The sequence below is a fragment of the Bacteroides sp. K03 genome (assembly GCF_019734355.1).
GTDB classification, from domain to species: domain Bacteria; phylum Bacteroidota; class Bacteroidia; order Bacteroidales; family Bacteroidaceae; genus Bacteroides; species Bacteroides nordii.
In genome coordinates, this window is the sequence record NZ_JAASHC010000019.1 from 1 (window position 1) to 96,591 (window position 96,591).

Annotated in this window: 68 protein-coding genes and 1 tRNA gene; 14 read left to right on the forward strand and 55 right to left on the reverse strand. The window is 39.5% G+C overall.

From position 1 onward, the window contains the following. Nucleotides 1-536: 536 nt before the first annotated feature. The 8 genes from HCG69_RS13570 to HCG69_RS13605 form a co-directional block, all read right to left on the reverse strand. Nucleotides 537-1,376, reverse strand: a complete 840-nt coding sequence (locus tag HCG69_RS13570; protein ID WP_221650470.1) for a PepSY-like domain-containing protein — start codon at nt 1,374-1,376, stop codon at nt 537-539. 15 nt (nt 1,377-1,391) lie between these two features. Continuing rightward, a complete protein-coding gene (locus HCG69_RS13575) occupies nt 1,392-1,829 on the reverse strand; it encodes a PepSY-like domain-containing protein (RefSeq protein ID WP_221650471.1) in 438 nt (145 codons plus the stop codon). Between the two features lie 421 nt (nt 1,830-2,250). Beyond that, nucleotides 2,251-3,018 carry a DUF5131 family protein gene (locus HCG69_RS13580; protein ID WP_221650472.1) on the reverse strand — a complete coding sequence of 256 codons (768 nt, stop codon included), beginning with the start codon at nt 3,016-3,018 and terminating at the stop codon, nt 2,251-2,253. Nucleotides 3,019-3,024: 6 nt separating this feature from the next. Beyond that, nucleotides 3,025-4,305, reverse strand: a complete 1,281-nt coding sequence (locus tag HCG69_RS13585; RefSeq protein WP_221650473.1) for a HAMP domain-containing sensor histidine kinase — start codon at nt 4,303-4,305, stop codon at nt 3,025-3,027. A gap of 2 nt (nt 4,306-4,307) precedes the next feature. Beyond that, nucleotides 4,308-4,985 carry a response regulator transcription factor gene (locus HCG69_RS13590; protein WP_221650474.1) on the reverse strand — a complete coding sequence of 226 codons (678 nt, stop codon included), beginning with the start codon at nt 4,983-4,985 and terminating at the stop codon, nt 4,308-4,310. Between the two features lie 247 nt (nt 4,986-5,232). Then, entirely contained in the window at nt 5,233-6,714 is a 1,482-nt protein-coding gene (gene proS, locus HCG69_RS13595; protein ID WP_221650475.1) for a proline--tRNA ligase, read from the reverse strand. A 125-nt stretch (nt 6,715-6,839) separates the two neighbouring features. Beyond that, on the reverse strand, nt 6,840-7,571 hold the full coding sequence (locus HCG69_RS13600) for a TIGR02757 family protein (RefSeq protein ID WP_221650524.1): 732 nt from the start codon (nt 7,569-7,571) through the stop codon (nt 6,840-6,842). A gap of 57 nt (nt 7,572-7,628) precedes the next feature. Further along, nucleotides 7,629-7,704 (reverse strand) — tRNA-Gly (locus HCG69_RS13605). Nucleotides 7,705-7,994: 290 nt separating this feature from the next. Between HCG69_RS13605 and HCG69_RS13610 the strand changes: the two genes are divergently transcribed. From HCG69_RS13610 to HCG69_RS13635, 6 genes are all read left to right on the forward strand, one after another. Next, complete coding sequence (locus tag HCG69_RS13610; RefSeq protein WP_195349968.1) at nt 7,995-9,281, forward strand: zinc-dependent metalloproteinase lipoprotein; 1,287 nt, start codon at nt 7,995-7,997, stop codon at nt 9,279-9,281. 160 nt (nt 9,282-9,441) lie between these two features. Further along, nucleotides 9,442-10,899 carry a TolC family protein gene (locus HCG69_RS13615; RefSeq protein ID WP_221650476.1) on the forward strand — a complete coding sequence of 486 codons (1,458 nt, stop codon included), beginning with the start codon at nt 9,442-9,444 and terminating at the stop codon, nt 10,897-10,899. 49 nt (nt 10,900-10,948) lie between these two features. Further along, a complete protein-coding gene (locus HCG69_RS13620) occupies nt 10,949-12,004 on the forward strand; it encodes an HlyD family secretion protein (protein WP_221650477.1) in 1,056 nt (351 codons plus the stop codon). A gap of 47 nt (nt 12,005-12,051) precedes the next feature. Continuing rightward, entirely contained in the window at nt 12,052-13,248 is a 1,197-nt protein-coding gene (locus HCG69_RS13625; RefSeq protein ID WP_221650478.1) for an ABC transporter permease, read from the forward strand. Beyond that, complete coding sequence (locus HCG69_RS13630) at nt 13,232-14,419, forward strand: ABC transporter permease (protein ID WP_221650479.1); 1,188 nt, start codon at nt 13,232-13,234, stop codon at nt 14,417-14,419. Before HCG69_RS13625 ends, HCG69_RS13630 begins: the two co-directional genes overlap by 17 nt. A gap of 43 nt (nt 14,420-14,462) precedes the next feature. Beyond that, nucleotides 14,463-15,281 (forward strand): SDR family oxidoreductase, encoded by an 819-nt coding sequence (locus HCG69_RS13635; RefSeq protein WP_221650480.1) that lies wholly within the window; start codon nt 14,463-14,465, stop codon nt 15,279-15,281. Between the two features lie 293 nt (nt 15,282-15,574). Here HCG69_RS13635 and HCG69_RS13640 read toward each other — a convergent pair whose 3' ends face one another. Beyond that, nucleotides 15,575-16,303: a DUF6064 family protein gene (locus HCG69_RS13640; RefSeq protein WP_221650481.1), complete on the reverse strand. Its 729-nt coding sequence runs from the start codon at nt 16,301-16,303 to the stop codon at nt 15,575-15,577. A 210-nt stretch (nt 16,304-16,513) separates the two neighbouring features. Here HCG69_RS13640 and HCG69_RS13645 point away from each other — a divergent pair, with 210 nt between their 5' ends. Then, a complete protein-coding gene (locus HCG69_RS13645) occupies nt 16,514-16,702 on the forward strand; it encodes a hypothetical protein (RefSeq protein ID WP_221650482.1) in 189 nt (62 codons plus the stop codon). A gap of 128 nt (nt 16,703-16,830) precedes the next feature. On the opposite strand, the gene HCG69_RS13650 is transcribed toward HCG69_RS13645, so the two are convergent. From HCG69_RS13650 to HCG69_RS13660, 3 genes are all read right to left on the reverse strand, one after another. After that, entirely contained in the window at nt 16,831-17,214 is a 384-nt protein-coding gene (locus tag HCG69_RS13650) for a DUF2809 domain-containing protein (RefSeq protein WP_221650483.1), read from the reverse strand. Nucleotides 17,215-17,318: 104 nt separating this feature from the next. Then, nucleotides 17,319-18,446, reverse strand: a complete 1,128-nt coding sequence (locus HCG69_RS13655; RefSeq protein ID WP_221650484.1) for a response regulator — start codon at nt 18,444-18,446, stop codon at nt 17,319-17,321. Between the two features lie 26 nt (nt 18,447-18,472). After that, on the reverse strand, nt 18,473-19,408 hold the full coding sequence (locus HCG69_RS13660) for a UDP-glucuronic acid decarboxylase family protein (RefSeq protein WP_002560127.1): 936 nt from the start codon (nt 19,406-19,408) through the stop codon (nt 18,473-18,475). A gap of 208 nt (nt 19,409-19,616) precedes the next feature. On the opposite strand from HCG69_RS13660, the gene HCG69_RS13665 reads away from it, so the two are divergent. Together HCG69_RS13665 and HCG69_RS13670 are read left to right on the forward strand one after the other, a co-directional pair. After that, nucleotides 19,617-20,576: a hypothetical protein gene (locus HCG69_RS13665; RefSeq protein ID WP_007485732.1), complete on the forward strand. Its 960-nt coding sequence runs from the start codon at nt 19,617-19,619 to the stop codon at nt 20,574-20,576. Between the two features lie 239 nt (nt 20,577-20,815). Beyond that, nucleotides 20,816-21,775, forward strand: a complete 960-nt coding sequence (locus HCG69_RS13670; protein ID WP_221650485.1) for a hypothetical protein — start codon at nt 20,816-20,818, stop codon at nt 21,773-21,775. 594 nt (nt 21,776-22,369) lie between these two features. Here HCG69_RS13670 and HCG69_RS13675 read toward each other — a convergent pair. The 28 genes from HCG69_RS13675 to HCG69_RS13810 form a co-directional block, all read right to left on the reverse strand. Beyond that, entirely contained in the window at nt 22,370-22,915 is a 546-nt protein-coding gene (locus HCG69_RS13675) for a ParB/RepB/Spo0J family partition protein (RefSeq protein WP_002560123.1), read from the reverse strand. After that, a complete protein-coding gene (locus tag HCG69_RS13680) occupies nt 22,912-24,216 on the reverse strand; it encodes a DUF3440 domain-containing protein (protein WP_221650486.1) in 1,305 nt (434 codons plus the stop codon). Before HCG69_RS13680 ends, HCG69_RS13675 begins: the two co-directional genes overlap by 4 nt. After that, nucleotides 24,213-24,608 (reverse strand): hypothetical protein, encoded by a 396-nt coding sequence (locus tag HCG69_RS13685; protein ID WP_221650487.1) that lies wholly within the window; start codon nt 24,606-24,608, stop codon nt 24,213-24,215. Before HCG69_RS13685 ends, HCG69_RS13680 begins: the two co-directional genes overlap by 4 nt. A gap of 10 nt (nt 24,609-24,618) precedes the next feature. After that, the gene (locus HCG69_RS13690; protein ID WP_255585996.1) at nt 24,619-25,962 is read right to left on the reverse strand and encodes a GDSL-type esterase/lipase family protein; all 1,344 of its coding nucleotides are present in this window, start codon (nt 25,960-25,962) and stop codon (nt 24,619-24,621) included. Nucleotides 25,963-26,283: 321 nt separating this feature from the next. Beyond that, the gene (locus HCG69_RS13695; protein WP_221650489.1) at nt 26,284-27,573 is read right to left on the reverse strand and encodes a BNR-4 repeat-containing protein; all 1,290 of its coding nucleotides are present in this window, start codon (nt 27,571-27,573) and stop codon (nt 26,284-26,286) included. 9 nt (nt 27,574-27,582) lie between these two features. After that, the gene (locus HCG69_RS13700; RefSeq protein WP_221650490.1) at nt 27,583-29,466 is read right to left on the reverse strand and encodes a glycoside hydrolase family 97 protein; all 1,884 of its coding nucleotides are present in this window, start codon (nt 29,464-29,466) and stop codon (nt 27,583-27,585) included. 90 nt (nt 29,467-29,556) lie between these two features. Continuing rightward, nucleotides 29,557-31,086, reverse strand: coding sequence for a BACON domain-containing protein (locus HCG69_RS13705; protein ID WP_221650491.1), 1,530 nt, complete (start codon nt 31,084-31,086; stop codon nt 29,557-29,559). A gap of 75 nt (nt 31,087-31,161) precedes the next feature. After that, nucleotides 31,162-32,622: a T9SS type A sorting domain-containing protein gene (locus HCG69_RS13710; protein WP_221650492.1), complete on the reverse strand. Its 1,461-nt coding sequence runs from the start codon at nt 32,620-32,622 to the stop codon at nt 31,162-31,164. A 51-nt stretch (nt 32,623-32,673) separates the two neighbouring features. Continuing rightward, a complete protein-coding gene (locus tag HCG69_RS13715) occupies nt 32,674-33,345 on the reverse strand; it encodes a TonB-dependent receptor plug domain-containing protein (protein ID WP_221650493.1) in 672 nt (223 codons plus the stop codon). A 79-nt stretch (nt 33,346-33,424) separates the two neighbouring features. Beyond that, nucleotides 33,425-34,552, reverse strand: coding sequence for a hypothetical protein (locus tag HCG69_RS13720; protein WP_255585978.1), 1,128 nt, complete (start codon nt 34,550-34,552; stop codon nt 33,425-33,427). 2 nt (nt 34,553-34,554) lie between these two features. Next, nucleotides 34,555-35,262: a hypothetical protein gene (locus HCG69_RS13725; RefSeq protein ID WP_221650494.1), complete on the reverse strand. Its 708-nt coding sequence runs from the start codon at nt 35,260-35,262 to the stop codon at nt 34,555-34,557. Nucleotides 35,263-35,283: 21 nt separating this feature from the next. After that, nucleotides 35,284-36,813, reverse strand: a complete 1,530-nt coding sequence (locus tag HCG69_RS13730; protein ID WP_221650495.1) for a RagB/SusD family nutrient uptake outer membrane protein — start codon at nt 36,811-36,813, stop codon at nt 35,284-35,286. A gap of 21 nt (nt 36,814-36,834) precedes the next feature. After that, the gene (locus tag HCG69_RS13735) at nt 36,835-40,014 is read right to left on the reverse strand and encodes a SusC/RagA family TonB-linked outer membrane protein (RefSeq protein WP_370634151.1); all 3,180 of its coding nucleotides are present in this window, start codon (nt 40,012-40,014) and stop codon (nt 36,835-36,837) included. 584 nt (nt 40,015-40,598) lie between these two features. Beyond that, nucleotides 40,599-42,728: a polysaccharide lyase 8 family protein gene (locus tag HCG69_RS13740; RefSeq protein ID WP_221650497.1), complete on the reverse strand. Its 2,130-nt coding sequence runs from the start codon at nt 42,726-42,728 to the stop codon at nt 40,599-40,601. A gap of 11 nt (nt 42,729-42,739) precedes the next feature. Next, nucleotides 42,740-44,623, reverse strand: a complete 1,884-nt coding sequence (locus tag HCG69_RS13745) for a TonB-dependent receptor (RefSeq protein WP_221650498.1) — start codon at nt 44,621-44,623, stop codon at nt 42,740-42,742. Next, on the reverse strand, nt 44,616-45,926 hold the full coding sequence (locus tag HCG69_RS13750; protein WP_221650499.1) for a glycoside hydrolase family 105 protein: 1,311 nt from the start codon (nt 45,924-45,926) through the stop codon (nt 44,616-44,618). The genes HCG69_RS13745 and HCG69_RS13750 overlap by 8 nt, the downstream gene beginning before the upstream one ends. 11 nt (nt 45,927-45,937) lie before the next feature. Continuing rightward, nucleotides 45,938-47,089, reverse strand: coding sequence for an alginate lyase family protein (locus tag HCG69_RS13755; RefSeq protein WP_221650500.1), 1,152 nt, complete (start codon nt 47,087-47,089; stop codon nt 45,938-45,940). A 122-nt stretch (nt 47,090-47,211) separates the two neighbouring features. Next, nucleotides 47,212-49,200 carry a glycoside hydrolase family 88 protein gene (locus HCG69_RS13760; protein WP_221650501.1) on the reverse strand — a complete coding sequence of 663 codons (1,989 nt, stop codon included), beginning with the start codon at nt 49,198-49,200 and terminating at the stop codon, nt 47,212-47,214. Between the two features lie 701 nt (nt 49,201-49,901). Beyond that, nucleotides 49,902-51,371: an O-antigen ligase family protein gene (locus HCG69_RS13765; RefSeq protein ID WP_255585984.1), complete on the reverse strand. Its 1,470-nt coding sequence runs from the start codon at nt 51,369-51,371 to the stop codon at nt 49,902-49,904. A 605-nt stretch (nt 51,372-51,976) separates the two neighbouring features. Then, nucleotides 51,977-52,603 carry an LA_2272 family surface repeat-containing protein gene (locus tag HCG69_RS13770; RefSeq protein ID WP_221650503.1) on the reverse strand — a complete coding sequence of 209 codons (627 nt, stop codon included), beginning with the start codon at nt 52,601-52,603 and terminating at the stop codon, nt 51,977-51,979. 145 nt (nt 52,604-52,748) lie between these two features. Continuing rightward, nucleotides 52,749-53,234: a hypothetical protein gene (locus HCG69_RS13775; RefSeq protein WP_221650504.1), complete on the reverse strand. Its 486-nt coding sequence runs from the start codon at nt 53,232-53,234 to the stop codon at nt 52,749-52,751. A gap of 260 nt (nt 53,235-53,494) precedes the next feature. Beyond that, a complete protein-coding gene (locus HCG69_RS13780) occupies nt 53,495-53,983 on the reverse strand; it encodes a hypothetical protein (protein WP_221650505.1) in 489 nt (162 codons plus the stop codon). A gap of 19 nt (nt 53,984-54,002) precedes the next feature. After that, a complete protein-coding gene (locus HCG69_RS13785; protein ID WP_255585986.1) occupies nt 54,003-54,953 on the reverse strand; it encodes a hypothetical protein in 951 nt (316 codons plus the stop codon). A 198-nt stretch (nt 54,954-55,151) separates the two neighbouring features. Then, on the reverse strand, nt 55,152-55,382 hold the full coding sequence (locus tag HCG69_RS13790) for a hypothetical protein (protein ID WP_221650507.1): 231 nt from the start codon (nt 55,380-55,382) through the stop codon (nt 55,152-55,154). An 886-nt stretch (nt 55,383-56,268) separates the two neighbouring features. Then, nucleotides 56,269-58,167 (reverse strand): hypothetical protein, encoded by a 1,899-nt coding sequence (locus HCG69_RS13795; protein WP_221650508.1) that lies wholly within the window; start codon nt 58,165-58,167, stop codon nt 56,269-56,271. A gap of 65 nt (nt 58,168-58,232) precedes the next feature. Beyond that, the gene (locus tag HCG69_RS13800) at nt 58,233-60,194 is read right to left on the reverse strand and encodes a hypothetical protein (protein WP_221650509.1); all 1,962 of its coding nucleotides are present in this window, start codon (nt 60,192-60,194) and stop codon (nt 58,233-58,235) included. A gap of 103 nt (nt 60,195-60,297) precedes the next feature. Then, nucleotides 60,298-64,440, reverse strand: a complete 4,143-nt coding sequence (locus HCG69_RS13805) for a hybrid sensor histidine kinase/response regulator transcription factor (RefSeq protein ID WP_221650510.1) — start codon at nt 64,438-64,440, stop codon at nt 60,298-60,300. Between the two features lie 136 nt (nt 64,441-64,576). Further along, entirely contained in the window at nt 64,577-65,713 is a 1,137-nt protein-coding gene (locus tag HCG69_RS13810) for a glycoside hydrolase family 105 protein (protein WP_221650511.1), read from the reverse strand. A gap of 171 nt (nt 65,714-65,884) precedes the next feature. On the opposite strand from HCG69_RS13810, the gene HCG69_RS13815 reads away from it, so the two are divergent. Further along, nucleotides 65,885-66,847, forward strand: coding sequence for a hypothetical protein (locus tag HCG69_RS13815; RefSeq protein WP_221650512.1), 963 nt, complete (start codon nt 65,885-65,887; stop codon nt 66,845-66,847). Nucleotides 66,848-67,313: 466 nt separating this feature from the next. On the opposite strand, the gene HCG69_RS13820 is transcribed toward HCG69_RS13815, so the two are convergent. The 14 genes from HCG69_RS13820 to HCG69_RS13885 form a co-directional block, all read right to left on the reverse strand. After that, nucleotides 67,314-69,467, reverse strand: coding sequence for a hypothetical protein (locus HCG69_RS13820; protein WP_221650513.1), 2,154 nt, complete (start codon nt 69,465-69,467; stop codon nt 67,314-67,316). 135 nt (nt 69,468-69,602) lie between these two features. Further along, a complete protein-coding gene (locus HCG69_RS13825; protein WP_025867310.1) occupies nt 69,603-71,162 on the reverse strand; it encodes a hypothetical protein in 1,560 nt (519 codons plus the stop codon). A gap of 119 nt (nt 71,163-71,281) precedes the next feature. Beyond that, nucleotides 71,282-73,735, reverse strand: a complete 2,454-nt coding sequence (locus HCG69_RS13830) for a glycoside hydrolase family 2 TIM barrel-domain containing protein (protein ID WP_221650514.1) — start codon at nt 73,733-73,735, stop codon at nt 71,282-71,284. A 13-nt stretch (nt 73,736-73,748) separates the two neighbouring features. Further along, on the reverse strand, nt 73,749-74,978 hold the full coding sequence (locus tag HCG69_RS13835; RefSeq protein WP_122201601.1) for a glycoside hydrolase family 88 protein: 1,230 nt from the start codon (nt 74,976-74,978) through the stop codon (nt 73,749-73,751). Between the two features lie 139 nt (nt 74,979-75,117). Then, the gene (locus HCG69_RS13840; RefSeq protein WP_025867305.1) at nt 75,118-75,855 is read right to left on the reverse strand and encodes a phospho-2-dehydro-3-deoxyheptonate aldolase; all 738 of its coding nucleotides are present in this window, start codon (nt 75,853-75,855) and stop codon (nt 75,118-75,120) included. Nucleotides 75,856-75,967: 112 nt separating this feature from the next. Further along, nucleotides 75,968-79,960, reverse strand: coding sequence for an SUMF1/EgtB/PvdO family nonheme iron enzyme (locus HCG69_RS13845; RefSeq protein ID WP_221650515.1), 3,993 nt, complete (start codon nt 79,958-79,960; stop codon nt 75,968-75,970). Between the two features lie 24 nt (nt 79,961-79,984). After that, nucleotides 79,985-80,890 carry a hypothetical protein gene (locus HCG69_RS13850; RefSeq protein ID WP_025867303.1) on the reverse strand — a complete coding sequence of 302 codons (906 nt, stop codon included), beginning with the start codon at nt 80,888-80,890 and terminating at the stop codon, nt 79,985-79,987. A gap of 2 nt (nt 80,891-80,892) precedes the next feature. Next, nucleotides 80,893-81,768 carry a 3-hydroxy-5-phosphonooxypentane-2,4-dione thiolase gene (gene lsrF, locus HCG69_RS13855; RefSeq protein WP_221650516.1) on the reverse strand — a complete coding sequence of 292 codons (876 nt, stop codon included), beginning with the start codon at nt 81,766-81,768 and terminating at the stop codon, nt 80,893-80,895. A gap of 27 nt (nt 81,769-81,795) precedes the next feature. Continuing rightward, on the reverse strand, nt 81,796-82,419 hold the full coding sequence (locus HCG69_RS13860; RefSeq protein ID WP_221650517.1) for a DAK2 domain-containing protein: 624 nt from the start codon (nt 82,417-82,419) through the stop codon (nt 81,796-81,798). A gap of 2 nt (nt 82,420-82,421) precedes the next feature. Next, nucleotides 82,422-83,426 carry a dihydroxyacetone kinase subunit DhaK gene (locus HCG69_RS13865; protein WP_025867300.1) on the reverse strand — a complete coding sequence of 335 codons (1,005 nt, stop codon included), beginning with the start codon at nt 83,424-83,426 and terminating at the stop codon, nt 82,422-82,424. A 17-nt stretch (nt 83,427-83,443) separates the two neighbouring features. After that, complete coding sequence (locus HCG69_RS13870; protein ID WP_025867299.1) at nt 83,444-83,761, reverse strand: VOC family protein; 318 nt, start codon at nt 83,759-83,761, stop codon at nt 83,444-83,446. A 17-nt stretch (nt 83,762-83,778) separates the two neighbouring features. Further along, entirely contained in the window at nt 83,779-84,459 is a 681-nt protein-coding gene (locus tag HCG69_RS13875; protein WP_122201599.1) for a hypothetical protein, read from the reverse strand. A 167-nt stretch (nt 84,460-84,626) separates the two neighbouring features. Then, the gene (locus HCG69_RS13880) at nt 84,627-85,793 is read right to left on the reverse strand and encodes a hypothetical protein (RefSeq protein ID WP_255585994.1); all 1,167 of its coding nucleotides are present in this window, start codon (nt 85,791-85,793) and stop codon (nt 84,627-84,629) included. Between the two features lie 2 nt (nt 85,794-85,795). Then, entirely contained in the window at nt 85,796-87,583 is a 1,788-nt protein-coding gene (locus HCG69_RS13885) for a YVTN family beta-propeller repeat-containing protein (RefSeq protein WP_221650518.1), read from the reverse strand. A 490-nt stretch (nt 87,584-88,073) separates the two neighbouring features. On the opposite strand from HCG69_RS13885, the gene HCG69_RS13890 reads away from it, so the two are divergent. From HCG69_RS13890 to HCG69_RS13905, 4 genes are read left to right on the forward strand one after another with little or no spacing between them, the layout of a single operon-like run. Beyond that, nucleotides 88,074-91,259, forward strand: a complete 3,186-nt coding sequence (locus tag HCG69_RS13890; RefSeq protein WP_221650519.1) for a TonB-dependent receptor — start codon at nt 88,074-88,076, stop codon at nt 91,257-91,259. Between the two features lie 21 nt (nt 91,260-91,280). Continuing rightward, on the forward strand, nt 91,281-93,242 hold the full coding sequence (locus tag HCG69_RS13895; RefSeq protein WP_221650520.1) for a RagB/SusD family nutrient uptake outer membrane protein: 1,962 nt from the start codon (nt 91,281-91,283) through the stop codon (nt 93,240-93,242). Between the two features lie 40 nt (nt 93,243-93,282). Continuing rightward, on the forward strand, nt 93,283-94,575 hold the full coding sequence (locus HCG69_RS13900) for a DUF5000 domain-containing lipoprotein (protein ID WP_221650521.1): 1,293 nt from the start codon (nt 93,283-93,285) through the stop codon (nt 94,573-94,575). 39 nt (nt 94,576-94,614) lie between these two features. Continuing rightward, nucleotides 94,615-95,346 (forward strand): DUF4998 domain-containing protein, encoded by a 732-nt coding sequence (locus tag HCG69_RS13905; RefSeq protein ID WP_221650522.1) that lies wholly within the window; start codon nt 94,615-94,617, stop codon nt 95,344-95,346. A gap of 326 nt (nt 95,347-95,672) precedes the next feature. On the opposite strand, the gene HCG69_RS13910 is transcribed toward HCG69_RS13905, so the two are convergent. After that, nucleotides 95,673-95,936, reverse strand: coding sequence for a hypothetical protein (locus tag HCG69_RS13910; RefSeq protein WP_255585995.1), 264 nt, complete (start codon nt 95,934-95,936; stop codon nt 95,673-95,675). Between the last annotated feature and the right edge of the window lie 655 nt (nt 95,937-96,591).

Sequence of the window (96,591 nt, forward strand, 5' to 3'; positions counted from 1 at the left end):
GACATATCTTTCGTAGTTAACATTTATTAAAGCAATATTCTGCGGAAACATTTGGTTTTAATAGAGTATACGAGAAACGTATCGAAACTCTACGGAGATCGGGTCAAAACTCTACGAGAAACGAAGTATTCCTCGTAGAGCAACAAATGGAATATTTATAATACTTGACAAGAGGTATATAGAAAAGAAAAATTGAGCCCTTCTTTTTGTACTAAAAAATAAATATTTTTAGTACTATGCAAACCGTCTCTATTTCATTCCACTTCCTCATTAACTATCTTAACAGTTTGTCTTACCCTACTTTTTTAGTCCGGCAAAAGTACGTACTTCTCAGGTATAAAAGTACGTACTCATATACAAGAAAAGTACGTTTTTAAGATACACTTAAATACGTACTTTTACAACATAAAGAATGCATTATTAATTACGTTGTCATTCAGCAACTTACGTCTTATTTACTATTTCATACATCGATGATCTTCAACAGACGCTTTCTGTTATAATTGCTGTTATGATAACTTTAAGTCCAATAGAGATCAGATAAATTTCCCTGTCGTATCTATTTTCACTTTTACCTCTTTCGCTCCTTGCTCCAGCTCAATCTGATAATAATCTCCTTGTGGTGCTTCATAATATTCGGCATCATCCACAGTATACGTACTGTATTCAGAGTTTGCCAATGCTTGTGTCACAACAGCAGGGAGTTCATTCCGACGAATGTCCCATGAAGTAGAAATCCAATTGTTCGTTTTATCAAACCAAACCTCTTTACAACGTCCCTCGTGAACGATTTCCACTTCTGTCACACCCTGTTCTACTTCTATCTCCATCAACTGGGCATCGGGATATTTATCGTTAATGAAAGAAAGAATTGCTTCCGGAACCTGTGCCGGCAAATGGCTTTCATAATCGTCATCATGATCCGTATCTGCAACTGCTTTTATCAAAAGCCCTTCAGCAGAATAGTACAAATCCATTTCCTGTGGTTTCTTCTCAACCTCAATGACATATACTGTTTCCATATCCCGACGTTCCAATTTATCAACATCGTCAACAGTCCAAGTGCTATAATCTCCCTGTTCAAACGCCGCTTTCACAGCTTCGGGCAAGCCTACATACAAAACATCCGTTTCTGTCATGCACCACACACCTGCCGGAGTGAACCAGGCAGAAGCTTCACTGGCATTATCATAAAAATCGGCAACATAATAACCAGCTTTTGTTTCCCATTCTACGCGAGTAGCAGCAGGATATTTCTCCAGGAATGCTTTCTGAAGTTCGGGAGATACTCTCATGTTATCATCATCATTATCACAACTTTGCAAACTTATAATACAGGCAACCGCCATTAGTATAGAATAAAATCTCGTCTTCATTATTCTCTATCTTTTTTAATTATCAATATCAATCAGGTTAAATTGCAGGTCAAACTTCAGTTCCCACTTATTAGAGAGCTTCACTTCATACTCTTTTTTGTCACGTTCTATCTTCAACACTTTAGCGTCGGGATAGTTCTCTGAGATATACTTACGAATAACCACAGGAATAACACTCACAGGGACAGCACTGTACTTGCAATTCACCTCTTTCCAATTTCCTTGTTTGTCAAACTCTACTTTATTGCCATCGGTAAAAATGACATCATAACTCTTATCGAACCAATCGGTTTCCATTTTAGCTATAGCAACCTTGCTGTCGCTAAAGTGCGATTTTACAAACTGTTGAGCCGGTTGTGGTAACTGGTCTACCTTAATAGGCTTATCATCATTTGCCCTTACAACAGATTGAATAGTAAACAGGCACACAAATAAAAGAAGTAACTTTTTCATAATCATTTTTTTTATACTGTTTTTTTCTTTGAATATTTAATTATGATACAAAGATGAGAAGAGAAACTGAAAAGATTTTGAAATCTGAGAAGAAATGAAATAAAAAGCGATCTTATATATTATATTTGTAAAGTCTAACAAAAAACATTTCTACATGAGAGAAAAATTAGTCTTGTCTCTTCTTGTATTTATAGTGACCACAAATCTGGCCAAGAAGAATACACGATACTGATTATAAAGTAGGCAACAAATAGTTTACTGATAAAAGTACTTCCGAGTATTTCTGGAAAAATTATCAAGGTGCACAAACTACCAACAAATGGCAAAATGCTGTTATGTAAGATTGTGGCAAACGTTGGGAGGGGCTAAAGAAAGAATAAAAAAAGCCGGAAACATCTATCATTTTTAAAAGAGGTCTTTTTTATAAAATTCCTCTTTTTTCCGGTTTACCATCCCTGCCTATTCTGTAATTTATACCTGCTTTCCATGCCTGTGCAATCTGATAATATCGTTTAATGCGATACAACTTTCCGTCTTTAAGCAGTTTGGCTCCGGTCTGATGGAAACAGAAAGGAATGTCTTTTTCTATACACTGTTTACGAATATCGAGTATCCATTCATAATCACAAATTCTGGCATCATTCCCCGATTCACCACTTGCTGCTACTTCTTCAATTGTATCGTCCAAGTAAGGTGAGAGAGCCAAACTTTCCAGTAGCGGAGCTGCTATAATTATTTTATGTCGTATCGGCAACTCTTTAAAAATAGGCAAGCGATAATCTGCCATCTCCTGGTTTTCAACGGTACACCCGATAATCACATTCTTATATCCGTTTCCCCAGTCATCGGGCAACCCAACCTTAAACCGATCAATACGTTTAGTAAAAATAAAAAAGTCCAAATCTTCCCTTTCACGTATCATAGCCCATGCTTCTGCCCGCCATTCGTCTGCACCATCCACAAAGAAGTCAGAAGTAAAACAAGTATAAACCAATTTTCCCGACTCTATCTTATAACTTTTATCGCGCTTTAGCTTCACAGGCAGACTAAAATTCGCAGTTTTGCGAACCTCACGACTGCTGGTATCTGCACCATACATTTCATCCTGTCGATAAACATAGCAATATTTACAACCGGCACTGATTTTAGTACAACCATGCCACGGATTCCAGCTTGCTGACATTATCATATTTACCTAAATTTTCTCTTCTGAAATTTCAAAACAATGTTCGCCATTCTCAAAATAATACCTCAGTCCGATATTCTGCAACCGGCAAATAGAATCAACGATTGCCAGTCCAAGTCCTGTAGAACCTTCTTTTTTGGCACCCTGATAAAAACGCTCAAAAATACGTTTCTCGTCCAAAGGCTGTCCTACCCCACTATTACGAAACGTAAAGCTGTGTGGCCTTATTTCTATTCGGATATGTCCACCATCTATGTTGTGAACGAATGCATTCTTCAAAAGATTAGTTATCAGGATAGTGGCAAGAGACTCATTCATTTGTACGCGAAAAATACCATCTTCAACTATTTCTGTCTGAATATCCCGATAAGCATATACTTCTTTATAATCATCCATGTACTGCTTTAAAAGTTCATTAAGTTCCAGTTCTACGGTTTCTGTAAATTGCCCGTTATCTATTTTAGAGAGTAATAACAACGATTTATTCAGTTTTGTAATATGCTCCAAAGTCTGGTGAGTCTTCATCAACTCCTCCAGCTGGGTTTCAGAAAGAGATTCATCTTCCATCATCATCTCCAGACGATTTCGGCAAATGGCAAGCGGAGTCTGTATTTCATGAGAAGCATTGCCTATAAATTGTTTTTGTTGTTCAAACAGTTGTTCACTACGTTCTGCATTCCGAAGGGCTGCTTCATTTAGCTTACGAAATTCAGTTATCTGTGTGTCATTCTTCAGAAGTTTATTCTTATTTCCTATCCGATAATCATCCAACCAATGCAACAAGACATATAAAGGTTTCATATTTTGTTGAAATACCCACACATTCACTGCTATTATAACAAGCAACAAAGCGATATAAAGAAATATCATCCAATCACGTATCGCAGCAGTCAAATCCTCTTTCTCTATACTGGGAATAGATACTGTTAATTCATAAAAACGATTTTCATTATCTTTAAATATCGTAGTCAGAATACGTGCCGGTTCGGTTTCACCCTTTTCCACAATATAAACCATCGAATCTTTATAAGTAATGCCTTCACGGCTGTCCGCATATTCCTCAGTAACTTCTTTAAGATAATATTGATTGTTTGAACCGGTATTTTGTGAAGGCAATTCCTCTCCGGCAAGAGCACGAACAATGATTATTTCCGAATAATCTTCCAGAGAATCGTCCACCTCATCGTTTACCTCATCCATCATAGCCATATAAAAAAACACTGCCCAAACACCTAGAACAAGTGTCAAGAGCAAGGATATGCGGATAACGATGCGATAAATCAGTTTCATAATTATTCAACAGTCATTTTATAGCCAAATCCATAAACCGCTTTTATTTCAGCAGTGGCTCCGGCATCTTTCAGTTTCTTACGAAGATTCTTTATTTGTGCATAGATAAAGTCAAAATTATCTACCTGGTCGATATGATCTCCCCAAACAGACTCGGCAAGTGTATTCTTATTAACCAGTCTGCCGGGACGATTAATAAAATACAATAAAATATCATATTCCTTCCGGTTCAGCTCAACTTCTTTTTCATCAATAAGCACCTGGTATTTATCCGGAAGAATACGAATATTACCCAAACGAATATCAACCTCTCCATCATGATGTTGACGGCGAATAACGCTTTTAATACGAGCATTCAGTTCTGCCAGATGAAAGGGTTTAGGTAAATAATCGTCCGCCCCCAATTCCAATCCCAATACTTTATCTTCCAAAGAATCTTTCGCAGAGATAATAATTACATTCTCACGTTTGTGCATTGCTTTCAGCTTTTCAAGCAGATTAAGTCCGTTACCATCCGGAAGCATGATATCCAGTAAAACGCAATCGTAATCATAATCTTCTATTTTACACAAAGCCGAATTAAAATCGGCAGCCACCTCCACCACATAACGCTCTTTTTCCAAAGAACGTTGAATGAGTTCACGTAATGAAGGTTCATCTTCAACTATCAATATCTTCATAAGATTACTTTTTTATTAGATATATGTACAAAGAAAGAGGAAGTTTCTGAAATAAAGCTGAAATCACGACGTTTTTTTTATTTTAAGCTCATAATACAGGTACTGTATCCCAACTGAGTGATAGTATTGAAATACCGATTCATAGTAAGAGCTAAATCTGAGATACTCCGCTTATTCACTAAAAAAACAAATGCCGGTTGGATCAATGATCTGCAACCGGCACTCGCGTCAGAAATAAAGTATCTTCTTAATAAGAACGTGCAAAAATCACACGGCATGCAGAAGGCTTACCGGTAACCATACACTTACCCGGAGTTTTATCGCCATCGAATGGAATACAGCGAATAGTCGCTTTCGTCTCTTCTTTAATTTTCTCTTCGGTTTCAGTAGTTCCATCCCAGTGAGCAAGAATGAAACCACCCTTTTCTATTTCTGTTTTAAATTCATCATAAGTATCTACGGTTCTTGTCATAGACTCACGATGTTTCAAAGCTTTCTGATAAATATTTGCCTGAATTTCTTCAAGGAGATTTTTAACATACGCTTCGATACCTTCACAAGAAATTGTTTCTTTTTCCAAAGTATCACGGCGCATTACCTCCATTGTATTGTTCTCCAAATCACGGCCACCCATAACAAGACGCACAGGCACACCTTTCAGTTCATAATCTGCAAACTTAAAGCCAGGACGCTTATTATCGGCATTATCATACTTCACAGAAATACCCAGTGACTTCAAATTGGCAACAATACCCGCCACCTTAGCATCAATCTGCTTCAATTGTTCGTCGTTTTTATAGATAGGTACTATAACGACCTGTATAGGAGCCAAATGCGGAGGCAATACCAACCCGTTATCATCAGAGTGAGTCATGATAAGTGCTCCCATCAGACGAGTAGAAACACCCCATGAAGTAGCCCACACATACTCCATCTTATTCTCTTTATTCACAAACTGTACGTCAAATGCTTTGGCAAAGTTCTGTCCCAGGAAGTGAGAAGTACCACTTTGCAAAGCTTTTCCATCTTGCATCATTGCCTCGATAGTATACGTATCAAGTGCACCGGCAAAGCGCTCGTTAGCCGACTTCACTCCTTTTACCACCGGAACAGCCATATACTTCTCTGCAAAATCAGAGTATACATTCAGCATTCTGACTGCTTCTTCTTCCGCTTCTTCACGGGTAGCATGTGCTGTATGACCTTCCTGCCACAAGAACTCGGCTGTACGCAGAAAAAGGCGTGTACGCATTTCCCAACGGAATACATTTGCCCATTGATTGCACAGAATAGGCAGATCACGATAAGATTGTATCCAGTTTTTATATGTATTCCAGATAATTGTTTCTGAAGTAGGACGAATAATCAGTTCTTCCTCAAGTTTTGCAGCCGGATCTACCACGACTCCCGAACCGTCTTCTGCATTTTTAAGACGATAGTGAGTCACTACTGCACACTCTTTAGCAAAGCCTTCCACATGTTCGGCTTCACGGCTAAGGAAAGATTTCGGGATTAGTAACGGAAAATAAGCATTCACATGACCTGTTTCTTTAAACATATCATCCAACTGACGTTGCATTTTCTCCCAAATAGCGTATCCGTAAGGCTTTATCACCATACATCCACGCACAGCCGACTGCTCTGCCAGATCGGCTTTTACCACCAAATCATTGTACCATTGCGAGTAATTCTCGCTACGTTTGGTAAGGTCTTTCAGTTCTTTTGCCATTATATTTTTATTTAAAGTTTTCTTAACTCATTAAAAACAGGATGCAAAAATACGAAATTAGACTGAACTCTACCTATTCTTCTGCATTATTTTTGTCAATGAAAGCCGCTATAACGAGGCTTCTGTCACTTTACAGGCTCATTCACTCCAAAACCGAACAAAGCAAAATCTCCTTTTACCGGATCATCGGGCCAGATACGTGCCAATGCTTTAGTAATATCACTTGCTGTTTTGATACATTTACGGCTTTTTGTCAAGCCCAAATCGATAGAGATACGATGAGCGTGAGTATCAAGTGGAATAATCAATTCACGGGGATGAAATTTCTGCCAGATACCAAAATCAACACAGGAGTCCCGACGAATCATCCAACGCAGAAACATACACATTTTCTTTGATTCGGAAGTACTACGTATTTCGGGCATACCGTTGATATGCCCAAAAACTGATTGTAATCTTTGTAATGGTGAGAATCCTTCAAAGGACTTATAAAGATAGTCTTCCAATGTCGGGGTTTGAGAATACACTGCATGCAAGGTACTACACAACAGATAAAAATCATCATAAGAATAATATCGGTAAAAACTTCTCTTTTGCCCTGCATACATTTTCCATTCTTCACTCATTATATAAGAATGAGGAGCACGACTGAATAGTTCACAATCCACCCGGTCTGCACTTTTGATAATGGCTTTACGGTTTCCGGTAGCTATCCAGGAAGTTACGAGACCTGAAATTTCAATATCTACCTGAGAGGTATAACGATGAGGTATTTGTATCGGATCTTCTGTGATAAAGGCCGGAGTTTCATATCGTTCCGCCAATAACATAAGATATTCTTTCAGTTCTTTATTCATGATTATTACAGATATAGCAAGAGCCATAAATCAGGTTGATTTATGGCTCTTTTCATTTGGAGCGGCAAGCGAGACTCGAACTCGTGACCCTTAGCTTGGGAAGCTAATGCTCTACCAACTGAGCTACTGCCGCATTACATTTCTATTCTTCGAAAACGTTGGCAAAGGTAAACATTGTTTTGTAAAAAAGCAATGTGTAGGCGGAAAAAAATAAGAAATAATAAATTTATGTGGTTATATAATCTCTACACTGAGTTTATTAATAAAAACGAAACAGGTATAAATGAAGAGTAATATTTTTAATATAACAAGCTTTAGGATACAAATAAAATAAAAAAGATTAACTTTGTAACATACTAAGAAAGAATAAAGATGAAAAACATATATCCTAATTAAATTATTACATATCAAAAAATGTTTATTATGAAAATGAGATATCTATATCCTCTGCTGGCATTGCTACTTCTCTGTTTTGGCTGCGAAGATTCAAACAAAGACTCATTATTACTTGAAGTTTCCCAATCATCATTCAATGCTATCAGTAGCGATGGAGAAACTGTAGAAGTAGAAATAACCTGTAATGGTTCGTGGACTGCCTCCAGCAATTCGAAAAAATGGTGCAGCGTAACTCCGCAAACAGGACTCGAAAACCAAAAGTTAACGATATACATTGAAGGAAATTTAGAAAAAACAGCAAGGACGGCAGTCGTTACAGTCACTTCACAAGGGATTAATAAAGAAATTAAATTAAAACAAGAACCTGCCAGTACTCCTTTTGACCCGGAAAAATACCATTATAAACTTCCTGTCATCTTCCATGTACTATACAATGACAGAAATAACAATACGCAATATGTTAAAGAAGGAAGATTGCCGGAAATATTGAAGAGAGTGAATGAACTCTACAAACATGCAGGAACCAATAGTGTAGATATGAATCTGGAATTTGTACTTGCCACTGAAGATCCCAAAGGGAATACCCTGTCTGAACCGGGTGTAGAACGTATTAAATGGAAATCAGCATCTATTGATATGGAAGAATTTATGTTTACCAATGACCATACTTACAATTACCTGATCTGGGAACCAAACGACTACATTAATATAATGGTGTATACTTTTACGGACGAAAATACATTAGGCGTATCTCATTTCCCATATACCCCTCAGGGATATCCTCTGGAAGGTACAGAAACTGTCCCCTACTATATTACCGGAGATAATCTCCAATATGCTTATTGTATATCCATAAACAGTACTTATATTTATGAAGAAAGTATCAATGGACGTTTGAATCAGAATGATGCCGCCATTACTCTCGCTCACGAAATTGGACACTATTTAGGTTTATATCATACATTCTCCGAGGCTACTTTAAACGGTGTTAAAATTTGCGAAGATACCGATTATTGTGAAGACACTCCCACCTACGACAGGGGTGAATATATGGATTGGCTGGAAAGCCTGTCCGGTAATGTTTCTTTTGCAGACTTAGCCCATCGTTACGACTGCCAGAGTGGTCCGTTTACAGCACGGAATATTATGGATTATAGCTTCTGCTATCTGGACGAGTTTACACGAGATCAAAAGAAAAGGGTACGCCACATCCTGACTTACAGTTCGCTGATACCAGGACCGAAGAAAGGACAGGCAAATACCCGTTCTACCTATGACGGACCGTTGGATTTGCCTATCCGGGTGATGAAATAGGTTCTTTCTTACACATAACTTTTTAATTCCGCGAATTACGCAGTTTAGTAAAACCTTAAACTGCGTAATTCGCGGTTTTATTTTTCTGCTTTAAAATACAGTCTGCGAACAATCTTCTTTTTCATCTGTTAACTTCTCACGAAATAAACGAATAACGAATATGAACCTAAACCATCGAATGATTCTCATTATGCTATCGGTAGGATTATTTATACCTACCGTTATAGCACAAGAAGATAGCTCCGGAAAGCAACACCTTAGTTTTGAGGAAGCTCTTGAGTTACTGCACAATGGTAACCAGAGTTTAAAAATAGCAGATAAAGGAGTGGAAATAGCCAAAAGTGAAAAAGGAAAGTTGAACGCATTCTGGTACCCAAGCGTGCAATCAACCGGAGCATTTGTACATATGTCAGAGAAAATAGAGGTAAAACAGCCTCTGTCACAATTTACCGATCCGGCAAAAGACTTTGTACATAGTATTATTCCGGATGACAAAATTATAAGTGGCATACTCGATCAGATAGGAGCCAATACGCTGATATTCCCTTTGGCACCACGCAACCTCACAACAGTAGATGTTACTGCCGAATGGGTACTCTTCTCTGGCGGTAAACGATTCCATGCCAGCAAGATAGGAAATACCATGGTAGATCTTGCCCGTGAAAGCCGGGCGCAAGTGGATGCCACACAACGTACACTATTAGCCGAAAGTTATTATGGATTAAGACTGGCACAACAAGTAGTGGCAGTGCGCGAAGAAACCTATCGTGGATTGGAAAAGCATTATGAGAATGCCCTCAAACTGGAAGCTACCGGGATGATAGACAAAGCGGCACGTCTCTTTGCACAAGTTAATATGGACGAAGCGAAACGCGAACTGGAAGCAGCACGTAAAGAAGAAGCTGTTGTACAGAATGCACTGAAAACATTGCTCAATATAGAGGGAGAAAATGGAGAGATTACTCCTTCCTCACCTCTGTTTATAAATGATTCACTTCCACCCAAGATGGAATTTATTCTTTCGGTAAATACCAGTAACTATCTTGTCAATCAGTTAAACCTACAGGAACACATGGCCAGGCAACAGGTAAAGATTGATCAAAGCGGATATATGCCCAATATTGCACTCTTTGGCAAACAGACATTATATTCACACGGTATCCAAAGCAATCTGTTACCTCGTACAATGATCGGGGTAGGCTTTACCTGGAACCTCTTTGACGGATTGGAACGTGAGAAGCGGATCCGCCAATCTAAACTCACCAGACAGACATTAGCACTGGGGCAGGCAAAAGCAAAAGACGATCTCGCCGTAGGAGTAGATAAGCTATATAGTCAGATGCAAAAGGCACAGGATAACGTGCGCGCTTTGAACACCACCATTGAGTTGAGTGAAGAGTTGGTGCGAATGCGGAAAAAAGCTTTCACGGAAGGAATGGCCACTTCAACCGAGGTGATTGATGCAGAAACAATGCTGGCTAAAGTAAAAGTAGCCCGACTGGCTGCCTATTACGAATATGATGTAGCACTAATGAATCTACTGGCCCTATGTGGTACACCGGAACAATTCAAACAATATGCCGCCACTTCGCCTGGTAACTTGCTTAAAGAGGAATAAAAAAACGAAAGAATCTCAATTAACAGAAACGATAATCAACCCCATAATTATGAATACAGAAGATAATATAAAAAAAGAGGTAACGCCCTCTTCAAAGGAAGTACAAGAGAAAACTTCTAACAGAAAAAGTCTGAGCATCGCCTTTATTGTTGTCCTGATAGTTGTTCTCTTATTTACATCTATCGGTATGATATTAATGAGAAAACAACCACTCGTGCTACAAGGCCAGGCAGAAGCTACAGAAATACGTATCAGTGGAAAACTGCCCGGACGTATTGACACTTTCTTAGTACGCGAGGGAGACTGGGTGAAACAAGGCGATACACTTGTAGTAATCAACAGTCCGACCATAGAAGCCAAATATCGCCAACTGGATGCATTGGAACAAGTAGCTGTACAGCAAAACAAAAAGATTGATGCAGGTACACGCCGACAGATTGTGGCTACTGCACAGCAACTTTGGAATAAAACAAAGAGCGATCTGTCATTGGCAAAGACTACCTATGACCGGATACTTACTTTATATAAAGACAGCGTGATAACTTCACAACGTAAAGATGAGGTAGAAGCAATGTACAAAGCAGCAGTTGCTGCAGAACGTGCTGCCTATGAACAATATCAAATGGCGGTAGATGGTGCACAGAGTGAAGATAAAGCTTCGGCAAGAAGTCTGGTAGATGCGGCACGCAGCACAGTGGATGAAGTAACTTCTCTACTCGTAGATGCACGCCTTACAGCTCCCGAAGACGGACAGATAGCCACTATCTTCCCCAAACGCGGAGAACTCGTAGCACCGGGAACACCTATCATGAATCTGGTAGTGATGAGTGATGTACATGTGGTGTTGAATGTACGTGAAGATTTAATGCCAAACTTCCGTATGGGAGGTAAATTTGTAGCAGATGTTCCGGCAATAGCTAAAAAAGATGTAGAATTTGAGATATATTATATCAGTCCGTTGGGTAGCTTCGCTACATGGAAATCGACCAAACAAACGGGTAGCTACGATTTACAAACTTTTGAAATACATGCAAGACCCACACAATCTGTAGATGGATTAAGGCCGGGAATGTCGGTGCTTGTTCAATTGACAGTGAACAATTGACAATGGACAGTGGGGAATTGCATCGGTATATTATTAAATTATTAATTATGACTAATAACTCTCAATATTCAACCTCTAACTATCAACTAATCTCCGTCCTACGTCGTGAGTGGACACGGATGACTTCACGCCGCCTTTATTTTGGCGTCTGTATCGTCTTGCCATTGTTCACCCTCTTCTTTATGGCTACTATCTTCGGCAACGGACAAATGGAGAATATACCTATCGGTATTGTCGATCAGGATAACACAGCAACTTCACGGACAATAACAAGAAATATATCGGCAGTACCCACTTTCAAGGTAACCCGCCACTTTACCAATGAAGCTGCCGCCCGTGAAGCGGTACAACGTAAAGAGATATATGGCTATCTCTCCATCCCTCACAATTTTGAGCAGGATGCCACAACAGGCAATGAAGCTACTCTCGCCTATTATTATCATTATGCACTGCTCTCAGTGGGCGGCGAGCTAATGGCGGCATTCGAAACATCGCTTGCACCAGTAGCATTATCTCCCATAGCGATGCAGGCTGTAGCACTTGGAGTAAATGAACAACAAATAGAAACATTCCTCCTACCTGTACAGGCAAATAATCATCCTATATACAATCCGTCCCTGGATTACTCGGTCTACCTGAGCCAGCCCTTCTTTTTTGTATTGTTTCAGGTACTCATATTACTCATCACCGTGTACAGCGTGGGCAGTGAAATCAAGTTTCGTACCGGAGACAACTGGCTTGCCGTAGCAAAGGGAAACATGGTGACCGCCATCATGGGTAAACTCCTACCCTACACTCTCATTTTCAGCCTTATCGGTATACTGGGCAACTATGCTATGTTTGGTGTGCTGCATATTCCCTTTCATGGCAGCTGGCTGCTGATGAATACAATGACCGTGCTTTTTGTGGTCGCAACCCAATCACTGGCACTGTTCATCTTCTCTCTGTTTCCGGCAGTAGCACTCATTATCAGTATTGTGTCTATGGTAGGATCACTGGGAGCAACACTGTCCGGAGTTACTTTCCCAGTGGCCAATATGTATCCTTTGGTAAGAGACGCTTCATCCCTCTTTCCGGTACGCCATTTTACAGAAATTGTACAAACTATGCTCTATTCCAGTGGTGGATTCGTCTACCTATGGCCTTCGGCCGTTTTTCTTTGCATCTTCCCGCTATTAGCGTTAATGATGCTCCCCCACCTGAAACGAGCTATAATCAGTCATAAATATGAAAACATCCAATAAACTCTCACAACTGGCATTTATTATCGCACGCGAATTTCGTGCTATCAGTACCAGTTACGCTGTGTTGCTGGTGCTAATGGGAGGTATCTTTGTTTATGGATTACTCTACAACTATATGTATGCCCCGAACATCGTCACCAAAGCTCCTGTTGCTGTGGTAGATAATTCACACAGCAGTTTGAGCCGACAATATATACGCTGGCTCAATGCCACACCACAAATAGAAATCTATGCACAGGCAATGGATTATCATGAGGCACAGGAATGGATGAAAGAAGGGAAAGTACAAGGTATTCTATACTTGCCACATAACTTCGAAGATCGGGTATTTCAAGGAGAGGAGGCCGTATTCTCACTCTATGCCACTACAGACGCCTTCCTTTATTATGAAGCCCTACAAGAAGCATCATCACGGGTGATGCTTGCCATTAATGATGCCTATCGTCCAGATGGTACTGTATTTCTACCTCCGCAAGGCCTGATAGCTGTAGCTATGGCAAAGCCTGTCAATATCTCAGGTACAGCACTATACAATTATACCGAAGGATACGGTTCTTATCTTATTCCGGCGGTAATGATGGTCATCATCTTTCAGACATTACTAATGGTTATTGGTATGGTGACGGGAGATGAATATCAAACAGGCGGCATACGTGCCTACCTCCCATTCGGGACGGGATGGAAAACTGCAGCACGTATCGTTACAGGAAAAACATTTGTTTATTGCATGCTGTATGCTCTGTTCGCTTTCTTTCTGCTGGGATTGTTGCCCCACTTCTTTAGTATTCCCAATATAGGCAGTGGCAAGGATATTATAATCATGCTCATCCCCTACCTGTTGGCAACCAGTTTCTTCGGGTTGGCAGCTTCACGCTGGTTTACCGACTCAGAAGCTCCTCTGCTGATGATTGCTTTCTTCTCCGTGGGATTGATTTTCCTCTCCGGAGTATCCTATCCCATGGAATTAATGCCGTGGTATTGGAAAATGGCACATTATATTATACCGGCAGCACCGGGCACACTTGCTTTTGTAAAACTAAACTCTATGGGAGGAAACATGGCAGATATACGCCCGGAATATATCACGCTGTGGGTACAGACTGTGGTATACTTCGGGCTGGCTGTATGGGTATATAAAGAGAAATTAATCTCCATGAATACATCTCCGTGAGAGAATATATTTATCTTTGTTGTTCCAAAATCAAAAATGATTCATGAAACAACCACAAGTTATACTCATTACCGGTGCCTCTTCAGGATTCGGAAAAATAACAGCACAAACTCTCGCTGCACAAGGACACATCGTATATGGCACAAGCCGAAAGCAAACCGAAAACAAAAAAAGTGTGACGATGCTTGTTGCAGATGTTACTGATAGTAACTCCATACACCATGTAGTGGAACGTATTATAAAAGAACACGGACGTATTGACGTACTGATAAACAATGCCGGTGTGGGCATTGGTGGTGCACTAGAACTAGCAACGGATGAAGAAATCGCCCTACAAATGGATACAAACTTTCTGGGTATGGTTCGTGTATGTCGTTCCGTACTACCTATTATGCGTAGGCAACGCAAAGGAAAGATTATCAATATCAGTTCTATTGCAGGACTAATAGCAGTACCCTATCAGGGTTTTTATTCTGCTTCAAAATTCGCGATAGAAGGATACAGTGAAGCTCTTTCGCTGGAAATACATCCGTTTGGTATCAAAGTATGTGTGGTGGAACCAGGAGATTTTAATACTGGATTTACAGCCAATCGGAATATCTCTGCCACTACCCTGAACAATCCCGATTACGGGCAATATTTCGCAGATACACTAAAGATCATAGAAAAAGCAGAAACAGGAGGATGCTCACCTTCAAAGTTGGCAACCACCATATTAAAGTTAGTAGAAAAAGAGAATCCTCCTTTCCGGACACTTACCGGGCCATTATCGCAAGTAGGGTTTGCCAAAGTTAAGGGCTGGCTTCCGGGAAAGATTATCCGGTATGCACTGCGCACGTTTTATAGAATAAAGAAATATTAATGGAAATTTTTCTGTAAAACAAATTTCATTTACTTAACTTTCACAAAGAAATAGATTATCTTTGTGAAAATAATTATAAAGGAGATCCGGTTAGAATGCTTGTAAAGGCATATAAATAGGGCATCTAACGGAGTTTTCTCAATACCCATAAAATTACATAGTATGTTACGATTCGTTTACTGGTATGTTGCGATGCAAATAACACTATGTTGCAATGCAACAGATATTTTCTTCCGGAAAAGTCGCTTTTAGGTTAATAATCAATAAATCTGTTCTTGACAAAAATGACCTCATCATTCGGCCGGAGTCAGTTGCAGGAACATGGTAACTGTAAGAATAATCCCCAAGGCAATACAAACAGAGACAAGTAATAAGTTAATAAGTTTAGCTTTGGGCTTTGTATCAGTATGCAGTCTGTTCAAAAAATATTCTCTGAAGAAAAGATAAAGAGCCGGCACAGAGGCACTGGCAAGCAAAAAATCCTCAGGAATATGAAAAAAATAGGTTTTGGATAATCCGATGAGCGACCAATGGCAAAGAAAGAGCACAAGAAACATATTCACTTTACGTGCAAACAACAATAATAATCCAATGGTAAATACCACTACCGAACAAGGCATCACCGGAGAAGTAATACCCGGAAATGTCAGTCCGCGTGCCAAAGAAAGTAAAGGATAAATAAAAGGCATAGCCAACAGGATATATGCCAGACCATCATATTTGCGGCTACGCTCCAACGTAGTATATCCGGTCAACGTATCCCATATCCATATTAAGACCATCACTCCCCAAAAAAGAGCCATCACAACATTATAGTTACGTTCGGCACAATAAATATAATAATATACCACCGCAATCCATATATAAAGAAATATAAGATAAAACTTCATCGATAACTTCACCCATGACTCTGGTCTCCTCAGCAATAGCCCTGTAAGAATGATACCAATAATAACAATTATCAACTGAAAAAGCCAGGTAGCCGAGTTGTACCCCGCAATAGTGTTCCAAAATATATCCATAACGTTTATTTTCTTCGCGCGATTGTATCCTATCCGAAATCGGTCGCAAAAGTATAAAAATGCTTCCTATTTCTCTCCTCAAATCTGATTTTTTATCAATATAACTCTATTTATGCACAGAATACTCTCATTACTTATTTTGATTTTATGAATAAAAAGGCGTATGTTTGCATTTCCGGCACTATTTCCGGCACTTAAATATCATGAGGTATGAAATATGTTGTGATCATTTATTATATACTTGTCAAAGAGGGCAAAGAGATTGAATCTCTCAATATTAAGGAGAATATTGAAGCTGATTCGCCAGAAGAAGCAATAGGTATAGCCTATAATACCTTCAAATCCGAATATCCGGATGATAATTGTTATATTGCGGCAATAATTCCCAATGCCATATAATGATTGGAGTCAGTATAAATTAAATGGGACACTGATTTACAAATAAAGCCTTTAAATACATGTCATTTATGTTCCGATTATTTATCCATAATCCAAAAGCAAAAACTCCTTTATAGATATCCGGTTAATTATTTCCTCTTATAAGTAAGAAAGAAGTCTGTTAATGCTGCCAGTCCAACGCCTATTGTATAGCACAGCATATCAGACCATAGGAATCCATGTCCTAAAATCAATGCCCCCAAAGTTGTTCCCCGAATCGCATTTATCCAATCGGACTGATATAGTTGACTCACTTCAATGCAATAAGAAAACAGCAGAGCAATCGTCACTCTTCGTAATAAACGGGTAAGGGGAAAAAGAAAGCTTATTCCCCAATATACCATAGCAGCCCAAAGGGTATCTCCGGCATAAGTGGCTACAAAAGAAGGTAGATAATCACCGTAAGTCCGTGAGCCAAGCCCAAGAATGACTATAAGTACCCATAAAGCGAGATAGCAGAAACGTAACTTCATAATAGACACATCCAATAAAAAAGAATCCCGAAGCCCTCTTTCTATATAAAGCAGGCTTCGGGCATTTATAATATTATAACTTAATAGTGTAAGTTTTCTCTTGTTTATTTCTTCAATGGGATAGAAAAACTGAATGTAGATCCTTCTCCCTTAGTAGATGTGAACCATAACTTACCACCGTTCTTGATAACAAAGTCCTGGCAAAGCAACAAACCGAGCCCGGAACCTTCTTCATTATTCGTTCCGAAAGTACTGAAATGAGTATCTGTATGCAACAATTTCTTCTGATTCTCTTCGTCGATACCACAACCACTGTCTTTTACACTCACGACAGCCATACCCTCTTGTTCCTGCACTGTTACCAATATCTCAGTTGCTTCATTACTAAACTTGATAGCATTACTAAGCAAATTACGGATAACTGTTTTTATCATATCAATGTCAGCATGTACGTCCAACTTGCTTGGTGTTTCCAAACGAATACTGATCTTTTTCAATTCAGCTACCATCGAGAAAATCTCTATCACTCCTTCAGTAACTTCTACCATATCAATATCCTGATATACTACCTTCAACTTACCGATCTGGCTCTTAGTCCATTTCAATAGATTATCAAGCAAAGAGAACACATCCTCTGTAGTTTGATTGGCCATCGTAAGTAACTCATACATTTCTGGTCCTATGGTGTCACTTGGCAAATTCAATATAAGCATATTTAATACCATTTTAATGGATCCCATTGGAGAACGAAGATCATGAGCTATTACAGAATAAAGCTTATCACGTCCGATAATCGTCTTTCTCAGTTCCTCTGTCTGCGCCACGATAATACGCTTCGCAGCAATCAGTGAGATTTGATGAGTGACGCGGATTATCAACTCTTCTTTATTAAAAGGTTTTGAAATAAAGTCATTACCTCCTACTTGAAAACCTTTCACAATATCCGCCGTACTATTCAGAGCCGTCAAAAAGATGATCGGAATTTCTGCCGTTTCCGGATTGGCCTTCAGTTGCTGAGAAACTTCAAAGCCACTCATATCAGGCATCATCACATCCAACAGAACAAGATCAGGTTTCTCTTTTGTAACCTGATCCAACGCTTGACGACCGTTACTGGCTGTCGCAATCTGAAACTTCTCATTGGTAAGAAGTACCTTCAGCAACAATACATTCGACATTACGTCATCTACAATTAGTATTTTGTATTCTGAAGGATTTATTTCCATGTTCATCTTTTATATAGCTTTATCTGGTTGTTTTATACTTTATAATCTTTAAAATAATTAATCATACGTCCGAGACCTTCCTCCAGTTCTACCGTTGGTTTCCAATTCAGTTTCTCCTTTGCCAATGTAATATCCGGCTGACGCTGTTTAGGGTCATCATGCGGCAAAGGCTTAAATATAATCTTTGATTTCGAACCAGTCAGTTCAATTACTTTTTTTGCCAATTCAAGGATAGAAAACTCATTAGGGTTACCAATATTCACAGGTCCTGTAAAATCATCAGGAGTATTCATCATCCGGATCATTCCTTCGATCAAATCATCTACATACTGAAAACTGCGTGTTTGTTCTCCCGAACCATAGATAGTAATATCCTGATTTTGCAATGCCTGAACTATAAAATTAGAAACAACTCGTCCGTCGTTGGGAAGCATACGAGGACCGTATGTATTGAAAATGCGGATAATCTTTACACGAACATCATTTTGACGATAATAATCCATAAAAAGAGTTTCGGCACATCTTTTACTCTCGTCATAACATGAACGATAGCCAATAGGGTTTACATTCCCCCAATAGCTTTCAGGTTGTGGATGTACCATCGGGTCACCATACACCTCACTGGTAGAAGCCTGCAATATCTTAGCATTTACACGCATAGCCAATCCCAGCATATTAATAGCCCCCATTACAGACGTCTTTATCGTCTGAATGGCATCATGTTGATAATGTATAGGGGAAGCAGGGCAAGCTAAATTATAAATTTCATCAACCTCTGCACTATATGGAAATGCCACATCATGACGTACAAACTCAAAATGATAATTGTCCATCAAATGCACGATATTACTCTTTGAACCTGTAAACAAGTTATCTAAACAAATAACATCATTACCTTCATTCACCAATCTGGTACAGAGATGTGAACCTATAAATCCGGCCCCACCGCTAACTAATATTCTTTTCATGTATTATAAGTTCCATTTATGCACGGACAAATGTAGACGATTCACCCTAATTATGCAAATATTATGAACTTTTTTATTTCATATAAAATTTCATTCACCCCCACACAAGCCAAAAAATGAACCACAAAATGAAAATAGTTGCGATATGCGAAACATCTCTCTACTCTTATTTGTTCTAAATCTAGAAAACAAGAAAAGGACAATGATTATGATAACAAATAAATTAAATGAAGGGCTCATTGAAGCCATAAAAGAAAAAATACCGGCAAACAGTAATATAGCAAACGTATTAATGGACAATTTGTTTATCGGTAGAGAAGCCGTATACAGACGACTACGTGGAGAAGTTCCTTTCACTCTGACAGAAGCTGCTATTATTTCCAGAAAACTGGGAGTATCACTCGACAAGATGATAGGAGTAAGTTTTAAGGAAAACGCCGTTTTTGACATGAATGTGGTTCACCACAGTAATCCCTTTGAAACATATTACGATATTATAAATAAGTATACCGAGCTATTAAAAAGTATAGAAGATGATCCCATTTCTGAATTGGCTACATCTTCCAACACTATCCCGCAGACATTATATCTTAAACACGATATATTGTCTAAGTTCAGACTGTTTAAATGGATGTATCAGAATGAAAATATCGGTTGCAAGCATTTTGACGATTTGGAGATACCAGCCAAACTACAAGATATTCAAAAAGACTTTGTAAATGCTGCAGAACAGATTCATAGTACAAGTTTTATATGGGATAGCAATATTTTTTCCCACATAGTGAATGATCTGGAATATTTTTCGAGCATTCAGCTCATCTCCGACAAGGCCAGACAAGAGATCAAGGAAGAGTTGTTACTTTTATTGGACGAATTAGAGAACTTGGCAAGAAAAGGAAAATTCGAATCTGACAATGAGGTTAATATATATATTTCTAATATTAACTTTGAAGCAACCTATAGTTACGTAGAAAGTAGCAATGTACATCTGAGTATGATACGTGTTTATGCTATAAACTCCATCACGACACAAGATATTGAAATGTGTAAGAGTTTAAAAGAATGGATTCAGTCATTAAAAAAGTTTTCTACACTAATCTCCGTTAGTGGAGAAATGCAACGTATACAATTCTTCCAAAAGCAAAGAGAGATAATTGATACATTATAAAAAGATATATCAATGATATTCAGAATCAAAAGCAAATACATTTTCTCATAACGAAAATACGTTTGCTTTATTTTTGTATAATTTCATTTTTCATAATCTACATTACACAAAACAATAAAATAAGAAATAACGCAACTCACTATTACGTTTTATTCCATACTAATTATCAGACAGGAAGCTTTATATTTGCATAAAATCATTTTTCGACAAGAAAATCACTAAAAGCAATATAAGCAAGTATGAAGAATAGTATAGTAAACGAACTCATCAACGAAATGAAAGAGCGTATCGCTCCAAAAGAAACACTTGCCAATTTTCTAACTAATACACTATGTATGGGAAAAGAGGCCGTTTATCGCAGACTACGCGGAGAGGTAGCTTTCACTTTTGATGAAGTCGCTGTTATATCTCACAAACTCGGAATATCCATCGATCAGATAATTGGCAATCACCTGTCAAACCGGGCTACATTCGATCTGAATCTGCAACATTCACCCGATCCGATAGAAAGTTATTATGAAATACTGGAACGTTATCTGAGAATCTTTAATTATATCAGAAATGATGATAGTACAACCATATATACCGCAGCCAATATAATTCCTTTCACACTCTATTCAGCTTATGAGAGTCTGTCTAAATTTCGCTTGTGTCGCTGGGTATATCAAAACGGGAAAATAAAAACTCCTCACTCATTAGCCGAGATGCAAGTTCCTGAGAAAGTCATCTCTGCACACAAAAAATTAAGTGAAACAGTAAAACATTGTAAGAAAACCTGTTTTATATGGGATAGTAATATCATCTACTCATTCATAAAAGAAATTAAGTATTTTGCAGGATTAAATCTGATTTCAGAAGAAGATGTAAAACAGTTAAAGAATGAACTTCTCCTATTATTACATGAATTGGAACAGTTATCTATAAAAGGAGAATTTAATAATGGAAACAAAGTGGCCATCTATCTATCAAATATCAACTTTGAAGCAACCTATACTTATATTGAGAAGAGTGATTTTCAGATCAGTCTGTTCAGAGTATACTCTATAAACTCAATGGATTCACAAAATCAACAGATATGTACTTTACAAAAGAATTGGATACAATCCTTGAAAAGACATTCAACCCTAATTTCCGAAAGTGGAGAAGTACAACGCATTAATTTTATGGAACGACAAAAAGAGATAATAGAACAACTATAATTCTCCATAATTCTCTATTCAGTGATGTAGAAAGGGAGGTGCAGTGATTGCAACTCCCTTTCTCTTTATTAACCTCTTCCAAAGATATAAAATAATAAACCAATAAAAGAATTCAAACTAAAAGCCACAGATTATATAAATTTTTCTATCAAAATCTATATAACCCATGGATCTTAACATCTATAAAAAACATTAGATGCATTCTGCATCCTTTTTGACGAGTTCACAATTTAACTAAACAGACTTACAGAACAATTTTTCTCGTCAACTCATATATAATTATTAACTGGTTGTCCCGGAGTAATTATTACATTACAAAGATGAGACATTCTATTGAATTAAATAAAGCTTTTATCCTCTTTCAGCGATGAAAAAAGAACACTGATGTGCTAATTATGAGCATTCCAGAGAGAATACTTGTCTAAAATAAAAAAGAGAAGAAATAAAATACACAAAATTTCATTTTACGGGACACACATCATTAAAGATTTACACATAAAGCAAAAAATAATAGATACCTTATTTCGCTAAAACAAGCAGCTCCTTGTATTTCGGAAATACAAGGAGCTGCTTATAAATATAAAAAATAATATTTTAAACCACAGTACTCTCTTTTGAATTGAGGGGAGACTCTCTTTCCGGAATACTAAATTCATTGTTTGCAAACAAATCAGCCAATCCGGAAATCTGTTTCAAACGCAGCAATTCATCCCTATCCATTCCAATATTCTTCATAATCCATTGATCAGACATACCAGCTTTATCCAACTCAGCAACAATGTGACACATCAATTCAATATTATGGGCACCTCGGGCACGGTTATGACGAATCGTAGAACTCATTCGATTGGATAAATCTTTGTCGATAACTACAATCGGCAACAAACCGTTTTCACGTTGGTAAATACGTTTGGATGTTTTCAGAACAGAGTATCTATGAAAACCATCTACCAGAATATACATATCTTTTTCTTTATCATAATAGCACACACAGGGCATAGTGAACCCATCTTCCCAAATAGATAATTCTAATAACTTCATTTCCGGCGGAGCAACTATATTGGGATTATAATCATTAGCAACCACTTTGTCTACAGGCACAGCTCTCACATCATACACAGGACTCTTTTTACAACTCATTGCAGAATATTTTTATATTGTTCCATTATTTGACTTCTCTTACTAATCTCCTCTTTTGTTGGCGAAAATCCCATATACTTACAGGCATGGTCATTTTTCAGAATACAGATACACATACGTTTATAAGTAGGAATTTCTCTGAATTCTGCAATATTGATATCATCCTGATATTCCATCCGAACAGGTTTCTTCACTGTTTTATAATTACTATTATCCATCACAATAATAGGAACTTTCGCAGCAATCAGTTTTTGTATGGTTTCATCATTTAAGCATCCTCCTTTGGTACGCCAGAAATTGACACTGACTGATAGCTTCCTCAGGTATCCCTTACGCGCACGTTCCGGTAATGTAGACAAAAGAAAATACATAAATTCTCTCCAGGTATAACCTTCCGGAAGTTTTATAGATTGCCATCCCATAGCATGAGTGCCTCCATACATCCCTGTGAAGTTAACCCCATTCACACGTCCTACCATTTTTCCCCAGGTATTAGGATCAATAACCCGATAGAGAGACAAGCTCTCTATAGCCTCGCCGATAAAAGGACTGGCTACCCGCTGACGCTCTATATTCACTCCGGCACGATAATACAAATCATACAAGATGTTGTAATCCCAATGGAATTTTCCATTGGCGGTCCATACATCTGTTGTCTTCCAATCGAAAATAGGATATGCATTATAAACATCATTTGCCACTTTAGAAGTCCAACGATACGTATGGTACATCTGATATTTACGATTCAGATAAATGCACCTCCACCGATTGAAACTTTCCTGGGTACGTATACCAATAAGGCAACAAGTGCGCACTGCATCTTTTTTATCATGTATCCATTTGGCAAAACGCATCTGAAATTCATAGTCCCACATCTGAGCATTATAAAAAGGAAAATCCTTCTCCGTCATTGCATCTTTCGGCATAGGGCGTACCCACAGTTTCTTCTTCCCTTTTTCCCATGGACGCCAAAAAGACTGATACATCGATGTACAGGTTGCCACACGGAAAGGAACGCACACGCGATATACATCAATAATATCTTTATTAGCCTCAATCATGCGGTCCACATAGTCAATAGTCATCTTATACTGTATTTCATAATCCATATGAAATACTCCGATACGTACATTCAAATTGTTACGACGTATGTAATCAATACATAGACTCAAAAGTACACCACTATCTTTTCCTCCCGAAAAGGAGATATACACATTATCAAACTCTTTAAAAATCATGCGCAAACGTTCCTGCGCCAATTCATATACATTCTTCTTTACCTCTACTTCTTTTTTCTTCATTCATCCCTCCGCATTTTTACATATAGTTTCCAGGCTTTCTCTACTATGAATCCGTGTTTTTCAAAAATAGCCTGATGCTTTACCTGAACTACAGCAACCAACGTTTTGTCTGTATCAAAAGCTGCTATAGCATCCACCAGCAGAAGAGCAAGAGCCTCTTCCTGGTCTTTTCCTATATAATAATTATTAATAATAGCTTCTTTCCCTCTTCGTTCTACCGGAAGAAATCCGACCACATGTCTCCCACTTGCGGCAATAAACCAGGTAAACTTATCAGTAGTTTTAAAAGGGTAATTGTTATTCATTTTCAGTACTTCAGGATCCATAACTAATGGAGCCACAATTTTATAAAGTTGTTTGTCTGTTCCGTGCAGCTGTATCGTTTGTATCATAATAACTTTTTTATTCTTTTACTATTCCATACACAGTTTTCGCTATTATCTCTGCACCTTTTTCATTTGGATGGACTTTATCTGGAAAAAGTTCGGGTATCCCATCCATTGCAGTATGCAAATCTATCACCGATAACTTATTCTTTTTAGCCAACTTCTTTATCATCGGAATAATTTCATTCACAATTGTCTTATCACTGATTCCATAATTATCATATGATTTAGACGGATAGCACAAATATATCTTCGGATGAGCAGTAAGTTTCCCAAATGCATCAATCATAGTCTGCATATCTTTTGCAAACTCATCTTTGTGAACCCAATTATGAGGCTTACTATCATTCGTTCCTAATTTGATAACAACAATATTCGGATTAAATGCCAGCGCATCTTTGTATTTTTGCTCCTTCATATACGGATGATCCCCTTTATTCAGCATAGTACGTGATCCTATTCCAAAGTTTTTCACCCAATATCCATCACCCAGCATACGTCCCAGAATAGTTGGATATGCATCTTTTTCCGGATTTCTCAAACGCGATCCATAGGTAATACTATTGCCGATACATGCCACACGTATAGCATCTTTACGAGGTGCTTTAAATGATCGTAACCAGGCAGAGAGTTCATCTAACACCAGATTTTTATATATAAAATCTTCACGGATTCCCCATCCATGGCCACCGGAAGGATACACATGAAGGGCAGCCGGAACACCTTTCTTATTCAAAGCCAGATAATAGTTCACACCATTTGCAGGAGGAACCGTCTTATCATCATCACTATATACAATAAAAGCACGAGGAGTATCTTTGGTCACTTGTTTTTCATTAGAGTATTGTTCCTCCAACTCAGCCGGAGCATCTTTCCCCAAAAGGTTATCATGTGATCCCATATGAGTGTAACTCTTATCCATTGTTATAACTGGATAAAACAATATCTGAAAATTCGGACGTAGTTCAGGTGAAGTATGTGTAGCAATGGTAGAAGCCAAATGTCCACCGGCAGAGAACCCCATAATACCAACATCGTTCGGGTTTATATTCCATACATCTGCACTATCTCTCACCATCTTCAGAACCTCTTCCGCATCAGAAAAAGGAACTTCTTTATGTCCTCCTTTCGGCATACGATACTTCAATACAACCAAGGCGATTCCTTGCTTATTAAAAAAAGGTGCCCAATCATAACCTTCATGATTATAAGCAAGATGTGAGTAACTACCTCCCGGACAAGCAACAATCACCCGACCGGTAGCTAATTCAGGTGCGGGAAGAAAAACACGAATTGAAGGTTTGAAATTACCTTTTGATTCATCAAAAGGAGCACTATCCATACCGTTTGTATTAGGCATACCTTGTTGCCATAAATCGATATCAAAAGGTTTCTGTACATTTTGTGACTGCATACTTCCTCTCATAAATAAAATTAGTAAAAAGAATAAGGAAAAACGTAGCTTCTTTTTCATAGTTTATCCAAATAATAGTTTAAAATGTTACAATGTTTAATCAAGACACGCAAAAGTAGTCAAAAAGTGTCATAAAAAAAAGGAAAAAGAAAGTATATGCTTTTGCATATTAAAAATACGTATTCAGAGACAGAATACTAAAAAAATTCCCTTATCTCAATTTTGAGATAAGGGAATACACTCCGTTTAAATAATAGAAGAGGTAAATCATTCATTTATACCAGCCACATATACATCTCTGTTAGCGGTAGATAATGTCTTAGGAGCATCCGGTAACGGATTAGAAAACATCAATAATTTCAGTTCCGGACGGGCATTTTCTATCCAATAACAACGGGAAAGCGAAAAAGGAGTGATAATCTCTGCTTCTTTCTGTACACTACGTCCTCCGTCATTAGTAATAAAGGTAACTGCTCTCCTACCCATAGTAGCATAAATACGAAATGACTCGGGACCTAATTTCTCAATGCCTCTGGGTTCACCTTTGGCCTCAAAAGTAAGATGTTTCCACTCTCCGGCATCCCATGTAGACAACCGGGCTGCATTCTCTTCCGGATATTGATAATGTACAACAGGACATGAGTTATCACGATAGTGAACGGATACCTGTAACCCTGCAGAGTGTCCACGTTCTGGTATAGGAGTCTCCAGTACCTGGCAATATTTATCCGACTCCTCATTATCAATGGTAGTTCCCAGATCTATTCCTTCTACATTATACATATGATCATTAGAAGGATCAAGATAAGCATAATATACATTTCTTCCATAAGTAGCATGAGCATGTTTACCCAATTTCTCGCCACAAATAGTCCAAGCTATATGAATGCGTTCCTTTTTCCCATTCCCTGCGGGTTGATAAGTAACCTGCCCATTATAAACCTCCATCATATTATCTGTAACACGGGGAAAGGGATCAATGACCATCTGGCGTATCCAGGTATTTCCTCCGTCTGTAGATTTCACAAACTGATAAGGTCTGTCATCCGAATATTTATTGGTTTGACGTGTATCTCTGTAAAACACATAAAATGTTCCATCCTCCGTTAATATAGGAGCCGGATAAGACGCACGTTCTGCCTCATTTATAAAACGATCCGTCCATTCTCCTTCAATACTTCCCGGTTTAGGAGAAACAGCCATCTTTAAGGTAGAGTTATGACAACCATAAAACAAAAAGATTCGTCCGTCAGTTCCACGTAACATTCCCGGATAATTATGTTTATCAACAAACGGAGAGCGTGCCACTACTTTTGTTTCACTCCACTGCCCCGTAGCATGATTATAAGCCTTAACAACCGGATGACTATCCGTAGACATCCAACATACAAACGTTTGATCAGCTTGCTCATCATAATATCCCACGGGAATAGGACGTCGATCAGAACGCATATTTGAACGTTCGGCTATAACTCTTACATCAGTAAAAACCTGTTGTGCCTGCATTATAAAACAAAATGAGGTAGCAACCATTATTCCAATTATTTTCTTTATCATATCAATTCATTATTTAGATTTAAATCGAACTATATATCCTCCTCCATTACGCATATACCCTGTAAGAGAATCACTATTCCTACAAAAAGCACGTTCTATTTTTATTGCTCCTGCATCAGCAGGTCTGTCATTTAAAACTGTAGCTTCATACCAACCTGTACCCAGAAACGAGAGAGGGAATTGAATTGTCTGCGCTTCTTTTCCATTGACCACGGCAAGAAACCAAGTATCACCACTACGCCGGGCGAAGGCAGCAATTTTCCCAATCTCGCTACAAGGTAGTACAATTGTCTCATCCCAAACAGCCGGTATGTCTTTTATTACATCCACTGCCGGATTATCAAGTATAGTTTGAGGATGCGCACCGAAAAAGATAACAGAAGAATTAAATATTAGTGCTGTCGCTATCTGATGTACCCAGGATGTATCTAATTTCCTGTCACCAAATATCATTGGAGTGTAATCACCCGCTCCGGCAACCAATCGGGTAAAGGGTAACGTAGTATTATGTGTAGCCCATTCGTATTGATTCTTACCATACTCCAAGCCGCGAATTCCTTCACGAGACATTTCATTCGGCCACGAACGCACCTCTCCTGTTGGTTTATCACTACCATGGATATTCAACATCAGCTTATGTTCTGCTGCCTCCTTCAAACATGCCTGATAAAGATCAATAAACTCTTTGGATTCGTGGGAGAAAGCATCCAGCTTCACCCCAGCAATTCCCAACCGTTGACAACGGTCAAAGAAATCTTTCCGCTTACGAGAATCACGCAGATCACGTCCATGCCTCCATAGCCATATTTTAACCCCGAACTGAGCAGAGTAGTCAACCAACTCCTTAATCTGTGCATCCGTCCACCGATACCAGAATGCATCAACCGTATTGTATTCAAATCCTAATTCTCCGGCAAGTTTTGAAAATTCTTTCATGCCTTCCAAAGTACGTTGACCACCATCCAACCAGCACCATACAGAACGCCCCGGTTTAATCCACTTCGTATTCACTCCTTCGGGAAACAATCGTCTATCTGGAGCTGGCGACAAATTAGTAATCAGATCAGTATTTACCAGTCCATTCAAGTCAGGAGCAACAATTACTGTTCGCCAGGGAGTTACAATATTGCCAGCAATGACAGCCGGTTCAGACAAACGTTTGGCCTCTTCCAAACTATAGTCATGCGCAAACGGATATCCTGCCGGTTGTTCATGCCCCAGTCTGACAACAAGTCCACATTCCCCATCAGCCTGTAAAGACATACCCGGATAATTTCTGAGAGCAGATTCTGTAATACACGCATATCCTTGTTTTTGTGGTAACTCAATTGTTACAGGAGGTGCTGCCCATTCGCCTTTACTAACACAATCTATTTCCTGTTTTTTATGGATGCCCTCATAATGTGCATACATATCATGGTAATAAATGTGGCTTCCCAAAGGTAACTTGAAAACAGTACTCTCTTCCGGAACATATTTATCCGTCTGAGTCCCTTTTACCAGAAAGCGAAAAGCAATCCCATCATTATAAGCACGGGCATCAATCGTATATAAAGTATTATTTTTCTCATCCGCTACTTTTACTTTCATTCCATTTGCTTTATTTACCGCAAGCGAATGAATCCCCCGGATAGGGTACGTCTCATCTACTTTATAATATTCAGGAGAGTGTAAATGTATTGCCGATAATTTCTTTTCACCGGAAGAAAAAAACATTGGCGAATCTTCTAATACAGCTATCTCCCCTTTTTTTACATTAAAAAGAAGTTGCCCGGCATCATCTTTTATATTCAAAACAATCTTATTATCGGGACTTTTAATTGAAACCATTTGAGCTGTTAGCTGCTGTACTCCAAACAGTAAACAAATACTATAACATAAAATATTTTTCATGTATCTGACATTATATATGAAAAGTTATCGAATAAAAAAATGGGAACTATCTTTAAATATAGCTCCCATCTCAAACCAACTTATATCTTTCTAATCGTGGGCAGCAGGGCTCGGATTTGTATCTTTTTCATAAATTACAAAGTCAGCTAAATCAATAGTTTCATCTTTGATATTATTGGTAATCTGACCTCCACTACCTCCGTAACTACGGTAAATACCAAATTTATTACGGATATTAATTGCTCCTTTCCGCCATGTATCAATATCATTCTGTGTATTGTCTATCAAAACTTTACCATCTCTGATACGAGTTATCACCAGACGATACTTGCCATGATGATCATATTTCACTTCTTCACTTACCTGTACCCATTCATCTTCAAACTCTTCTATTTTCACATTATCTACAAAAGTCCCCAGACTTTTGGTTCCTGCACTATGGTCAGACCCCAAAGAATGAATTACCTGTACTCTGCGATTGGTTCCATCATTATTTCCACGAAGAGAAATAGTAATAACAGGAGCTCCATTGTCACCCTCCTGTGCCTTGAGCTGATGAATGTGGCAAAAACTTGTACTGGGTCGATACCCTTTAGGTATCTTAAATTTCCATTGTAATATTTGAGACTCTCCCCAGTTACCATTCAATTTATACCAGGCTGCACTCGTTTGTGTCTTCATCTCATTACGCATACGGTCATTCATTGAACCACGGTCGCCATCAAGAGCACTACTTGCGTGACTAATAAATCTAAATATATACTGATTAATAGTAGCATCAAACACAGTTTCAATATGGTCTACTTCATTATGGTCCTTAGTAGATGAATTAGGATGTTCTGAATAGTCCCAACCAAACTTTCTCATATAGGTATGTACATCCGCATACCCCTTACCAACCAAATCCGCACTTCCCTTCATGCTTCCTTGTAAAGTGTATCCCATCTGAATCGGATCATTAGGATCAAAATTTTCAGATTTCAACTGAATAACTTTAACGTTAAAATTGGGTGCCTTTTTGTTTTTGTCTTTAAAGACAATATAACAGCCGCGTTGGGATCCTGTATTAGCCTCAAAAGACAGTGTGAGCGATTTATCAGTTTTCGATTTTTCTTTTATCCAGCTCTGTTGTTCTCCAGGTATTTCATACTCCCAATCTACTCCAGTAGAACTCTCAACAGTAAAAGTATACTCTTTACCTTCAGCCGGTATATCAACCACCTCCACTGGAGATATCACCAAAGAAGCAGTGGCCGCAGCCTGGGAAATCTTTATCGGCTTTGTCAAATCAGTGTTATCCAATTTTACAATAACATTTGTCGAACGCGATTCAAGAGTAGTGTTTGCAACTATAGTAAGCACTAATTTGCCGGCTTGTATATCCGATGACTTAACTTTAACCCAATCTACCTTATCATCAATTACTGTAGTCCAGGTAGAAGTTGCTTTCACTGTAATATTTACGTCTTCACCACTTGCCCTAGCATTTACATCTGTGGGAGTAGTAGTCAGACTTGGAGTAATTGCTTCTTCCTCCTTGTCATCCGAAGAACACGAAGTAAATATCGACACAGACACAAAAGTCAGGATAACATATAAGAAATACTTTTTTAATCTCATCTTTCTCTATTTTTTTAAAGAAGCAGGGTTCTTTGACAAATCATATTCACCAAAGAACCCTGATAATTATTAAACTTATGGTATTAGTACTTTAGCAACAGAAGTACCAGCTTCATTCATAAAACGAACAATGTAAATACCCGATTCAAGATTAATAGGAGCACTACCATTGATAGTAAGCTCTGTTATCTTAGCACCAAGCGTATTGAATATGCGGCACTCACCGGATTCTGCAATAACCAAACGTCCTTTTTCCACACTATAGTTAAATTTAGCGTCGGCTGTTGCAGTCTGAATACCTACAGGCTCAATTCCACCTAATTCGAAGGCACCCATACAAGGTTTAGCAGCGCGAGTATAACCACGTTGGTCTACTGTAGGAATATCAAAACCTGCTACAGTAGCAGTTCCTGCTTTAGCAGCCATACTTTGCGTAGCATGTAAAGCAACTGTAAGTGTATTACCACCATTATCTTTCAATTCAGGAGCTGCATCATTTTCGAACACTTTCATTACCTCAGGAATTACAGTAATATTATTGTTTCCTTCAAATGTAAAACCAACTGCAGCTGCACCTTCTGATTCATTAGCAGAGCCTACAAGACAATTATGTATCTCAAAACTACCATTGTTTCTTCTGACATCTTCACCAGCAATATCTGTTCCTGTAGAAACATTTTTATAAAATATAGAATTAATAAGAACCATTGGTTGATTGTTATGTGCATAAAATCCACCACCTATTTCACCTGAATTTCCCACAATTGTACAATTAATTAACGTAGCCGCATATCCAGTAAAAATAGCTCCTCCTCTTCCTACATTTATTTTATTACCTGAAAAAGTAGAATTAGTTATAAAGAATGAACCATTATTATTTCCAGTAGTACCAATTACAGCTCCTCCTTGAGCTAATTTAGTACCAAGCAAAGCCTCTGGATATATAATCTCATTATTCGAAAACACACATTTATCTATAATAACATTAACTCCTCTACTATTGAAGACTACACATCCGGAAGCTTTACCATCTGCAGGTGCATTTATTAAACAATCGCTCACTTCACAATTTATTAATCTAAGATTTGCATAATTCTCTGTATCACCTTCAGATGCAGTTTTAGAGTTTCCTACTGCAAATGCCGCTCCATTTCCTCCATTTATGAATCCTTTGACTATTATATTGCGAAACGTAATATCCATTCGAGAAGCAGTAGCTCCATCCAAACCCTTGAAAAAGATAAAAGAATCACCTGTACTTGTAAAAGTTATCTTATTACCTGTAGCTTTATTAATACCATCAATAACATATACATTACCAACAGCTTTAGGACACCCGGTTTGTCCCTCCAATATAATCTCATCACCTTCAAGTATATTGAATGTCACAATATCACCATTTTCCAATGAGTTCATTACCTGACGGAAACTACCTTCTGTTTCCGCATCCCCTGCAAGAGAGGTTACCACTCTTTCTTCTGCAGATAAATTAGCAGTAAATAAAGCTGCCAATAAAATTAAAGTACTTTTTTTCATGATACTTGGTTTTAAATTAATAATTATAAAAAATAAAAAGGTTACATATTACTATTTCAGAGTGACAGCAATCACTCCATTGGCACCTTTGGCACCATACATATTACTATCCTTACTTATCTCTACCTTCTTTATATCATTGATATTCACATTATCCAGTCTTTCGACTTGTGTCCCATCCAGCAGATAAAGAGGAGAAGTATCCAAACTAATAGAAGTAGACCCCCGTAATTGTGCAGAGATATCTCCGTTATCCTTCATTACCACTGTAAACCCAGGGACTTTACCTGCTAAAGCATTAAAGAGATTACTTTCACCCGTAGCAACCAGTTCTTCACCTGTCACCACAATAGTACTCGATACCGAACGAGAACGCCGCAGACTACGTAACATTAGTTTCATGATTTCACCTTTATCTTCTGTCACTGAAATTTCGAGCCCCAAAACAATATTCGGATAGGCTATACCATTTACCGAAACTTGCACTTCTTTTTCTGTTTTGGGCAAAATAACTGTCAGTATATCTTGCAGAGTAACATTATTCAGCTGAAAAATACCATAACGATCAGTCTCGGCCTTTACGTCTTTAACAGATACCAAAGCTTTACGAATTGCCTTCCCTTTAGCATCAACCAAACGTCCTACAATAGTATCATTAGAATTCTGAGCAACAACGGGCCAGGAAAAAGCCAGAACAAAAATGAAAAGTAACAAATTTTTCATTAGCATATTGATTTATGATTTATACTTACCAGAGGAGGTTAATAAATCACCTCCCCCGGTTTCATAACCTTTTTAACAATCAATTACCTCCAAATATATCGTCACTATAGAAGAATACATTATCCAGATAAACTTGTGTCAATGGAGGATATACATATTTAAATTCCTTTATTTGGAAAACAGCATTGTCATGTGTCGCTCTCCACTGCTTCATCACATCACTTGTAGCAAGAGTTGTTGTTCCTACCATTGCTTTTATAGTATAGTCTTCACTGATCGCCAGACCAACTGTTTTGCTTTCTTCCACGTCATATTTCAACAGATTATTCTGTATTTTTACCGGTACTGCCACCCAACCCGTTTGAACCGTAGGACGTCCGTTTTCTCTGTCAGCTTTCAAGGTCCACTGGAAACGTATAATAGCATCAAACTCATCGGCATTGAAACTTACCGGATTACCATTTACATCTGTATAAATGTTAGTTCCCCATGGTACTGCTGCCAGAATATGGTTCTTAGGCCACCACTCAAAACGGACTTCACTGATAAAATAAGTAGTCGTAACATCTACAGAGGGCGTATTTCCTGAGACAGCAACTGCGCATGCATTCTCACCATATACAAACTTAACAGGATCTACCGGATATTTAGGATTATTTGTATTGGTCGCTCCTCCTACAATACCACAATCAAATCGAGTGGACATCGGTGGGTAAAAATCCTTCTGATTCAGATTATAACGTACTTCACCATAATTCCGGGTAGTAGCATTAGGTGTTGTGACATTCAACTGATAGCGTCCGTCACGAATCTGAGTCGCAGAATTTGAGTTAGACCATCCTGTTGCCGTTGTTCCTCCAAAACGATCAAAGAACAAACCATTTACCCAAATCTCAGCTTGACGGGTTTCTTTTGCCCCACCACAGGTTACAGTACATTTAATCGTATATCTGCCCGACTGTCTCGGTGCTTTCCACTGATTCATTGTATACCCCTGACGCTGTAACAAAGTTCCCCCGTTACATTCCCAATAATAATCGGCTTTATCCGGATCACTCATTCTCACAGACATACCGACATTAACAGTTTCTCCGGCAAAAAATTCTTCACCAAACACCTGCAAAGAGTCTATTTCAACATAATCATCATCGCAAGATGCCATTAAAGCCACAAAGGCTCCCATCAATAAATATTTTATTCTTTTCATAATCATTTTGCTGCATAAATAGGAATAGATACTAATTCTTTATCTGTAGGATACTGCATATATTTATCCATCACGTGAATATATGATCCGTTAGGACTTTGCAGATTACTGGTACGAGGTTTTGTTTTCAGCTGAAAATGATCTTCGTAGTTATTGAAATAAATACTTAGAGCACCTTCTTTCAACATTTCGACAGCCATGTATCCATAAGGAGAATCATATTCTGTAGGGAAGAATGTTATAACTCCTTTTGTCAAATCAGTCAGTTCATAATACGAAAGAGCTTTCTTTATAATATGATACATAATCATATTCTTCACTGCGGTTTTATCCAATTCTTCCCAGCTGGTAGGAATAATCAACTGCTCCGGATTAAACTCGTCCGGATAAGCATTCTCATTCCAGAAACTCCGGTCACTGCTATTGGATGAAGTCAATGCCGTATTCGTCAACAACAGATAGGTTCTATCAGACTGTTTGAATAATTCCGGATCAACTCCCGAATATTTAATTGCTTCTATCAGAGACGAGAACAAGTCGGTACGCGAATTCATGAAATCCCATGCATTCATAGTAATCTGATTATCATAGGTTCCTTTCTCTGAATCATAGTCATAAGGAGTTTGCACATCCAGGCCAAATAACTCACAACTTGTAAATGTGAATATTGGAATTACCAATAAGGCTATATTTAATATTATCTTTTTCATTATATACACTATTTATTATCATTATTCTGAATAAGGAGGATTCTGATGCCCTACCAAAGTTGGATTGGACGTAAAGACAGACTTAGCTATCGGGAAACGAACCCGTCTTAAATCACTGCCAAAACCTACAGGTTCTTCACCACGCATTGCTTGAATATAAGATAGATGCGGATCCAGTATTTCATTCACATATCCGGTACGTATAATGTCAAACCAACGCTTAGGTTCACCATAAAATTCCATCTGACGTTCATCCAATACCAGTTTTTCCAATGAAGACTGCGTCATACCAGTTCTTACCGGATAATCTTCTACCTTCGCAACAATCGTATTACCGCAACGACTACGTACCTGATTGACTATATCAATAATATCCTGAGCCGGTTTATTTTCATGAATCATTGCTTCTGCACGCAATAACATAACATCAGCAAAACGATAAATAGGTATTTCAAAAACACAACCGGAAGTAGCAGGAATATCAAATTCAACAGCAGGATCTGTAGACTTCACCGGGAAGAACTTACACAGTTTATTAGCCAATGCACCAGTACTTCCATAGATAATCTGAGAATTCCCCGGAGCTAAAGTTTGTTTGTCCAGTCCGTTATATATATTCAACGTATCTACAACTCCCCAGAATCGAACATCCTTTTTATCCTGGAGCATTCTTTGAAACAGCGAATTAGACAACTGATAATGAGCATTACCACCACCAACACCAATCGGACCACCATAACTATTATTATTATTTTTCTCAAAGTCCCATTCTATAGTGAAAATAGTCTCTTTGCTATTGGTAGGATCTGTAAATATTTTCTTCCAATCGGTAGTATTACTTACCATTTCATACCTTTTCAAAGCCAGTAAGTTATCCGATGCTTTCAATGCTCCGGCATAATCCTTTCGCCACATCAAATAATCTGTTTGCAATGCATAAGCAGCTCCTTGATTAAAATAGTAAACACCTTCATTACCCAATGACGAAATGGCAATTTTTAAATCATCCTCTATCACTTCATAGATAGATTCCAGAGAAGCACGTGAATTATATTTAGTATTCAAATCGCCATCCCATGACTTAGTAATCAATGGCACTTCACCCCAAACACGTATTGCATAGAAATACATCAAAGCTCTTAAGCCATGAAATTGCCCCAGATATGATCCGGTCACGTCTTCAGAAAGTCCCATTTCAGGGATATTCTCGATAGCCAGATTACACCGGTTTATGACCTGATATAATTTTTCCCAGTCGCAATAACTTCCATTTGAATCCAAAGAGTTAAGTTGTAAAGCAGCATTGGCATACAGAGTTATGTAATAATCATCTGAACGTAATTCACCCCAAGCCAACAAAGTACTTGATACAATTTTCTGTACTCCATTATATGTACCGGCTCTCCATGCTTTCAGATCCGACTCACTGGTCCAGTAAGCTTTATTGCTCAAATCAGCTATCGGAGTTTTAGTCAGGAAGTCCTCACAAGAAGAGAAGAGAGACATCCCCGCTAATAAAACTGAACATGATAATATTTTAAAGTTTTTCATTTTCATTATAGTTTTAATCATTTAGAAACTTACATTTACACCAAAACCAAATTCACGTTTTTTCGGATACTTCTGTGAATCATTACCAGGGTTCAATACGCCTCCGGTAGTAATTTCAGGATCGTAGCCACGATAGTTAGTCCAAGTCAACAAGTTAGAACCATAGATATAAATCTGTGCAGACTGCAGATATGCTTTCTTAGCATATACCGAAGGCAACTGATAGCTTAAACGTACATTCTGCAAACGAATAAATGAAGCATCCTCAAGATAGTTACTACTTAGGGTACGACTGTTTTCGGTAGTACGTGCATTCTGTCCCGGAGTAAACCAATTAGTGATATGTCCCTGATATCTCCATCCCTGAAGAATTCCACAAGGAGCCGGATTGGAAGTGTTATCGCCATAACTTGTCAAATCACGTAAAAGTGAATTGTAAATCAGACCACCATGACTCATATAAAATGAGAAGTTCAAAGTAAAATCTTTATATTTCAATGTATTATTCCATCCTGCATACCATTTAGCCTGTGCATTCCCTAATATTTGTTTGTCACCGGCATCAATATTACCACTATGGTCTTTATCCTCCCAAATTACATCACCACCTTTACATACTACTCCTGAGGCCTTCATCTGATAAATTTCTCCTTCATATTTAGTACCATCAGCATAAGTATAGCCAAGCACTTCGGGACCTCCAACTTTATTTATTACTACGTTATTGTACTGGTCACGCTTAAATACCGGAATCAATCGATTCTTATAACCTTCATCATAAGCATTGTCTGCATCATAAGCATATACTCCCAAGTGTCTGTAACCATAAAAATTACCTGCAGCCATTCCCGGTTCAATCCACCAGTTAGTTTCAAAATCACGAGGTTCACCTACAATACTTAAAATTGTATTTTTGTTTTTAGACCAGTTAAAAGAGGTATACCATGAGAAATTACGTATACGAACGGGAGTTGCCGAAATATTGAACTCAAAACCTTCATTCTTCACTGAACCTGCATTCACACGCATACTATTAAACCCGATTTCAGTAGGAATAGCATCGTTATTAAACAAACCAGTTGTTTTTTTCACATAATAGTCACCTGTAAATGAAAGTCTCCCATCAAAGAAAGTCAAGTCAAGACCGATATTCGTCTGCTTGGTTTCCTCCCATTTCAAATAAGCATTACCTACTGATGACTTAGGAATAACACCTGTTACCCCATTATAACTATAGTCCGGATCTACGGCATACAGCGTATAAGTATCATAATCACTTACACGGTCGTTACCATTAATACCCCAGCTGGCACGTATTTTACCATCAGTAAGTACTGTTCTCGACCAATCCATGAAAAACTCATCAGAGAATCGCCAGGCAGCAGATGCGGCCGGAAATACACCATAACGATTTTCAGAACCGAATCTGGACGAACCATCCCGACGGACAGACCCCTCTACAATATATCTTCCATAATAGTCATAATTAACACGACCAAACATAGACACCATACTGTTTCCATTTCCTGTTATAGAATATCCGGTCAATGTACTGGCTTGTGGTACAAGCATGTTCTTATTCAAATATTTCTCACTTTCCATGAGAGTCGTACGAGACATCTTATCTTCTATACTACCACCAATCATCACATGTACATTATGTGCCTGTTTAAAGGTTTGGGCATAATCAAGATATCCATCTATCAAATAATTCTTTTTCCAAATAGTACGGTCAGAACCTTTATCCCATCCGGCTTCCACTTCTTCCCTCTTCGTTTTGTTCACATTTGGACTTGCATATTGCTTACGGTCAGCATGACTCAACGAAACTGTTGCTTTTCCTACGAACTTGAAATGTTTAAGGAATGAAAGCTCCATAATCTCCGATAACTGTCCTTCATATGTGGTAGTCTCATCCGTACGCTCCAATAGTTCCTGAATCGGATTTCGTTTACCAGACGGACTTGATCCATAAGCAGGTACCAAAGTACCATCCGGATAATAAAGAATCGATTCGGTCGGTCGCCTGATCGCGTTATAAAATACACTACCCTCACTAATATTATTCTGTTTACGATAGGTTACATTAATATTAGTAGTGAATTTCAAAAATTTATAAGGTTCATAATCCACTTTAGTACGACCTGTAAAACGCTTTGCATAACTGGTCAGAATAATACCTTTATCATCAAGATATCCAATACTGGTCATAGTACGTACTTTATCACTACCTCCACTGATACTCACATTCACATCATGGCGAACAGCTGTTTGTGAAATCACATCCTGATAGTTGTTACTGGTAGTCCCCTGAATATTCACCGAGTCATTATTAGATTTGAACATAGCAAATGGATTCTTACCGGCTACAGACTGAATTGTATTTGCAAATATTTCACGCTCTGCACGATTCAACTGTGGAAGTGTATTAGAAAGAACACCATAAGAATTAAGATAACGAACATCTATACGAGGTTTACCGCTTTCACCGGATTTAGTTGTGATAATAATCACACCATTGGCAGCACGGGCACCATAGATAGATGTTGAAGAAGCATCTTTCAAAATATCCAAAGATTTAATATCGTTGGCATTGATATGATCAATACTTTCAACAATTACTCCATCTACTACATATAGGGGTTCAGTACCTCCTGCTTCAAACGTCGAAACACCACGGATACGAATGCTTGATCCGGCACCCGGAGCACCTGAAACAGCAGTAATCTGCACACCAGGAACCTCTCCCTGCAATGCATCCATTACATTTACCGGCTGTTTCTGCTCAATCTTAGCGGCATCTACATTGACTGCTGCTCCCGATAGATTTGCTTTCTTTGCTGTACCATAACCTACTACCACTACTTCATCCAATGCTTTGGCATCTTCGTGCATCACAATTTTTAAAGTAGACTGTCCCTTCCATTTGATATCTTGTGTGATATACCCCATGTAAGAAAACACGAGTGTCTGTCCTTGCTGTACACTTAGTTTAAAGTGTCCGTCCATATCAGAGATAGTACCATGAGATGCACCTTTCACTTTTACAGAGACTCCAATCATAGGTTCTCCTTCGGCATCAATAATAGAACCAGTCACCTGGCTTTGTTGCGCATATAATTGAGATGTACCTCCCAACAATAAGCCAACAAATAACATAAATTTCCATAGCATACTGGCTATCGGAGATTCTTTTCTCACTTTTTCATTCATTTGTAGAATAATATTAGATTAAACATTAATAATTTAGAATAGAAATAACGACTACCCACCCATTATGGTGGATAAAATTGTGTTCTTCTTGTTTTCATTAGTAGTATAAATTTTAAGTTAGACTTAAATTAACAACAGGTGTTTTATCACTTTTAAGTTTTTTGATAGCACAAACATAAGCACATTCCTGGTAACGAATTTTAAGAAACATCTCAATTGCTTTAGAATTTGTATCAGCACTATCAATATTGCAAAACATCATTGATAATCAATATCTTAAATACAAAATTAATATTTGTGTGCGGACACACGAATATTGATACATTGTATTTTACAAACACAAAAATAGGTGATGTATGCTAAAAAGGCTTTCTAATTTGTATCAATGGCTTGTAAAAATGAATCAGCCACCATAAAAACTCTATTTCAATGTCTGTCTCTGTATATATCAGACCTATTTATAGCATTTACCAATAAAAAACTCCAGCCAGAGTGACAAGTTATGTCTCTCTGGCTGGAGAAAATGAAGATTAATAAAAAAGATTGTAACCCTATACGTTCACTTGTATTTCTCAGTTTATAATAGTAGTCCCATCCATTTTCCCGGATGAAACAGAAAAGCGAACCTCTTTTTTATTAATTACAGCTTTTGCTTCCGGCTGTTGATGGGTTGGATCGGCATAAGCAACCTTATAGTTCTTACCTGAAGGCATAATCATGTAAACTCCCGGTGTAACAGCTTCAAAAGAAAGTCCGGATGCCAATTTTATTTTTATAGGTTGGTAAGCAGCCATATAATAATTACCTGCAGCAAAAACAACCTGCGCACTTTCATCATTACGTATTACTTTAACAGAAGAAAGATCAAATGCTGCCGTCTGGTCACGACTAACTGAAGGAAGAAGAATATATTGATAAGCAGCCTTCTGCGGATGTACTCCATGGTCAATATGTAAAGATACAACTTCTCCTTCTACCGGTTGCGGACGATACATCTGCATAAAATCACGCCATTGCCCCGTACGCTTCTCCGAATGGGCTACACTTTTTACAGAAGAATTCCCAAAAAGAATATATCCGGTATTTCCATGAAAGAAACGCTGTTCTTTTCCATCAAATTGCTGCATACCTTCTATTGTTTTCCATTGTTTTTTTTGCAGCACGAGCAGATCATCCCGTTTCAAACGCTGATCAATAGAAGTAGTAACGGCAAGTATTGAATCAGACTGTATACCTGCCCCCAAGCAAAGTACAAAATTGTCTGTCATCACCCACGCCTTACGAGCCTGTATACCATCCCGGTTGAAGTCCATAACGGTCATTCCTTGTTTACCATCAGATACACCTCCTACAAAAGATGCATTATTAACAGCCTGTTTTCCCTTCTTCCACCGTACAGGTTCATCACTTTCGTAGGATGTTATACCTGGAATCTTTCTCCAATCCCAGAAAGGAAATACATTCAGATAATCATTTGTATCTTCATAGATATAAGTGGCTCCATCACCCATGTAATATCCCAATAAATTATCTTCATTCACCTGTTCGGAACCAATCACCCGCTCAGAAGACATTTTCACTGAAGCCATCCATAACGGACGACGGTGAATAGTATAGTCCGATTGCCAGAAATGTTTATGTCCGGTAAATGTGCTTCCCGATTTACGAGGAGGAAAATTATCAGCAACAAACTCTTTGTTTCCCAGCGTCAATGCCACAAATCCCACACTCAATGCTTTGTGAATAGGTGCATTGTGGAATAATTGCCGGTCCAGAGAATTTATATCCATCTCTCCCCGCCAGATAATCCAACGATAACCATCGGCAAGCAACGTATTCAATATCTCCATTTGTTTATCATCAAATGCCAATGAAGTACCGGAAAACAACCCGGCAAAGAAACTCATACCCGATAAAAACGACAGTCCGTAATTACCAAATTGCTGTTGGGCGCCATGTTGATGAAAACTCCAATCTCCCTTTATTCCTTCTTTCCCACCGGTCATTATTTCGGAAGCAATAATATCCCGGGCTTCTTTCACCAAAGGATAATCATTCTGCAACAAAGCACGCATCAACACATTACCTGCCAACCAAACTTTATTCTGTCCGGTCATACCAAACCTGGCATGTTCCAATACTTCAACAGCCGATTGTTTTTCTGCCGGAGATAGTTCATCTTCCAAAAGGATAAAAGCGGCACCCATCGTTTTGGGGATACCTATCTGGTTGTACCACCAATTCAGACAAACAGGCTTTGTGGTAAACCAATAATTCAATGCAGCGTGGATTACTTTTGAGACCTCTGATGAACCCTTATATTCCGTCTTGTCCGAACGATAAAGTTTGGCAAGTTCCAGTATCCGTTCAGCATGCATCTTCGGTTCCCATCCCGAACGTTTCTTATCACTATAATTAATATCTGGCCATGTCCCATCCGCTTTCTGAGAAGAGAGATATCTCTGTATTTTTTTTAAATCAAAAGGATAAAGCTGATGTAACTCCATTACTACCTGATCAGACATCTCACTTTCAGGAGTGATTTGCTGTAAATAACGGACTAAGTCTTCCTGTTCGCCTCCTGAAGGAAGTAAAGAGCGAACGTAATTTTGCCGGATACGCACAAGTTCATCCCCATCAGCTGCACGAACAACCGATATGACAAACATAAGCAGGCTTAAACAAAATACAATTTTCTTCATGGTGTTTTATTTCAAATGTTTATACTGATTCCTCCGAATACGGTAGCTCCCGGCATAGGAAAGCCGGAATTAATCTCATAATTCTGTCCCAGGAGATTTTCTCCTTTTACAAAAATCTCCACTATTTTAATGGGGGAATAGGCGACACGAACGTTCCACAACAAGTAGTTTTCAGTGGTTATACTACCCATAGCAGTATACAGACCATTGATATATTGTAATCCTGTAGCTACACTCCAATTACTCCGGGCATAGCGTCCACCCAGGTATAACTGATGTTCCGGAGCAGCCGGAACGGGATACTTCATATGCAAATAACTATAGTTCATATTCAACCCCAGATGACTGTTCAATTGACAGGCTGTAGCCAGTTCGATACCATAATTTTCCACCTTATTTATATTACGGTTCACAGGTGAACCGGTGCTTGTGTCCGTAAAGATAATATCTTTTCCATTTATATAAAACAGATTAAGGTCAAAATGCAAAGCATTATCCCAAAAATTCTGACCGACAGAAATTTCGTAATTCACTAAACTCTCCGGTTTCAGATTTGGATTTTGAGGTTTGAACATATACATTTCTTTAATCGTAGGATTGCGGAAACCTTTGCTTACAATGGCCTTTAGTACTGTGACAGGAGTAACAATATAGCTTATACCCACTTGAGGAATCAATTCCTTTCCCGACTTATCATTGTAATCCAGCCGAAGACCAGCGTTCAGTGTCAATCTCTCTGCCAGTATCTGACGAAAATTAATATATCCGGCTACATTATTTATATAAGTAGAAGATAATATATCACTGTTTTTACCACCTTCTGCCAAAGGAGTATTCCAGGCATGACCACCGTAACGGGCATAATCAATCCCTACTGTTATATCATTGCCAGTAAAGAAAGAATAGGACTGATAAAGAGAAAGCCCCAACATATTATCGGTAGAACGATACAGCTCTTTCTGAGGATTACCACCTGTGGTATATCCATCATTAATCTGATGATTACCCCAGTTATAGAAAAACTTCAAAGCACCGGATGTACGGGTATACGAGTTGAATAGTGCAAAAGAAGTCATACCACGGGTTATCTCTGCATCATTATCAATCATAGGAGCCGATACTAACCCGGGATTGGCAGCATTATAGTGAGTGGCATTCACATCTGCAAAGGCATTCCAATGAGAAGAAAATTCATACCCTAACTTAGCATATCCTCCATACTGATCAAATTCGGAATTCTCACGATGTCCGTCTGTACGATTATAATTCAATGAAACAAAAGAGCTGAAACCCTTTCGCCGAAAGGCGTTGTGAGCTTCAGCATTAAAAGTATTGTATGAACCATACATTGCACGACCATAGGTATGCACTCCATCTTGTTGCTGCTTTTTTGTAACGATATTGACAACTCCTGCCATCGCATTGGAACCATAGAGCACAGAAGCCGGTCCGCGTACCACCTCTATTTTTTCAGCCATAGCCGATTCATAGGCATCGGGCAACGGATGCCCCATCATACCCATATACTGCGGATGTCCGTCAATCAATACCAATACCTGCGTATTGGGGCTACTACCTATACCGCGAATGCTCATTCCACCGGCTGCACCATTAGCAACCCCATACCCCATCACACCACGTCCTGTAACAAACATTCCAGGAACTTGTTCCGAGAGTACAGTCAGAACAGAGCTGGTATAGCGTCCTTGTAACTCTTGTTTATCCAAGGAAGTGACAGTCATCGGTAAAAACTTCCGGTTCACTTCTGTCATAGTCCCAGTCACTACTACTTCATCCAAACGAACAGTATCATTTACCACCTGGTTTACTTCACCGGCAACCCCCACAAGGGCAGTAGCCAGAAAAGAGATCGTCAATATCTGTTTCTTATTCATTATTTATCATTAATTTCTCCGATTCCATTATTACAGCTGCCCATAGCATTCCTGCAACGGCTTCCTTTGCATTGAGTATCTTGGGTACAGTCACATATTCTATGAAATTCTTCTTTATAACCACTCCGTCACAGGCTCCTATTACATCGAGCAATCCCTGTTCGTTAACCTGAATAAAAGGGCGCAGGCTCTCATAACCTTCAGTGACAACAGGCATATACTCCTTTGGCTTCAGTAACCCCAGATTAATACCCCTCCGAAGGGAGTAAACAAACATTGCAGTACCCGAAGGATCAATAAAATTCAATGGATTGTCACCCTTATCTACGACCATAAACCAACCACCGGTAGACTTATCCTGTACAGACTTCAATCCCCGACACATCTTTATATATATGTCGAGTATTTTGTTATAATCCGGATGAGTTTTCGGCAGCACGGCAAGTAGTTCGGGAACCACCAATGTATACCACCCCATACCTTCGCTCCATACTTCAGGCGACAAACCTGTTTGCTTATCAGCCCAGACGGCTTTCTCCGGTTCTGTGGTCCATGCATGTAGCACCAGTCCGTCCGGACGTTGAAGATGACGGGCAGCAGCAATAATATTACGGCAAGCTGTATTATAACAATAATCAGTCTCTCCCACATATTGTCCGCAACGGATGAGAAACATCTGCATCATAAAAACACCATCAATCCACATATTCGGGCTCCGGTTTCCATGCCAGAATTGTCCGTCGGAACTGGGATAGTCATCCACAGCTTTTAATATCTGTAAAGCAGCTTTCTTATATATTTCATTACCTGTACGGGCATATAGGGTACAAAAAGCAGAGCCTGTCATGAAATTATCAAGATTGGTCAGTCCCCCACCCTTATAGTTTCCCTCATCATCTACAAAATAATCTATGTATTTCCGGATATATTCAAGATAATCCGGATTACCGGTTAACTGTCCTAACCGATCCATTGCCTCAAACATATATCCCTGTACATACGTATAGTCTTTCCAATACGCCAACCGATAGTCAGGATAACGTGCCATCACCGTTTCGGCAAGCGGCAATGCCAGATTCATGGGTGTTTCGCCGGGAGTGTAGCCCAACTTTGCATCAGGCACCCCTTGTGAAGTTGTTCGCCGGTAACGGGTAGTGGTTTCCTGGGTAACCATCATTGTTACTCCATTCTCTACAGTTATACCGGTAGTACGTGTAGTAGTCACACGATTGGTTTGCGCCATCATTGGCTGCAACAATACATTTCCTAAAAATAGTAGAACAAAAATAGTTTGTGTTTTCATATGTAACATTTTTATAACCAGATAATAGGATTACGTATAGGCAAATTGCGTACCACCTCATTATTTGTCGGAAAGTGTTCCAATTTAAGCCAGGTATCAAACATTGCTTCATCTTTCAACTGCGCAGAACCAAAAAGCAGAAACGGGTGTGCAACAGGCCACTCCTCCCAACACATCACATCCGGTGCCAATGTCCATTTACTCTTATCCGCTACGAAAGGATAAAGATAAGAAATACCCAGAATAATATTTCGTCCGTCCGCTGTTGTATATTCCCAGAGATTATCATCATTTGTAGATAAGATCTGGCATATCATAGTCATAGCATCAAGATTGAAAAGCGAATAGGCATACGGTTTGGTACGTTCCTGTTCTAACGGAAAACTACCGTCCTCCGCCATTTGTCCGGGAAGCAATACCTCTTTGTATCGGTCCGAACAGAACTTCATCATCTTCTCATCTCCGGTATATTTAGCAAACATTGCTGCCTGCATCACCCAGCAAGTACCATGATTATTCTTCGCCTTCATCTCATCCATGCCATACGGATGCGTTACCATCCAGTTCAGATAAGATGTAAACCATTCTTTGGTAGCCTTTGCATCTTCAGCAGGAAGTACCCCTGCCTGCTGAAGACGTAAAAGTGATTGGGCTACTTCAATAAGATGAACCGTATCAATAATCCCGATTCCACGTCCGGTAGCAATCCCTTTTATAGCCTGTGCATACAACAGGTTCGGATTCATCCGCGTCTCTTTATTCACAAACCAGGCACGTATATGCTGAATGGCTGCATCGGCATATTTCTTATCCTGCGTAATAAGATAGGCAGAAGTTAAATTACCGGTAATCACACTAAAACGCACCATCGCATGCCGATGGGCTACAAAGTTATCCGGATTAGTTTCTCCGTCACGACGTACATACGGCCCGTCAGGATTCAATGAATCGGGCCACCAATAATCTCCTTCTGAAAAGAAATCATGCGATCCACCCATACTACGCTCAGCAATAAAGGAAGTCACTGTTACTGGTTTCTCACTCAGACTCTGTTCTGCACGCTTCAATATCTCCTGTCTTAAAGCTTTCACTACCGGGTCGGGGCCCGACGCAGCACATGAGAACAGAAAACAAGTTAAAAGCAAATAATAAAAGCATTTCATAAATTACTCAATTTGTTATAAGGTGTATAATAAAGGATCTCTTTGCACTGCGCAAAAATAAAAGTTTAGTTTCTTTTCAGCTTTTAGAATTATCCCATAAGCTTAAACTATTATTCCATTCGTCAATGAAAACACCCTTTACCGGGAATATACACCGAAGAAAACGTTTGTATAGAGTCGTGTAGTCCAAATGTGCAAAGAATATTTTTTTGTCTGTCTACAAGAAACATATGAGGGGCTTTATCCTTCACTCCATGTCCCTGCCAGTTGGTAAACAGCAATCCCACTCCCGGCAAGTATTGCATACCACTGAGAAATTTCAACGGACTTCCTTTCAGATCTCTGTTCGACAATTCCCAGACCACTATCCCTGCTTTATCAAACTCCATAATGCGGGGATCCTTGTCCGCATCTGCCACCGCAACAAGTGTATTGCCATTGTCCAACCGGATAACAGAATGTGCTCCACCGGAAACTTCTACTTCCCAGCACGATTTGCCATTCTCATCATACTCCACTACCCGTTTACCACCATAATGTGCCACCAGGTAATGTCCGTTGTCCAACCTGCGGGCATTACGGATAAACGACTTCTTACCATCCGTTACACCTGGAGGCAGAATACATACTTCCTTTACAACTTCTCCTTTCGGATTCACCTCCAGCAAACGACCGGAATTACATTCACCTATAAATGTATCTCCGTTCTTCAATCTCTGGCAGGCAAAGATATGACTTTTAGATGTATAATGAAAGACAGTATCTTTATTTCGGTTCACTTCAAGCACTCCCTGTCCTGTAGTGAAAAGTATATTTCCATTCTCCAGCATCCACAAATCATTGGAAAGCGGTGCATCGTGTTCCCAGACAATTCTCCCGTTCTCAAAGATAAAAACCTTCCCTTGCGAATAATCCGTACAAGCGAATGTTTTGCAATATTCCAGATATGGATATTGATTACTGTTCTCTACAATCCAGGTTGCCCAGAGGAAAGAGGAAATCACTTCCTGCCCATTCATTTTCTTCGGACGGGTCACATAAGTCTGATAGTCTTTTTGAATGCCCAATCCATTGTTGGCATCCTGCAAATCAATCAATCCGTCTACAGAACTTATTTTTGCTTTAGAAAGCAATCCCATATATCCTTTTCCCACACAATTTTTGTATTCTCCGGCAGGAATAATACCCAATTCTATAGCACGTTGTAAAGAATACACAAACATCCCGCTGCCGGAAGTTTCCTGCCAATTACCGGGTTGGTCACCTTTATCTACCACCTGATACCATAGTCCGGTGACCGGATCCTGGCAGTTCTTTAACCCCTGCATTAACTCTTGTGTGATAGAAACCAACTTCTTATATTGTGAATGAGTTTTTGGGAATATCTCCAATGTCTCTACCATTATTAATGCATACCAGCCAAGTCCTTCGCTCCATACTTCCGGCGCCATACCCGTCACCGGATCTGCCCACCGGGCATCTTTATCTTCATCCCAGCCATGATAAAGCAAACCGGAATCTCCTTTTTTCAGATGCGTATACATCCCTATTAACTGACGGGAAGCTTCATCGAAGCAATAATCCGTATCGCCAATGTAGTGTCCGTATTTTGTAAGGAACATCTGTCCCATAAAAACACCATCCACCCATATCTGCCCAACGGTCCCCCGTCCGTGCCAAAACACTCCGTCAGAGGTTCTCGGATAGTCGTCATAACTCTTCCGAATTATATCGGCAGCCTTCCTGAACTTCTCTTCTTTTGTTTGCTGATAAGCCCAGACAACAACAGAACCAGCCATCATATCGTCCATACTTCGTCCTTTGAAATAAACGAGGCTTCCATCCGGACGCACTACTTCATTGGCCCAGTTCATTATGTAATCATAATACTTTCTGTCTCCGGTAGAGCGCCACAACTTATCCAGTCCCATAAGGAAATAGCCTTGCGGGTAGCACCACGGTTTGAAAGGAATAGTCAGTGCCGAAGGATAACGCGTCATTACTGTATGAGCTATTTCTTTGGCCCAGGAAGAAGGCACATTCCCTGGAACTTGTGCCGTTGCCTGCATAAAGGCAAGAGATACTAAAATGGTAATTAAAAAGCTTTTCATTCGTGTTTCTTTTAAAGTTAGCGCTAAGATAGATGCTTTGTCCTTATCGGACTTTCAGACTTGTATCAATGATTATAAATTCTATCTCAAAGGAAAATAAAAAGCAAAAAGAAGTAAGTTTGGATATTTGCAGAACATTTAAGCACAATAATTTACAAACGATATATACAGAAGAAAATTCTCTGATTCATTCTGTAATAGAAAAATCCGTTTATACTATAGGTAAAATATCAGCATCGATTCTCTATCAAACAAAAGTGTACATTCTTGTATAGCAAGAGTGTACATTCTTGCTATACCAAAATGTACATTCTTGTATGATAAGATCGTACACTTTTATAAACACTGATTATCAAACACTTATCGACAACTATTTCTTCAACCCAATACTCGTCTGGTCTCAAACAATATCGAATTAATTAATCCCGGGAGAGACGTACAGAAAGTATCTTGCTACTTCCGTGCAACAAAAACATATTACAAAAACAAACTCTGATAAGACTATAAAAATCACACTTTTAACCTTTTGTATATTTACATTATAAAAGTACGTACTTTATTAGTACAAACTATGCATTTTAAGTATGTCTTAAATAGGTAATTAACACACATTTAAATACGTACTTTTATAAGTAAGAGAATCCAGCATTAAACAAATACAATTATTTCTTTAGATATTTATAAATTCACATTGAAACTCTCTACTTTCCCAGATATTTTCGCACATAGTGTTTTACTTCCATTGCAACAGACCCTTCCAACTTATATTCACCTATAAGAATCTTCTCACCCAACTCTTTTGCTTTTTCATCATTCCCGGTTTCTACATAAAACCGAAAAAGATAATAATGTGGAAGTATATGTCCCGGAACCATGTATATAGCCGTTGATATCACTTTTTCCGCTTCCGTATATCTTTCCAGATACATAAGGCAATTTCCTAAATCGATATAAAGATCGGAACTTGGTAGCAATTCAGCCCCCCGTTGTAAAAAGGGTAAGGCCTCTGTGTATTGCCCATTCTTATATAAATAATGGGCATTATTTAAAATATAACTTCTATTATATTGTTTGGCAAAAACATATCCGGACAGAACCCTCTGATACCGCCAACATGCCCAGACAGCCATCAAACATGCAAAGGAAATCATACCGGTTCGAAGAAAATTCCTGTATCTACATGCACAACCTTTTATTTTCTTCTTTCCACTTCCGGATGTAACTCCCCAAAGAAATGCAACCATTATCAGTAAAGAAGGAACTTCCCCTACATAAGAAAAACAGGAAAAAATACATAAATACAAAAGTATAGCACGAATATAACAGTCAGACCGGGAAATAAACAGAGTAACAAAAAGCACAAGAAAAATTAACAGTCCGATGATGCCATATTCACAACAGATACGCAAAGGCTCATTAAAAGCATGAATGTTGGATGTAGCACGATTCGTATGTTCTGAATTTGGGTTTTCCTTAAAATAAGAAGCTTGCGCCAACATATATCCGGCAGGAAAAGAATCGGCTCCTTTTCCTGTTAATGGAGCCTCATTTATCAATTCACTACTAACCCTCCAAATAAAAAGACGACCGTCTGCCGAATCTTTCTTCAAATTATAAAGAGGAACAGCTAACAACGTAATGACCAACAAGGAGTATAAAAAAAATTGAAAACGTATTTTCCTTCTTTTGCAGAAATAATAGAAACCTATAAAAGACAGAAATAAAGCCACCCAGGATGCACGAGATTGTATAATTATAAATAACATTGTAACAGGTAATGCAGCTAAAAGCAAACCTCCAAATAATGACCATCGTTTTTGGTTATAAACAGCCTTCATTAAAAAGAAAAAAGCCCATATTGCAAGCCCGGTATATGCCCCTAAATGTGCAGGATTAAAGAAACTACCTGTTACTGAAAAATAAAGATGATTGGAAGGCAGCCATTCTATATATTGCAACCAACCATATATAGATTGTATAAAACCACCCAAAGCAATTACTACATATATCCATATACGTTGCGAAGATGGTCCGTAAATACGTCCACTGATATAAAAAACACCGGCAACAATCCACAAAACAATATTTTCATCCGAAACTCTTCGTTCATTCCAAAGAAAAGTAGTCATAAGTATCCATCCTCCAAATAGTAAGACAAGTATATCTGTCATGCTCAACGATATCCACTCGGATCGGTTTATGCTCAAAGTTGCACACAATAGAATGAAGCAGCCCCCCAATAACATTATATAATGATTTTCTTCTATCAGGTGTCTGAAAGAGGTAAAAAAAGGTAAAAGCAAAAAAATAATGCCTGCCAGTAGCCACTTTATATCTACAAATTTGATAACCATTTTCTGTAGTTAAAAATAAAACGATTAATTATCAAAATAGCATATTACATATTCTTCAACAGAAGGACATAGCATTAATGTGCTCCACAGAATAATCCAAAAAATACGCCAAATATACCATAGCTTCCAGGTTGAGTCTCTAAAGCATACAAAAAACGATAGGTTTATTGCCATAAATATAAAAGAGAATCCAGGATAGAAATATAAGTGAGAAACTTTTGAAACTTCTCTTACATGAGCATGAAATCCTAACAACAAGAAGAAAAACACTTGTGATAAAACGGTATTGTAATTTATACTCTTTATAACTTCTCGTAAATAATTATTCATCATCGAAACAAATTTAAATTAACCATCAAAACAAGATAATGCCTCCTTCTATAAATTATCTTTCGGATCTTTCAAATAAGGCCTTTCGAATTCTACATAGATAATAAATTCGACAACCATTCCCAACAATCTAAAGTGAACCGATTAATGTTAATCAAACCAATCTGAAATGTATACGTTTCTGAGTAGTTAAATAAGCCGATCTGTATTCCTTTAAACTCTCCCGAAGTAACATTGACCGGTGCTATCATTCCACCAGCTCCGTCACCTGCAGAATTAATCAAACCGGAAAACTGTATTCCACGCAATGTTTCAGCCAAATTGAACACTCCCGATACTTGTGTTCCATAAACTTCTCCAAGACTATTCATGATCCCAGCTATCTGTATCCCATGCAATACACCTGCCGTGAAATTTATTCCTCCGGAAAGAAACAAACCATCATAATCATGCGCGGTATGATTTAAAATGTATAACCCGGAAACAGCTACTCCTTTTGCCTCATACACCATACTACCCAACACATTGACAGCCAATCCATTCAAACAATTCATATCCGAAGAAAAACCAAGGTTTAAATAACAGGTTTGTTTGGTTTCCATAGGAAAAGTACATACATCAGAATTCAGGGAAAGATTAATTCCTATATGCTCATTCCGGGAAATAAGCATAAATAGGCTTAACACAATAGCAACGGTTAATATAAATATCTTTTTCATTTTAACAAATCTAAATTAGCCATCAAAACAAGATAATACCTCCTTATATATAATTGGTTGATACATCAAAACCTTTCGTTTATAACAAGATAATGAAAGAATATCTGAAGCGCTTTTAAATGCGCTTCAGATAAAAAAAACAGACCTAATAACGATCTACTTCTTTCCAACTACGAGGATCGTTTTCTACCAAACGAATTTCCAAATCTTTTATCACTTGATCTTTAAATAGGGAACGATAAAGATTAGGCATCCCTTTTTTTATCATAAATCGAGTATCCTCCGGACCTTTCAAATAAGGTCTTTCAAATTCTACATAAATAAAATAAAGAGGACGCTTATCTCTCCAATAATAATAGTATTCTACAACATAAGTCATACTTGCTCCCCAAAATTTAGATTTATCAGGAGTACGACCATGAAAGGGTCTTTGCAAATAAATGTCAAGCTCAAATTCATTAGTAAACTTGGAGAAAGGCTGATTGATATACCGATCTTTATGGGTGATAAAATTCACCTCCATGTACTTCAAAGTGTCATTATTACACTCTTTCAAAGAAACATAACCAGATTGAGAAAAAGATTCTACTACTATCGTAGTAAAAAACAGGATTAAAAATATTTTTTTCATAATATTACTTACAGTTTATTGGAACAATTTTTTCATCTCTAACAATAGTAGAATACACATCAAAATTTGTTGATGTATTCTCTTTTTTAAGTATTTCAATAGTTATATTTCTTTTTCATTTTAACAAATCTAAATTAGCCATCAAAACAAGATAATACCTCCTTATATAATTGGCTGATACATCAAAACCTTTCGTTTATAACAAGATAATGAAAGAATATCTGAAGCGCTTTTAAATGCGCTTCAGATAAAAAACAGACCTAATAACGATCTACTTCTTTCCAACTACGAGGATCGTTTTCTACCAAACGAATTTCCAGATCTTTTACCACTTGATCTTTAAATAAGGAACGATAAAGATTAGGTATTGACTTCCTGACAGAATAATGAATATCTTCCCCATTTTTCAAATAAGGTCTTTCAAATTCTATATAAATAAAATAAAGAGGACGTTTGTCCCTCCAGTAGTAATAATCTTCCATAACATAAGTCATGCTTGCCCCCCAATATTTAGATTTATCAGGGAGGCGACCATTAAAGGGGCTTTGCAAATAAATGTCAAGCTCAAATTCATTAGTAAATTTGGAGAAAGGCTGATTGATATACCGATCTTTATGGGTGATAAAATTCACCTCCATGTACTTCAAAGTGTCATTATTACACTCTTTCAAAGAAACATAACCAGATTGGGAAAAAGATTCTACTACTAAAGATGTAGTAAAAAACAGGATTAAAAATAATTGCTTCATATTCTACTTCTATCAATGATTAAAACAAGATAATACCCCCTTCTATAATCGGTTGATGGGAATGGGTTTTGTTTCTGCCATAATGACGGATTACCTCATACCCACCGGACAAGAACAAAGACAGTTTGCTCCTAATTTTACACTCCAAATTTAAACGTGCCTGCAAAGCATACAGACTTCCCGGAAGGGATTCATTACGATTCTTCCCGGTCATCAAATGTTGATACCCTATATCACCACTTATGTCTAAGAGTTTGGTAATTGGTAGCCAAAGACCGCTACGATAGGATAAATTCCAGGAAAACTTATCATTCAAATGGAAAGAATAGGCACCTACGCCAACCATATTATAAAACAACTTCCCACGGAAACGAACACTCACATTCATCAAGGAACTATTCCCACCGAAAATCATCGGTTGTATCTTTGTAGAACGATTGAGATTGATGAGACCTAACTGGAAAATATTGACCTCCTTACCCAACCAACAATTTACCAAACCAATTTGTACCCCTTTGCAATCACCACAAATATTGAATGGAGCTATTTGTACGCCCTTTAAATAACCTGAAATACCTACTATACCACTTACTTGCAAACCATTCATTTCGTCCGTACTATTAACTATACCAGAAATCTGTATACCATTCGTTCCCTCTGTGGCCATATTTATCATACCGGCAATACAAAGACCGTTGTAATAACCTTCATAATGATTTAAATGCCCTATTCCGGCAATAGATATTCCTTTTATCGTATCTGCCCGTAAAGTGAACAGATTCGCACCCAACCCGCATAATAGATGGGTACTGGAACTTAAGCCAATATTCAAATAGGTAATTTGATTTTCAGAAAAAGATTGTGTACATATTTTCGATGTTAGAGACAAATTAACACCTGCAAATTTATTCTGAGAGAACAAACATAACAGATAGTTCAATAAGACAAATAGAATAAAAAGTTTTTTCATACGCATTGTTTATAATATTAATATGAATCAGTAATTGAATATCAACTACTGATTCACATAAGTAGTAATACAAAATTTGTTAATAATAATCACATCACTATCATTTATAGTATAAGATTATTGCTTCTCAGATAACGAATTGAGGTATTATGTGATATAAAATATTAACATTTTAGTTAATTCAGATAAGATACTCATCTAATTAAACACATCTGGATATTTATCTATATAGGACTCTACCCATTTTTCATAAACAACTGAACTCTCCTCCCCTTTAACTAATTCATTAAATAACATCGTTATTGCTTCTGAAGCATTATCGACATCTTCTGGAAAAACACGGCTATATTCAGCTATATGAGGAACATAATATGCTGCATAATTTTGATCCCACTCATGAAATCTATGTACGGGACTATATGCATCCATAATACAATGAAACGCTTCCCCCAATAACATTACATAATGATTTTCTTCTATCAGGTGTCTGAAAGAGGTAAAAAAGGTAAAAGCAAAAAAATAATGCCTGCCAGTAACCACTTTATATCTACAAATTTGAAAGCCATTCTCTGTGATCTAAAATGAAACAATTAATTATCAAAATAACATATTACATATTTTTCAATAGAAGGACAAAGTATTAATATGCTCCACAGAATAATCCAAGAAATGCGCCAAATATACCATAGCTTCCAGGTTGAGTCTCTAAACCATAGATAAAAGAATAGGTTTATTGCCATAAATATAAAAGAGAATCCAGGATAGAAATATAAGTGAGAGACTCTTGAAATTTCTATTACATGAGCATGAAATCCTAATAACAAGAAGAAAAACATTTGCGATAAGGCAGTATTGTAATTCATATTCCTCATAATTTTTCGTAAACAATTATTCATTATTACACTATTTTTCAATAAAAGTTTATTTTATATTTTAAAAGATTACCACCATATTATTTCAAGCAATATAATTACTCGGAGTGCTTATCTTATAACACTCCGAATAAAGTAAATTATTAATTATGATAATAGTGGATTAAAAGATTTCCTATTGCAGGAAACATTAACATTATTGATAATATTCCTAATACAATAATTATTAGAATACGCCACACCAACCAAACAAATCTGGTGCTTCTACTAATAGATATAAAATGATATAAAACAAAAAACAGATATAAATTTTCCATTGACTCATTAAGACCTAATCGATTCAAATGATAACAAAATATCATTATAATAATAAAACAAATATTTGATAATGCATTATTATATTTAGGAGTATTGCGAATCTTATTAAATATTTCCATCATAATTTAATATAAAAATCTATCAACAGGTAATCCTTGAGCATCAAATACTTCAAACATATTATATATAGAGGTTAAATCCCCATTTGATTCAACTACCAGTGTTACTATAATATATCCACCTTGCTCAGAAGTTTTAGTATATTTATGATAACTATCTTGATAAAGTTCTTCAACTGTCTCCGTATGAGCATCAAAAAAAGCTCCAATACAGGTCAAAGTAAATGAACCCACTCTTTCAAAATATCCACATAATTTTTCAAATAATTTATCACTTACATAACCGACTGCCGCTGCAGCAACTACCCCACCACCCAAAGGAAAACTATATGTATCAATACATTCTTCTAAATATTCTTTCATTTCAGCATCATTAAAATAATATTTTTTTACTGTTTTATGGTAACATAGTCCACTATAATCTTTAATTTCATTTATATGAACCCATTTATTTAAACGAAAAATATAATCCGGACCAGGACGTGGACCGGGAATGACTGTCCCCCGTGTCACTATAGAGTATAATCCCGGATTCTCTAAAAAAGACTCTATCTCATTACATAAATCAATTGCACACATGCAAGTGGGACAAGAGACACTTCGAGAAGAACCTATTGACTTCCCGCATGTAGAACACTTAGGTCCTGGACAATCTTGCGGTGGAGCCACAGGCGTACAAGAACATGGATATTCATGACAAACCCCACAACAAATACATGGATCATATCCACAATTAGGACAATCTTTCGAATCATTACAAGTACATGGATAATCCTTGCAAATTTTACAACATTGACAAGGATACTCTCCACAGACATAGCAACATTGACATGGATATTGATTGCAATTATAGCAGCATCGACATGGATAATCTCCACAATTATAGCAACATTCACATGGGTATTGTCCACAAGAATAACAACATTCGCATTCGTCTACAGGTTGATTACAGTTTCTGCAATATTCTATAATATAATCACACTGTCCATCATCATCCATTTCATGTTCGTTTCCACAAACAGGACAGTAATACTCCCAGCCTAAGGAATATGAAGAGGCATTTACAGCCATATCAAATAAACCCATTTGCAAATATGTGACATTCTCCGGAACTTCTTTATTACGGAAAACATGGCCACTAAATATCTTATGTGTTATTTTACCATCGGTATAACCATATCCTTGCTTTATATGTCCATTTAAATCTGATTTATAAACATAACCAGTAAATTTACCATCATTGGGTTTGTGGCGGAGTCCTTTCACCTTTTCTTTATTCTTTTTCAAATACTCTTTTGTACCTATCAGTGTTACTATATAAGAATTTACTTGCTCCGTACCATGCTTTTGTTCAAAAACAAACATGCATTCTACCTTACTCCGCTCATTTTGCGTCTTCTTTTCATTTTTTTGCTTCCATTTCTTTAATGCATATAATTTCCCACCCACATTCAATGGAACCTCTACATATTTAGCCTTGTTATCCGACCACTCACGTGCATTATCCCATTCCAAACGAATATTACTCTTTTTTAATTCCGGCAAATCCGAACGTGCCTTATACCTCATTTGCTTGTTTGAGGAATCATTATGCATACGTCCATATAAATTGTGTATGCAACTATCATTTTTGCATGAGTCGGAGTGAATTTCAACCTCAGAATGAGCATGTTGCTTACAATCCGAATCATTGCATTCTTCCTCTTCAGCCCAGGAAGGCAATTCAACTATATTGTTCATTATCTCATATAGAGACTTAGCTGACTCGGCATCTAATTGAGCCACCGATAAACGCCCTTTTCCTATATCCTGACTCATAGGGTCAACTACCTCCAAATCTTCCTGACAAGAATAGCCCACAATGAGTGCTATCAGAGACAATGCGATTAAGATTTTTTTCTTCATAATTCTTTCTTTTTCAGTTAATACTATAATTAATATACATCTGCAGATGTTTTTTTATTTTACTCTTACCAGAAACGCACTCTGCCTTCCTCCATCGTAAATATCCGATGTTCCTTACCACGACTTTTATCAATCAAAAGGTATAATCCACTAGAAGGGATGTTATGAAAATTCAGGAAGGGATACATTGCTTTCTGTTCGCCTAATGATTGAAACGTATGATCATTGTAATAAAACAGCTCGTAGGTATCACCTGCCATCACGTGATTACTATCTGTACGGGGGAGATATTTTACCTTGGTCACATGAGTATTCTTCCCAAAATCAATACCGATCCAGTCTGAAATAGCGATATAGTCATTAATTGACTTATTATAAAGATCATACGCCTGAGGCAACAAATGAGCATCCGCAGGAGAAAAAAAGAGTTTTCCATATAGACAGGTGGTTGTATCTGCTCCATATACCTCTAATTCTGACAGTTCCATTTTAGCATTTCCATTGTGCTTGATACGTAGATAACGGCGAGGTATGGAAACACCCGAAGCATATACAGAATCATACTGTGTATTGGCATCGTGGGTAATGGTACATAATGTATCTACTTTCCGAAAATCCTTATAATCTGATGATTCTATGGTAGCCCCTATGATATGACGGCTGTAATTGGCAAAACGGTGAAAAAGAGGGTATTTCCGATGTAGAGTTAATGATGTTCGTTCTGTCCCGGAAGGAGAAATAAAGTGAACAGTACCATCCAAACGAACATGAAAAGGAAGAGAAGCGGGTTGTAATTCGTCATCTTGAAAATACCCTGCTATAAACATGGTTTCGGGACCAACATCTGTAAATGTTACTTTAAGTCCATCCCGCTTACCGTAATGTACCGGTATCCAATGTGAGTTGTTGAATACACAAAGATAGGCATATTCCTGATTATCATCCGGTTCATAATCCAATGAAATAGTAATATCATGGCAAGTCATATACTCGGAAGTGACATCCTGTAAAAAGCGGTTTTCAAAGAAGATGGGGATAGATTCGTCACCGGTATGATCTATCAACGCCCGTGCATTACGTTGATAAGTATGACGATACACTTTATTCATCTTATAATCCTGATTCAGACCACGAGGACGTGATTCAAATCCGGTGAAAGGATAATGTAAACCTGTGAAATGGTACACAGCATTCCAACAGTGCTTTCCCCCACGGGAGGACCACTGTTCAATAGACTCCATTGAAACGGGAATACCTAAAGAACGCATCACTAATACAGTAACAGGAACAAATTCCGGACAGCCTAAAGAGAAAATATCTTTCTCTCCGATCAATGGATGAGAAAAACGAACGGAATCTTTCCGGGCAAGCCCCATCTCTTCTATCATTTTACTATTGACATACAGACATGCCTGATAGGGAGACTCATTAATCTCATCTATCCCTGCAAAACGTCCGGGCATATCGCCATACATACCTTTCAGAGAATCACGCCAATTAGTAATGGGTTCGTTGCCTACACGATAAGGAAGCAGATATTCACAAAAATCATCAAAATCAAGATGATGTGCCCAAGGATATTGCCAGGCTTCAAAAGCACAATCTATGTTGTGTATAAGATAAGAGGCGGTGATACACTCCACGTCTTCTATACGGCGTGCACCACTCACTTTATGAATGGACTGATAAGAATAGAGATGAAAAATCTGCCGGATATGCCAGGGAAGCCTACACATAGCAGCCGAACGGTTTACACTATCACGATATTCATCTAACGATGCACCATAATAAGAATAATGTCCGGGCATGTTTTCAATAAGGAAGACAGCGGCCCGTAATTTTAAGCTATCGGTATCTTTCTGTGAATAATGCGCCAATACCTTTTCTAATTCAGAACGATTATTACCACTTTTCTTTAATGCTTGCTCCAGTAAAGAAGCGGAAGGAGGTGAGAAATGAGAGTGGCATGCTACCAAAGCAAAAAATAGTATTGCCCAAAAGGAGATAAAAAAAAGTGTGTTTCTCATAGCTTGTGTGTTTTTGACAAAGCTATGAGAATTCACACACTCGTATTATAAATATTGTATCATTTGCTTGAAATAATCAATCAACACGCCTGTAATAACAAGCTTATTCCGGATTCAGATCGTCATTTAGTGATATCTTACCACCTTCACGATGTTTCATCACAAATTCCGAAGGTGAATACCCATACACAAGCTTGAAGCTGTTTGAAAAATAGGCATGACTATTAAAACCGGTAAGTACGGAAATCTCCGACACGGTATAGTCTGACTCCACCAATAGTTTAGCGGCAACTTCCAATCGTTTGTTTCGGATCAATTCGGTTGGAGACAGCTCTGTTATGGCCTTTAGTTTTCTATACAGATTGGCACGGCTTAACCCAATCTCTTTGCTCAGCAGGTCTATATTCAGATTAGGATTGGCAATGTTTTTCTCTATAATCTCAAAGAACTTTTGTGTGAAACGATCATCGGTAGAAACGATCTCGATGCCCAATGCTTCGGGAGAGAATTTTTTACCATAGAGTTTCTTTAGTTTCTCACGCGCTTCAAGCAGGTTATTGATGCGACAGAGCAAAACATCCATGTTAAATGGTTTGACAATATAATCATCGGCACCTACGGAGAAGCCTTCTTTTATATGTACAACCATCGATTTGGCAGTCATCAGCACAACCGGTATATGGCCTACACGCAGGTCTTTCTTCACCAGTGCACAAAGTTCAAGACCGTCCATACGAGGCATCATAATATCGCTAAGAATGAGATCGGGATATTTCTCTACGCAGATATTAAAGGCATCTTCGCCATTGTCTGCCTCGAGCACATAATAATAAGGTTCGAGACACTCCTTTACATAATTACGTACTTCATTGTTGTCTTCCGCCAGCAGAACAGTCCATTTCTTTTCGGCATTCATAAGAGGAAGTTTCGCTGTAGGCGGAATTACATCTTCCACAATACGCTCTTCTTCCTCCGCCGCAAAACAAGACTCATCGTACACCCCTTTACTAACCGGAATGATTACTTCGAATATAGTTCCGTGAGGTTCATTGGAGGCTACCTCAATGATACCATGATGCAGGTTGACAATAGATTGGGTCAGACTAAGCCCAATGCCTGTACCCACATTATTTTCCTGACTCACCCCTACCTGATAGAAAGGAGTGAATATGTTCTTAATCTCATCCGTAGGAATTCCTTTACCTGTATCTGTCACCAACAGGCGTATCATGTTCGTATCGGCAGGAAGCTCTCCCAACTTTTCTTGCTGCCGGGATGGCAGTTCGCTATAGGAGATTGCTCTCAGATCGAGTGAAACCTCTCCTCCGCTATTCGTAAACTTAAAGGCATTGGAAAGCAAATTGAAAACAACCTTCTCAAACAGAGATTTATCAAACCATACACTCAGGCGCTCTTCATTCCTCTCGAACACAAAGTTGATGTTCTTATTCATAGCTATCTGATTGAAAGCACAGCAAATCTCCAGCATAAAAGAGCGGATATTGCTCTTAGTGAGCCGAAGCTGCATCTTTCCATCCTGGTTCTTCCGAAGATCCATAAGCTGATTGACTAACAGCAACAGCCGTTGTGCATTACTAAATATCAGACTGAGCTTATTCTTCACGCCTGCACTGAAATCCGCCATCTGCATGAGTTCCTGCAAAGGTGCGATAACCAGCGTCAACGGAGTTCGTAACTCGTGAGAGAAGTTGGTAAACAGGCGTAGCTTGGTCTGATGAAACTCTTCAAGCTGAAACTTCTCTTTCTGCTTGAACACCAGTTCCCGTTCCAGTTTCTGCTTATTGAGGATGTAATACATGATAATTGTAAGCATAGACAAAAAGACAACGACATAGAACAGATACGCATACCAGGTCTTCCACAAGGGAGGAGTGATGATGATACGAAGTTTCTTTACCTGCTCATTCCATATCCCGTCATTATTGGCTCCTTTCACTTCAAAGGTATAGGTTCCCGGGCTCAGATTGGTATAATAGGCTTCTTTACGATTGCCGATATAATTCCATTCCTTATCATGACCTTCAAGGAAAATAGCATATTGATTCTGTTCCGGAAAAATGTAATTGAGTGCACAGTAACTAATGGATATATTATTCTGATTGTATTTCAACCTGATTTCTTCGGTATCATCGAGAATAGAGGTAAGTATAGTACTTGCTCCAGGTTCCACCTCTTCATTATTAACCACCAATCCGGTAAGAACAAGTGGCGGAATGTAAGAGTTCTGCTGCAATTCATCGGGGGTAAAGGTTACAAAACCATTGTTTCCACTAAAACAAATATCTCCGTTGGGAAGCATGGCACCACTATGAGGGGTAAACTCCTGTATGGCAACTCCATTGAAGATATTATAGTTAGCGCACTCTTTCGTCTTGATATTATAGCGTGAAATACCGTTGCTGGTACTGATCCAGAGATTGTGCTTTTCATCGGGAACAATGGCACAAACATCATTCTCAGCCAATCCCGATTCCTGTGTAACGGTGCTGATAATCCCTTTTTCTTCGTCATAAAGGGCAAGCCCCCCTCCGAACATGCCAATCCATATATTTCCGGAAGCATCACGGACAATACTGGTAATGTAGTTATTCTGCAGACGCTGGTTTTCAGACTCTTCATCCATACTGTAATAAGTCATCTCATGTCTCCACTCATCGTATTTCACCAACCCGTCATTACGGGTTCCTACAAGCAATACTCCGGGTCTCAACTCCATCATGCAACGCACACTCCTCACTCTTTGCGGAGGAAGAGTATCATTGGCCAACTTAAAACTATTCTGTACACTCTTGTCTTTTCCAAGTTTAATCAATCCCACATCCGGACTGGCAGCTCCCAACCAGAGATCACCATTCGATGCTCTCAGTATGGAATAAATAGACATGGCTTCCTTAAACTGATAATAAAGCGAGTATTTCTTTGTACGGATATTAAACTGATAAATACCACCGCGATTGGTTCCGCACCACAGGATATCACCTTCTAACATCAGCCCTTTTACAATATTCTGGCTATGCTGTAACTGAACGGAATCTTTGATAGGATAATACTGATACCTGCGCGTAGGCAGATTATAATCGAGTATCCCCCGCCCTTCTGTTGCCATATACAGACAACCAGTAGGCATACAAACCATCATACCATAAATGCCGAACATGGCATCAAAGACAGTTGTAGGATCATGAAAAACAAAGCGATTGTTGTACTTACTACTATAATTGATACCCCCGGCATAAGTGCCTACCCATACAATATTGCTTCTGTCCACAAAAAGCGAATAGATAGAGAAATGGCTGAGGTTGCCTTGTTCCAAAGAGGCGTCGGAGTGCAACAGTTTGGAGTTGTTGTGCAGGTCAATTGTATAAAGTCCGTCGAACGTACCTACAAGTAGTGTACCCTCCACTTCGGCAATACAACGGATGCTATTGTTGGAAAGTGCACTGTTATCTTTGGTATAAGTAACAATCGTTTCACGATCTATATCGAGCTTGAACAATCCGTTGTAAGTGGCTCCGCCCCAAATCTGTCCTTTGGAATCTTCAAAAATGGTAGCAACATTATTGCTGGGCAGAATGCCCAGTTTATCTTTACTATTGGCAGTGAAATGCTTCAATGGTTTCATGTTCATATCACAGACATAAAGTCCTTTGTTCTTTGTACCGATCAGCATTTGTCCCTTAGTAGTTTCATAGATATCGGCTATCAGTTCTTTCTTGATCTGTCCGTTCAGCTCAATCACCTGAAACATATCCATGTCATTAATATACAAGAACATCCCTTCGGCCGTACCTACCCACAGACGATTGCGGGAATCGACCAGCAAAGCACGAATGGAACTGTTGTAAAGCAATGGATAAGCTTTGGTATTGAAAGATTTTATCTTATTGGTTTTCAAATCAAGGCGATTGAGCCCCTTACTTGTTCCGATCCATAGATTACCGGACTTATCTTCGGCCAAAGTAGTTATGTGATTATCGCTCAAACTAAGCGAATCGGTATTGCTATGCTTATATGCCACAAAACGGTTACCGTCATATCGATTCAGCCCATTACGAGTGGCACACCAGATGAATCCTTTGGAATCTTGCATAATCTTCAGAACGGAGATTTGGGAAAGACCATCCTTCAGGTTCAGATTAGAAAAATAGAAATTCTCAGCCTCTTTGGCAACCAGCGTCGGCAAGGTGAGAAAACAAACTAAAAACAACAATAATCGTTTCTTCATTAGAATAGTAATGTGTAATTCATAATATTATTTTCTACGCAAAGATATAATATGTTGCTTACGACGCAATAGATAACAGGAAAAAAGCAAAGCCTTTCTCTGTCAACAAAAGAAAGGCTGTACAATCTTTTGAAAATCATTTCCCGAGCAATGCAACTGCACACCACAACAAAGGAGCATGTGCATGCAAATCGCCCGTGATCTGCTTACGGTTCATGTAATGATTCTTATCATTCTTTATATTTGTCCCTTCACACACATTGGTTATTTCATCATCTTCGTTGATATAGGTCACCAGTGCAAGCCAGCCTTTACGGGCAGCAACGCCATATTCTTTCTTATCAAGCCAGCCATGTTTCACTCCCACAATCATGGCATAGGTAAACATTGCCGTACCGGAAGTTTCTTTGTAGGAAGCCGGTTCATCAATAAGCTGATGCCACATGCCATCCGGGTCCTGGTTTTGTCTGAGTGTATCCATCATCTTCTTATAAGCCTCCATTATAGTAGTACGGTCCGGATTATCTTTCGGAAGAATAGATAGTAACTGGGCCATACCGGCAGCCATCCAACCATTGCCACGTGCCCAGAAAAAGGGAGCTTCGGGAGAGTGATAAAACAGTCCGTTGGGACGCTGAATCTTTTTGAGGTACATCGCCATCTCACGGGCAGCACGATCAATATACTTCCGGTCACCTGTAGCACGATAGGCCTGCGACTGAATGGTAGTGATCATAAACATGTCATCAATCCAGATACGTGTCTGCCAGGAATAACCCTTATCAGCATACGCCTTCTGTTCGGGAGTAGCATCAACAGGAGCTTCCCACTGTGTATCGGCATATCGCATACCAAGATCATAATAGCGCTGATCACCTTTTTTCTGTATATAAAGTTCAAGTGGAACTGCTCCTACCACATTATGATCTACATGATTCATACGGGGAAGCATCTTCTGCTCTGTGGAGAAAAGAGGTTCAAAACGATCTTTAAGTTTATCAAGTAAAGGTTCGTTTTTGGTAACTTTACCAAACCAAAGAGCACCCAACCACGCACAAGCGTCGGGATACGTGATATAATTAGGAGCTTTCTCCGCCCTCGGATTTCCGAAACGGGTATGCGGGGTGACAATAAACTTATTAGCGATCCGATTACCTACTTCAAGAGGAGTAGAACCTTTTGGAAATTTAGTGAGATTATACTCTTGTGCTTGTAAAGAAGAAAACATCAGGCAAGCGCCTGCCAAAAGGAAAAAGAATTGTTTGTATTTCATAATATAAGTATTTTGTATTATTGTGACAAATGTAAGGGATAATCCTTCAAAAGGCTTGAACTATTGTATCAATCGTTATCAATATTATCCCGAAGCGTATCAGTCCGAGATAACGGAAAGAATTAAGAGATATATTTGCATCATTAATTTATCTTACATGAATAGAATATTATGAAGAAGCAATCACTTATTTACCCATTTGTAGCAGCATGCATGTATCTTGCTCCCTGCCTGCCATGCCATGCTGGAGATGTTTTCAAAAGTTCCGTTCCGGAAAAGGATTCTATCGCATATACTCTACAGGGAAGTATGCAAGCTGACGAGAGTCTTGTTGGCAAAGATTACAATGCCATTCACCAATATATGCGTCGGTTGGGATGGGATTACAGCGAGCACCCCAACTCTTCGCTCAAAGACCATCATACTGGAGTACATGCAGAAGTGGTATATGATAATGTATTGAAACAATATGTTTTCAAATTTACCAACCATGCAGGAGAATTCCTCGACGGTGACCGCGGATCGCTGAAAGACCGCCAACGCAATGAAATGAAAAGCCAGACCTCGCCCGCATGGCAAAAACTAAATGGTAACCGGGATGAATGGCAACAGCTAAAATGGAAATTCAAAATACCGAAAGGATTCCGTCCTTCGACTTCATTCTGCCATATTCACCAGCTCAAAGCACAGGAAGGTAATAACGGTGCACCTCTTATCACCATCACACCGCGTTGCGATGCAGACGGCAGTAACCGCCGGATACAGGTCATTCATACAGGTGACACAAGGGCAAGCTCCAAAGGAATCCTTATTGACAATATCCCTCTCAAAGAGTTTGAAGATGAATGGGTACAGGTAGAGACTGAAATGCACTATACAGACCACGGTTCCTTTCGCATAAAGATTACCCGTATCAGTGACGGAAAAGTACTGATAAATCAATTTTTTGATGATGTTGATCTCTGGCGTAGCGGAGCAACCAATATCCGCAATAAGTTTGGTATCTACCGTAGTTTGGGAGGTAGAATGGAAGGTTCTGATGACCGGCCTAAAAACGGTATCAAAGACGAACATATCTACTTGGGTGACTTTCGGGTATACGAACGTTTGCCGTATGGAAAGACACGTAAGTAGTAAAAGCAGAAAGAAAAGAAAGATAGTCAATTACCGCTTTTAAAGAGCAAAAGGATAGAAATATCAAAAATCGGTTAATAAGACTTTCTGTTTGAAACAGCCATCCAAGAAAACTTTACAAAAAAGAACCGCATAAACATTCACATAAATAAACTTTCCCGGTAAGATATGCACATTTTCTTACCGGAAAAGTTTGTTTTTATCGGTAGGACACGATTTATCAGAGTAGCGAAAAGAGACAAAAAAGAAAGTAGCAGAACAAACCCAGTATCAACTATCTACAATCATAAAGATAGTTACAAAAAAAGAAAGCATTTCATTCTAACACCGAAATAATCCAAGTACAAACTTTATGCGTTCTCACAACGCGTCTACAATGCCTTCAATTCTGTAAACCAGAGTTCTGCTCTGCTACAACGTTATAAAAAGGATATAGAAAATACATTTTGTTAAACCTCTCATTCCGTCAGTCACAAACTGAAGATATACCTTCATTTCCCAAACCGGAAAAGCAGGAGGCAAGATTAGTAAAATCAAGAACAGCAATCTCGCCAGGTTTCAAAGTCAACGATAGCATATCACCATAACGATACGAGGCTTTCACTCTACTGCCCACACTTCCCAAAGGAGATGAGACATGATAAATCATATCCGTTGCGGGTAATAATCCCAAATTACGATCAAGCATCACACTATAAGTTTGCTCCTTTTCCGAAGGGTTGTGAAAAGAGAGATACCCCTGAGTTTTATTCCAGGCACTGTAGCCGTACACCTCATTGTTGCGAGGCGAACCACCATGCATACGGACATTATGAAAAAGCGGGAATACTTTCTGAGCCCATTTCAAACCATCGGCCAGAATGTCCCAATCGGAATAAGACAACTTTTCCGTCTTGATATACAGCTCAATAAAGCCAGTGCCCCGGCTAAGATTCATATACAAATAATCACGGAAAGCCTCCGGTGTTTCATCCGGACCTGTTTTCTTAGGTTCATGATTGAAAACAGAATTCATCGGAAACTTCGTATTCTCTTCTTTCCATATCTGATGGTATACATTATCACGATATACCAGTTCCCCGTTACGATTGTTTCCTTTGGCAGCATCTCCGGCATTAATCAGCCAAACCACATCAACGTACTGCAACCACCAGGGACTAAGATAAGCTCCATTCGTGATAGCAATAAAAATATCCAGATTCACTTCTCCCAAACGATTAAAAATCCTCATCAAACGTTCTGTTCCGGCGGTCAGGTAATAAAGTTTCAATTCGTCATACCGGGAATCATTCAAGCGCTCGTCATTGGAAGAAAAGCCTTCAACTCCAAGTTGTGGCATAGCAGCCGTACCTCTTCCCTGCAACTCAAAATCACGGATATTAAGGTGTCCGAACAGCCCGTCAAATTTAAAATAAGAGACACCCCCGGAAGCAAGCTCCACAACCCGGTCTTCAAGTTTCTGCATATATACAGCTCCCGTCATAGACATACCATAAGAGAGAGATTCATACCCATATTCACGCATTTTAGGAACCATCTTCAATCCACCCAAAATGGAAGCCGGACTTAACCAAAGTCCAAGCTTAGAGTTGGCTTCTTTCGCTGCTTGCCGACTTTCGGAGAAATCGGGAGAAAACTTTGAATTAACCGTCCATACCTTTTCGGACCAATCAGCAGTCGCCGGATCGGCATTTTGCCAACCATCATCTATGACGTAAGCATTCAAAGGTGTACACCCTCGTTCAAGCACCAGTTCACTATTCACTTTACGCACACTGGCTGTAAACGTTCGGGCCGAAACACTCTTTCCAAAATCAAACCAACTGTTGTACTGAATCTGCAAGCGAAGCGGACGTTTTCTTATTTTATTGATATAAGCGTAAAAGGCATCATCAAGATAAGCCGGATCATCGGCCACGCCAACCACGCTCTTATAGGTTGTATACTCTTCGCCTTTAGAAAGTCCGCAACCACGAAGATAGCCACAGGACATTTTCCGATCCGTTACCAGATTGGTTGCCGCAGGAAATTCGATTCCCCAATAGGTAGCCGTTTCTGTTGTATAAAGAGGTTGTCCCAGACCCGGTTTCCAACGGGCACTCCCCTGAGCCGTAATTTCTTTTGTAGTATAGTTTTGCCGGGCATCAGCGAAAGAGATAGACTCCACATCAACGCGTTCCAATGTAACATCCTTACCAGAGCGAATCTGCAAGTACTTGTGGCAAAAAGAATCATCATCCGTCAATTCATAGCTGACCGTCACCGAAAGTTCTTCTTTTTTATTATTAAGTACAAACCTGTAACCACGGCCTTTCTTGTTTGATGTAAGATTGTAGTCGGAAACAGAAAGTACTGTAAAATCTTTAGCAGTCAAAATACGGTCGGTACCTTCTTTGTCGGTACCCTCAGAAATGCGCAAGGCAAACTCTTCACATGAGAGAGGCGTCAACGTTTTACCAGAAAGTTTATTGTAAATAGATTGAGTAGCCAGGACACCGTTGTTTACTTCAAGCGTACGTACCAGAAAGGGGTTCTCCAAACGATAAGCAGCAGTCTGGGCACCAAGAGTCACAGTAATCACACACAGAATGATAAAAGATAGAAAAGTTTGTTTATTCATAAGGTTCGAAAGTAAGATGTTAACAGAACAATTTGTTCAAATTCACCACAGAGTACACAAAGACATCAAGGGGTTGCATATTCGATTACAAAAGTAATAAAACTCTGTAACCTCTGTATACTCTGTGGTGAGTTTTTACTTAGTCAATATCTGCAAGTCTGCTCCTTTTTGTCTTGCCATAAGCTGGGCCACATACAAAGAGCGAGGGAAAATATTAATCTCATTCTGTCCTTCCCAAATGCCTTCGGGACGGTCTTTGAAATGTCCGGGCACCTTCTCTCCCTTCGTTCCGATACTATAATTGTTTCCGGAAACCCAAGGATTTTGTATAGCAGCACGGCGCACCCGGCAGTTCCATAAGACTTGTGTAACGCCGGCCCAACCATGTCCGCTTCCCATCTGTCCCCGATCCTGAACATTAATTTCTCCGTCGGTGATTATATTGTCATAAAGAGTACCCACTGCCCAACGGTGATGCGGACCTATATCTGCAAATGTCTGGGAAGCGGAACAATTATAAAATACATTCGGCCCGCACACACGCGCCCCGGTCACATAGTCATGACGCCCTTCGGAACTCTGGCAATTCATGAAAAGATTCTGTTGCCCCCAATTATTGAAACCATAACGGAAACCACCTGTAATAAGTGATTTTGCTTCAAGACAACGGCTGTTAGAAACCGTTACGTTCTTAGCCATCGCCTCACAACTAACAGCTGCATACCCCAGGTAACGACAAGTAATATTGCGTGCCCAGCAGTTTTCTACTTTATCAAACTCCACACCTATCCAACCATGCTGATTATCCTCATAGTTTTCAAACTCAGACTCAAGACAAAGATTGCTGACTCCTACTTCACTGATACGTCCGTCAAATGTATACTTATAAATCTCACCGCCACCATATTTGGCATCCATCTGCATTACAACAGGATTATCAATATAAATACGGTCGCCTTCTACTTTGGTTATCTCACGTTCAAAAGCAAGATTATACTCTTCGGGAGTCCATTGACGGGTACCTTTACGTTCTACAATTTGATCCATTTTAAGGTCGTGTATCCACTGTGAAGTACCGGGGCGATAAAGCATAATGCGATCTCCCGGACGAAAACCTTTACCCGAAGAAACCCGGAAAGAATGGGTACCAACAGGAACGAATGTATCTGTAATCTTTGCCCGTGTACCCGGCACTTCTTTCGCTCTTCCCGTACCGGATACTTTTATTAACGAATACCGCTTTTTCCCTGTAGCCAAAAGACGGGTTTCATTCACATTTTCTCCCTCTCCCTCTAATACAACACCACTGGCGGTAATAAGAATACTCTCAGAGATCTTATAAATACCTCGTTTGAGTAAAACCGTCCCCCGGTGTCCATCCTTATCGGGCTTCATTTGCGAAACTTTATCAATTGCCTTTTGGATAACGTTATGGCTATCTCCGTTCGCTACCGGCGAAACGATTATCGTAGCCGGATAAGCCGGAATGCTCTTATCTCCGTGATGATAACCTACACGGCTGAAATCCGGGATTGTATTTCCTTCTTTATCAGGATAATATGTAAGTTCTCCCGCATCGGTTATCTTTACCAGGCTGGATTGCCAGGCAGGCGGGAGTTTGGTTTGTGCCAATGCCCCTGTAACAAAGAAGACAATAAAGGCCCCTCCACAAATTAGGTTCTGAAATTTACTCATTGAATTGAAAATTGAAAATTAAAAATTGCTATGCAGCGCGTTGTCGTTTAATTGAAAGTCTTATAGAGTTGAAAGTTACTATGCAGCATGACAGCGCAGCAACTTTCAACTTTCAACTTTCAATTTTCAATTAACAACGTTACTGTAGGAATACCTTCGGCTTTCACCGCAACAACGGATTTTCCTTTGGGTTGGCGAACGCGGATACCTGCATGTCCATTACATGCCTGCACTTTGCGCGATCCCATGGCAGTACCTTGATTTTGTATCAACTCACCATCGCCTGCTATTTCAAAATGAACGAACATACGGGAGTCCAGGCAGCGAACTCCATTGGTATCCAATAACTGTGCTGATACCTCAAACATATTATCTCCACAAGGTGTCGCAGTAAGTTGTATAGTAGCCTCTGCCCCCCACTTCTCCGTTTGATACTCAAAAGATATTTCGTCTGTGATGCTTTCCTTACCGGTAGAAACAGCCTTAACCGTATTCTTTCCGACATTCAAAGGTACATTCCAACGTAGTCCGGCAGCAGGAAAGTCCTGACTATTACGTTTCTTTATTCCCCGGCTCACTCCATTGACGAAAAGTTCTACTGAAGGGCAGTTTGAATAAACCAGTATCTCTTTCTCCTCACCCGCATTTCCCCAACGCACCGGCCAGCTGTGCCCATATATATGTATCATGGGCTTCTCTGTCCAATAAGACTGGAATACATAGTAACTTTCTTTCTTCGTAAAGTCACGCTCTACAACCCCTTTCTGATTCATATACGGTACCGGATTTTCGGGACGTATCGGAGTAGAGAAATCTTTGAAAGGCCAATAAGCTGCTCCTGTCAACCAAGGCATATTCTCCTGTTCTTTCAGGTGCCAATCAATCAGCTTTACGATATATGTTTCGCTCCAATCCCCTTTCTTAAGCACTTGTGCCGAACCATTCAGTGCTGCATCAGCATCGCTCTCACCTGCTTTACGAATGGCTGCCACCACCTCGGCATGACGTCCGGCATGGCTGTCACCTCCCCACTCTACGTGTAGGAAATGTTTCACCTTTTCCATCTCAGCAAGAGACATTTCCTGATAATCGGTATAATTACCCCGATACCAGCCTGCCCAGATAGAAGGCGAATAAACATCAACAATATCACTACAGAAGGCGCAACGGCGAATAGCTGTCTTACGACTATCATCCAGCTGATGCGAAAGGGTGTGAAGCTCACTCATCAACGAGCGGATCTCTCCTTGGTTAAATGTTTCAAAATCATTCGGCCAGTCATTCTCGTTTCCGAGTCCCCAAATGATCACGGCAGGATGATTGCGGTGTTGTTCTATCATGTCTGTCAACATGTGTTTGGCTTGTGAACGGTACTTTTCTCCACCTACCCCTCCACGGCACCAGGGAATCTCCTCCCATACCAGGATACCCAGGCTGTCACAAAGGTTAAGGATTATTTCTGACTGCTGATAATGTCCCAGACGAATGAAGTTAACACCCATCTCTTTCATCATCTGCATCTCTTGTCGCATCTGATCTTCGGTCATGGCAGCAGCTACCCCCGCATGATCTTCATGCCGATGTGTACCACGTAATAACAACCGACGCCCATTCAAATGGAACGGACCTTTTTCTATAAATTCAAACGTACGGAAACCAAAACGTTCGGAAGCAGTAACTGCCTGTCCATTGGCACGCACAGTAACCTCACACGTATAAAGCAGCGGGTTATCCACATCCCATACCTGAGGCTTTTTTAACGGGACGTCGGCAAGGCAGAATTCGCCGAGAGGAGTGACTTCATCCTGCCTGCCGGATAGTACCACGTTCCCTTGAGAGTCTTTCACGCGCCATTCAACAGTGGCTTTTCTCACATCCGAAGGATTATAAAAGAAAGAATTTATTTTCAGGGTTGCCTGCTTCAGTTTCTGATCTAAAACCGGCTCTATCTTTAGCGAAGCTATAGAAACCTCCGGAAGATAAACCAGATTGAGATAACGGTAAATACCTCCATAAAGATTAAAATCGGAAAGATCTGAAGGTATCATTTCGGCATCACGCGTATTGTCGCAACGAATACTCAAAGGGACACGTCCTCCAAAACGCTCAGCCTCTTTACTGGAAAGGAATGTGTTTACGGCATCTGTTATATCCACATTCCAACTATCATAACCACCTGTGTGACCAGCCACTTTAGTCATATAGATATAAACATCTGTCTTTTGTCCTGCTCCTTCAAATTCGAGCAGGATACGACCGTTTTTATAGGGATTGTCTATCGTGAGTTGTGTTTTATACCAGCCCGGTCCCTGATAGTAATTCACATCCGGATCTACTGCATCTTCTGCATTAAAGCAATGTGGAAGAGTTACTTTTGTCCAAATGGGTGATCCTTCCGGTTGTCCGACTTTCATGGGTCTGACAAGTTCCCATATATTACCAACATCCTGTCGAAGAAATTCCCAGTTATCCGTTAAACGAAGTTTTTGTGACTGCGTCACAGGAACCTTTGCACCAAGATTCCCGCTCAGCAGCATCAAACTAACTAATAAACCAACAATTGTATTTTTCATATTTACACCGCTTTTACAATACAGCGTTTCCTTCTTTTTCCAGTTTTGATTTTCTGAGTAAAGCCTCAAGGAAATAATAGTCTGCATAGACGATAGGAACATCTATCTCGGACTTATGAGGAGCAGAACCCGTACTGTGAAGTAAAAGGAAACCACGATCACCATTCAACGCTGCACGATAGTTCTTACTCAAATTACTGACAATTGTATCGGCCCATTCTTTATACTGCACAGCATTGTCCTTGTCGTACATAGAAAGCTCATACAGCGCACAAGCTATAACAGCTGCTGCCGACACATCTCTCGGTTCGTCAGGAATATTAGGAGCGTTGAAATCCCAATAAGGAATCAAGTCTTCAGGAAGTGTTTTACTGGTAAAGATATAGTTGGCAATATGTTTGGCCTGTTCCAGAAATTCCGGAAGATTCGTTTCACGGTAACACATAGTATAACCATATAATCCCCACGCCTGTCCACGTGACCATGCTGATTCATGCGCATATCCCTGATGTGTGTTCTTTTTCAGAACCTCTCCGCTGATTGTATCATAATCAATTACATGATACGAACTATAATCGTCGCGGAAATGATTCTTCATTGTTGTACGTGCATGGTTTACAGCGATGTCATAAAATTCTTCCCGGTTGGTTTGTTTGTAAGCCCAGAACAGTAACTCCAGATTCATCATATTATCTATAATAACAGGACACTGCCATTTATCTTTATTGTGATCCCATGAACGGATACAACCCACATTGGGTTTATACCGGGTAATCAGCGTTTCTGCCGATTCGATAAGTATTCCTTTATAATCAGAATTATGCGTCAAACGGTATCCGTTACCAAAACTACAAAATACTTTAAAGCCCATATCATGGGTACGGCCATTGGTCTTTTCACGCTCAATAGGTGCGGTAAACTCTTCAGCTTTCTGTCGCCAATACTCATTGCCGGTATATTCATACATATACCACAATTCTCCCGGAAAGAATCCGCTGCACCAATCCCGTGAAGCGACGAGATGCAGTGAACCATCCGGTTCGATATTACGAGGGCTGACTAACATCTTCTCTTTTTGCTCTTCTGTAAATGCAGACTTCACCTGGTCTATTTCCGAAAAGGCGAAATTCAATTGCCCGGAAGCAAAATCGAAGTTATCTTTTAACACATCCGCTGGTTGGGTAGTTCGGCTACATGCGCCGCATACTATCATTAGTGATAGCAGTCCTGTTTTGATTTTCATGGTTATTTTATAATTTATTTTGTCCAATGCAAAAATAGGCTATTAGCCTGACTCGGGTTTATATTATTATTCCATAGACTTGCACTATTATCCCAATCTTAGGTTTGAGACAAGAAAACATACCATTTTTCAATCCTGATCAATCTATATTCAGCGTATGTAACATATCCGACAAAGCCGCGGGGGTCAATTGTTGTGCAGCATCAGACAAAGCTTCCTGCGGGCAACAGTGGGATTCAATAAACAATCCGTCCACTTTCAGAGATAGTGCCTCCTGACAAATCTGAAGCAACAACTCACGTTTTCCTGCAATATGACTGGGATCACAATAAACAGGTATACCAGGAACGCGATTACGGAGTTCTTTTATCTGATCCCACAACGGAGAATTGCGATAAGGCGCATTGTCTACCAGGCAAAAGCCTCTATGTATGGCACCAATGCGCTTTACCCCCGCGTGTTGCAGGCGTTCGATAGCTCCTATCCATAGTTCCAGATCGGGAGAGACAGGATTCTTTACCCATATTGGAATATCTGTTCCACGTAATGCCTCGGCAAGTTCATGCATCATAAAAGGATTCACTGTAGTACGAGCTCCAATCCAAAGCATATCCAACCCGGCATTTAAGGCAGCTTCTACATGTGAGGGCAGTGCCACTTCAGTCATCACCCGCATACCTAAAGTTTGCTGTATCTCTTCCATCCATGCCAGTCCCTTCTCGCCCACTCCTTCAAATGTTCCGTAGTGTGAACGAGGTTTCCACAATCCTGCACGCAATGTCCGGATACCTACGGCCCGTAGTTGGGTTGCAGTCTTCATCATTTGTTCGCGAGTCTCAGCACTACAGGGACCCGCAATAAGTTCTATTTTATCCATTCGGTCTTCATTTTATTTCACCACACAATAACACAAAGTTTCACAGAGTACTACTTATGATTCTCAATAATAATAAACTCTGTGAAACTCTGCATTACTTTGTGATAAACTCTTAGTCTTCTATAATCACACGGAAGCCAACATTATAAACCTTCTGCCAGGGCAGATAAGCTTTCCGGTAATAAGATGTACAAGTTTTGGGATGTTCCGTCCATGATCCACCGCGGGCTACCTTTTCTGTACCGGTACCGTCTTGTGCTTTCTCATTATACGGATAAGGCATATAGTCTGAACGGGTCCATTCGGCTACATTACCCTGCATATCATACAATCCCCATGGATTGGCCTGATAACTACCCCCTTTTACCATCAGCATATTACCATCATCCACTCCGTTCTCTTTCGGCTGGTATGTGTAATACTTATACCAACTGTCATTCGGATTCATCGGTTGTGGATTCACACCACGCACGGCCGCTTTATTCAATTGTACATCGGCCAGATTCTCAAACTTGGCAAAGTCCGTATTCAGGGAACCATACCAGAAGTCATCATCACTACCAGCCCGGCAAGCCCACTCCCACTGTACCTCTGTAGGCAGGGTTACATTCAATCCGGTCTTCTCACTCAACTTCTTACAGAAGTCCATAGCTTCTTGCCAGCTTACACGGATAGCCGGTTGTTCCGGATTATTAGCCGGATAACCTTCGTGTACGTGGTCTTTCCAAAGTTGACCAATAAAACGGCTGTTATGCTCAGGGAAGATGGTACGGAATTGTTCATTGCTTACCTCTATTTCACCCATCCAGAAAGCTTTCTTCACGACCTGTTTGCTTACAGGAGAATAGTCGGAATGTCCGCGGTTACTACCCATTACGAAGGAACCAGCCGGAACTCGTACAAAGTTCATCCGGATACCAGGAGCAAGTTCAATGCTCTTCTGCGTTTCTGTTTCTTTGCTCAACATCGCCTTGGCAGTAGCAGCATCAAAGGGCCAGCCTTTCAGTTTCACCTCTTTGTCTTTATATTCCTTACGTTCAGGCTTCACAGCAGCAGGTTTTTCCTGTTTGCTCAGATAGTCGGCATACGAACGGATTTCGGCTTTCCAGTCTACACCCGAACCTGCATATTTCTCTGTCAGTTCCGTACGACGGCTGATCTGCTCTACCCCTTTAAATACATTGGCTTTGAACTTGCCATGATAAGGCGCATTGAAGTCAATCCAGTTGTACAAGGTCTGCCATTCTTTATCTGTCAGTTCCACACCATGATGTCCTTTCTTCAGTAGCTTTATAAGCGGACTTACAGAAGCATGATATTCATACGGATTCAGTACTTCTATTTCGGCTTCCGGTCCCTGACGGTACACAAACGGATGAAGATTCAGATAACTTTCACCAAATCCGGTAAACTTATCAATACGTCCTCCGGTGAAGTCGGCCAGTTTACTATCGCTATTGTGGCAAGCTACGCAGGCACGGTCAAGTACCGGCTGTACTTCCAGATCAAAAGTAAAGGAACGCTGTCCACCTTCAGGCTTCGTTATGGTATGAGGAGCAATCTGTGAGGCTATCACACGTTTAGGAATAGGAATCTGATTCTGATCCTCATGGCAACCGATACATGAAACCGTTTCACCCGGCATACCGGTCAACCAGCTACGCATCCACTGAATAGCACGTCCTTCACTATCCAACGGCTGAAGTGAAATAGGCGTATTGGCAGGTATTTTAAACATAGCAGAACCATCTTCTTCTACCGGAACCGTACCCAGTAAACGTTTGATATCCCAACCACTCTGTACCCCCTGTGCCCAATGATCAGACGGAGTTTTGTTGTAAGCATACTCATAAGAAAGTACACGGAATGCCTTCACTGTACCACGGGGTACACCTTTTAAACCTTCACCTTCGTAAATATCCTGAATAAATACCGTGGCTTCCTTATCACCCGGCTTAATCTTTTCCGGAATTATAGGAGGAGTCGGAGTCTTCTTCACAGGTATCGGACAAATTAATCCTTCACCTTCATATTCGGCAATCAGAGTCAAATTATCAAATACGTCTATCAGATAAATACCCCATAATGCATTCTCATTCAACTTAGCTGCAACCAGGAAGTATTTATCATTCAACGGATAAGGCTTAATAAACTGAGGCCATACACCGTCTACCAGACGATCTTTTACAATCGGTTCAATCTTGCGATCTCTGAAAGGAAGTTCCTGTAACATGCCTTTCTCCGATTTGCGGCTCTTAGCCGGATCAAAGATCATCAGGCGACCGGAACGGGTTACACCATGGTGACCGGAGATAACGCCTACAAACTTAGAGGTATTACCCGGAAGCGGCTTTGCATCGAAAGTACTGTTCGGGAAGTAAGAGCCACTACCGTAAAGTGACTTCTGCTCAGTACCATCCGGATTCATATGCATCACAAAACGTGAAAAATAATGCGTTAAGTCAGTATATTCCCAACGGGTATACATGACACGGCCATTATTCATCACTGTCGGTGCCCAGTTAGCATCCTGGTCAAAAGTGAGGCGACGCAAAGAATTGTCTTTCGGATCATACAGACACATATTACCGACTTCATCGTTACCATTTACACAAGGTACACCATTGTAACCTATATTAGAGACTGCAATCATCTTGCCGGAAGGCAGATAAGTAGCGTCAAAAAACTCAAGATCAGGTTCCAGATCAGGAATCATCTTTTTCAGCCCTTTACCATCTACACCTACCTCAAACACTTGCCAGCGTTTGTCGGTATCCACCATAGAGAACAAAATACGGTCAGCGTCCCAATGCAATTTAAGGTCAGGAAGAGACGAACCGTTAGTTGGTTTAAAAATCGTTCTCGACTTAATATCGCCACGAAGATTTGACAACTCAGTAATCTCAGCATCAAAGCCCCCACGGGAAGCAGAAGTCTGATTAGACCAGTTGTTATTTTGTGTTCCCAATGCACGAGGTGTGGCCTGACGGGCAGTAGTACCTATCTTATAACGACCTACAATCAGTTTGTCAACATCCAGTTCAGGATTAGCCAGCAAGATATCCCGTTTTAGTTTCAGCGCTTTATTGGCAGTCTCCAATGCAGCGGGTTGATTGGTATAAATATCATTGAAACCTCTTCCGGTAAGCATTTTCAATTCTGCCAACCGGGTTTGGTTAGTTGTCTGATCAAAACCTTTATACTGATTCATATCATTTACAGCTTCCTCAATAGCGCGGATATTGATCCATGCCAGAGCCTCCTGCAATTGATAAACATTCATTGCATCCTGAGCCAGATTCAGATAGCCAATAACCTGTTCGTCCAATGCAGTTTTTTGAGATACCTGTTGCAACAAAGCATTAAAATGTTTCGGTTCCTTCAAGAGCCTGATAACAGATTCTGCAACGTGTTTCTCAATACTTGCATCATACGTAGTCACCAACGCTTTCATATCTCCACCGGCAAAGGGCAGGAACAGAGCAGCTTCCCCAGGATAGTCATTCACAAGTTTACCGGCAGCTTCACCACCCGTAATACCTTGTACGCGGAAAATAACCGAACCATTTGAAGAACGGTTCTCCAATCCTATTTCTGCTTCAAAACGCACATACTTCTTGTCTAACGGAACAATAATCTGTGCATTTCCCCCCGTCATAATAGTACGATTATAGGTTTTTCCTTTCATCGTTACAGCAGCATTCTTAGCATTTACATTGTAACGCAAACCGCCACTGGTACCTTTTTTAAAGGTATTCTTCAAATCATTTAACCACACGGATGAACCGTCGGCAGCAACCAGCCGGGCATTTGCCCACACTGGCTGATCATCGGAAGTACCGTCCACCGTACTCCAGGTATAAAGTACCATTTCGTCCAGTCCGCTGATGTCAGCAGAGAATGGCTCTGCTGCCGCTTTCGACTTAATCACTTTAGAAGCGACCGGACGAAGCGTTTTTTGCATCTGTGCATCAGCCTGACTCTTTGCCCGGGCAATACTTTCTGCCCAGGTAGCAGGTTCGGCTACCTTTGCCCTTTTCTTCTGTGCAAAAACAGAAAGGGACAATGCCATGCAAACGGACATTATTACTATTTTCTTATTCATATCAGTTATGTATTAGTTTGAGGATTACTCTACTACATTTATCTTAAATTTGGGATTACTCACCAGACAAGCTGCCGAAACTTTACCGATATTTTCTTTATCATTCAAGCTCCATAATACTTTTCCGTTTGCATCCACTTCAATGAGTTGAGGTTCATCTACTGTAGCATCTTTTGTGTGTCCATACCAGTTACAGATCAGCAAATTTCCTTTGCCCGCATCCAATATCTGTCCCACAAAAAGCAGCGAAGCACCTTGTACATCTTCAGACGTTACCCGTTTGAGTTCCTTCCCTGTTTTACGGTCAATAACCTGAAAAAAGTGCCCGTCTCCACAAGGAAGCAATATATTCCCGTCTCTCAATTCGAGTGAAGAAAAAGCCCGGCCTCCTGTCGGAAACTCTGCCACTACTGCACCTTTCCGGTTTATTTCCATCATTTTCTGTTTTCCCATGACAGGAAGCAGATAATTCTTGTTGCGCAACTGGAAAACCTGTCGGAACTGACCATGTGGTTTTTCTATTTGCAGGTCAATCTCCACACGGTTACGCTCCTTTCCGTTCTTATCCAGTTCAATGAGCCGTGCCGGATTGCCACAGATGCCAAGAAGAAATCCGCCATCCTTCAAGAGAGTTGCTGATTGAAGTTCCGTTCCTTCCGGGGCTTTATAATCCCAGATCACACGGTGATCTGTCCCTATCAGCTTTGCTCCTTTTTTGTAAGAATAGAGAATATTGCCCTGTCGGGTAACAGCTACAGTATTACACTCCTCTCCTTTTTCTAATGCATGTTTCCATTCTACAGCCCCCGATTGCTTATCTACTATCATTACCGCAGGATTTCCCGAACCGGCAAGTACCAGTTTTTCCTGTGCAGACAAATGCAACGAACAACTAAGAAATAACAGAGCTAATAAACGCAGGCGTATCATCACTATTTAGCTTTTAATTCGTTAAACAGTTCAAAAGCCTGATCTACACTATAGTTCTGGTGTACTACTGCATAAACTGCCTGAATCATTGCGGCGGGAGCTTCTGACTGGAATACGTTACGTCCCATATCTACCCCGGAAGCACCGTCATTGATAGCCATATAACAAAGCTCAAGCGCTTCCCTCTCCGGAAGTTTCTTACCACCGGCAATCACTACGGGAACCGGGCAGGCAGCTGCCACTTTCTCAAAACCGTCGCAATAGTAAGTTTTTACAATGTTAGCGCCATTCTCGGCTGCAATACGTGAAGCTAAACCAAAATAACGTGCATCACGAGCCATTTCTTTACCAACGGCCGTAACTCCCATTACAGGAATGCCATAACGTGTACCTTTATCTACTGCCTTGTAGAGATTAGCCACCGTTTTAGCTTCATGTTCTTTATCACCGATAGCCAGCATCACTGCCATAGCCGAAACGTTCATGCGTACTGCATCTTCGATATCAATCAATACATTGTCATTCAATTCTGTCAAAATGGAGGTACCGGCATCCGAACGCAAGCAAATTGATTTGTTTGTGGTGGGTGGAATAACAGACTGCAAAACACCACGGGTACACATCAGACAATCTGCATACTCAATAAGTGGTACAATGTTCAGGTCGATACGTTCCAGTCCGGAAGTAGGCCCCATTATAAAACCATGGTCACAAGCCAACATCACTGTACGTCCTGTCGCAGGATTAAATATACGTGATAACCGGTCTTTCATTCCCCAGGGAAGATTTCCTGCGCCTTTTATGTGGAAAGTCTGATTTGCCACAGCCTGGTCCAGCCCAAAGTTGCAGCCATCTCTTAAATCATCTAAATCTGCCATTTTCTCTTATTCTGTTTTTATATATCTTTAAAGTAGTGCTTTTGCAAAAGCATCAAACATGCATGACCAGGAGCTTGCTCCGGAATCGGCATATCCAATGGAACGTTCGCCATAATTACGGGCACGCCCAAAGTTAGCTTTCATATCTACAGTTTCCGCTGCTCCCTTCAATGCAGCTTCTGCTCCCGCTGCCATCAACATTTTTATATCAGACGAATTTGTGGCTTGTATAGCTTCTACAGCAGGTATCAAAGCGTCCATCATCGTCTTATCTCCGCGTTGGGCTTTAGTCTGCTTTTTCACACCGGCAAGTCCACCGGCAAACATGCTTTTTACACCTTCAGCATCCAGCTCAGTTACTCCATCTGCCAGTGTATCGCTCATTCCGAGAAAAAATCCTCCAAGTAGTGTACTGGTAGAGCCACTGATCTGCAACATTACGTCGAAACCCATATCTCCAAGCATTTTCTTGAATTCCGTACCTTTATCAGCCGATTGTACAATGGCCGACATAGCTTGTACGATAGCTGTACCGTGATCACCGTCCCCCAATACAGCATCCAGTTTAGAGAACTCATCAGAACGCTCTGTTATATTTTTCAGAGCGTTCTGAATCATTTTCTTAAAGTCATTTACAGTTAATTTATCCATTCTTATTTTCCTAAAGTAGTCCAGTAAGGTGCATTAGACATATGGTTCTTCAAATAATCTACATGATCATTGTCCAGCAATGCCAGAATCATTTGAAAACCGGCCTGTTCCTGTACTGTCAGTAATTCACCAATACGTCCGGACACCACTTCAACACCGTTATTTTCTAATATAAAATGAGCCTTACGGTAAACAATACTCATCTCCATATGAGTAGTTGCCCCCACGCCGTTAATGATAAGCAACGCCTTATCTCCAGGTTTAGGCTGTAATTTTTTCATTAGCAGACCTACCATTTCCTCGGCAGTATCATCGGCAGAAACCAATGGTTTACGTCCACCACCACCTTCGCCATGTTGTCCCATACCAATCTCCATAATACCGTCCGGAAGATCGGAAATGCTCATACCATTTTGTGGATGCGTACATGCTTTCATTGCTACAGCAAGCGTGGCTATCTTCGCATTCATACGTTCACCTATTTCAAGTATCTCGTCCAGAGATTTACCTTCTTCGGCAGCGGCACCAACCACTTTAATCAAAGGCACACAACCTGCCAATCCGCGACGATCTTCATCGGGAGCATCCAGCCCGGCACTGATATCATCATGGGTAATGATACTCTTCACTTTGATACCCACCCGTTCAGCCAACTGACAAGCCATGTTTGCACTCATAATATCACCAGAATGATTGAGTACTACCAACAAGATCCCCGCTTCGCGTTTGAACATTTGCAAAGCCTGAAAAACGCGTTGTGCGCCCGGAGCTGCAAAAATATCTCCAACCACAGAGCAGTCGAGCATACCTTCACCTACAAAACCACTCAATGCAGGTTCATGACCCGAACCTCCAAGCGTGATAATAGCAACCTTATCTTCCGGTTTAGCATTGGCACGCACAATAATATTCTCACCTCCAATAGCTACCTGATCACTGTAAGCCATCACATAGCCTTCCAACAACTCTTCTGTGAGATTATCAGGGTTATTTATAAACTTATCCATATTTTTTAATTTAAGAGTTACTTTTCAAAATACATAAGTTCGAGTGCAATACCTTCTTCCTCAATAAAAGCAATGGTAAGATTTTCACCTCCCGGCATCGGTTCAACAAGTACTTTGGCACCTTTTAATTCTTCTTCCAGATTATCTACTTCATAGGCTATATGAGCCGTTTTCTGAATCAATTCCGGCATCCAGCTTCCTTCTTCAAAACGAAGAAATTCTATTTTATTAGGGCTTTCATTAAAGTTAGTCAGCCACACTTTCAAACCTTCTGCATAAGATTCACCCGGTTGCGGTGTCTGAGTAGGTATTCCAATATGATTTATTTTTCTCATGGTATCTTAGGTATTAGTTATAAAGCTGCTTTTTTATTTGTGAAACGCAAACCATCGTTATCATGGTAGCAGGCCCACTCTTCAACAATAGCTCCTTCGGGACCAGCCATCATAAAATGGAAAGTCTCAGGTTCTTTCAAACGAAGAACGTCACCTACCTGCTGTACTACAAAGTTTTTACTCTTAACCGGACCGTGACCGGCAGGAATAGCAGGCGGATTAGGAGTTTCGTCTCCTACCTCAGAGAAATTATATACCCACCCATGGTTTACCATCCATGATTCATGTTTGGCAGGAAATGAAGTTTTTACATGAGCATGTTCCGGAATCATCTGCCCAGGCAACAAGTAAATACTATGAGCAAAATAGCCATGTTCGGCATCGTTAATCCAGAAGATCCCCCCCATACCTGTATTCTCAAAGTCACCCAGTCCGAAATCGGTAAACCAGATGTCCTTTTCCATCAATGCAGTGAAAGGTACGTCATAAAACTCAAACATATCCAGAAATGCTTTCTTAGCAGCTTCCTGATCAAACTTTCCATCTTTGTAGAAGTCAGCATTTGTAAACTTCTTCTGATACGTTGTCTTTTCTTGTGTCATAACTGATTCTGTCTTTTTAGATTCTGTAGAGCAAGAGGTCATCCCTACCCCACAGCAGGCAATAAATGCCGCAATTAATACTTTTGTTGTTTTCATCGTTTTAATATAATTATTTAATTAATTGAAAGTTGAAAATTGAAAATTGAAAGTTAACTGTGCAACATGATAGCGCAGCCCATATCCTAATAATTCCATAACCTTACAACTTTATAACCCTATAACCTCATAGTGCAACCTCCTTCTCCCCTCTCCATTCTCCATTCTCAAATAACCCCCATTCCCTCAATCTCAATCAGAAGTTCAGAGCGACAAACATCCGTAAGAGTATATATAGCTGGAAGATCAGGATACTGACGGGTGATAACCTCACAAGCCTTTGCCATATCCTCCCATCTTTTGACGTAAACACGAAAGCAGATATAGGATGCATCTTCCGTCACCACCGGAATGCCCGATTCCCTAAGATTTTCGGCCGAAACAAGATATTTAATATTCTCCAGCGTCGCAAGTGCTTGTTCTTCAATCCCCACTCCTTCCAGACTTTGTTCACCTCGGATAGCAGCAGTACCGGAGATATAGACAAATCCATGATCTTCCTTCCATATAGCCTTGGCACGTTCAAACTTAGGAGTAGTCTTTTTATCAAGCTTCTCATCCTTTTCACCCAGCAATACATTCTGTGAATAGGCATGGGCAGAGACCTGTAACGGATTATCTACCGGTTTCACACAAACCGTTTCATCCTGGCAGAGCAGAGCATCAATATCAATCATTACCCCTCCCCACTGAGTACCGATACCAGTAGCCGCCGGATAACCGTCTGCCCACTGTACGGACTGATAAAACAAAGAACGGGCATCGTTAAAGTCCTGATAATGCTGATGTCCCGTGACATCACAATCTGTTATTTTCTCAATGTAATTCCATTGGCGTACAATAGAAGAAACAGGCATCTGTTCGGCAACCATTATATGAGAAATTGTTCTGAACACCTCATCCGCCTGACTGCGGATAGTAGCATGAAGCACATCGCCAATAATCCCACTCATAAACAGACGCTTGCATCCTTTACGCTCAATTGTAATATAAGGCACATTATCCAATGTTTTATAACAGATACAGTCAGCATCCGTCAACACCACTTCATGTACTTCCATCACGAGACCTTGCGGACATGGAGGTTGGGCAACATAACTCACTGTAGGAGCCGTATTTCCAAATCGTTCAGCAATAACATTACGAATCTGACTGAAACGTTCGCAGTATTCTTCATTATTTTGGGGTGCACCGAATACTACAATGCGTACCGGTGTATAGACTGCCTCATACAAAGCCATCAACTGAAAAAGCATCTCCTTAAAAGACCCTTTTCCCGTTTGATAAAGCCTATGGACAATTTCTATATTTGCTTCCAATATCATATTTTTCATTTTTATAGAGAATTCACATATTCTACGAGTTCATCTATTTCCTTATCAGATACTTTTTTATCAATACCATGCTTATGAACCGTAAAAACATCTTTCATCGTAGCAGCCCTTCCGTCAAATAAGTAAGGAGCCGTACGCCATACTTCCCGAAGAGTCGGTGTATCCCATCCATTTTCAAATTCAACATCTTCTCCAATACGATGCATTTTCATATCGGTATAATAGGGTCCCGAATGACATTCGTCACACTTTAGTTTTTCATATACCTTACGACCGCGCTGTGCTTTCTCCGAAAGTTCTCCATTCACCAGATATGGGCTGGGAACAGGTTTAAGATCCATCAGATATTCATCTACACAATCTGCAAAATCTTCCGGAAGATCAGTAAACTGAATCAATTTATATCCGGCACGCACAGCTACATTGGCAGAAGCACGGATACCCGAAATCATATTGGGAGGTGTAACGTGTGAGAAAAGTAAACTTTTACAGTTCTTCGGATTACCGATGCCATCATTCATCAAATCCCAGTTCATACCATCTGTACGGGCATCTCCCGGATGGCATCCGTTGCACGACTGCCAGTTCTGGAAACAGTGCTCCGCATCATTAAAGTACTTCTCACCACGTTGTATACGACTCTCTACCCGGTTCTGTACCAAAGGCACAGCATCTACCTGATGCGTATTCAAATCAACAATATTCAATGTATCCGAAAAATAAGTGGGGACAATCGCCTTTCCATCTTTCAGTATCAAACTGCGCGGACCGTTCCCTGCCAATGCTACCCGATCCCGAAGACCATACAAAAAACGAAGATCATATGTCAATGCATCTTTTTGCGGATAAGCATTAAACTTCTGAATAAAACCGGGATAATCAATCACACTGATATCATGTGTACCGGAGTGGCTGATAACTATTTTATTATCCGCACATTTCACATCCCATATACCAGCTGCACCACGTTCGGGTTCATCCAGCAATACCGCACCCTCAAATTTCAGACTTTCCAGATTAACAATACTGATAGCACTGGTATTCATCCAACCTTGTTGTAACTGTGAAGTAGGTACCTGAAAGCGTCCCAGATTATGCGTTATCAATAAATAACGGCTATCGGGAGAAAGCGTCATACCACGTAGAGCATTACTCCCGTTAGCCAACTGGATATCGCGTACCTTATGAAAACTTTTCAAATCAATAACCGAAACACATGCTGCCACTGTATCTATATCAGCCCGTTGTTGGGGAAGATAATTGGTAACGAACAAATACTTTCCATTCGGATCAAGTATAGATGATTTAGGCTCACGAAGTACTTTTACTTCACGCGTCACTTTATTACTCCCTAAATCAATTTCAGAAACTGTTGTTGAGAACTGATTACAAACGTACAGTTTATTCGATTTCTCATCTGCCAGAGGGAAACAAGCTCCCGAACCGGTTGGTATATATTCTTTTGAATCTCCCGAGGCGGAAAGAATATACACTCCATTCTTATCTCCAGTAACTGTGGCATAGATTTTATCCCCAGCTACAGCTACCCCACTGGGTACAGCATCCAAATCCCACTTTTGCAAACTCTCCTTCCAGTCAAACGAATAGAGGACTAATCGTTTCATCCCTTTTTGCGATGTAATGACGCCTGCTTTATACGGAGTTAACCCAGTTATAAACAAAGGATCACCTTCAGATTGAACCGCCTGACGGAAAGTAAACCCCACCAAAACAGCAGAAGCCAATAGTACAAAAAAAGACTTTATTCCAATATGCGTATGCTTTCTCATGGTCGATTATTTTTTATTCACCCACAAAGTTAGCCGTTAATAGCTATCACCATTATCACTATAATCTCATAGACTTATAATAGCGTATCAACTATCATAGAAAATATTTATATAACAGGATATGAGACGAGGCTAACAGCTATATTTTCAGGACGAGAAAGGAGGCAATACGGTACTTATTTCTTAAAAAAGCAACAACTGTAATATGATAAAACACGGATAAATATATTCATCTTGATCTGCTTTCTGTATTCACCTACCCAGCCCCCCTCTGATTTGCCAACCAAAACACAATCCATTTGAAATTTTATCTCATTTTACTATCAATAGCGTCCCAAAAACGATTCAGAGACAAATAAAGTAGTATTTGAAACAATACATAAAAACATCTTTTCACGATTTAATACCTTTGCAGCACCAAGTGTTAACGCACACATCGATAACATTTGTGAAATTATACTTTTTATTAATTAAAATCTAATTAAAGAAGATGAAAAACAATTTTCCTTTTCTAACCAAAAGGTGTAGCGCAATGCTACTATTGTTGGGCATGTTAGGTTCCTTTCCAAATTATGGAGTTACCGCTTTTGCCACCTCTCCATCTGTTCCGGGCGTCACACAATCCCGAAACATCACATTGAAAGGTACCATTATTGACGAAACCGGAGAAACTGTTCCGGGAGCTGCTATCCAGGTAGTAGGTACACCAAGAGGGGTAACGACAGATATGGATGGTACATTCTCGATTGATGTACCCAAAGGAGCCAAACTCGAAATTACGTATTTGGGTATGGAATCCCAAACAATCACAGTAGGTGATAAGAATAACCTTAGAATCATACTAAAACAAAAAGTAGACGAACTGGATGAAGTTACCGTTGTTGCTTTTGCCAAGCAGAAAAAAGAAAGCGTGCTTGCATCTGTATCAACGATCAAACCGGCAGAGCTGAAAGCACCTACAAGTAACCTTACTACAGCACTTGCCGGACGTGTAGCAGGTCTTATCTCCTATCAGCGTAGTGGTGAACCGGGTGCAGACAATGCAGACTTCTTTGTACGTGGTGTAACAACCTTCGGATACGCAAAGTCACCGCTTATCCTGGTAGATGATGTAGAAATGGAGTCAGAAGACTTAGCACGTCTGCAAGTAGATGACATTGCCAGTTTCTCTATCATGAAAGATGCTACGGCAACTGCTCTCTATGGTGCACGTGGTGCTAATGGTGTTATTCTGGTAACTACAAAGCAAGGTTCTGAAGGTCCAAGTAAGATTTCAGCCCGTTTTGAAACGTCTATTTCTGCTCCGACAAAAGAGGTGAAATGGACGGATCCTATCACTTATATGAATATGTATAACGAGGCTATCACTACACGTGACCCGTCGTCTCCCGCCCGTTATAGCCAACAGAAGATAGACAATACAATTGCCGGTCTGAACCCCAATGTGTTCCCTGCGGTTGACTGGTATGATATGTTGCTGAAGAACCACACAACCAACTTGCGTGGTAATCTGAATCTAAGCGGTGGTGGTAAAGTAGCCAGATACTATGTAGCCGGATCACTGTCACACGACGCCGGTATCTTTAAAAATGCCAAAGCAAACGGATTCGACAATAACATCAGTCTATTCAAATATTTGCTTCGTAGTAACGTAGATATCAATGTTAGTAAATCAACATTGGTAAGAGTACGCTTGCAAGCTACAATGGACGATTATACCGGTCCGGTACATTCAGGAAGTGACCTGTACAAAATGATTTCTCAATCGAGTCCGGTAGAATATCCGGCTTATTACCAACCGGATAAAGCCAACGAAACGACTCCATACATTCTCTATGGTGGTAGTGAAAATACTTTTATCAATCCCTATGCTGAATTGATGAAAGGTTATCAGGACAGACAGAATTCTACAATTTTTGCTCAAATGGAATTGGAGCAGGATTTAGGTTTCATATTGAAAGGACTGAAACTGAGAGGTATGTTTAATACCAACCGAAAAACCAATTACAGTATTGACCGTACATATAAACCTTACTACTTCACTGCAGGAGGTTACAACCCGGCTCAGAATACTTACTTCCTGACTTGTCTTAATCCCTCTGCCGGTACAGACTATCTGGCTGTTGGAAATGAAAATAAGGAAGTTATCAACTCCACTTATTTCCAGGGAACACTGACTTATAACCACACCTTCAATAAAAAGCATGCTATTAGTGGTTTGTTGGTATATTATTTGCGTGATGAAAAGAACTCTAAGAAAACCAGTACCATACAGTTATCCCTTCCTTACCGTAATATGGGTCTCTCAGGACGTGTAACTTATGCTTTTGACGACCGTTACTTCTTCGAAGGTAACTTCGGTTACAACGGTTCTGAACGTTTTTCTGAGAAAGAACGTTATGGATTCTTCCCTTCAGCCGGTTTAGGATACATTATCAGTAATGAGCCGTTCTATCCGGAATCACTGAAAAAAGTACTTAGCAAACTGAAACTGAAAGCAACCTTCGGTTTAGTAGGAAATGACCAGATCGGTGCGAAAGAAGACCGTTTCTATTATCGCTCGGAAGTTAATCTGAACAATGGTAGTTATGGATATACATGGGGAAATGACTATACCGGTCTGCACTCTGTAAATGGTGTTAGTATCAATCGTTATGCCAACGATGATATCACCTGGGAAACTTCACGTAAAACCAATTTAGGTGTGGAAATCGGTCTTTTCAATGACCTCGAATTACAGGTGGATGTTTATCGCGACTACCGTTATAATATCCTGATGTCTCGTGCTTCTCTTCCGGGTTCTATGGGATTGCAGGCTAGTATTAAATCCAATTTGGGTGAAGCAATCAGCCAAGGTATCGATATCTCTTTAGACTATAATCATGCGTTCAAAAATGGTTCTTACATGCAGGCACGTGCCAACCTGACTTGGGCAGGTGGTAAATACAAAGTATACGAAGAACCAGATTACAGCAAAACACCATGGTTATCACGTATCGATCAAAAACTGAAACAAACATGGGGATATGTAGCCGAACGTCTCTTTATTGATGATAATGAGGTCTACAACAGCCCGACTCAATTCGGAGAATGCCGTGGTGGTGATATCAAATACGTAGATATCAATGGTGACGGACAAATTACCGCTCTTGATAAAGTACCCCTTGGATATCCTGACGAAAGCCCGGAAATTGTTTACGGTTTCGGTTTGACGTATGGTTGGAAAGGTCTTGATATCTCTTGTTTCTTCCAGGGTTCTGCCCGTGAATCATTCTGGATGGACTATAATGTAATGCATCCATTCACCGGCTCAGGTAGCGGAACTCAGGTAATGCAAGCCATTGCCGACAGTTACTGGAGTGAACGTAATCAGGATGTATACGCTTTCTGGCCCCGTTTGTCTTCTACTGTATCTTCAAATAACTCTCAAACCAGTACTTGGTTCATGCGTGACGGTTCATTCCTTCGCCTGAAATCAGTGGAAATTGGATATACACTCCCGAAAAAGATATTAAAGAAGCTCCATATGAACACCATCCGTATTTACTATAGCGGAACTAATTTATTGTGCTTCAGCAAATTTGATACATGGGATCCTGAAATGACAAGTATGGATAAAGGATTTAAATATCCACTCCAACGCGTAAATAATATTGGTGTTAACTTCTCATTCTAATCATACAATAAACAGATCAAAATGAAAAAGAAATATTTATCTATATTGGCCCTCTCAATGGCGCTGACTACAAGTTGTAATTTTCTTGATGTCATGCCCGACAAATTGGGAACCATTGAATATGCATTCCGTGATCAGGTGAGTGCAGAAAAATATCTGGCCACATGTTACTCATACATACCAAGCCAGTTTGCTACAAATGACGTCTATATGTATGGTAACGAAATAACCGCTTATAATAATGTTCAGACCAATGGTATGAAACTATTATTAAACGGAAATAGTGTCACTTCTGTCAGTATGGGATCATGGAACAACTTCTATCAGGCTATACGCCATTGTAACATCTTCCTTGAAAACGTAGATCAGGTACGCGATCTTGAAGAATACGATAAAGTTCGTTGGGTACTCGAAGTGAAATTTCTGAAAGCATATTACCATTGGATGCTGGTACAGAAGTATGGTCCTATCGTTGTAGTACGTGACAATCTTCCTATCACCAGTCAACCGGAAGAAGTACGTCTGCCGAGAGAACCGCTGGACGACTGTATCGAATATATTATCAGTCTACTTGACGAATGTATCGGAAGCAATCTTGACGAAGAAGAAGATTCAGGAATTCATCTGCCGGATAAAATAGAAATGGCAATGACTGAATATGGTCGTATCACCCGCCCTATTGCTGCCGCATTAAAAGCAAAAATCCTGGTACACATGGCCAGTCCGTTCTTTAATGGTAATAGTAATAACTATGCCGGATTCAAAGATAAAGATGGCAAAGCATTGTGGCCTACTACTTACGACCCTGCAAAATGGACTCGTGCAGCCCAAGCATGTAAAGAAGCAATCAAATATTGCGAAATGGGAAATCACGAACTTTACCATTATACAAATCTGGGTACGCTGAAAATTTCAGAAGATACACGCAAAATCTTAACTTTCAGCCAACTTATCACAGATCATGCCAACAATCAGGGAGAATACATCTGGTCAAACAGAATCAACCTGAACACGAAAGATTATCAGTTCAACATGATGCCTGCACTCAATGCTTATTGCCGTACAGCACGTCTGAATTCACACTGGAATCCAACATTGGAATTTATTGAGAATTTCTATTCCTCTAATGGTGTACCCATTGAAGAAGATAAAGACTGGAATGCAAACGGTTGGTATAAATCACGTTATGAAGTAACTCGTGGTGACGCTGTGCAAAAGTTATACATTGAACAGAATTACCCGACAGCCCGTCTGAATACTTACCGTGAGCCACGTTTCTATGGTGATGTTGCATTTGACGGTTCAGTATGGTTCGGAGCCGGTAGAACAGATGAATCCAAATCTCAAACAGTGAAGGTCCTTGCCGGCGATCCGACAAACTATCCTGCCGGACGTAATGGTAACCAATACTATTCTACAACCGGATACTTCATACGTAAGTTGACACCTTATACTACTTATGTTACGGAAGATTCAAAGACAGAGTTTAAGGGAACAAACTATGCTTTCCCTATCATCCGTCTGGCAGACCTTTATCTGCTCTATGCAGAAGCATTGAATGAGTCATTAAGCGCTCCTAATGAAGAGGTATACAAATATATCAATCTGGTACGTGAACGCGCCTTCCTTCCATCCGTTGAAGAAGCATGGGCAAATCATTCTATCAACCCGGATAAATACCTGACAAAAGATGGTATGCGTGATATCATTCAACAAGAACGTATCCTCGAACTTGCATTTGAAGGTCATTACTTCTATGATCTGCGTCGCTGGGCTAACGGTACAAAGAAAAGTAAATTCGACATTTTCGAACAATTCAATAAAAAGATTCGTGGCTGGAATGTAGAAGGAGAAACTGTAGAAGATTTCAATAAAATAAAAATTTACTATTCACCGAAGTTCACTCAGAGAGATATGTTATGGCCTATTGCTGAAAGTGAAATGATGATTAACACTAATTTGGTGCAAAATCCGGGCTGGTAATTAACCTATATCTTTTACAATATTAAAACAAAACGTAATCATGAAAAAAATATTCTTATTACTGCTCGCCGCAGGAGCTCTGTTTTCCTGCCAGGAAGAATTCATCGGACAATATCCGGTGGATAACATTCCACCCAAACCAATAACCAATGTGGAACAGGTGGAACAAGTATCGGGAGGTGCCATATTGAGTTATGTACTGCCGGATGATCGCGATTTACTATATGTACAAGCCGAATACACACTGGATACTGGCGAAAAAATGATAGTAAAATCGTCTATGTACGGAACCCAAATCAAAATAGACGGTTTCGCCAAAGCCGAACCACGTAAGGTGACATTGTATGCTGTAGACCGTAGCCATAATTTCTCCACTCCGGTAGAATTTACCGTCAACCCGGCACAATCTGCTATTTATGACGTAGAAAACTCAATGGAGTTGATACCAACTTTCGGTGGAATGCAAGTTAGCTGGGAAAACCCGACAGGAGGAAACATCGTGATAATGGTATCAGAAGATATCATGGAAGGTTCGGATGTACAGCAGAACGTGGGTAATTATTACTCAAGTGCCAAAGATGGTACAGCGTATATACGTGGATATGAAGCCGTACCCCATACTTTTTATGTACAGGTTAGAGACCGCTGGGGAAATAAAACAGATGTTAAATCAGTGACTTTGGTACCTCTTTACGAAGAATTTATCAAACCGAAAGATGAAACACAACAGTATTTCAAAAAATGGAATGATGACCCGGATATACCTTACAGACAGTATAGTACCACCTATCCTATCGAAAGATTGTGGGATGGCAAAACAATGCACGGTACCAGCACCAGTAATTTCTTCCATACACCTGCCGGATACCCATTCCCGGTATGTTTCACATTCGATATGGGACGCACTTTCCGTCTGAGCCGTTTCAAACTCTATCAGCGCGGTACTGCCGACTGGGTTTACAATCACGGTAATCCAAGAATATTCAAAGTATACGGTTCACCTGATGATAAAGCACGCGTAAATCCGATCAACGAAGGCGAACATCCATGGACACTGCTGGGCGAATATGAATCAATTAAACCATCAGGATTGCCGGTAGGTAAAAAGAGTTGTACGGATGAAGATATCGAAAAAGGTGCCGGAGGTGAAGATTATGACTTTACTTATGGTTCTGCCTACGAAGTACGTTATCTCATGTTCCAGATTGACAAAACCTGGGGAGGTACTGAGATGATACATATTTCCGAGTTAGAATTCTGGGGACAAGACCCGAATAAAGAATCTACCCCGGAACCGGAACCAGAACCGGAACCTGAAACTCCTGCCGAGTAAATAAGGAAAGAAAAAAGTAACTATTAAACGATTAAAAGAATGAAAAAGATAAATTATATACTGATCGCTGCTGTATCCGCTTTATGCGCTTGCTCAGATATGAACTCTTTGCATGATAAATACTTGGCGGATGGTGAAACGATCTATCTGGCCCGCTTCGATTCTGTGAAGATCTATCCCGGAAAAGAAAGAGTAAAAGTGCTCTATTGGCTTTCAGATCCAAAGGTAGCAACAACTACGGCTATGTGGAATATGGACAGGGAAAGCGGTGAATACGAAGTACATAAAACAACTCCGGACAATCCGGGTAGTTTCATTATCACAGGTTTGGATGAAGGAAGTTACAGTTTCAACTTCTATAACAATAATGCAGAACATGATCTCCACTCTATCAAATATAGTGTAACAGCTATCAGCTACGGGGATTCTTATCAGAATGCGATTATTAATACCAGCCCTACTGATTTCACTTATCATCAAATGCCTGATAAGTATAGTTTCAAAATAAAGACGAGGTATGAAAATGCTGTAGCTTATGAAGTATGCTATACTAAAACAGATGGTACAAAGGTGACAGACTTAAGATACAACATTGCAGACTTATGTGATGAAAACGACAACATGATTTATCCGATCATGCTCGAAGGAGGAGACGATACAATGGAGATCCAACTTCGTACGGTATATCATCCGGAGCCAAACTGTATTGATGAGTTTGTAACCAGTTATGAGACGTATACTCTATCAGATCCGAATTTAGTTTTAGAATAGAATAAGTCAATCACACTATTTATTTGGTGAATAATGTAGAGAAGAGGGTACCCGTGATGGGTACCCTCTTTGTATTATATTACTATTTATATTATTCTATATCAAACAATTATCAACATCTATACTTTATATTACAAGAGTACGTATTTAAGTCTGTGTTAAATACGTACTCTTATATCCTAAAAGTACGTACTTTAATACCCCAAAAGTATATACTTTTGTATCCACAAAAATAGATATTGAAATAGTCCGTTAAAAATGTTAACGGGGAAAACAGGTATTTATCTGTTACATAAAGAATAATAAGGTTTCACATGGCTCCGGTATTATGATTTCTTCATCCACACAAACCATTTTAGCAATTTATACTTGAAGTACCTCTTTGATACAATGGATTTTGCAGTAGCCAATCTGGCAACATTTTCTTTTCCGTATTTATCTTTCTCCTTTTTTACAAGTTTCAGTGCAGCACACAACAAACAACGACTACATTTCAAGTTTGAAAGAGAAAGCTTTCTCCAATCTTTTTCAGATTCTATTTCCCAAAAGTAATCCTTCAAAAAATCATATATATTTTCAGATTCTTCCATATCCGTTTTCATCAGGCAAGGACAAGGAGAATCAGTATCAGACTCTTGCTGCCTACCAGATAAATAAAATCTGTACCTCAATATGCTCATGCTCTTTATATTATTGTATAACTGAAATTGGGTACAAAAAACGTACCCAATTCCAATATATAAGTTTTTCGGAGGTGCAGCAAACAACCCAGACACATCTATATACTGAAAAGGTGCGTATATCGTTGATTTACAACATACAGCTCCCCATTCAGCTTAAATGTGTCTTTTGATAGTTTCGCTGCTTTCCGAAAAAACACTTAAACTGATTACTCTAAAAGCGATACTTCGGGAGTATAACCGCAAAAGTAACGAAAAGAAAATACACTGCAACAAAAAGAAGTATTTATATGTCGCTTATGAATATATTTTATCCTATTGTAATACAATTTTAGTATATCTGACTGAAGTTTGTAATTATTTAAAAACTACAGATACACTCAAAAAAGAAAATGACAGACAAAAAAAGAGGACAAATAACACCACATAGCAAAAACCTGTATATCAACCAATTATATCTGTCATTTTTTTCCTCGTAGAGAATCATCCCGTTCCTCTACCATTATCTTTGCCATGGAAAACATAGTTCTTTATGAACGTTAATAAGAATAAATTTCTTAATATT

What these genes read in the sequence shown, in the direction of transcription:
- HCG69_RS13570 (WP_221650470.1), bottom strand. Translation starts at nt 1,376, where the DNA reads ATGAAGACGAGATTTTATTCTATACTAATGGCGGTTGCCTGTATTATA.
- HCG69_RS13575 (WP_221650471.1), bottom strand. Translation starts at nt 1,829, where the DNA reads ATGAAAAAGTTACTTCTTTTATTTGTGTGCCTGTTTACTATTCAATCT.
- HCG69_RS13580 (WP_221650472.1), bottom strand. Translation starts at nt 3,018, where the DNA reads ATGATAATGTCAGCAAGCTGGAATCCGTGGCATGGTTGTACTAAAATC.
- HCG69_RS13585 (WP_221650473.1), bottom strand. Translation starts at nt 4,305, where the DNA reads ATGAAACTGATTTATCGCATCGTTATCCGCATATCCTTGCTCTTGACA.
- HCG69_RS13590 (WP_221650474.1), bottom strand. Translation starts at nt 4,985, where the DNA reads ATGAAGATATTGATAGTTGAAGATGAACCTTCATTACGTGAACTCATT.
- proS (WP_221650475.1), bottom strand. Translation starts at nt 6,714, where the DNA reads ATGGCAAAAGAACTGAAAGACCTTACCAAACGTAGCGAGAATTACTCG.
- HCG69_RS13600 (WP_221650524.1), bottom strand. Translation starts at nt 7,571, where the DNA reads ATGAATAAAGAACTGAAAGAATATCTTATGTTATTGGCGGAACGATAT.
- HCG69_RS13610 (WP_195349968.1), top strand. Translation starts at nt 7,995, where the DNA reads ATGAAAATGAGATATCTATATCCTCTGCTGGCATTGCTACTTCTCTGT.
- HCG69_RS13615 (WP_221650476.1), top strand. Translation starts at nt 9,442, where the DNA reads ATGAACCTAAACCATCGAATGATTCTCATTATGCTATCGGTAGGATTA.
- HCG69_RS13620 (WP_221650477.1), top strand. Translation starts at nt 10,949, where the DNA reads ATGAATACAGAAGATAATATAAAAAAAGAGGTAACGCCCTCTTCAAAG.
- HCG69_RS13625 (WP_221650478.1), top strand. Translation starts at nt 12,052, where the DNA reads ATGACTAATAACTCTCAATATTCAACCTCTAACTATCAACTAATCTCC.
- HCG69_RS13630 (WP_221650479.1), top strand. Translation starts at nt 13,232, where the DNA reads ATGAAAACATCCAATAAACTCTCACAACTGGCATTTATTATCGCACGC.
- HCG69_RS13635 (WP_221650480.1), top strand. Translation starts at nt 14,463, where the DNA reads ATGAAACAACCACAAGTTATACTCATTACCGGTGCCTCTTCAGGATTC.
- HCG69_RS13640 (WP_221650481.1), bottom strand. Translation starts at nt 16,303, where the DNA reads ATGGATATATTTTGGAACACTATTGCGGGGTACAACTCGGCTACCTGG.
- HCG69_RS13645 (WP_221650482.1), top strand. Translation starts at nt 16,514, where the DNA reads ATGAAATATGTTGTGATCATTTATTATATACTTGTCAAAGAGGGCAAA.
- HCG69_RS13650 (WP_221650483.1), bottom strand. Translation starts at nt 17,214, where the DNA reads ATGAAGTTACGTTTCTGCTATCTCGCTTTATGGGTACTTATAGTCATT.
- HCG69_RS13655 (WP_221650484.1), bottom strand. Translation starts at nt 18,446, where the DNA reads ATGAACATGGAAATAAATCCTTCAGAATACAAAATACTAATTGTAGAT.
- HCG69_RS13660 (WP_002560127.1), bottom strand. Translation starts at nt 19,408, where the DNA reads ATGAAAAGAATATTAGTTAGCGGTGGGGCCGGATTTATAGGTTCACAT.
- HCG69_RS13665 (WP_007485732.1), top strand. Translation starts at nt 19,617, where the DNA reads ATGATAACAAATAAATTAAATGAAGGGCTCATTGAAGCCATAAAAGAA.
- HCG69_RS13670 (WP_221650485.1), top strand. Translation starts at nt 20,816, where the DNA reads ATGAAGAATAGTATAGTAAACGAACTCATCAACGAAATGAAAGAGCGT.
- HCG69_RS13675 (WP_002560123.1), bottom strand. Translation starts at nt 22,915, where the DNA reads ATGAGTTGTAAAAAGAGTCCTGTGTATGATGTGAGAGCTGTGCCTGTA.
- HCG69_RS13680 (WP_221650486.1), bottom strand. Translation starts at nt 24,216, where the DNA reads ATGAAGAAAAAAGAAGTAGAGGTAAAGAAGAATGTATATGAATTGGCG.
- HCG69_RS13685 (WP_221650487.1), bottom strand. Translation starts at nt 24,608, where the DNA reads ATGATACAAACGATACAGCTGCACGGAACAGACAAACAACTTTATAAA.
- HCG69_RS13690 (WP_255585996.1), bottom strand. Translation starts at nt 25,962, where the DNA reads ATGCCTAATACAAACGGTATGGATAGTGCTCCTTTTGATGAATCAAAA.
- HCG69_RS13695 (WP_221650489.1), bottom strand. Translation starts at nt 27,573, where the DNA reads ATGATAAAGAAAATAATTGGAATAATGGTTGCTACCTCATTTTGTTTT.
- HCG69_RS13700 (WP_221650490.1), bottom strand. Translation starts at nt 29,466, where the DNA reads ATGAAAAATATTTTATGTTATAGTATTTGTTTACTGTTTGGAGTACAG.
- HCG69_RS13705 (WP_221650491.1), bottom strand. Translation starts at nt 31,086, where the DNA reads ATGAGATTAAAAAAGTATTTCTTATATGTTATCCTGACTTTTGTGTCT.
- HCG69_RS13710 (WP_221650492.1), bottom strand. Translation starts at nt 32,622, where the DNA reads ATGAAAAAAAGTACTTTAATTTTATTGGCAGCTTTATTTACTGCTAAT.
- HCG69_RS13715 (WP_221650493.1), bottom strand. Translation starts at nt 33,345, where the DNA reads ATGAAAAATTTGTTACTTTTCATTTTTGTTCTGGCTTTTTCCTGGCCC.
- HCG69_RS13720 (WP_255585978.1), bottom strand. Translation starts at nt 34,552, where the DNA reads ATGAAAAGAATAAAATATTTATTGATGGGAGCCTTTGTGGCTTTAATG.
- HCG69_RS13725 (WP_221650494.1), bottom strand. Translation starts at nt 35,262, where the DNA reads ATGAAAAAGATAATATTAAATATAGCCTTATTGGTAATTCCAATATTC.
- HCG69_RS13730 (WP_221650495.1), bottom strand. Translation starts at nt 36,813, where the DNA reads ATGAAAAACTTTAAAATATTATCATGTTCAGTTTTATTAGCGGGGATG.
- HCG69_RS13740 (WP_221650497.1), bottom strand. Translation starts at nt 42,728, where the DNA reads ATGAAGAAAATTGTATTTTGTTTAAGCCTGCTTATGTTTGTCATATCG.
- HCG69_RS13745 (WP_221650498.1), bottom strand. Translation starts at nt 44,623, where the DNA reads ATGAATAAGAAACAGATATTGACGATCTCTTTTCTGGCTACTGCCCTT.
- HCG69_RS13750 (WP_221650499.1), bottom strand. Translation starts at nt 45,926, where the DNA reads ATGAAAACACAAACTATTTTTGTTCTACTATTTTTAGGAAATGTATTG.
- HCG69_RS13755 (WP_221650500.1), bottom strand. Translation starts at nt 47,089, where the DNA reads ATGAAATGCTTTTATTATTTGCTTTTAACTTGTTTTCTGTTCTCATGT.
- HCG69_RS13760 (WP_221650501.1), bottom strand. Translation starts at nt 49,200, where the DNA reads ATGAAAAGCTTTTTAATTACCATTTTAGTATCTCTTGCCTTTATGCAG.
- HCG69_RS13765 (WP_255585984.1), bottom strand. Translation starts at nt 51,371, where the DNA reads ATGACAGATATACTTGTCTTACTATTTGGAGGATGGATACTTATGACT.
- HCG69_RS13770 (WP_221650503.1), bottom strand. Translation starts at nt 52,603, where the DNA reads ATGAAAAAGATATTTATATTAACCGTTGCTATTGTGTTAAGCCTATTT.
- HCG69_RS13775 (WP_221650504.1), bottom strand. Translation starts at nt 53,234, where the DNA reads ATGAAAAAAATATTTTTAATCCTGTTTTTTACTACGATAGTAGTAGAA.
- HCG69_RS13780 (WP_221650505.1), bottom strand. Translation starts at nt 53,983, where the DNA reads ATGAAGCAATTATTTTTAATCCTGTTTTTTACTACATCTTTAGTAGTA.
- HCG69_RS13785 (WP_255585986.1), bottom strand. Translation starts at nt 54,953, where the DNA reads ATGAAAAAACTTTTTATTCTATTTGTCTTATTGAACTATCTGTTATGT.
- HCG69_RS13790 (WP_221650507.1), bottom strand. Translation starts at nt 55,382, where the DNA reads ATGGATGCATATAGTCCCGTACATAGATTTCATGAGTGGGATCAAAAT.
- HCG69_RS13795 (WP_221650508.1), bottom strand. Translation starts at nt 58,167, where the DNA reads ATGAAGAAAAAAATCTTAATCGCATTGTCTCTGATAGCACTCATTGTG.
- HCG69_RS13800 (WP_221650509.1), bottom strand. Translation starts at nt 60,194, where the DNA reads ATGAGAAACACACTTTTTTTTATCTCCTTTTGGGCAATACTATTTTTT.
- HCG69_RS13805 (WP_221650510.1), bottom strand. Translation starts at nt 64,440, where the DNA reads ATGAAGAAACGATTATTGTTGTTTTTAGTTTGTTTTCTCACCTTGCCG.
- HCG69_RS13810 (WP_221650511.1), bottom strand. Translation starts at nt 65,713, where the DNA reads ATGAAATACAAACAATTCTTTTTCCTTTTGGCAGGCGCTTGCCTGATG.
- HCG69_RS13815 (WP_221650512.1), top strand. Translation starts at nt 65,885, where the DNA reads ATGAAGAAGCAATCACTTATTTACCCATTTGTAGCAGCATGCATGTAT.
- HCG69_RS13820 (WP_221650513.1), bottom strand. Translation starts at nt 69,467, where the DNA reads ATGAATAAACAAACTTTTCTATCTTTTATCATTCTGTGTGTGATTACT.
- HCG69_RS13825 (WP_025867310.1), bottom strand. Translation starts at nt 71,162, where the DNA reads ATGAGTAAATTTCAGAACCTAATTTGTGGAGGGGCCTTTATTGTCTTC.
- HCG69_RS13830 (WP_221650514.1), bottom strand. Translation starts at nt 73,735, where the DNA reads ATGAAAAATACAATTGTTGGTTTATTAGTTAGTTTGATGCTGCTGAGC.
- HCG69_RS13835 (WP_122201601.1), bottom strand. Translation starts at nt 74,978, where the DNA reads ATGAAAATCAAAACAGGACTGCTATCACTAATGATAGTATGCGGCGCA.
- HCG69_RS13840 (WP_025867305.1), bottom strand. Translation starts at nt 75,855, where the DNA reads ATGGATAAAATAGAACTTATTGCGGGTCCCTGTAGTGCTGAGACTCGC.
- HCG69_RS13845 (WP_221650515.1), bottom strand. Translation starts at nt 79,960, where the DNA reads ATGAATAAGAAAATAGTAATAATGTCCGTTTGCATGGCATTGTCCCTT.
- HCG69_RS13850 (WP_025867303.1), bottom strand. Translation starts at nt 80,890, where the DNA reads ATGATACGCCTGCGTTTATTAGCTCTGTTATTTCTTAGTTGTTCGTTG.
- lsrF (WP_221650516.1), bottom strand. Translation starts at nt 81,768, where the DNA reads ATGGCAGATTTAGATGATTTAAGAGATGGCTGCAACTTTGGGCTGGAC.
- HCG69_RS13860 (WP_221650517.1), bottom strand. Translation starts at nt 82,419, where the DNA reads ATGGATAAATTAACTGTAAATGACTTTAAGAAAATGATTCAGAACGCT.
- HCG69_RS13865 (WP_025867300.1), bottom strand. Translation starts at nt 83,426, where the DNA reads ATGGATAAGTTTATAAATAACCCTGATAATCTCACAGAAGAGTTGTTG.
- HCG69_RS13870 (WP_025867299.1), bottom strand. Translation starts at nt 83,761, where the DNA reads ATGAGAAAAATAAATCATATTGGAATACCTACTCAGACACCGCAACCG.
- HCG69_RS13875 (WP_122201599.1), bottom strand. Translation starts at nt 84,459, where the DNA reads ATGAAAACAACAAAAGTATTAATTGCGGCATTTATTGCCTGCTGTGGG.
- HCG69_RS13880 (WP_255585994.1), bottom strand. Translation starts at nt 85,793, where the DNA reads ATGAAAAATATGATATTGGAAGCAAATATAGAAATTGTCCATAGGCTT.
- HCG69_RS13885 (WP_221650518.1), bottom strand. Translation starts at nt 87,583, where the DNA reads ATGAGAAAGCATACGCATATTGGAATAAAGTCTTTTTTTGTACTATTG.
- HCG69_RS13890 (WP_221650519.1), top strand. Translation starts at nt 88,074, where the DNA reads ATGAAAAACAATTTTCCTTTTCTAACCAAAAGGTGTAGCGCAATGCTA.
- HCG69_RS13895 (WP_221650520.1), top strand. Translation starts at nt 91,281, where the DNA reads ATGAAAAAGAAATATTTATCTATATTGGCCCTCTCAATGGCGCTGACT.
- HCG69_RS13900 (WP_221650521.1), top strand. Translation starts at nt 93,283, where the DNA reads ATGAAAAAAATATTCTTATTACTGCTCGCCGCAGGAGCTCTGTTTTCC.
- HCG69_RS13905 (WP_221650522.1), top strand. Translation starts at nt 94,615, where the DNA reads ATGAAAAAGATAAATTATATACTGATCGCTGCTGTATCCGCTTTATGC.
- HCG69_RS13910 (WP_255585995.1), bottom strand. Translation starts at nt 95,936, where the DNA reads ATGGAAGAATCTGAAAATATATATGATTTTTTGAAGGATTACTTTTGG.